Raw genomic sequence first — 108,881 nt, forward strand, 5'->3', positions numbered from 1 at the left:
GTCGAGGACCCCGACGGCAACTGGATCGAGATCTCCGCGCGCGGATCGCTCGGCGGTCACGTGCCACCGGTCGATCGCTGAGCTCACCGAGGACCATCACATGGCGCACTACGTCGACGTGGAGGAAGCGATCGGGATGCCGGGCCTGCGCGTGGTGCTCACGCCGGGCGTGCCGGGCCCGTGGAGCGAGGCGGCCAAGGCGATCCTGCACGTCAAGAAGCTCGCGCACGTGAAGGTGAGGCAGGAACTGCTCGGTTCCAACCTGCCGCTGATCCGCTGGACCGCGCAGGCCACCGCGCCGGTCGCGGTGTGGAACGAGGAGCCGCCGCGTTCGACGTGGATCGAGCAGCTGTATCTGTTCGAGCGGCTGGCGCCGGAGCCGGCGCTGATCCCGCGCGACATCGACGAGCGGATGCTGATGTTCGGCCTGGCCAACGAAATCTTCGGCGAGAACGGCTTCGTGTGGAACCGGCGGCACCTGATGGTGCGCGACTTCTCCGGCCCCGATCAGCCGCCGGAGATCCGCGAGAGCTTCAGGTTCCTCGGCCGCAAGTACTGGTACGGCGAAGCTGCCGCGGCGGCGGCGCCCGCCCGCTGCGCCGAGGTGATGGGCCTGCTGGCCGACCGACTGCGGTCGCAGCGCGAGCGCGGCAGTCGCTACTGCGTGGGGCAGTCGCTCACCGCGCTGGACCTCTATGCCGCCTGCGCTTACGCGCTGGTCTCGCCATTGCCGCAGGACCTGTGCGCGATGACACCGCTGTTCCGCGCCGTGTACACGACCGACGACGCGGTGGTGAGAGCCGCCGCGGTGCCCATCCTCGGCGAGCACCGCGACTTCATCTACCGGCAGCACCTGGAGCTGCCGGTCGACCTCTGAGGCTCAGCCGACGGGGTCGATGGGCGTGGCGAGCGCGAAGCGCCGCTCGATCGCTTCGGCGGCATCGAGGCACTGGTCCTCGCGGAAGCGCCGGCCGGTCAGCAGCACGCCGATCGGCAGGCCGGTGACCTCGTCGCGGTCCGCCGGCACGCAGGCCGAGGGCAGGCCCATCAGGTTGGCCGGCAGCACCGGACGGATCATCTCCGCGGTGTCGGCGGCGCCGGCGGGCGAGGCGCAGTCGAAGCCGGGCTCGAACGGCAGCTGCGACCAGGTCGGCGACAGCAGCAGCGGGTACGTCGCCATGAACCGCGACCAGTCGCGTGCGATGCCGTCGCGGCGCATGAACAGGTCCGACACCGCCGCGGTGTCGGACCAGGGCGGCATGATGGCTCGCAGCATCTCCCAGAAGGCTGCGCCATCGCGACCCATCATCGGCAGCAGCTGCGGCGTCATCGCCTCGAAGTCGCCGAACAGCAGCTGCGCCCAGGCGGTGATCGCGTCCTCGTAGCGCGGCGGGCAGACCTCCGTCACCTCGTAGCCGGCATCGGCCAGCGCCGTGGCGGCCCGCCGCACCGCGGCGGCCACGCGTGGATCGGTGCGGCCGCCGGGCGGCTCGGGCAGCACCGCGACGCGCAGCGGCCCGGGCTCGGCGGCGCCGACCAGCGGTGCCGAGATCGACCAGGGATCGCGCGGGTGCGCGCCCATCAGCGCCTGCAACGCGGCGCGCACGTCGGCCACGCGACGCGCCATCGGGCCCTGCACGTTCATCAGCTGCACCGCGAACAAGCGGTCTTCGGCCGGTACGAAGCCGGCGTCGGGCACGCGCCCGGCTGACGGCCGGATCGACGCGATGCCGCACGCATTGGCCGGATTGCGCAGCGAGCCGCCGATGTCGTTGCCCAGGCCGATCGCGGCCATGCCGGTGGCCAGCGCCACCGCGTCGCCGCCGCTCGAACCGCCGGCGGTGCGCCCGGGGTTCCAGGGGTTCAGCGTGGCGCCGTGCAGGCTGCTGTCGGTGTGCACCCGCAGCGCCAGGTCGGGGAGGTTGGTGCGGGCGATCGGGATCGCGCCGGCCGCGCGCATGCGCTGCACCATCGGCGCGTCCTCCGGCACCACCGCCTCGGCCAGCGCCTTGACGCCCCAGGTGGTGGGCAGGCCGGCCATGTCGATGTTCTCCTTCACGGTGATCGGCACGCCGTGCAGCGGTCCCAGCACGGCGCCCGCGGCCACCTGGCGATCGGCTGCCACGGCGGCAGCCCGCGCATCGTCGGCCAGCAGGCGGACGATGGCGTTGACGCGCGGGTTGACCGCGTCGATCCGTGCCAGATGGGCCTCGATCACCTCGACGCACGACACGTCGCGTCGCGCGATCAGCGCGGCCAGGTCGAGGGCGCTGTGTTGCCAGAGTGCTTGCATGGGGTCCGCCGTGGTGAGTTGAGTGGACAGGAAGAGTCAGTGTGCGATGGCCTGCGCGCGACGGCAGTCGCCGGCGTGACGTGCTCGTCAGCTGCGTTTCGTGGCGATCAGCGACTGCACCGGCGGCGCCTTCAGGCGCGGCCGGTCGGCTTCGACGGCGGCGAGCGGCAGCACCTCGCGCAGCGAGGCCAGGCTGCGCCGCGCCAGGTCGTGGTAGGTCCGCGTGCCTTCGAGCTTCCAGGCGATCTCGTCCTCGCTCAGCGGGCGCCGGACCTTGGCCGGCACGCCGGCCGCCAGCGTGCGCGGTGGCACCTGCATGCCGGCCGGGACGAAGGCGCAGGCCGCCACGATGGCCTGCTCGCCGACTTCGGCCTCGTCCATCACCACCGCGTTCATGCCCACCAGCGCGTCGCGCCGCACGACGCAGCTGTGCAGCACCGCGCCGTGGCCGATGTGGCCGTTTTCCTCCACCACGGTCGCCTGGTCCGGAAAGCCGTGCAGCACGCAGTTGTCCTGCACGTTGGCGCCCGGCCCGATCACGATGCGCCCGAAGTCGCCGCGCAGGCACGCACAGGGGCCGATGTAGCAGCGCGCACCGACGATCACGTCGCCGATCAGCACCGCGGTCGGATGCACGTAGGCGCTCGGGTCGACGACCGGAACGACCCCTTCGATGGCGTAGCAGGGCATGGACGCTCCGGACAGGACATGGCGTGGAAGGGACGGCGATCGCTGGAAAATATAGATTACCGACTGGTCGGTCAATCATGCATTGCCCGAGTTGGACCGGCGGAGCTGGCCGATGGGCGGTCCTCGACCTGCTGTCCGGAACTTCCCAGTCCAGGCCGGTCTCCGCCATCGTCGAATGGCGCAGCGGCGGCTACTACACCGGCCGCCGCAACGACCAGGGCCTGACGCTGAGATGGCATCCGAGTTCGCACTGGAGCGCGGCGGTGGGCGGCATGCGCAACGCGATCCGCTTCGACGAGGGGCGGTTCACGGTGCGCATGGCGACCTTGCGGATCGACCATACGCCGAGCACGCAGCTCGCGGGCAGCCTCCTGCTTCAATGGGACAACGTGTCGCACGAACTGGGCGCGAGCGGGCGCGTCCGATGGCAATGGCAGCCCGGTCGCGAGCTCATCTTCTCCATCGACCGCCTGGGCTACACCGGCGAGCAGCGCGATGCCTTGCCCGGGCAGACCCGCGCGCTGCTGAAGCTGGTGTGGACGCTGGAGCGCTGATGTACCCCACGCTCCTACGGACCGGGGAGTACGCTTTCTGAGGCGAGTTGCCGCAGCGCGGTCTTGAGCACCTTGCCATAGTTGTTCTTGGGCAGCGCCTCGACGAAGCGGTAACGCCGGGGTCGCTTGAAGCGGGCGATGTGCTGGAGACACAGCGCATCGAGCGCTTCAGGCTCGACCCCGTCGCCCACGATGAACGCGACGACGATCTCGCCCCACTCGGCGTCGGGCTGGCCGATGACGGCGGCCTCTCGCACGTGCGGGTGGCGCAGCAGCACCTCCTCCACCTCGCGGGGGTAGATGTTGGAGCCGCCGCTGATGACCACGTCCTTCGAGCGGTCCTTGAGCGTGAGGAACCCGTCCTTGTTCATCGCCCCCAGGTCGCCGGTCCGGAGCCAGCCGTCGCGCAGCGCCTGTGTGGTCGCTTCCGGGTTGCGCCAGTAGCCCGTCATGACCGTCTCGCCTCGCACGACGATCTCGCCCATCTCGCCCGCCGCCACTTGTTTTCCCTGTGAGTCGACCACGCGCACCTCGACCAGGGAGTGCGACACGCCGACCGACCCGATGCGATCGAGCCACTTCGGGTGGGCACGATCGGCCAGGTGATGACGGGAGAGTGCCGTGATCGTCATCGGCGACTCGCCCTGGCCGTAGATCTGCACGAAGCACGGGCCCATGACGCCGAGCGCGTCCTGTATGTCTTCCACGTACATCGGGCCGCCGCCATAGACGATGGTCTTGAAACCGTGGGCCGGTGCGCCCGTGTCCCGCAGGTGCGCGACCAGGCGTTTCACCATGGTGGGCGCGGCGAACAGGCACAGCCGCCCGATGCGGTGAGACAGCGCCAGCAACTCGGCCGGATCGAAGCCGCCCGAGACCGGCACCACGTGGCGAGCCGCCTTGGCGACGAAGGCGAAGTTGTACATGCCGGCGCCATGAGACATCGGCGCGGCGTAGACGATGGCGTCGTCGGCCGCCACCTCGTCCACGTCCATGAAATAGCAGGCCGTCATCGCGTACAGGTTGCGATGCGACTGCATGACGCCCTTCGGGCGGCCGGTGGTCCCCGAGGTGTAGAACAGCCACGCCAGGTCGTCGGGGGCTCGATGCACGGCGTCGATGGCGGCGGTTTCCAGCGCCACGATATACGTCGCATCGGCGGGCGTGAATACATGGCGCAGCGTTGGCAGGGCCGCGCGGTGACCGAGCATGTCCGGTGCAAGATCCTCGGAGAGGAACAACACCGCCGCCTCGGCATCGCCAACGATGAACGCGACCTCGCTGGGGTGCAGCTTGGCGTTGATCGGCACCACCACCAGGCCGGCCCACCACGCAGCATAGAGCGCCTCGAGATAGCCCACATGGTTGCTCATGCAGAGGGCCACGCGCTCGCCCGGCTGCAGGCCCAGGGTTTCGCGCAGATGGCCGGCCAGCCGCGCGACGCGGTCGGCCAGCGCCCGGTAGTCCAGCACGACCTCATCGCCGAGCAACACGGCAGGCCGGTCCGGATGGACGAGCGCGGCACGGACGAGCAGTTGGGCCAGGTTCATGGCATGCGCTCCAGGCGGTTGGCAAGCCTCGCAGTGATCGGCTCGCTTGCAGTAAGAGGCAATGTAGGAAACTCGTTCGCTCGCTGCCAGACGTAGGACTACCTCATGGTGGATTCCCGCATGCTCCGCACAGATCCTCCTACGTCGGCGCCGCCGGCAGTGATCGCTATCGAAGACGACCTGGCGCTGGCCTTCGAACTGGCGCCGATCGGCTTGTGTGTCTCTCGCGACCGGACGATCCAGCGCTGCAACTCGACCTTCGCTGCCATGTTCGGATACAAGCCGAATGAGCTGAGTGGGCGGTCCCTCGAATCCCTGTATCCGTCGCGCAGCGAATTCGAGCACATCGGCGCACAAGGTCTGGCCGTCATGCAGAAGACCGGCTACTACAGCGACGACCGCGTCATGCGGCATCGCAGCGGGCGCCCTTTCTGGTGCCACGTGGCCGGGCGCTCGATGAGATTCGATCGGCCCTTCGCCTGTGCGGTCTGGATGTTCGAGGACATCTCCTCGCGCCGCCCCGTCGCGATCGAATTGACGTCCAGGGAGCGCGAGATCGCGCGTCAGCTCGCGGCGGGGCGGAGCACCAAGGAAATCGCGCGTGTTCTCGGTATCAGCCCACGCACCATCGACGGGCACCGCGCACGAATGATGAAGAAGCTGCACGCCCGCAGCGCGGGCGAGATGATCGCGCGGCTGGTGGGCCTGAAGTGATCCCGACGAGACCCGACGCTCGTGCGAAGTCGACGACGAGTCGAAGCGCCGGGCGGAGCGCGCAGGGCGTCGGCATCGCGTGGCAGCCCTGGCGGACTGGGACATGTCAAAAGACATGCGTCGGCCTGCGTCGACGTCAGGATTCGATTGCTTAGGCGGTGTTGCCGACCGCATACTTCCTGCCCGGGTGCCGTGCAGGGCGACCGAGCTCGCAATCCAGCGACGACGGACGACCCGCGGCCCACTTACCCTTCCGCATCGACATGAACACCAGCCCTCTCGACCCGGCCTTGCTGGCATCGACCCTCCGTGCCGGCGGCCTCGAGGAGGGGGTGCGACTGCTGAACGAGCGAGTGCCCCATCGCTACACCGGCATCTACCAGCTGACCGGGAACGTGCTCAAGTGCGAAGTGCTGTACGACAAGCAGCACGAGGTGATGCCTGAGCTGCTGGCCGTGGTGCCGCTGGAAGACAGCTTCTGCCAGTTCGTGCTGCGGGACCAGGGCTTCCAGACCAGCGACGCCCGGGACGACACGCGACTGTCGGGGCATCGGTACCGGGAGGTCCTGCTCTCGTACCACGGCGTGCCGCTGCTGGACGCGTCCGGCGCCTTGTTCGGCAGCCTGTGCCACTTCGACTTCCTGAGCCTGCCGCTCACCGACGACGAGTTCGAGAACATGAAGCGGGCCTCGCCACTGCTGTCGCCCTTTCTGCCGTCGGTCAGGGGCTAGATCGGGCGGGGCGCCGCAACGCCGCAGCGCGCCCGCCGGCGGCGACCGGCTTCAGCGCTCCGATCGATCGTCGTCCTCATCGCGATCGTCATGGTGATCGTGATCGTCGTCGTGATCGCCGTGGCCCTTGCCCCTGTGCAGGTCGAGTTCGAAGAGCGAGGTCGTGTCGGTGACCTCGTGAGCGACGGCGAGGTAGTACTTTCCATGGGCCTTGAAGGCCTTCAGTCCCTCGGGTGAGGTGTCCCCGTCGCTGACGATCATGTCGAGATACTTCACGGCGTCCGGCTTCGTGATGTCGTAGACCGCGATCGCCGACTTGAGCGTGCGCTCCAGCCCGATGAAGGCGAGCGTGCGGCCCTTGATGCGCAGCAGCGCCAGGCCCTCGGGCTCGACGCCCTTGTTGTCGCTGCGGCCGTCGTCGTAGATGCCGAGCCGGATCGCTTCACGGTCGAGCTGGCTGCCGCTGTCGAAGACGATGCTGCCGTCGGTGCGGCGGATCGAGAACGAATGACCGCCGAACTTGACGAGCGGGCCGTCGCGCACGGAGTCCACGTTCGACAGCGTCAGCCGCCCGAGTTCCGAGCCGTCCGGCACGTACTCGATGGACGCGTTGCCCGCAGACCCGCGTCGCTCGTCCTCGCCATCGGCGCTGCCGTTGTCGCGCGCATCGCCTTCGTTGGCCATCACCAGGTAGGTGCGTCCCCGGTACTCGTAGGTGGCCAGGGTGTCGGGCTGATACAGCCCCTTCACCGCCGCGCTGCGCAGCTCGATCCGGCCGTCCTGGTCATTGGGGTCGATCTCGTTGCCGGGCAGGCTGAAGTCCTTCAGGCCCAGGCTGTAGATCTTCTCGAAGCGGCGCGAAGCGAGGTCGAGCACGGCGATGGCGTTGGCCTCCTGCAGGCCGACATAGGCACGGCGGCCCGACTTGTCGATGGCGATGTACTCGGGCTCGGGACCGTAGGGGCTGAAGGTGGCCGGCTGCGTGGGCAACGTGCCGGTCGCCGGGAACTGGCGCAGCGTGTCGTAGCCGGGGATCGCCGCGTCGACGGTCAGGGTCTGGACATTGCGCGAACGAACGTCGATGAGGCTGACGCTGCCGACCGGATCGTCGGCACTCAGTCCGGCGGCGGCCTGCCGCTGGTTCGGCGTAGCCTCGTTGGCCACCAGCACCTGCTTGCCGTTCGGTGTGAACGTGAGCATGTCGGGCAACGCGCCCACCGGCACCGGTGCGCCGCTCTGGCGGCGCGTGCGGGTGTCGTAGAACAGCACGACGCCAGGCTGGGTGCGGTCGCTACCGTTCTCGACGGCCAGCGCCGCGAGGCCCTCGTGGATCGCCACGCTGTTGATGGCGCCGTGGTTCGTCACGCTGATATGGGCCAGCGGCTGGCCGGTTCTTCGGCTGAGCACGTCCACGCCCACCACGCCGGCGACCCAGAGCGTGTCGGTCCGCTCGTCGTAGGCGACGATCTCGGCCTTCTGACCGGGCACGCCAGGCTGGTGCGCGAACTGCCAGAGGCGCTGCGCCGAGAAGTCGGCAGCGGCCACGTCAGGCGCCTGGAACAGCGCCAGCGATGCGACCCCCAGCGCGATCGAGCGAGCGAGGGAGCGAAGCTTGGGCAGGGGATGGGTCATGTGGACGCTCGGCAGCTTGGTTAGCCAGAGAGCTTCGCGTGGCCGTGTGACAACCGCATGTCAGGTGATGCCTGCACTGGCGACCTGGCGGCTGCTCAATCATTGAGCAGTCACAGGCTCGTCATGGCGGGCTGCGGCTCTCGGGGCCGCGACGCGCTCTTGTCCACAGCTTTGTCCACCCGGGCTGTGGAAAACATGAACCGTGTGACAGTTGAAAAATGTGATCCCGCAGGACGATTTCGTCGACGCACTCCGCTTAGATTCGTGCTGTGACACGGCGGCGACAGGAGGCGGCATGGACGACATCGGCAACGCAGCGCAGGATGCCTTTCAAGCGACGGAGATCGCCCGCTTCGCCTTCCTGGGCGCTGTCAGGAGCATGACCCACGGCAGTCATCCCGTCGATGTCGACTACCTGATCCGTCTTGTGGACGTGCTGTTCGAGGCCCATGACCAGTCGGTTCGGCAAACCCGTCCGGCGGTGGAAAGCTCGACGGCCGGCGACTGATCAGCCGGCGACTCGAGCGTCGATTGCGTCCGGCTTCCTCGACGCGGCGATGAACTCCCTGGGCGAGGCGCCGAACCTGCGCTTGAAAAGTCGAGAGTAGTGGGAGAGGTCGCCGAACCCCCACCGGAGCGCGACTTCCAGGATCGACGGCCGGTTCGGCCGCAGCAGATCGTGCGCGCTTCGTTCCAGGCGCAGGGTGCGGATCGTTCCGCTGACGGAGAGGGGTGACGCCTCGAACAGGGAGTACAGCGAGCGGCGCGACATCCTGAATCGCGCGGCGATCGTGTGAGGACTCAACGAGGGATCCGCCAGGTGGTCTGCGATGTAGCCCTCCACCGCGCTTCTCGTGGCACGCTGCAGCGATGATCGATCCCGTTCCCTCGTCTCGGGCGTCGATCCCAAAACGGCCGTGACGACGCAGTTCAGTGCACTGCTCAGGCTTTCCTGGGAGGCCTCGCTCAGGTCGTCATCCAGATCCTGAAGCGAGTGCGCGAATCGAGTAGCGACCAGACCCGCGCCATGCGAGCCGCTGAGGCAACGCGCCATGGCGTCACGAGGCGCGGCGAGCCGGGCAAGAAACTGCGTTCTCGGAACCCGAAACGACAATACGCGCCAGTCGTCCCGGAAGTCGAGGAAGTAGGGGCGTGTCGTATCGACGATCGAGAAATCACCGGTCTTGACCAGGGACTCATGCCCATCCTGACGAACGACGCAGGAGCCTTCGAGCTGGAAATTGACGAAGACGAATTCCACCGGGTTGCGACGGATCTCCTCGGTGCGTCGATTGAGGAACTGGGCGCTCGACGCAACGCTGGTTTGCATCGTGCGGCCCAGCGGGCTCGAGCAGACCTCGCCGGCGAAGCCGGGTTCCATGCGTTGACGCACGGGGTCGAGCGAGACGAAGGCCTCGCAAAGCACCTCTCGCCAGTAGCTGAACTGCAGGTGCTGCGGCTGAGTCTCGGTGGTCCAGATGCGCATCGACAAACCTCTACAAAACGCGGCGCGGCCTCACCCCGCAGGTTGCGGAACGCCTGCACGCCCATCGGCAGTCAATCCGGTGAGTGATGCCTCTCGGCGGATTTCTCGCTGATTTCTAACCGGCGGGTCAGTCGATTGCAAGCCGGCTTGCACGAATCGTCAAGTCGCTCCGCACGAACCGCCAAGACGGCGCCCGGGGCGCCGGCCTAGCATGGGCCGCGGCGGCCGTTTCGGCCTGAACCCCTCAAAGACCAGGAGCTTCCATGGCGATCGACTTCACTCTCAGCGAGTTCCAGCGCGGCTTGCAGGCCGACGCGCGAGGCTTCGCCGCCCGCGTTCTCAGTCAGGTGGCCGCGACGATCCAGCCGCTGGCACGCCCCGAGGAGCGCTTCTATGCGACGCGGCCGTTCTACGACGCCATGGTCGCCGCGGGGTTCGTCAAGGCACTGATCCCACAGGAGTTCGGTGGCGCTCCGCTGTCGACGCTCGATTTCGCGCTGGCGGCCGAGGAACTGGCTGCCGTCGATGTGAACGTGCCCTCGGCGCTGTTGTCCACCGGCCTGGGGCTGCAACCGCTGCTGCGCTTCGGCAATCCGGCCCAGAAGCAGCGCTTCCTGCCCGACTTCATCGAGGACGGCGCGCGCCTTGCCGGCATCGCGTTCACCGAAGTCACCGGAGGCGCCAACTACGACTGCCCGGATCCGAGCGCCGGGGTTCAGACCTTCGCGCGACGCGAGGGCGATGAATGGGTCATCAACGGGCGCAAGCACTACACCACCAACGGGACCGGGTGGGATGGCCGGGGGCCCCATCTGTTCACCGTGGTCTGCCGCACCGACCCCGCGCTGGCGCCGAAGGAGTCACTGGCCGTCATCCTCGTGCCTGGTCACCTGCCCGGCATCCAGGTCGCGGGCATCCTCGACACGGTCGGCCATCGTGCGACGATCTCGCCGCGGATCCATTTCGACAACGTTCGAGTGCCCGTGGGCAACCTCCTCGGGTCGCCCGGCGACGGCATCGACATCGTGGAGACCGCCTTCGCCTGGACGGCCGCGTTGATCGGTGCCGCCTGTGTGGGCGTCATGAGATCGGCCTTCGACACGGCTCTGAAATTCGCGAAGACCGACAAGCGATCCGGGACCGTGCCGGTGATCGAGCACCAGAGCGTCGGCTACATGCTGGCGGACATCAAGATGCGTATCGAGGCGGCCCGCTACCTGACGTGGAAGGCCTGCCATCAGTTCGATCTCACCGACGGGCGGAGCCGCGAACTGCCGACCACGGCGAAGGTCTACTGCTCGGAACTGTGCGTGCAGGTGGTCTACGACGCGATGCGCGTGGTGGGCGTGGACAGCTACACCGACATGTTCCCGCTCGCAGGCCTGATGCAGGACGCCCTCTGCTTTCCCCTGTACGACGGCGGCAACATGGGCGTGCGGCGGCGTCAGTTGCACGCGCTGCTCCGCTCCCCCGGCTTCGACGGCATGGCGTCGGCCGAGGCTCGGGGCTAGCGGGTTCGCACCTCACTTCAAGGCGAAGCGCACCGTCGACGGCTTGCCGGCCACCGTCACGACGGCCACGGCCTTGCTGCCGGGGCCGACCTTGAAGCTGCCGGTGGCCTCGAGCCGGTCCCCGGCCGGCTTCAACTCCACCTCCTGCTTCTCGGTACCGGTCAGCAGCGTGAGCCTGGCGGTGGCCTTCGACACATCGGCAGGCTTGCCGTGGTCGCGCAGGTGCAACTGGATCACGGTGGGCTTGGCGACCAGTTCGTAGTCGATGTCCTTGACCTCGACGACCACGCCGCCGTGCAGCGGCGTGTGCGCGTGGGCATGGTCGTGCTTGTCGCCTGCGGCGAAGGCGGTGGCGGCCAGGGTCAGGGTCGTGGCGGCGAGCAGGTGTTGCGGTTTCATGGAGCGTCCTTTCGTGTGAGGGAGGAGAGCAGGAAATTCAAAGCGCCTCGGCGTCCTTGTCGTTCATCAGCGCTTCGGCCGATCGGCGGCCGAACAGCCAGAACATCGCGGGCGTGAGGAAGGTGTCGAGCAGGGTCGAGCTGATCAGGCCGGAGAAGATCACCACGGCCACCGGATGCAACACCTCGGTGCCCGGCTGTTCGGCCTCGAACAGCAGCGGGGCCAGCGCGAAGGCGGTGACCAGGGCCGTCATCAGCACCGGGCTCAGCCGCTCGAGCGAGCCGCGGACGATCATCTGCCGGTCGAAGTTCTCGCCTTCGAAGCGCATCAGGTTGATGTAGTGGCTGACCTTCAGGATGCCGTTGCGCACCGAGATGCCCGCCAGCGTGATGAAGCCGACCAGCGCCGCCACCGACAGCGGCTGGCCCGACAGCCACAGGCCGAGCACCGCCCCGACCAGGGCCAGCGGGATGTTCACCATGATCAGCGCCGACAGCGCCGCCGACTTGTAGCGGCTGTAGAGCACCACGAACATCAGCGTGAGCGACACGATCGACAGCAGGCCGACCAGCCGCGAGGCCTCCTCCTGCGCCTGGAACTGGCCGCCCAGGGTGATGAAGTAGCCTTCCGGCAGCTTCGTCTCGGCCACGACCCGGCGGATGTCGGTCACGATCTCCGACAGGGCCCGCCCGGAGGCGTTGGCCGACAGCACGATGCGCCGCTTGCCGTCGTCCCGGCTGATCTGGTTCGGGCCGTCGCCGTCCTCGAGGGTGGCGAGCTTCGACAGCGGAACGCGGCCGCTGGGCGTCTCGATCAGGATCCGGCCCAGCCCTTCGATCGAGCGCGCCGACTCGGGCAGCTTCACCACCAGCGCGAAGCGCCGGCTGCCCTCGACGATCTGCGTGATCTTCTCGCCCTCCACCAGGCTCTGCAGCACCGCCAGCACCTGGGGCGCCGGCACGCCGTACTGCGCCGCGGCGGCGTAGTCGATGCGCACCTTGATCTGCGGCGCCAGCACCTGCTTCTCGATCTGCAGGTCGGCGATGCCGGGGATCGTGGCGAGCCTGGCGCGCAGCACGTCGGCCTGGCCGCGCAGCGCGTCGAGATCCTCGCCGAAGATCTTGATCGCGATCTGCGAGCGCACGCCCGACAGCATGTGGTCGATGCGATGCGAGATGGGTTGGCCGATCTCCAGCGCGGCCGGCAGGTTGACCAGCCGCGCGCGGATGTCGGCCTTGATCTCGTCCATGCTGCGGGTGAGTGCGGCGGTGGGTTTCAGCCCCACGTCGAGCTCGCTGACGTGCACCCCCTCCGCGTGTTCGTCCAGCTCGGCCCGGCCGCTGCGCCGCCCGACGTGCGTCACCTCGGGCACCTGCTTGACCAGCAGCTCGGCCTGGCGGGCGATCGCCGAGGTCTCGGTCAGCGTCACGCCCGGGTTCAGGCGCAGGCCGATCAGCAGCGTGCCTTCGTTGAACGGCGGCAGGAAGGTGGTCGGAAAGAACGGCACCGCCACGGCCGCCATGGCCACCGCCGCGGCGGCTGCGGCCAGCGCGGCCTGCGGCCGGTCGAGCACGCGCTGCAGACTGCGGCGGTAGCGCGCCTTCAGCCAGGCCAGCACCCGGGTGTCGCCATGGTCGATGTTCTTCATCCGCGGCAGCAGGTAGAAGCCGAGCACCGGCGTGACCGTGACGGAGACGACCAGCGAGGCCAGTGTCGAGACGATGAAGGCGATGCCCAGCGGCACGAACAGCTTGCCTTCCAGCCCCGGCAGCGCGAACAGCGGGATGAAGACCAGCACGATGATCACCGTGGCGTAGAGGATCGCCGAGCGCACCTCCATCGTCGCGCGCGCCACGACCTCGATCGGGTGGATGCGGTGCTCCGGGTGCTTGAGTCGGTCTTCCTTCAGGCGCCGCAGCACGTTCTCGACCCCGACCACCGCGTCGTCGACCAGGCCGCCGATGGCGATCGCCAGACCGCCCAGCGTCATCGTGTTGATCGACAGCCCGAAGTACCCGAAGACCAGCGCGGTGATGAAGATCGAGACCGGGATCGCGGTCAGGGCGATGACGGTGGGGCGCAGCGTGCCGAGGAAGAAGAACAGGATCACCGCGACGAAGATCGAGGCACCGATCAGCTTGCCCTGCAGCGTGGTGATGGAGGCCTCGATGAAGCTGGCCTGTCGGAACGTGACCTGGGGCGCCTCCATGCCGGGTGGCAGCGAGGACTTCAGCCCGACCAGCGCGTCCTCGAGCGCGAGTGTCAGCGCGATGGTGTCGGCGGTGGGCTGCTTCTGGATACCCAGGATTACGGCCGGCTTGCCTTCGAAGCCCGCGTCGCCGCGCTTGAGCGCGGCAGCGAAGCTCACGTCGGCAATCTGCTGCAGCAGGATGGGGTGTCCGTCCCGGGCGGTGAGCGCCAGGTTCTTCAGGTCGTCGAGCCGCGAGGTGCGGCCCAGGTGGCGGATCAGCACCTCGCGACCATGGAGTTCCAGGAAGCCGCCCGAGGTGTTGCTCGAATAGCCCTCGAGCGCCGCCTCCAACTGCTCGTGCGTGATGCCCAGCTCGGACATCCGCGTGGTGTTCGGCTGCACCTGGAACTGCCGCACCTCGCCGCCGATCGGGATCACCTGCGCGACGCCGGGCACCGACAGCAGCCGCGGGCGCAGCACCCAGTCGGCGTACTCGCGCACCGCCATCGGGCTGATCCTGTTCGGATCCACCGGGATCGCGATCTGCATGATCTCGCCCATGATCGAGCTGATCGGGCCCATGCGCGGCAGCACGCCTTCGGCGAGGCCTTCCTCCATCGCCGACAGGCGCTCCGACACCAGTTGCCGGGCGCGGAAGATGTCGGTGCGCCAGTCGAAGGTGACGTAGAGGAAGGACAGGCCGGCCGAAGAGGTCGAGCGCACGCTCTCCACGCCGGGCAGGCCGTTCATGGTCGTCTCGAGCGGGAAGGTGATGAGCTGCTCCACCTCCTCGGCGGCCATGCCGCCGGCCTCGGTCATGATCGTGACGGTGGGCTTGTTGAGGTCGGGGAACACGTCCACCGGGGTGCGAGAGAGCGTGAACGCGCCGTAGGCCATCAGCACCAGGCTGGCGATGATCACCAGCAGCCGGTTCGCGAGGCTGTTGTCGAGGAGCCACTTGAACATGGTGGCTCCCTCAGCGGACCTGGTTGATCAGGGTCGCGCCTTGCGTCGCGACCCGATCACCGGGTTTCAGCCCCGAGGTCACCGCGGCGTCGACGCCGTCCAGCGGCTCGGTCGTGACCGTCCTCGGCTCGAAGCGCTCCGGGGCCGTCTTGACCCAGACCACGGTCTGGTTGGCGGCGTTCTTCATCAGCGCAGCCACCGGCACGGCGATGCCCTGGACCTTGTCCCGGGTCTGCACGAACACGCGCACCGGCTGTCCGACAGCAAGCTGATTCAGGGCCGTGCCCTGGGCTCGGAAGGCCAGCGGCAGCGCTTGCTCGCGCAGGCTGCGCGAGGCACCGACGAAGCTCAGCGGTACACGCTGCTCGCCGACGGCCATCGTCGCGCCGCCGATGTTCGAGGCGATCGTGGGGTCGAAGGCCAGTGCCTCGATGCGCAGGCGGGAGGGGTCGACGATCTCGAAGACCAGTTCGCGCGCATCGACCACCTGGCCGGCCACGACATGGGCCGAGGCGATCACGCCCGCCACCGGCGCCACCAGCGCTTCCCGGGTGGACAAGCCACCGCCGACGGCCGCGATGCGGGCTGCCAGGCTGGCGGCCTCGCTCTCGGCGGCCTCGATCTCCTTGCGTGGCACCGTGTCGGCCAGCTCCTGCAGGCGCACCAGGCGCTTGTCGGCCAGGGCCTTGGCGGCGCGCAGTTCGGCCAGCTGGGCGGCCTGGTTGGCTCGTTCGATCGGCGCGGCCGACGGCAGGACATAGGCCAGCACCTCGCCCTTGCGCACTGTCTGGCCGGGGTCGGGCAGCCCGAGCGGACCGGGCGCGATGCGGCCGGCGTTGAGCGCCTGCACCTTGCCGCCGGCGTTCGGGTCCATCAGGACCTTGGCGCTGAGCTCCACCGTGCGCGGCAGCGCGGCCGTCTCGGTCACGACGGTCCGCACGCCCAGCTGGCGCTGCGCGGGCTTGGGCAGGAAGACGCTGCCGTCGGGCTGTCGTTGCGGGCCGTTGGCGCTGGGCGCCGCGGGCGCATCGCCATGGTCGTGGCCTTCGCCGGCAGGGGCCATCGGTACGACAGCTGTCAGGGCGATCAGCAAGGCCAGGCGGGTCGTGGTCGGGCGGTGCTTCATGCGGCAACTCCGGCGCGGACACGGCGCATTCCGATCGCTCGGCGCCCGCCCCAGCCGAGCAGGGCCAGCAAGGCGATGCCGCCGGCAATCCATCCGACAGACCCCAGCCAGGAATGCGTGTGCGCCGATTCGTCGGCGTGCGCGGGCTCATGGAGATCGAGTTCGCCGGCCAGCAGATCCACCTCGTCGCCGGCGGTCACTGTCGCGGTGATGGGCAAGACGCCCGGCGCGAGGGGCGCGGGCAGAACGACTTCGTATTCGTCGTCGCCGTGTCGTGCGGCCTTGAAGGCGGTGCCGGCGATCTCGAGCTCGATCTGCGCGTCGCGCACCGGGCTGTTGTCGGCATGGCGGTCGAGGTAGAGCGTGAGCTGCTTGCCGCTGAGCACGCCGACGAGTTCGAAAGCCTCGGAGACGGCGGTGAAGCGGGGCAGCGCCTGGCCGGCAGCGGCCGGTGCTTCGCTGCCGTGGTCGTGGCCTTCGCCGGCGTGGGCGGCTTCGCTGGTGGCGAGGAGGGCCGCGAAGGCGAGCGCGGCCAGCAGGGAGTGGGAGGTCATCGGGCGGGGTTCCTGAAGGAGTTCGGGGTGCATGGCGACGCGGGGTGTCACTGCGGCAGCAGGCCCAGGGCCTGGCGCCATGCCGAGATGGATGCGGCGAGTTCGATGCGGGTGCGCGCCGCCTGGCGCTCGGCGTCGGCCGCTTCGGCCTCGATGCGCAGGCGGGTCGGCAGGTCGGTCTCGCCGAGACGGAAGGACTTGTCGAAGAAACCGCGCGACTCGCGGGCCAACCGGGCGCGCCGCTCCGATGCGGCGAGCTGGGTGCGCGCCGCATCGACGCGCCCGCGCGCCGCTTCGCGCTCGGCCAGCAGGCGCTCGCGCTCCAGCGCGAGCCGGGCCTGCAGCTCCAGCGCCTCGGCGCGGGCACGGGCCACGCGGGTGTCGTGGCGCGGACCGCCGCCGAAAGGAATGCGCAGGCCGAGCGTGATCGACTGCTGGTTCGACTCGCCGTCGGCGCCGCGCTCGCGCGTGCTGGCCAGCGTCAGCTCCGGGTTGGCGCGCGACTGCGCGGACGCGAGCTGCGCCGTTCGCTCGGCCACCGCGGCGCGGTCCTGCAGTTCGCGCAGCACGGCATGCGTGTCGGTCTCACCGGTCGGGCCGGCGTCGGGCTCCGGCTCGGCGACGGGCCCTGTGGTGGCGGACTCGGCCGGCGCTGCCATGCCGGTGCCGGCCTTGAGTTGCTGCCGGGCCGCGACCAGGGTCGCCTGGGCCTGCGCCAGTGAGGATTCCGCTGCGGCGACGGCGCCGTCCGCCTGGTGCTGATCGGCCCGCGCCAGGTCGCCGGCCCGGGCGCGGCGGCTCACGTCGACCGCAATCCGCTCGGCGTTGTCGAGCTGGTCGCGTGCGATGTCGGCGTCGATGCGCGCGCGCTGCCAGGCCCACCAGGCCTCGCGCACGCTGGCGGCGACGCTCAGCTGCGCGGCCGACGTGTGGCTCTCGATGGCCACCGCTTCGGCTTCCGCCAGCGCGCCGCTGCGGCTGCGCTCGCCCGGCAGCCACAGCGGCACCGCGACCCCGACCTCCAGTTCGCGTGCGCCCTGGTTGCGGTTCAGGCGATCGGTCTTGTTCGACAGCTCCAGCGCGGCGGGTTCGGGCGTCCACGATCGCGCCGCGATCTGTTGGGCCCGCGCGGCGTCGCGCCGCGCGGGCAGGGACAGTGACTCCGGCTGCCGCGCCCAGGCCGCATCGAAGGCCTGCTTCAGGCCGATGGGGTCTGTGGCCATCGGCGCCGGCTGGGCCTGCGCGGCCAGCAGCAGGGTCGAGAGCGCTGCGGCGGTGGCGCCCCGCCGCAGCCCGCCATTCGTTCGAGTTCTTCGGTGCATCCGATGCTCCAGTGTTGAAGGAATCAACCCACGGAAGATCGGCAAGTGGCGACCCAACGGTCGCTGCGCGCCGGGCGCGGCCGCGTCTGCGGCACGCGCTCAGGCGTGTACGGGCTTCAGGAAAAGGAAGAGCGACCCGCCTTGCCGATCAGGCAAGGACCGCCCACTGAGGGCGTTCGGGTCGGGCCGGCGCGTGGGCGCCGCCCGCTTCGTCGGCCGAGGCGCGCGGCGGCGCCGTCGTCAGGCCGCCGGGCACACCGTCCGGCAAGGCCAGCAGGCCGGTGCAGTGGCCGTGGCAGTGGCCGCAATCGACCTCGATGGTGCCTGCGGTCGAATCCGCGGTGCGATCGCTGTCGGCATCGGGCGCCGCATCGCCGTGATGCGGGTGCTCGTGATGGCCCAGATGCCCATCGTCGACCGAGGTCTCGTGCTCGCAATACGACGCCACCGCCGCCCAGCTGAACTGCAGGGGCAGCAAGACGAGCAGGATGATGGCAAGGAGGCGGCGCACGGGCGGCAGTGTAGCGACCACGGGGCCGACCGCGGAGATCGCAGGGGATCAGGACGTTTGCAAGGCCGGCGTTCGTCGTGACGAATGTGGCGCGCGCTCGCGTGACCGGGTGTAAGGCCCGCGTCCACTTAACGTCTGCTTAAGGTCGTACCGCGAGCATGAGGGCCTCCAAGGAGTGTTCATGCGCATCGCCCAGTTTGCCGCCGGTCCCAGCTCGCAGGATGTCGAGGAGACAGCCTGTCCGGCGCCGCACTTCGCCTGCCACGGCGTCGGCGATCCCGCGCGGCCCCGCGTCGAGGAGTTCATCCGCCGCGTCTACGACGAACGCTATGGCGCGCGTGTCCGCCAGTTCGCGCCGGTGCTGGTGAGCCTGCGTGACGCTGCCGATCCCGATGCCCCGGTGCTGGCCGCGGCCGGCTACCGCGTCGCGACGCAGCCGCTGTTCCTCGAACATTACCTGGACGTGCCGATCGAGCACGCCCTGGCCGTGGATGCCGCGCGGCCGCCGCGCGAGCGCATCGTCGAGGTGGGCCACCTGGCCGCCGTCCGCGCCGGCGAGGGCCGGCGCCTGATCCTCCGGTTGGCGCAGCACCTGGCGGGGCTGCAGGTCGAATGGGTCGTCAGCACCCTGACCGAAGAGCTGCGCCACCTGTTCACGCGCATGGGCGTGGTGCCGAGGGCGCTCGGAGCGGCCGACCCGGCCCGTCTCGGCCAAGCCGCACACGACTGGGGCCGCTACTACGACCACCATCCCGTCGTGCTGGCCGGCCACCTGCCGCTCGCCATGCGTCGACTGGCCGAGCGGGCGCGAGGCGCCGACCGATGAATCTCGTGGAAACGCTGGCGTCGGGGCAGCCTGACGCCTGGCCGGCTGCGCGCTTCGAGGTGGCCGTGGACCTTGTCGCCGAGGCCCTGCGGGCGGGCGGCACGCGCGTGCTGGCGACGCTGCTCGACAACGGCATCGCCTGGCTCGTGGCCGATGCGGGCGCGGCGCGGGCCGGGGTCGTGCATGTGCCACTCCCCGGCTTCTTCACGCGAGGGCAACTGCAGCATGCGCTGGTCTCGGCCGGCGTCGATACGCTGTGGACCTTTCCGGCTGCCGCGGCCGGCTTTCCCGGTGCCGCGCCCGAGCCGCTCGGCTTCGATCCCGGAACCGAGCCGATCGCCGCACTGCGCCTCCCGGCGGCGCCGGTGGCGATGCCGGCCGGTACGGCCAAGATCACCTTCACGTCCGGCACCACCGGCACGCCGAAGGGCGTGTGCCTGGGCCAGGCCGCCATGGACCGGGTGGCACAGGCGATCGGCGAGGCCACGGCCGCGCTGGACATCACCCGCCACCTCAGCGCCTTGCCGTTCGCGGTGCTGCTGGAGAACATCGCCGGCGTCATGGCACCTCGGCTTCGAGAGGCCACCTGCATCGCCTTGCCGCTGGAAAGCGTGGGGCTGCAGGGCTCATCGCGGTTCGATCCGGCGCGGCTTCAGGACGCGGTCGAGTCGTGGCAGCCGCACAGCCTGATCCTGCTGCCGCAGATGCTGCGGGCCTGGACGATGTGGCTGCGGGCCACCGGTCGGCGCGCGCCGGCCTCACTGCGGCTGGTGGCCGTGGGCGGCGCCGCGGTCGGTGCGCCGCTGCTGCAGTCGGCGCGTGAGCTCGGCATTCCGGCCTTCGAGGGCTACGGCCTGTCGGAGGGCGCGTCGGTGCAGACGCTGAACCTGCCGGGTGCCGATCGACCCGGCAGCGCCGGCCGGCCGCTGCCGCACGCGCACCTGCGCATCGCCGCCGGCGGCGAGATCGAGGTGGCGGGGAGCGCGTTCCTCGGCTACCTCGGCAGCGAGGCGCCACCGCCGGCCTGGTGGCCCAGCGGCGACCTCGGCACGATCGACGCCGACGGCTTCCTGCACGTGCAGGGCCGCAAGAAGCAGGTGCTGATCACGGCCTATGGCCGCAACGTGTCGCCCGAATGGGTCGAGACGGCGCTGCAGGGCGCCCTGGTCGGCGGCCTGCTGCCGATCGGCCAGGCGGTGGTGTTCGGTGACGGCCAGCCGGCGCTGTCCGCGGTGCTGTGGCCGCTGCGCGCGGACGCGCCCGACGCGGCGCTGCAGGCGGCGGTGGACGAGGCCAATGCCGGCCTGCCCGACTACGCGCGGGTGCGCCACTGGGTCCGCGCCCGCGCGGCCTTCGACACCGACGCCGGACTCGCCACCGCGAACGGCCGGCCGCAGCGCGCCGCCATCGAGCAACTGCACCGCGATGCGCTGGCGGCCCATGCGCTCCCTTCGCCCTTCTTTCCGGAGCCCTCGCATTCATGAGCTTTCACGCCCGACTTCTTCGCGACACCGCCGCCGAACGCGGCGAGCTGGTCAGCATTCCCATCATCCAGGGCTGCCTGCGCGGCGAGGTCTCGCAGGACAGCTACCTGGCCTTCCTGACGCAGGCCTACCACCACGTGCGCCACACCGTGCCCCTGCTGCAGGCCTGCCGCGCGCGCGTGGGGTCGTCGCGGCCGGCATGGCTGACCGACGCGCTGGACGAGTACGTGGAGGAAGAGCGCGGGCACGACGAATGGATCCTCGACGACATCGCCGCCTGCGGTGGCGACTCGGACGCCGTGCGCCGCGGCACGCCGGGCCACGCGACCGAGGTGATGGTGGCCTATGCCTACGACACCATCGCGCGCGGCAATCCGCTGGGCTTCTTCGGCATGGTGCACGTGCTCGAGGGCACCAGCGTCTCGCTGGCGCTGATGGCGGCCGATCGCATCCAGGCGAACCTGCGTTTGCCCGACGCCGCCTTCAGCTACCTGCGGTCGCACGGCACGCTCGACCAGGAGCACACGGCGCATTTCGAGCTGCTGATGGATAGGCTGGACGACCGCGCCGATCAGGACGCCATCGTGCACGCGGCCCGCGCCTTCTACCGTCTCTACGGCGACGTGTTCCGCAGCCTGCCGCTGCCGCGCGCCACAACCGCCGTGGCCCCAGCCACGGCCCGGGCCGCGTGATGGGCCTCGAACTCAAGGACTGCAGCGTGGTGCTCACCGGCGCCGCGGGCGGCATCGGTGCGGCCGTGGCGCGCGCGCTGTCCGAGGCCGGCGCGCGCCTGCTGCTCGTCGGCCGCCATGCCGGCCGGCTGGCGGCCCTGGCGCGGGCACTCGAGACCCACCCCGACGACCCTCGGCGCGTCGAGGTGCTGGCCGCGGACCTCACGACCAGCGCCGGCGTCGAAGCGGTGCGGCGTGTGGCGCTGGCCCGTCGCGCCAACGTGCTCGTCAACAACGCCGGCGTGGCGAGCTTCGGGCCCCTGGGCGCGCTGGACGATGCGCACATCCTGCAGGCCGTGACGACCAACCTGGTGGCGCCGATGCTGCTGACGCGGGCCCTGCTGCCGGGGCTGCAGGCGCAGCGTAGCGCGGCGGTGCTCAACGTGGGCTCGGTGCTCGGTCGGCTGGCCCTGCCGGGCTTCTCGGTCTACAGCGCCACCAAGTTCGGCCTGCGCGGCTTCAGCGAGGCGCTGCGACGCGAGCTGACCGGCACGCCGGTGCGCGTGCAGTATCTCGGGCCGCGCGTCACCGAGACCGGCTTCAACGCGCCGGAGGTCGAGGCCTACAACCACAAGACCGGCGCGGCGGTCGACCGCCCCGAGGACGTGGCGGCAGCGCTGCTGCAGTTGCTGCGCAGCGGCGCGGCCGAACGCTTCCTCGGCATGCCGGAGAAGCTGGCCGTGTGCGTCAACGGCCTCGCCCCCGCGGCGCTCGACGGCGCCTTCAAGCAGCACCGGCTGGCGCTGTCGGGTGCCTGAGGCGCCGCGTAACGATTCAAGGAGAACGACGATGTCTGCACGCCACCCCCTGTTCCTCATCGCCGGGCTCGTGCTCGCGCTCAACGCCACCGCGCTGCGGGCCGGCCTGGTCGAGGACGCCGTCACCGAGGTCCAGCACGAGTGGGAGGTGACGCGCTACCAGACCCCGCCGAAGGAGCGCGAGAAGCGCTACGAGGCCCTGGTCGCGAAGGCGCACCAGTACAGCGAGGCCAACCCGGGGCGCAGCGAACCGCTGGTCTGGGAGGGCATCGTCGTCAGTTCACTGGCGGGCGAGAAGGGCGGTCTGGGCGCGCTCGGTCTCGTCAAGCAGGCCAAGGGCCTGTACGAGCAGGCGATCAAGATCAACCCGGAGGCGCTCGACGGTTCGGCGTACAACAGCCTCGGCGTCCTCTACTACAAGGTGCCCGGCTGGCCGATCGGTTTCGGCGACAAGAAGAAGGCCGATGAGCTGATGCAGTCCGCCCTGAAGCTCAACCCGCAGGGCATCGATCCGAACTTCTTCTATGGCGAGTTCCTGCTCGAGCAGAAGCGGCCGGCCGACGCGCTGGCCTACCTGGAGCGGGCGCTGCAGGCGCCCGCGCGCCCCGGCCGCCAGATCGCCGACGCCGGGCGCCGCGACGAAGCCCGGGCACTCATCGAGAAGGCGCGTGTCCAGCTGGCCCGGTAGCGTTGACGGGCCCTAGAGCGGGCAGATGTGCACGGCCTTGCGGCCCTTCTCGTCCAGCTTCACGTCGAACCGCACGCGCTGGCTCTCGAACAGGCCCTTGAAGCCGCCCCCGTCGATCTGGTCCACGTGGGCGTACAGATCCACGCTGCCGTCGTCCGGCGTGATGAGCCCGACGCGCCGACTCTCGTTGAACCACTTCACCGTGCCGCTCTGCGAACTCACGTCTCATCCTTCGCAGGGGCTGACGACAAGCCCACGGCGTGAAGTGTCCGGTCTGCGCGGTGTTGCATCACGCGTTGCTTGAGGGCGATCACCAGGCGGGTCTCGTTGTCGAACTGAAGGATCGCAGGGATAGTGACCTCGCGGACCGCCACCGCGCTCACCGCAAGGCCCCAGTCGGCGGCCTTGCTTCGAACGTCCAGGTACAGGCGCTGCTCCAGCGCATGGCGGTCCAGCAGCAGCGCGCCGATCGTGGATGCGCTCACGGCCTCCGCCAGCGATGCGTGGGCAATGCGGTCCAGCTCGCGGGGGGCCGTCGGGTCTGCGGCGCTGTCGTCGACAGCGCGTGCACGGCTCCAGAACAGCTCCGCACCGACGTTCACCGTGGCGACATCCGAGGTGCAGGCCTGCTCGACGGCGATCACCAGCTTGTGGATGCGCTCCTCGCCGGACTGCGATTCGCGATGGCCCGACGAGTGGTTCCAGGCCGAACTCGTGTCCGCATGGGATGCCTGTCCGGCCGCCTGGCGCAGGACGTTCGAGCCCGCGTGCCGAAGGGCACGCGAATTTTCGGGAATGTTCATCGCGATGAGCATGCGCTGCCGGTGTTCGAGCGTCGGTTCGCTGCCGAACGGAGCGAGCCTCTCAGGAGGGCCGTTCATCGGGGTCGTGTCGGGCCCCGGCGCGCCTGCGCGTGCGCAGATAGCGCTGCATCAGCGGCTGGGCGGTCAAGCCGTGCGCGACGATCGACGCCGCCACGGTCCACAAGGTCAGCGACACCAGGGTGTCGGCCAGCGCGCCGTCGACCCCCGATCGCAGTGCGAACAGCAGGTAGAACACCGAACCGATGCCGCGGATGCCGAACCAGCCGATCATCGCCTGCTGCGACCCGACCAGCCCCTCGCCCGTCGTCGCGGCCAGGGCCGACAGCGGGCGCAGCACCATCAGGGTCAGCGGCACGAACCACCAAGCCGCCGGCAAGGGCTGGGCATAGGCCAGCATGGCGCCGACCACCAGCACCAGGGCGAGCTCGGCGAGCCGCTCGAGTTGCTCGTTGAAGGCCTGGACCGAATCCCGCATGGTGGCGCTCGCATGGTGCGAGTGCGTGGCCAGCATGTCGTACGAGTGACCCTCCAGCCCTGCGGCGGCGTGCAGTGGCTGCGTGTCGGGACGGGGCCGCTCGCGCACGCGTTGCAGTGCAAGGCCTGCGGCGAATACCGCGAGGAAGCCCGAGGCCATGCAGATCTGGGCCACGCCGTAGGCCATGCCGACCAGCCCGATCCCGAGGAACTCGTCCAGCCCTACGGCTTCCTGGTGGCGGCTGCGCAGATGAACCACCAGGCGCCCGGTCGCCGCGCCCAGCGCACCGCCGATCGCCACGCCGCCCGCGGTGGCCCACAGCAGGTCGATGCTCCACCACCGGACGAGGCCGGATCCCAGATCGTGCAGGCCCAGCAAGCCGATCCCGAGCATCACGAACGGGAAGGCGGCGCCGTCGTTGAGGCCGCCCTCGGCGGCCAGGCTGAAGCCCAGCCGATCAGGGTGAGAGCCGCCGTCCGACGGCACGCCGCTGGCCAGCACCGGATCGGTCGGCGCAAGGATGGCGCCCAGCAGCACCGCCGCCCCTAGCGGCAAGGCCAGCATCCAGACGCCGACGGCGGTGACCATGGCGACCATGGCGGCCATCGACACGAAGGCCAGGCGCAGCGGCAGCCGCCAGCGGCGGTCGCTCAGCGGCACGCCCAGCCGCAAGCCGACGGCGAACAGCGAGATCAGCAACGCACCCTCGGCGAGCCGCTCCAGGATGTGGGCGTGTGCCAGCGGGTCGGGCCGCAGCACGTCCACGCCCTGCGGCCCGAGCAGCCACCCCAGGGCCAGGTAGACCATCGCGCTGCTGAGCGGCAGCCGGCCCAGCAGCGTGCCGGCCAGCACCATGGTGACCAGCAGCGCGCCGACGAACAGGGACCATTGCGCCAGGGACATCTAGGCGCTCGGCGGGTGCGCCCGGCGTGTCATCGCGACCGTCGGGACGGCGCCATCGGACGGAAATGACGGGCTCGGCCGACGAGATGGATGATCTGGGCGGCCGCATGCACCGTCGGACGGTGAGGCGTGAAGCCCGGCCGCGGTGAGATGTAGGTCGCCATGTCCCGGGCGATCGCGAGCTGGCGCTCCGAGGTGTCGGCGAGCAGGCTGATCACCAGATTCTCCAGCGCGATCACGCGGATGCGCAGTTGTGCCAACTCCGCGTGGGCGCACGCCGCAGGTTCGTTTTGCAGGGTCGTCAAGAGTTACTCCGGGAAGGCGGAAGCGTCGAGCGGCGCGAGGCCGTCAGCCGATGCAGGATCGGCGGCAGAAAGCTACGCCCGAATCCGATGGTCGTCTGTCTGCTGGAGCACCTTGCGGACGTGGCAGACCGTCGAACTCCGCGTCCGCCGCGACCACGAACCCATCGCCATCCGGCGATTCGCTCTGTACGCTATCGAACATACCGGATGCCGGGAAAGCGCTAGATTCGGGACGCTGGCGCCTGCAAGGCTGTCCTGCTTCGACATGGGCCGGCCTCGGAGTTTCCAGATGGCCGACATGCCAGATCCCAGGAAGAACCATCTGCTCGCCGCCTTGCCGCCGGCCGAGTGGCATCGTTGGCAGCCGCAGCTCGAATCGGTGGAGTTGCCGCTCGGCCAGGTGCTGTACGAACCGGGCCGCACGCTCTCGCATGTCTACTTTCCGACCACGGCCATCGTGTCGCTGCTGTACGTGATGGAAGACGGCGCCTCGGCCGAGATCGCGGTCGTCGGGCGCGAGGGCATCGTCGGTGTCTCGCTGTTCATGGGCGGCGGGTCCACACCGAGCCGCGCGGTCGTTCAGAGTGCAGGGCTGGGCTACCGCCTGGCGGCCGACGTGATGAAGCAGGAGTTCAACCGCGCCGGCCCCGTGCTGCACCTGCTGCTGCGCTACACCCAGGCGCTGATCACGCAGATGGCGCAGACGGCGGTGTGCAACCGCCACCATTCACTCGACCGGCAGCTGTGCCGCTGGTTGCTGTTGAGCCTGGATCGCCTGCAGGGCAATCAACTATCGATGACGCAGGAGCTGATCGCGAACATGCTGGGGGTGCGCCGCGAGGGCGTGACCGAGGCGGCGCTGAAGCTGCAGAAGGCGGGCCTGATCCGCTACGCCCGTGGCCGCATCACGGTGCTCGACCGCCCTGGCCTGGAGCAGCGCACCTGCGAGTGCTATGCGGTCGTCAAGAAGGAGTACGACCGGCTGCTGCCCGATCGGCTTGCAACGTAGCGCACTCCGCGACCGGACCGCGTGCTTCGCACCTATGTACGCTGCGGCACAGTCGCGCGGCGTGATCTCGCTCAGACTGGGCCGAGTCCCGCGATCCGGGTCCCCGACCTGCCGGAGAGCCTGCGTGGCCACCACAGAGAACCATCTGATCGAATTGCTGCCGCGCAAGGACCGTCTCAGCCTGCTGTCCGTCTGCGAGCCCGTCCCGCTGGTGTTGGCCGAAGTGCTGTGCGAGGCCGGCGAACCGACGCGCCATGTCTACTTTCCGACCGAGGGCTTCATCTCGCTGTTGACCGCCGTCGACCTGCACCCGGGACTCGAGGTGGGCATGGTGGGGCGCGAGGGCATGCTCGGGGCGCAGCTGGCCCTGGGTGTCGCGACGACGCCGCTGCGTGCGCTGGTGCAGGGCGAGGGCAGCACCCTGCGCGTCGAGACCAAGGCCTTCAAGCGCGAACTGGGCCGCAGCGACGCGTTGCAGCAGGGTCTGCTCCGCTACGTTCATGTGTTGATGGCGCAGCTGACGGCATCGGCCAGCTGCCTGCGGTTTCACGCGATCGGGCCGCGCCTGGCCCGCTGGCTGCTGATGAGCCAGGACCGCGCTCACTCCGACCGCTTCCGCGTGACCCACGAGTTCCTCGCCTACATGCTGGGCGTGCGCCGGGTCGGCATCACGACCGCAGCCAGCGCCCTGCAGCGTAGCGGCCTGATCGAGTACCGCCGCGGCGACCTGAAGGTGGTCGATCGCAAGGGCCTCGAAGCGGCGGCTTGCAGCTGCTACGCGGCTGAACGCCAGGCCTATGCCGAGGTGATGCGCTGAGCTGTCCTTCGACGGCCCTGCGCATGCCCCGACACCGGCCGTGCGCGGGCCGGGCCAGTTTCCTCGACCTGCTCGACTGGGCCCACGAGCTGTACCCGCAGGACCATCGGCTCGATGCGGCCACGGTGGCGCGCCGCGAGTTCGCGATGTTGAGATCGTCTCGAGCGCCGCTCGCGTTCGCGCCGACGGGGATCGACCGCATCGCAGGCACGCTGCGTTAGCGCGCATCGATCGCGCCTCGGTTCGGAGCCGCACAGACGTTTGCGCGGGGCGCGCTCAATGTCCGTGCACCGAATCACACTGGAGCCTCTCCATGAACAAGCTGCTTTCTCTCCCCCTCGCCGTGGCGATGGGCGTCATCGGCGCCATCGGCGTCGCTCAGCCTGCCAGCGCGCCGTCCGACGGCACGCCCATGAAGAAGAGCATGGGCATGCAGGACGGCAAGGGCGCGAAGATGATGGACGCCAACGGCGACGGCATGGTGTCCAAGGAAGAATTCATGAAGCACCACGAGGCCGCGTTTGACAAGATGAAGAAGAACAGCAGCGGCACGGTGGACATGAAGGACATGGAGCCGATGACTGGCGGCCCGGCGATGCAGAGGTGAACACGAGACCTCTGCGGGTCGGCCTGGCGAAGCTGAAGGCTGTGGGTTCATTGGCGCGTCAGGCACCTGGTCAACAGCCCGCCGTCGATGCGTGCGCGGCGTTGGTGGGCGCGTCCCCGACGCATCATTCACTACCGATACCGGCCGAAGACTGGGACGCGCTCTTCAACACGGTCAAGGATCGCCTGACCTGGTCTGCGACGCCGGAGGCGCTGCAGATGCCGGGGCCGGCGCTGCGCGTCCGGACCGGCGTGCTGGAGTGCGTGGAGGCACTGGACCAGCTCCACCACCTGCTGGGGATCGAGCGCAAGGGTCGCCAGGAGCTAGAGCATTCGCTGCAGGAGGCTCGAGCGATGCTGGCGCAGGTGCGAGCCGAGCTGATCTGCGCCCAGGGGGGTGAAGAGCAGGCCCGGCATCTGGCCCTGCACGACAGCCTGACATCGCTGCCGAACCACCGCAACTTTCACGCGCGGCTGCGAGATGCGATATCCCAGGCGCCCCGCCGAAGCGCCCAGACGATGGCGGTGCTGTACCTGGATCTGGACGGCTTCAAGCTGATCAACGACACACACGGGCATGCCATCGGCGATGAGCTGCTCAGGATCGTCGCCGCGCGGCTGACGCGGGCGTTGCGTGCGCAGGACGTGGTGAGCCGTCTGGGCGGCGACGAGTTCGCTTGCCTGATCCACGGCGTGCCGGGAAGCCGGCAACTCGGCAGACTGGCGGGCAAGCTGGTCGGCGCCGTGTCGGCCAGCGCGAGGATCGGTACGCTGCGGGTGCGCGTGCGTGCCAGCATCGGCATTGCATCCTGGCCCATCGACGGCGTGACCGCCGAAGCGCTGCTGGAGAGCGCCGATGCCGCCATGTACCGAGCCAAGCAGAGGCAGTGCGGTTTCGCGTTCCTTCAGCGAGAGGTGGCATCCACGTCAGTGCTCGAAACGGGTTCGCGGGGCGGCGGTGCCGAGGCCGGCATGCCGATGTCGAAGAACCGGCGGCCAGAAGGGGGCTTCGTCGGCGCAGAGCACAGCGGCGAGGGCAGTCCGAGGGCGTAAGCCAGCGTCCGCGGCGGCGCGAGAGGATCGAGGGCAGGGCTCTCGGGTCAAGTTGTCCCCGCTTCTGCCGAAGAGCTCCGAGTGCTGTCCCGGTGTCACCGGATCAGGCGCGCTGGTCCGCTGTTTTCCGACGCCCCATGACGAACACCAACCCTTTCAGTCGCCTGCTGTCCCGCCTGAGCGTCGGTCGCAAGCTGATGCTGATCTACCTGCTGGACCTCACGGCGGTGATCTTCGTCAGCAGCATCCTGATCAACGAGAAGTTCATCGCGATCGACTTCGCGCGCAAGGAGATCGCCGGCAACGCCTACATCGCGGAGATGCGCGATGGCCTGATCGATGCTGCGCTGGGGCCGGCCGCCACCGGCGCGACCGGGCTCTCGGAGCGCCAGGCCGCCCTGTTGCGCACCGAGCGGGCGCACGGTCCCGGCATGCAGAGCGAGGAGCCGAGCGCCGCGCTGGCCGCCGCCTATGGCGTGCTGGCCACGGCCGGACCCAGCGAACGCCGCAAGGCCCAGTCGGACGTGCTGGCGCGCGGGCGTGACCTGATCACGCGGGTCGGCAACCAGTCCAACCTGATCCTGGACCCCGACCTCGACAGCTACTACACGATGTCGCTGATCGTGCTGCGCTACCCGGAGTTGCTCGAGACCATCGACGGCATCGGGACCCAGTTGGCGGCCCAGGTCACCGCGGGCACCGGCATGGCCGAGGCGCGCACGCAGTACCTGATCCTCGAAGGCAAGCTCGACGCGACCCGCCAGGGCATCGACACCGACCACAGTGAGGCCTATGCGGCCGGCGGGCCGGCGCTGAAGACGCAGCTCCGGCCCGCCCAGGAGCGCCTGCAGGCCGCGCTGGAGGCCTACCGGCGCAGCGCGCGCCTGCTGATCGACAGCGGTGCCACGCCGCAGTCGCTGGCCGGCGTGCACGCGGCTCAGGCGGGCCTGGTGCACGAACTGCAGGCGGCCTGGGCCGTGGCCGGCGGCGCCATGGACGGGCTGCTCGACGCGCGCGTCGCGAGCCTCTACCACCGCATGTGGATCCACCTCGGCACCGCGCTGGCGCTGCTGTGCGCGATCCTGGCGATCGTCTACTTCGTCGCCCGCCAGATCGCGATGCCGCTGCGGCACCTGGCCGAAGTGACCGACACGGTGCGACTCACGGGCGACCACACCCGGCGCGCGCAGTGGAACAGCAGCGACGAGATCGGCCGGCTGGTGGTCGGCTTCAACGACATGCTCGCGCAGCTCGACCAGGAACGCGAGACGCAGAAGGAACTGGCCGCCAGCGCCCGCGCGGCAGACGCCCAGCGCGCGCTGGTCGAGGCCACGCCCATCCCGCTGGTCGTGACCTCGGTGCCGGGCCACGAGGTGCTGCATGCCAACCCGCCCGCGGAGGCCTGGTTGGCCGGTCATCGCTCCGATCCCTGGAAGCACGGTCTCGATTCGTCGGTGCGGGCGCGCTTCTTCCAGCAACTGGCCGACCGTGGTGCGGTCGACGAGTTCGAGGTTCGCTGGGGCGCCGGGGCCGAGCCGGCCTGGGCGGTGCTGTCGGCCCGGCGCGTGCGCTACCAGGGCCAGGACGCCGTGCTGACCGCGTTCGCCCCGATCAATCACCTGAAGCTGATGGAGCGACGGCTCGAGCTGTGGGCCAAGGTGTTCGAGGCCTCCAGCGAAGGCATCCTGATCGTCGATGCGCAGCGCCGCATCCTGACTGCGAACCAGGCGTTCTCGCGCCACACCGGCTACGAGCTGCAGGAGGTGGTGGGCGAGAAGCCGTCGTTGATGCTGGCCGTCGAACAGTCGGACGAACAGAGCGCCGCGTTCTGGCAGAGCGTGTCGCAGCGCGGCACCTGGCAGGGCGAGCTGCAGGTGCGTCGCCGCAACGGCAGCGAGTACCCGGCCTGGCTGGTGGTGAACGCCGTGCGGCAGTCGCAGGGCGACATCTCGCACTACATCTTCACGTCGATCGACATCAGCGACCGCAAGAAGAGCGAGCAGCGCATCCGCTTCCTGGCTGACCACGATGTGCTGACCGAGCTGCCGAACCGCACGCTGTGCACCGAGCGGCTGCGCATGGCCGTGCAGCAGGCGCAGCGCAGCGGGCAGCAGGTGGCGGTGATGTTCATCGACCTCGACCGCTTCAAGGACATCAACGACTCGCTGGGCCACCACATCGGCGACGGGCTGCTGCGCTCGGTGGCGCGGCGCCTGCTGGAAGCGGTGCGCGCCGGCGACACCGTCAGCCGGCTGGGTGGCGACGAGTTCGTGATCGTGCTCAACGGCGTGCAGCACATCGACGAGGTCACGCACATCGTCGACCAGCGGCTGATCCCGCTGATCCGCCAGCCGCACCTCGTCGAGGGCGCGGAGCTGCACGTGTCGTGCAGCGTGGGCATCGCCATCTTCCCGGACGACGCCACCGACATCGACGAGCTGATGAAGCACGCCGACACGGCGATGTACCAGGCCAAGGCCGGCGGCAAGGACGCGGCCGAGTTCTTCACCGCCGAGATGACGCAGCGCGCGGAATCGCGCATGCAGCTCGACGCCGACCTGCGGCGTGCGCTGGAGCTGGGGCAGTTCGAGCTGCACTGGCAGCCTCGCGTGAGCGCAGCCGCCGGCGTGCTGCTCGGCGTCGAGGGCCTGCTGCGATGGCAGCATCCGCAGCGCGGCCTGGTGTCGCCGGCGCACTTCATCCCGCTGGCCGAGGAGACCGGGCTGATCGTGCCGATCGGCGCCTGGGTCATCGAGCAGGCCTGCCGGCAGGTGGCCGCGTGGCGCGCGCAAGGCCTGCCGTCGTTCGGTGTGTCGATCAACCTGTCGGCGCGCCAGCTGCGCGACGACGGCCTGACCGAGCAGGTGCGCGCCAGCATGCTCCGGCACGGCGTGCCGCCCGGCGTGCTGGAGCTCGAGCTCACCGAGTCGATGGTGATGGACGACGCCGAGCGCAACCTGTGCCAGATGCACACGCTGCGTGACCTGGGCGTCGGGCTGTCCATCGACGACTTCGGCACGGGCTACTCCAGCCTCGCCTATCTCAACCGTTTCCCGATCGACAAGCTGAAGATCGACCGCTCGTTCGTGCACGACATGCTGGCCGACCCGACCGATCGCGCCATCACGATGGCCATCATCGGCCTGGGCCATGCGCTCGGCCTGCAGGTGGTGGCCGAAGGCGTGGAGGAGCCGCGTGCGGCGGCGCTGCTGCGCGAGGCCCGCTGCGACGAGCTGCAGGGCTTCCTGTTCGGGCGGCCGATGCCCGTGACGGCGTTCGAGGCCTGGCTGGCCGAGCGCGAGGCGCCGGTCAGCCGGGTGTCCGCGTGACGTCTCGCAGTCTCTTCAGTACGACAGCCTGATCGTCACCGAGTAGTTGGCGGGCGCCCCGTAGTACGTGTTGTCGTACTCGTCCAGCACGTAGTACTTCTTGTCGAACAGGTTGTCGGCGTTGAACTGCGCCGACACGTTCGGCGAGAACTGGTAGCGGGCCATCAGCGACACCTGCGCGACGCTGCCCTGGCGCAGCACGGCCGGACCGCTGGGCGAACCGACGACGGTGCTGCTGGCCGATTGCCAGTTCACGCCGGCACCGAGACTGAGGTGGTCGACCAGCCGCCGCGGCTCCCAGGTCGCGAACAGGCGGACCAGGGTGCTCGGGATGAAGGTGCGCACCGCCTGCCCCGACCCGTTCTGCGTCAGGTAACGAGTCCACCCGAAGGATCCTTGCAGTTCGCTGGTCAGCCGCCCCGCAGCCTCGATCTCGAATCCCCGCGTGTTCGCCTTGATGGGCTGCGAGACGGCCCCGCCGTCCGGCAGCAGCTCGGGGTCACCCGTGCCGGGATCGATGACCGGGGCGGCGACATTGTTCTGGCGCGTCTCGAACAGCGTGATCGCGGTGTTGAGTCTTCGATCCAGGTGTTCGCCCTTGAGCCCGACCTCGAAGCTGCGGCCTTCCATCGGATCGAGATAGTGGCCGTTGGCGTTGCGGTTGTTCTGCGGCTTGAAGATGCCGGTGTAGCTCGCGAACGCGGAGTACTGAGGCAAGATGTCCCACACGAGACCGGCATACGGAATCGTCTTGGAATAGTTGTACTTCGTATCGACCGGCGTGTCGTAGAGGTAGAAAGAGTCGATCTTCCAGCGCGCGAAACGAGCGCCGGCGATGAGCTTCAGCGAATCGGCCAGCGAGAACCGGCCGGCGGCGTAGAGGCCGTCCTGGTCGGTCCGGATGTCGTTGAGCGGCGTTCCCTCGGCGAAGGCAGGCTCCGGATAGCTGCCGTCCCATTCGAAGAAGTTGCCGGGGTCCGGGAGCGTGCCCAGGGGCTCGAACACGGTGCCGATGTTCCTGGCCCGCGAGCCGTTGTAGCCGACGACGAGCTCGTGCTTGCGGTCCAGGAATTCGAACGGTCCGGAGGCGTAGACGTCCAGCGACTTCTCCGTGATCTTGCCGCGGCTGCGGTAGGCGTAGGGCTCGAGGCCGGTGCCGGTCGTCGGATCCGGGTAGCCGAACACGTAGAACAGTTGCTGTTCCTCGCTGTAGCGGCGATGACTCAAGGTCGAGCGCAGGGTCCAGCCGTTGTCGAAGGCGTGGCGCAACTCGCCGAAGACCGTCTGCGTCTTGCGGTTCCAGTACGACCAGTCCGTCGCGGTGGTCACCGAGCGGGGCCAATCCGCCAACCGGCCATCGGCGAGATACAGCGGGAACGAGCCCCAGGTGTTGGATCGCGGCCGATTGTCCTGGTGGTCGAAACCGAGTGACAGGCGCGTGGCCGGCGTCAGGTCGGCATCGACGATGCCGTACAGCACGTAGGTCCGCTTGTTGTAGAGCGCCTGGTACGAATCGCGGTCTTCGCCGACCGCGACGGCGCGAGCCCGGATGCTCCCGTCTGCGTTGAGCGGGACCGTCGCATCGGCTTCTGCACGCCGGGTGTGCCACGAACCCGCGGTGAGATCGAGCCCGAACGTCGCGGTCCGGCTGTCGGCGTGCTTGCGCACCAGGTTGATCGATGCGGCGGGATTGCCGGCGCCCGTCATCAGGCCGGTTGCGCCGCGCACGACCTCGATGCGCTCGTAGAGCGCCGTCTCGAGCGTCTCGTCGATCGAGCCGGTGTTGAAGTTCGAGAGTGCCGGCACGCCGTCGTACATCAGCGTGTCGATCAGGAACCCGCGCGAGTAGAACAGCACGCGCTCGGAGTCGTAGGCGTTGGAGTAGACGCCGGGCGTGTTGTCGAGCACCTCGCGCAAGGAAGTGAGGCCCTGGTCTTCCAGACGCTCGCGCGTGATCACGGTTATCGACTGCGGTGTCTCGCGCGGAGAAAGCGTCAGCTTCGTCGCGGAGGCGCTGTCCTTGGCGACATAGGAATCCGTGCGACTGCCGGTCACCCTAATGGCGTCCAGCACGACGGGTTCCTGCGCGCCGTCCTTGGCCGGCGGGACGCCCTCGGCACCGGTCGTTTGTGCGGCGGCCGTGATGGCGAGTGCGGTGCCGAGCATCAGCAAGGTCGCATCACGCAGCGGGGAGCGCGAAGGAGCGGGGCGTCGGCTAGCAGGCATTTTGGATAATTATGAGAAGCATTCGCATTATTATCCACTGAGCGTGATCGGTGTCACGCGCGCGGTCGAAAACTGTCTGGATTGAGCAGGCGTTCAAAGATGACGGCATGAGAGCCGTCTCTTCCGCCCATCGGCTTGTCACCACCTCGGTATCTTTGGGCATCACCGTTGCGGAGAGCCCCATGCAATTCAGACACCTTTCCGTCAAATCCAAACTCGCGACGGCATTCGCCCTGCTCACGGCCATCGTGCTCGTGGTTTCCGGGGTGGCCATTCGAGCCCTCGCCAGCGAGCACCAGTCGTTCTCGAGCTACGTGGACGAGACGGCCGTCCGCATCACGATGGCCAACGACGTGCTCGACGCAGCCAACGCCCGCGCCATCGGCGCGCGCAACCTGGTGCTGGTCACGACGCCCGCCGACAGTGAGATCGAGAAGGCGGCCGTGACCGCGGCGCACAAGAAGGTCGGCGAGTCGATGGCCCGCCTGAGGAAGGCGCTCGATTCGATGGCCGGCGTGAGCGACGACGAACGCGAGCTGTTCGCCAAGCTCGATGGCGTCGAATCCCGCTACGGCCCGGTGGCGCTCGACATCGTCGGCCTCGCCCTGCAGGGCAAGCGCGAAGAAGCCGTGACCCGGATGAATGCGGACTGCCGCCCCCTGTTGACCGCGCTCGTGAAGTCGGCCAACGAGTTCATCGATCTCAGCGTGGTGGTGGCCCAGCGCGACGTCGCACGCGCCGACGCCAACGCCGCCGCCAATCGCAACATGATGCTGGCCGCCTGTGTGGCGGCGGCGGCCCTGGCGGCCGTGCTGGCCTGGGTCATCACCCGCGCCATCGTCGGCCCCATCAACCGGGCGATGGAAGTGGCACAGACCGTCGCGGCCGGCGATCTGCGCTCCAGCATCGACGGCAGCGCGCGGGACGAGACCGGCAAGCTGCTGGCTGCGCTCAAGTCGATGAACGACAGCCTGGTCAGCATCGTCGGCAGCGTGCGCACCAGCAGCGACAGCATCGCCACCGGCAGCGCCCAGATCGCCACCGGCAACGCGGATCTGTCGCACCGGACCGAGCAGCAGGCTGCCAGCCTGCAGGAGACCGCGGCCTCGATGGAAGAGATGAATGCGACGGTGAAGGCCAACGCCGACACGGCGCGCCAGGCCATCCAGCTCGCCGGCTCCGCCAGCGGTGCGGCGGAGAAGGGGGGTCAGGTCGTCGGCCAGGTGGTCGCGACGATGGACGACATCACCGCCAGCTCGCGGCAGATCGCCGACATCATCGGCGTCATCGACGGCATCGCCTTCCAGACCAACATCCTGGCGCTGAACGCGGCGGTCGAGGCCGCGCGTGCCGGCGAGCAGGGACGAGGCTTCGCGGTGGTGGCCAGCGAGGTGCGCAACCTCGCGCAGCGCAGCGCCAGCGCCGCGAAGGAGATCAAGGAACTCATCGGTGCCAGCGTCGAGAAGGTCGAGGTGGGCACCCGTCTGGTGGGCGATGCGCGGGCGTCGATGGACGACATCGTGGTCCAGGTCAAGCGCGTGTCCGACCTGATCTCGGAGATCGGGGCGGCCACCATCGAGCAGACCACCGGCATCGGCCAGGTCAGTACCGCGGTGTCGCAACTCGACCAGGCCACCCAGCAGAACGCGGCACTCGTCGAAGAGAGCGCCGCCGCCGCCGACAGCCTGAAGCAGCAGGCTTCGAAGCTGGCGTCGGTGGTGAGCGTCTTCAAGCTGGCCGCCTGACGGGCATCGGCGGCGCGGGCCGCTTTGCGCGGGATTGCGCGTGGCGACCCGCCGCGCCGGTCCCGGGTGCCGTCGCAGCGGGCTCGGGCGACTCGTCCCCCGAGCCCGCTCGCACCGGGGCCGCGTCGACGTTCATCGGCAGCGTGGAGAACACGGTCTTGTGCAGCGTGCTGGCCAGCATCGCCGCGATGAAGCAGGCCAGGATCAGATGCCCGGCGAAGCTCGCGCGCGGCGGAGCCGCCCGTTCGGCAGGGCGTGACGTGTCGGCGCTCATCGGCGCACCTCGTAGATCAGGTTGAAAGGCGTCTCGGCGGCGCGCCGGAACTGCGTGAAACCCGCCTTGCGGAACACGTCGGCCAGGCGCTTCGGCCCCGCCTGCGCACCGAGCACGAGCGTGCCGCCCTCGGAGATCGCGTGGGCGCAGCAGATCAGCGACGAGCCGGCGTAGAACAGCTGGCCCACCGTCGACAGGTTGTCCTCGACGCGGTCGTTCGCGAACGGCTCGACCAGCAGCACCGTGCCGCCCGGTGCCAGCGTTTCAGCGGCGTGCCGCGCGGCGGCCACCGGGTCGCCCAGGTCGTGCAGGGTGTCGAAGAAGCAGATCAGGCCGTAGCGATGGTCGGGGTAGCTCACCGCGCTGGCGGCGGAGAAGTCCACCCGCTGCGCGGCGCCGGCCGCCGCCGCATGGCGCCGTGCCTCGGCGAGCGATGCCGCGTGCGTGTCGAAGCCGAAGAAGCGCGAGTTCGGGAACGCCTGGGCCATCAGCAAGGTCGAGTGGCCGTGGCCGCAGCCCACGTCGGCCACCGCGATGCCGGCCTCGAGCCGCGCCACCACACCGTCGAGCGCCGGCAACCACTGCGACACGAGGCTCGCGCGGTAGCCGTTGCGGTAGAACGCCGCCACGCCGCAGGCCATGCGTGCGTCGTGCTCGCCCCAGGCGACGCCGCGGCCGCTGCGGAAGGCGTCGAGCGCCTTGGATTCATCGGCCCACATCGCGGCCGGCACGTTCCAGGCCTGCGGGAGGTAGACGGGGCTGTCCTCGTCGGCCAGCACCATTGCGTGCTCGGGTGACAGCTCGTAGGTGTCGCTGACCGCGTGGTAGCCGAGGTAGCCGGCTGCGGCCTGCGCGTTCAACCACTCGCGCACGTAGCGCTCGGCGCAGCCGGCGCGCTTGGCGACCTCCTTGGCGCTCAGGGGGCCGGCACCGGCCAGGGCCCGGTAGAGCCCGAGCTTGCTGCCCAGGCTGACCATCACGCCGGTGTAGGCGGCGGCCACGTCGCCGACGGCGCGCATCGCGAAGGCTTCGACCTTCGCTGTATCGATCACGGGGGTGTCCATCGTTTGATTTCCTCTCTCGCCACAGGGCGCGGTTGAACAGTGCACGCATGTTGGCGAGACGCGCCGATTGATGGCAGAGCTGAAATCGCCCAAGATCGGTCCGTTCGTGCCACCAGCCCGCCGCACCATGCCTTCACGTTCGAGCCTCGCGCCATCGCCCGCCCGCCCGGCCGGCCTTCACATCTCGTTGCTGGCGGTGCCCGATGCGGCGCTTTCCACGCTCGCGGGCATCTACGACGTGATGAACGTGCGGGCCCTCAGGGGCTCGCCGGCCGGCACCGCGAGCCAGCCGTTTCGTGTCGACATCGTCGGCGAGTCGGTCGGCCCGCTGGACCTCGCCAGCGGCGTGCCGATCCAGGTGCAGCGATCGATCGACAGCATCGAGACGAGCGACATCGTGATCGTGCCGTCGCTGTTCGTCTCCGGGGCGGGTTGGCAGAGCGGACGCTATCCGCGCCTGGTCGCCTGGCTGCAGCGCATGCACGAGCGCGGCGCGCTGCTGTGCTCGGCGTGCTCGGGCATCTTCCTGCTGGCCGAGACCGGGCTGTTCGATGGCAGGGACGCCACCGTGCACTTCGGCTACGCCCGGGAATTCGCTGCCGCGCATCCGGCCGTGACGATCCATCCGGAGCGCGTGTTGGTGGTCTCGGGCTCGCGAGAGGAACTGGTCAGCTCGGGCGCGTCGACGACCTGGCACGACATGGTGCTGTACCTGATCGCGCGCCATGCCGGTGCCGCCGAAGCGCAGGAGGTGGCCCGCCTGTATGCGCTGCAATGGCACCATGATGGGCTTGCACCGTACATCAGCTTCGACGGCAAGGTCGATCATGGCGACGCCGAGATCGAGGGCGCGCAGCGCTGGCTGACCACGCACTTCCCGGTCGCCAACCCGGTGGAGGAGATGATCAAGCGCTCCACGCTCGCCGAGCGCACCTTCAAGCGCCGCTTCACCGCGGCGACGGGCATCGCGCCGATCGCCTACGTGCAGCGCCTGCGCATCGAGGATGCCAAGCGCCGCCTCGAACGCACCGATGCGCCGGTCGACGACATCAGCTGGCGCGTCGGCTACGAAGACGCCGCCTTCTTCCGGCGCCTGTTCAAGCGCATCACCGGTCTGGCGCCCGGCGCCTACCGCAAACGCTTTCGCATCCCCGAGTTCGCGCGGCCATAGGCCCCTAGAATCCGCCCGGTCCGCGCCGCGGGCGAATGATTTCCCAACTCCCGGTATCCGAAGACCCCATGGCAACTGCTAAGAAGACCGCAACCAAGTCCCTGATCAAGAAGGCCGCCCCCACCAAGAAGGCGGCTCCTGCCAAGAAGGCCGTCAAGGCGGCTGCTCCCGCAAAGGCCGCGGCCGGTCCGCTGAAGCCCATCAAGACGGCGCTCAACAAGACCAGCCTGATCGCCCACCTGGCGGAAGTCGCCGCGGTCGACACCAAGGCCGTCAAGGCCGTGATCGCCTCGCTCGAAGCCACCATCCTGGCCTCGGTGCACAAGAAGGGCCTGGGTTCGTTCACCTTGCCGGGCCTGCTGAAGGTCAACGTGATCAACGTGCCGGCCAAGAAGAAGCGCACCGGCATCGACCCCTTCACCAAGCAGGAACGTGTCTTCGCGGCCAAGCCCGCCACGGTCAAGATCAAGACCCGCGCGCTGAAGAAGCTGAAGGACGCCGCGCTCTGATCTGAAACGATCACCGCGCTCGATCTCCTCGTCGAGCGTCCAGCCGGCGGTGGCACCGAGGTGCCACCGCCGGCTTCTCTTCTTGTGCAGGTCGCGTCGGCCATCGATGCACGAATCGCCGGTGCTACATTGAAGGAACGATGCAGACCCAGCCTGCGCAGGCGCACGGCGACCGCGAACTCCTCGACCTGAATCGTCGCTTCTACGACTCGCTCTGGTCCGGCGCCCGCCTGATCGAGCCCCGGCGCTTCAACACCTGGCCGCTGGTGCAGTCGCTGTTGCCTCGACCGGGGCGACGGCTCGAAGTGGCGCCCGGACTGCGGCCGCGCCTGCCGATCGAGGGCACGCAGTTCGTCGACATCAGCGCCCCGGCGCTCGGCAAGCTTCGCGAACGCGGCGCGCAGGTGGTGTTCGGTGAGGTGACCGCACTGCCGTTCACGGAGGCCTCCTTCGATCTGGTGTGTGCCCTCGACATCATCGAGCACGTGGACGACGAGGATGGCGCGTTGTCGGAGTTGTCGCGCGTGGCGAAGCCGGGCGCGGCCGTGCTGATCTCGACGCCGCTGCACCCCGAGCAATGGACGTCGTTCGACGACTTCGTCGGCCACAAGCGCCGCTACGAGCCCGAACGCCTGCTCACCAAGCTGGCGCAACACCATCTGCTGCTGGAGCGCAGTGCGGTGTTCGGCATGCAGCCGCCGTCGTCGCGCCTGGTCGACCTGGGCATGTGGTGGCTCGCTCACCGTCGCGAGCGGGCCCTGTGGTGGTACAACAAGGTGCTGATGCCGCTCGGCCTGCGGTTCCAGAAGGAACTGCGCTTCGTGCCCGGCATGATCCCGACGGCCGGTGTCGACGAGGTGCTGCTCGTGTGCCGAAGAACGGCGCCGCCTCGGCAAGAATCCACACCCACCGACTCTTCGGTGTAACGCCGCCCGAAGCGGGCCAGCGTCCTTCCTACACTGCGCGTCATGCAAAACGGCGCCCCCCTCGCGACCCCCGGCCATCCCATCGACGGTGCCAGGAAGACCCACGCTGCGACGAGCCAGTCTGTCGCGGACGAGCGCCCGCCGGCGGGCGAGGCGATGCTCGAGCTGATCGGCCTGATCGCCATCGCGGTGGCGGCGGCTGCGGTGTACTTCGGGGCCCGCAGGACGCGCAAGGACCGGACCGGCGGTGCGGGCGAGTCGCACGAGAAGCGGGCGCGGCGCCGCGCCGCGCCGCGGCCGTCGACCTACGGCTGATCCCTCGTCCGATCGTCGTCGCGGTGAGCGAGTTGGCTCGCCGCGATGCAGGGTAGTTCCCTAGGCGCCTTCCTCCCGGGCTCTGTGCGAGAGTCGGTCGACGCGTTCGCCCGAGCGCGGCGCATCGCGTTCCCGATGCGCTTCCCGAGGAGAGGTCCATGTACCAGCAGAAGAAGGTCATCATCAGCTGCGCCGTCACTGGCGCGGTCCACACGCCGTCGATGTCGCCCTACCTGCCGGTCACGGCCGAGGAGATCGCCGAGTCGTCGATCGCCGCCGCCGAGGCCGGCGCGGCGATCATCCACCTGCACGCGCGCGACCCCGTCACCGGCAAGCCCGACCAGCGGCCCGAGGCCTTCACACCCTTCCTGAAGACGATCAAGGCGCGCTGCGACGCCGTCGTCAACCTCACCACCGGCGGCTCGCCCTACATGACGGTGCAGGAGCGCATGCAGCCGGCGAAGGTGCTCAAGCCCGAGGTGGCCTCGATGAACATGGGCACGATGAACTTCGGCCTGTTCCCGATGCTCCAGCGCTTCAAGGAGTTCAAGCACGACTGGGAGCGACCCTACCTGGAGGGCAGCAAGGACCTGATCTTCCGCAACACCTACGGCGATCTGGAGACCGTGCTGACCGAGCTCTCGCCCAACGAGACGCGCTACGAGTTCGAGTGCTACGACACCGCGCACCTCTACAACCTCGCGCACTTCGTCGAGCGCGGCCTGGTGAAGGCACCGTTCTTCGTGCAGACCGTGTTCGGCATCCTGGGCGGCATCGGCACCCACCCGGACGACGTGATGCACATGAAGCGCACGGCGGACCGGTTGTTCGGCGACGACTACCGCTGGTCGGTGCTGGGCGCGGGCGCCAGCCAGATGAAGATCGCCGCCATGGCCGCTGCGATGGGCGGTAACGTGCGCGTCGGGCTCGAGGACAGCCTGTGGATCGGCAAGGGACAGCTCGCGCGCTCCAACGCCGAACAGGTGCGCCGGGTGCGCAGCATCCTCGAAGGCCTGGGGCTGGAGATCGCGACGCCCGCCGAGGCGCGCGAGATCCTGCAGCTCAAGGGTGTGGGCAAGGTGGCGTTCTGAGACGCTGCCGCGCACACCTGCTCGAACCGGCGGACGCCGGCCACTGATCGATGAAGGAGCCCCCGATGTCCCTCTGGACTTGCACCCTGGACGACGGCGTCGTCACCGCGATCTACCGCAACCCGCCGATGAACTACTTCTGCGCCGAAGGCGCGGCCGAGCTCGGCGGGCTCATCGAGTCCTGGCGTGAGCCCGCCATCAAGGCGGTCGTGCTGTCCGGCGGCATGGCCGGCCGCTTCATCACGCACTACAGCGTCGAGGAACTGCTGTCCTATGCCGAGGACCGCACGGCCATGCGCGAGGCCGGCACGGCGCTGAACGACGGCTACCACGCCTTGCTGCTGAGCCTGCGCGACCTGCCCAAGCCGGTCATCGTGGCGATGAACGGCGACGCGATGGGCGGCGGCTTCGAGCTGTGCCTGGCCTGCGATCTGCGGATCGCCCAGCGCGGCGATTTCCGCTTCGGCCTGCCCGAGGTCAAGCTCGGCATCCTGCCCGGCGGCAGCGGCACTCAGCGCCTGTCGCGGCTGATCGGCGCGGGCCGGGCGATCGAGTTCATCCTGCGCGGGCGCATCGTCGAGCCTGCGGTGGCGCTGGAGATGGGGCTGGTGCACGAACTCGCCGACGATGCCTTGCGGCGCGCGCAGCAGATCGCCCACGAGATGGCGCTCACGCCGCCGTTCGCGATGGCGATGGCCAAGCGCGCGGTCTACGAAGGATCGGACACGAGCCTGGCGGCCGGCCTGAAGCTCGAGGGAGAACGCTTCCTCGAGACCATGCTGTCCGACGGCAGCGTGAGCGCGATGCGCGCCTACGTGGCTCAGCCGCTGGACGCGCGCAGAGCCTGGCTGGAGAAGCCGCCGGCCGCGCGGTAGTCCTTCGGACTGCTGGCGAACTCGCGCTTGAAGATCTTGCTGAAGCTGCTGGAGTCGCCGAAGCCCCAGCGGTAGGCGATCTGCGTGATGCTCAGATGCGCGGTCTCGGCCGCGCGCAGGTCCTGGCGGCAGCGGTCCAGCCGCTGACGCCGTATCCAGGCTGCCGCCGTGGTGTCGGCACGCTCGAACAGCCGGTGCAGATGCCGCTCGGTGATGCCGCAGTCGCTCGCGACGCGGCGCGTGTCGAGTTCCGGATCGTCGAGGTGGCGGTCGATGTAGGCCATGACGCCCTGCAGCACGATCTTCCCGCTGCGCCCGGTGCAGGGCGCGGCCTGCGCACTCAGTGTGGAGGCCAGCAGCTCCACGCTGGCATGCAGCACGTGGCCCGCGTTGCCGTGCGGCAGCTCGCCGAAACGGGCGTCGAGCGAGATCAGGTGATCGACGAACAGCCGGCTCAGGCCGCCGGTGGCGTCGATCCGGCGGCCGACGAAATCACCGGCTCGCGGCAATGCCAGGTGCAGGTGGCGCTGCGGTACCGCGAGCGTGATCTGTCGCAGGCCCGCGCCGGTGACGAAGGTCATCGGCCTCGCGCTGTCCCAGAGGGCGAAACTGCCCGGCGTCAGCGTGAGCTCCTCGCCGTCGATGACCAGGCAGATCGATCCTTCGGCGATGTAGATCAGGTTGTAGAGCGCCTCGCTGTCCTGCGCCATCTCGCGCGTGCCGCGCGTGCCGACGATGCCGCCCTGCGCGGAGGTGAGGTGGGTGACGCGAAAGCCTTCGAAGCGGCCCTGGCGGATGAAGGCCGGAAAGCGGTCGCAGCGGATCGGCCGGATCGACCAGTGCAGGTGCGCGTCGATGACGAAATCGCGCCAGCAATCGAACTGCTTGTTCGGCGCCACGCGCTCCGTCGACCAGACAGCGGGATCTTCCCAGCGATCGACCAGCGATGAGATCTGCCTGTCCACTTCGCGTCTCCTCTTCGCGGCCGCCAATGGCCAGGGTTCGTCCGGACGATCATAGGAGGGCTCCGCGGCGCGGCGCAATCCGCACATCCCCCGCAGGGCGGGCGATGTCAGGCCTGACCAAGTGGCAGGTCATGTGCAGCCAAGGCAGCGAGCGGCGCGCTGGCTAGGATCGCCCTGCATGCTCTGCCGACTGTCCGGCGGAGCCCACCGGAGGTTCGCCCATGTTGATCAGCACCGTCGAGAAGGAAGCGCTCTCGCCCTACATGCGCAAGATCGCGGATGACCTGTATCCACGGGTCGACCCGCTGTTCATGCCGCATTTCGAGCGCTATATGGGCCTGCTGGGCAATGCGCCCGAGCATGCGGAGCGCTTCTTCCCGTACTACTTCGGCATCTGGTTCGACAACAAGCTGGGCGCCCGCATCACCGAGCTCGCGCGGCTGGCGATCGCGAACGGCACGCAGTGCCAGCTGTGCCTGGCGGTGCGCTACACGGCAGAAGTCAACGAGGCCGATGTCGCTGCCCTCCCGGGCATCGACGCGAGCACGCTGACGCCGGCGGAGCGCGCGGTGGTGCGCTTCGCGACCCATTTCGGCAACGATCACCACAAGGTCACGGCCGAGCATTTCGAGGATCTCAAGCGCCACTTCAGCGACGAGCAGATCACCGAGCTGCTGCTGTGGAGTGCGATGGCGCTGGGACTGGGGCGCATCCTCAAGGTGGCCCAGCTGGTCGATGAGAGCTGCCCGCTGCCGGCACGGGACGCGGCGGCGCGCGCCGAAACGATCGCGGCAGCCTGAGGCAGCGGCACGCGACGGGGCGCCGATGGCGGCCCCGTCGCGCCGCCTTGTCGCTCAAAAGCCGAAGTCGGCTGCCATCTCGTCGATCAGTCCGCGCTGGAAGGCGGCGAAGCGGTCATTGGGCTGCTGGCCACCGGTGAAGTGGAGGAACGGGTCTTCGACGCCCAGGCGCTCGCCGACCAGCGTTTCCACCACCGCGTGGCCGCAGAACGGAACGCAGGCCTCCGAGTAACCGCCCTCGTGCACCACCACGAGCTTGCCGCCGCAGTGGCGATCGGCCAGCGCCATCGCCAGCTCCGAGAGGCGGCGGTAGGACTCGCTGTGCAGCAGCATGCGCGCCAGAGGATCGACGCCGTTGGCGTCGAAGCCGCTGGCCACGATGATGAGCTCGGGGCGGTAGCGGTCGATCGCCGGCGTCACGATGCGCTCCATCGCGTACAGGTAGGCGTCGTGTCCGCCACCCGGCAGCAGCGGCACGTTGACGTTGTAGCCGAGGCCGCGGCCCTGCCCGCGGTCCGGCGCGCCGCTGTAGCCGACCGGGAAGCAGCCTTCCTGGTGCAGCGAGACCGTCAGCACGTCGTCGCGTTCGTAGAAGATCGACTGCGTGCCGTTGCCGTGGTGCACGTCCCAGTCCAGCACCGCGATGCGCTTCACGCCGTGGCGTGCGCGCGCGGCCTCGATCGCGATCGGGATGTTGGCGAGCAGGCAGAAGCCCATCGGCATGTCCGCGAGGCAGTGGTGGCCCGGCGGGCGCGACATCGAGTAGGCGTTGCGGTGGTTCCCGGACAGCACCGAGTCGACCGCGTGCAGCGCGAGGCCGGCGGACTGCTTGGCGATCTCGTAGCTGCCCGGGCCGAAGGGCGCATAGAGGCCGATCTCGCCGCCGCCCTGGTCGGACAGCGCCTTGAAGCGCTCCAGGTAGGCCGGTGGATGGACCCGCTGCAGGTCTTCCTCGGTGGCCATCGGTGCGCTGCGCAGGTCGACCTTGTTCGCAAGGCCGGAGACCTGCATCAGCGACACCATGCGCCGCTTCGACTCGGGGGATTCGGCCAGTCCCGCGCCGGCCGGTGGCTGCACCCAGCCGCCCACCGGCGCGATCAGCGCGAAGCCGCCCGCGGTGCTGTGCCAGAGGCAACGCTCGTCATGGAAGAAGGCGGTCTGCAGGGTCATGAGCGGGAATCCTTTGCGTGGGGGCCTTGGATCGCGAGCGTTGCGGCGCGCGGGGCCGAAACCTGCATTCGATCGACAACAGCGCCGTTGCCTCGGAGGGTTTTCCCGAGAAATCGGCTTCGGGTCAGTGTTCTTGCCGAAGCGTGATAGTTCAACGCCCCCGCGCACCGCAGACTGGCCGTCAATGCTCGACGATCGGTCGCGGTGTCGATGGGCGACGCCGGTGTGCCGAACGCGAGCGCGGATGGGGGAGGCCCAGGATGCGGAGGATTCACCGGCATGGCAGCGCGGCCGTGCGCGCGGCGGCCTGCGCGGCCCTGCTCGCGCTGGGGATCCAGGCGTCCGCGGCACCGGCTGCGAAGGCCCGCCCGCTGCCCGACGAACTGCCGGTCGAGACGCTGTCGACCGGACCGATCGCGGCATCGACCACGGAGCGCGTGTACGTGGCCGACGTTGCCGTCAGCCATATCTCGGACGGCCGCATCCGCGTCTTCGATGCGCGCCACGGCCGCTTCCTCGGCATGATCTCGACCGGCTACGTCGGCAACTTCACGCTCAGCGCGAACGCCGACGAGCTGTACGTGGCCACCACCTACCTCAGCCGGGGCTCGCGCGGCGAGCGGGTCGACGTGCTGGAGGTGCACGACACCGAGAGCCTGGCGTTCAAGTACGAGATCGCGCTGCCGGCCAAGCGGGCGCAGGCGCTGAACTACCGGGGCCTGGTGCGGGCCAGCGGCAACGGCCGCTTCGTGCTGGTGCAGAACGCCACGCCGGCGACGTCGATCACCGTGGTCGACCTGCAGCAGCGCAAGGTGGTGTCCGAGGTGCCGACCCCGGGCTGCTGGGGCATCCTGCCGGCGTCCGGCCACGGCAGCCGTTTCTCGATGCTGTGCGGCGACGGCAAGCTGGCGACGGTCACGCTCGACGACAACGGCCAGGTGAGCGACCGCCAGATCAGCGAGCCGGCCTTCGATGCCGACGCCGACCCCTGGTTCCACCACGCCGAGCAACTGGCCGACCGCTACTGGTTCGTGTCCTTCAAGGGCGTGCTGACCGAGGTGGACGTCGGTGGCGCGGTGGCCGTCGTCAAGTCCGCGAGGCCGCTGGTCGGCGACGCCGGGCAGCGCGCCGGCTGGCGGCCCGGTGGCTACCAGCCGTTTGCCATCGACCCGACCGGTCGCTGGCTGGTGGTGGCGATGCACGACAAGGGCGGCGAGGGCTCGCACAAGCGGCCGGCGCGACGGCTGTGGATGTTCGACATCGCCACCGGCACGCGCGTGGCCACCGCCCCGGGACACGGCAGCGTGTCGCTGACCTTCTCGCGCAGCGGCCAGCGGCTGCAGGCGCTGGACGGCGAGAAGGGCGCCCTGCACGTCTGGCGCTGGGGCGAGCGCGGCAAGCTGACACCGATCAGCACCGTGGCCCGGGCCGGCGAGGCGGCGATCCACCTCGAATCGCACGACTGAGCCAGGGCCGCTGCACCATGCCGTTTCCACCGCCTTCCTTCGATCCGCTGCCGGTGTGGATCGCCGCGGCCGCGCTGGCCGCGCTGTTCGCGCATGCGGCCCTTGCCAAGTGGGCCGACCTCGCGCTGTTCGAGCAGCAGCTCTCGGCCTATGGGGTGCCGGCCAGCGGGCTGCCCGCGCTGACCCGGCTGTTGCCGCTGCTCGAACTGCTGACGGCACTATTGCTGATGGCCGGTCCGTGGCGATCGCTCGGTGCGGGGTTTGCTGCCGCGCTGCTGCTGCTCTATGCGGGTGCGATGGGTTACCACCGCTGGCGCGGACATGCACTCGATTGCGGTTGCGGCGGCGAGCCGCTGCCGGTGTCGTGGGCGCTGGTGCTGCGCAACCTCGGGCTGGCCGCGCTGGCGCTGTTCGCCGCCTCGGGCCTGAGCGCGCGGCCGATGGGCGGCGTCGACATGGCGGTGGTCGCCGCCGCCACGGCGCTGGCCGCCCTGCTGTATGCGGCGATGAATCAGTTGCTGCGCCACCGGGCCAGCAGGCACGGTCTTCGTTCTCTGTTCGGGAGCTCTTCTTCATGAATGCATTGACGGTCTCCGTCGTCCTGTTGTGGGCTGCAGTGCTGGCGCTCGGCGTGATGCTCTGGGCGCTGTCGCGTCAGGTAGGCATCCTCTACGAGCGCGTGGCGCCGATGGGGGCGCTGGTCACCGACGCCGGCCCGCCGGTCGGCGCGCCGTCGCCGAGCTTCGCGTTGACCAGCCTGCAATCCGAGCCGGTATCCATCGGCGGCGTCCAGGCCGGGCCGACGCTGCTGTTCTTCCTCTCACCGACCTGTCCGGTGTGCAAGAAGCTGATCCCGGTGCTCAAGGCGCTGCTGCGCGACGAAGGCCGCCGACTTCGCATCGTGCTGGCCAGCGACGGCGAGGCGCCGGCGCACCAGAGATTCGTGCGCGAGTACGGGCTGGACGCGCTGCCCTACGTGCTGTCGACCGAGCTGGGCATGAGCTATCGCGTCTCGCGGCTGCCCTATGCGGTGCTGCTGGACGCGCAGGGCGTGGTGGCGGCGAAGGGCCTGGTCAACTCGCGCGAGCAGTTCGACAGCCTGCTCAACGCGCACGAGATGGGCACCCCGACGATCCAGCACTACCTGGGCGGCACGTCGGCGGCGGCCTGAGCTGCACGGCATTCCCGTCGTCGACCAGGCCCATTCACGGAGGACGTTTCATGCGCTGGCTCTTCAAGCTGATCGACCGGCACGCCGAGCGTGGCGTGCGCCAGATCGCGCACCGGCACGGGCGGCGCAGCCTGCTCGCGCGCCTGGGCGTGGCGCTGGTCGGCGGCGCCGTGCTGCCGATGCTGCCGTTCGACCGCAGCGGACAGTCGTCCGGGGCCGCCCACGCCGCGGAGCCCTCGCCACGCAAGGCCGCCAAGCCCGATCCGCGTGAGGATCCGCTGCAGTGCGAGTACTGGCGCTACTGTGCCTTCGACGGCTACCTGTGCACTTGCTGTGGCGGCTCACTGACGCAGTGCCCGCCCGGCACCGAGGCCTCCAAGGTCAGCTGGATCGGCACCTGCCTGAATCCGCAGGACGGCCGCCAGTACCTCGTGTCCTACAACGACTGCTGCGGCAAGGGCTCGTGCGGCGAATGCCTCTGCAACAACAACGAGCGCGAGCGCCCGGGCTACCGGCTCGGCGTGCACAACGACATCAACTGGTGCATGGCCAACACCAGCCCGATGTTCCATTGCACGACGGCCATCATCGCGGGCGTGGCGTGACGCGTGGGCGCACCCTGGCAGTGTCGGTGCTGCTGGCGTGCACCGGGCCCGCGCTGGACGCGCAGTCGCTGGGACGCCAGGCCGCACCCCGCGCGAAGGCCGAGTCGGTGGCCGTGACCACCAGTGTGCGCAGCCAGTACGTCGTGCATTGCGCCGGCTGTCATGGGCTCGATGGCGCCGGATCGCGCGTCGGCAACGTGCCCGACATGCGGAAACTGGGCCACTTCCTGCGGGTCCCGGGCGGACGGGAGTTCGTCATCCGGGTTCCCGGGGTGATGGGCTCGGGCCTGAGCGACCAGCAGGTGGCCGACGTGACCAACTGGGTGCTGACCACGCTGGCGCCGGCCTCGTTGCCCGCGGACCACGTGCCCTACGATGCGGCCGAGGTGCAGCGCGCGCGCGCGGACCCGCTGGTGGACGTGGCGGCGGCGCGCGCCGGCCTGCTCGACGAGGCGCGCCGGCTCGCCGTGCCGCTCGACTGAGGCACACCGAGCACCGAGGCGACACCCCGTCGCGCACCGCCGTGCTACAAGATCGCATGGCTCTCGTGCTGGAACATCAATCGGCCGACGTCGACGACCAGGCGAAAGCCTTGGCGGGTTGGCAGCAGCGCTACGAGCAACTCGGTCGCGGGCGCTTCCAGGGCTCGGCGCGGCAGGTGGTGATGGCCGGTGGCACGGTGTTGCGCGAGTCCACCAACCGTCAGCTGCGCGAGCAGATCCGGCCGCCCTCCGACTGCCTGGTGCTGGCGATTCCGCTGTCCGTCGCGCCCGGATCGGTGTTTGCCGGCCGACCGCTGGACGCCGACGCGCTGATGATCATCTCGGGTCATGACGAGTACGACCTGGTGGCAGCGGGCGAACTCGACCTGCTGGCCTTGTCGGTCGATCGCCGGCGGCTGGACAGCATGCTGACGCCTCACGAGATCGAATGGCTGGCGCAGGCCGAACGCCAGCGCCGTTGGGCCCTGGCCGCCGACACGGCCGGTGCGGTCCGCGGCGAGCTGCTCGCCGTGTGCAAGGCCGCCGAACGTGGCGCGCCCGGCGCGGTGATCGACCTCGAGAACGAGTCGGCGCTGATCGGCGCCACGCTCGCGCACATGGTGGCGCTGGCTATGTCCGGCGGGAGCGCCGAGCGCAGCGACGCCGGCATCCCGCGGCGCGCGGACTCTCGGTTGCGGGTGGTGAAGCGCGCGATCGAGTTCATCCGTGCGAACCTGCAGGAGGACATCGGCATTCCCGAGATCTGCACGGCTGCCTGTGCCAGCCGCCGCAGCCTGCAGTACTGCTTCGAGGAGTTCCTGCACACGACGCCGCAGGCCTACCTGCGCGCGCTGCGCCTGAACGAGGCGCGGCGGCGCCTGAAACAGCAGGCAGATCAGCCCATCACGCTGCTGGCGTGCACGATGGGCTTCAGCAGCGCGAGCCACTTCACGCGCCATTACAGGCTGATGTTCAACGAGCTGCCGTCACAGACGCAGCGGCTCGGCGGCGAGGGTACGACCAAGGACTGAGGTCGCGGGGGCCGGCGCGCCGCCGTCCTACAGCGGATCACGCAGGGTTCCGACGGCGATGCGCCGTGGTCCGGTCGATCATGGGTTCGTCTCAGGATGACCCCATGACATTCAGCCACTCACTCCCTGCAAGCGACGTGCGGCCCTCGGCGGCGTCGATTCGATGGCCCGGCCTGGGCGTCGCGGTGCTGGTCGCGGCGCTGGCCGGATGCGGCGATGTCGCAACGCTGCAGGTGTCGGACGGCACCGGGACCCGGCCCCAGTTGCCCGCGCCCCGCGAACCGCTGATCCCCACGGTCAACGTGGCGCCCGCCGTCGGCTGGCCGGCCGGCACCACGCCGCAGCCGGCGCCGGGCACCCAGGTGGCGGCCTTTGCCAGCGGGCTCGCGCATCCGCGCTGGCTGCTGGTCCTGCCCAACGGCGACGTGCTGGTGGCGGAGACCAACGCACCGCCGAAGCCCGAGGACGGCAAGGGGTTCAAGGGCTGGGTCATGGGCCTGATGATGAAACGCGCCGGCGCCGGCGTGCCCAGCGCGAACCGCATCACGTTGCTGCGCGATGCCGACGGTGACGGGGTCGCCGAATTCCGGTCGGTGCTGCTGGAGGGCCTGCAGTCGCCGTTCGGCATGGCCCTGATCGGCAACCGGCTCTACGTCGCCAACACCAATGCGGTGATGCGCTTTCCCTATGCCGCCGGCGACACGCGCATCACGGCGCCCGGCGAGTTGGTGGTCGACCTGCCCGGCGGTCCCATCAACCACCACTGGACCAAGAACCTGATCGCGAGCCCCGACGGCCGCAAGCTCTACGTCACCGTGGGCTCGAACAGCAACGTCGGCGAACGCGGCATGGCGGCCGAGGAAGGGCGAGCGGCCATCTGGGAAGTGAACGTCGCCGACGGTTCGCACCGCCTGTTCGCGTCGGGCCTGCGCAATCCGAACGGCCTGGCCTGGGCGCCTCGCAGCGACAGGCTCTGGACGGTGGTGAACGAGCGCGACGAACTCGGCAGCGATCTCGTGCCCGACTACCTGACCTCGGTGCGCGACGGGGGCTTCTACGGCTGGCCCTACAGCTACTACGGGCAGCATGTCGACCAGCGCGTGACGCCGTCTCGACCCGATCTGGTAGCGCGGGCGATCGTCCCGGACTACGCGCTGGGCCCGCACACGGCCTCGCTGGGCCTGGCGTCGTCGGCGGGTACCCGGTTGCCCGGGCAGTTCTCCGAAGGCGTGTTCATCGGCCAGCACGGCTCGTGGAACCGCCGGCCGCCCAGCGGTTACCGGGTGATCTTCGTGCCGTTCTCGAGTGGCATGCCGTCCGGCGAGCCACTCGACGTGCTGACGGGATTCCTCAGTGAGGACGGCAAGGCCCGTGGCCGGCCGGTCGGGGTGGCGCTCGACAGGCAGGGCGCGCTGCTGGTGGCCGACGACGTCGGCAACGTCGTCTGGCGCGTGACGCCGCAGCGCTGAGTCCGGACCGTCGCATGGCGACGAGCGCCGTCAACGCGCCGTCGGCAGCGTGTGCTCGCGGAAGAAACGCAGCATCTCTTCGGTGGCATCGGGGCCCCGGGCGTCGGTGTACGACCCCCGGGCCGAGCCCCCGGACCAGGCGTGGCCCGCGCCGTGGATGGCCCAGTGCTCGGCGACGACGCGCCCGTCCTCGGCGCGGTAGCGGCGGCGCGTGTACTCGCGGCCGTTGTCACTGCGCGCGCGGGTGCTCTCGGGCGTGACGCCGCCGGCCCGCGCGGCGATCGCATGTTCACCGTTGGCGGGGTGCACGGTGGCGTCCGCATCGCCGTGGAACACGAGGGTCGGCACCGCGGTGTTCTTCGGCGGGGCGTTTGCGCCGCTCTTCATCGCCGCAAGCGCGGATGGCAGGTCGGTCGCCGCGCCGGCCGGCAGGCCGGAGTGCACACCGACCGCGGCGAACAGGTCGGGGTAGGCGTCACCGAGGATCGCCGCCATCGCGCCGCCGGCCGACAGGCCGGCCACGTACACGCGTTGCGGATCGATGTCGTAGCGCGCCATCACGTCGCGCGTCATGGCGGCCAGCAGCGCGGGCTCGCCGCGACCGCGCTGCTGGTGGTTGTGCTTGAACCAGTTCCAGCAGCGCGACGCGTTGGCGCGCTGCGTCTGCGCGGGGTAGAGCACGAAGACGCCGTGCTCGCGGGCCGCGTCGTTCATGCCGGTGCCGGCCGCGAAATCGTCGGGGTTCTGCGTGCAGCCGTGCAGCATCACCACCAGCGGCAGCGCCTGCCCGTGCCAGACCGGCGGCACGAAGAGCTTGTACTCGTGCGCACCGTTCACGTCGGTATGGCTGCCGGCGATGAACTGACCGCCGGGCACGCTGGCCGGGGCCGACGCCGGCACCGGCTTCTGCATCGGTGGCTCGGGTTCGACCCGGCGCGCCTCGACATCGATCACCACGCAGTCGTCTTCGGCCGCGGTCGGCGTCGCGGCGGGCGCCGCACCCTGGCCGAGCGCGGCGCGGATCGATGCGGTGGCGCGCCGCAATTCGCCGGCCCGCGTCAGGCGGGCGGCCTCGGTCATCAGGCGCTGGAAATCGGGGGGCATGGTTTTCCTCGGTAGCGATGGGTTCGCACGCTCAGCGGATGCGCTGGGCGAGCGCTGCCTTGACGGCCGGGCTGGCGTGCAGTGCCCCCAGCACCACCACCGACTCGACGGTGGCCAGCGCGAGCTCCGGCGTCACGTCGGCGGTGAACGATGCGAGACCGAGCACGCGGATCTGCAGCGTCTGGCCCGCCGCCTGCACGGCGCGCAGGTCGCTGGCGGTGAACTGCTGGATGCCCAGCACCAGAGTCTTGCGGGCCACGGCCTGCTTCAGCACATCGGCATGGCCGGCGAGCTGGTTGCGGACCGCCGTGCGGATCAGGTCCGTGCGGTTGGCATAGAAGCCGTCCTGGACGAGCAGGTCGATGTGACCGAGGTCCACGTAACCGAGGTTGATGGTGACCTTCTCGTCGAGCGGCTTGGTCGCGGTGGAAAGTTGGCGTCGTGCAGGCATGACGCCATCCTATCACCATCCACTTGGATGGTTTTTTGGCGATCCCAAAAACAGGAATCGCCTCCGGGCGCCTTCAACTGCCGACCGACTCCGCGCTCTCCTGGGCCGCACGGCGGCCTGCATCCATGGCGAAATGGAGCGCGGAGCGAGCATCCTTGAAACGGTGGCCACCGGCGAGGCGCTCGTCGCGGAACACCGCCACCGGCTCGCCGGTCAGCTTGCGCACCTGCATCACGACGACGGCGGCCAGGTAGCCTCCGCCGGGAGCGTCGAGCGCCCCGCCGTAGATCCGGAAGTCGCCGCAGTCGCGCTCGTCGAAATGCATGCGCCGGGCCTCAGTTGCGCTCGGGCAGGAGGGACAGCACGGCAGGCACCGTCTCGGCGCTGTCGAACTGGGCCGCTCGCGCGGCGTGCAGTGCCCGCACGTCCGCGACCCCCGGCAGCACCGTGTCGGCACTGCAGATCGGGCACACGGCCGTGGTGTCGTCGTGAACCCAGGCCACCACGTCCTGGGGCTTGAAGGTGCCCAGGCAGGAATAGCAGCCGGCGATGGAGGACCGCGCCAGGGCGGCGCGGTTGTTGAAGGACTGGAGGTGGGTGTAACTCATGGCGTCTAGCCTAGGGCCCGCCCACGACAGCGGCCATCCCGCTAGAGGGGGAGAAGCTGGGGTGTCCGGGCCCGGCTTGCCGGGCATCGCTCAACCGGGCGCAGGTGCGTACTGCATCTCGCCGTTGCCGAACGACCAGTTCTCCTTGGCGACCTCGATCAGGTTGATGAAGACATCCTGCCGGCGCACGCCCAGCCTGGCGTGCACATCGTCGGCGATGCGCTTGTAGAACGCCTTCTTCAGCTCGATGGAGCGGCCCTGGTTCAGCGTGATCTGGATGAACACGATGCCGGGCGAATACTCGACACCCAGATAGCTGGCCGGGAACACCAGTTCGCCCTGGCCGTGCCGGGCGATGATCTGGAACTTGTCGTCGGCGGGCACGTTGATCAGGTCGGTCATGGCGGCGTAGATCAGCTGACCGATGTCACGTCCCAGCGTCGGTGGGGCGTCATGCGAAATGTCGATTCGAACGAGTGGCATCGTTTCCTCGCGGCGGTTCGGGGTGAAGGGAGGCGGCAGGGCCATGCAACGGCGACAACCGGCCGATCTGACTGTGTCACAGCCGGCGTTTCGTCGACGGCCTGGGGTTGTGGCAAGTCCTTCAACGGGGGCTTGAAGCCGGGTCCGGTGCCGGTTCCCTTCCGGTCGATTGCAGCCGCTTGAACCCTGCGTGCAGATTCGGTGCGTTGCGGGCGGGCCGGTCCGCCCCAAACTCCTGCTCGAAGGAGAGCAAGCATGAAGCAGATTTCGTTCGTTCAGCGCAGCCAGGGGCGCCACTGGGTCGGCGACGGTTTTCCGGTGCGCAGCATCTTTTCGTACAACGACCTCGCGGAGCAGATGTCGCCTTTCCTGCTGCTCGACCATGCGGGTCCGGCGGACTTCGAGCCGACGTCCCGGCGGCTGGGTGTCGGCCGGCATCCGCACCGCGGCTTCGAGACGGTGACCATCGTCTACGCCGGCGAGGTGGAGCACCGCGACTCGACCGGTGCCGGCGGTTCGATCGGCCCCGGCGACGTGCAATGGATGACCGCCGGCCGCGGCATCGTCCACGAGGAATACCACGGCAGCGACTACGCGCGTCGCGGCGGCCCGTTCGAGATGCTGCAGCTGTGGGTCAACCTGCCGGCGAAGGACAAGCGGGTCGCTCCCGGCTACCAGGGCATCACCTCGGCGCAGATCCCGCGCGTGGAATTGCCGGAAGCCGCGGGCACGGTGCGCGTGATCGCCGGCGAACTGCAGGGGGTCGAAGGACCGGCGCGCAGCTACAGCCCGATGAACCTGTGGGACCTGCGGCTGGTGGCCGGCAAGCCGGTGCGGCTGACCGTCCCGGCCGGTCACACGACGGCGCTGTTCGTGCTGAAGGGCGCGCTGCGGGTGGACGGGAGCGACGCCGTGGTCGGCGAGGCGGAACTCGCCGTGCTGGAGCGCGAGGGCGACACGCTGCAGATCGAGGCCGTGGAGGACACGACCCTGCTGCTGCTCGGCGGCGAACCCCTGAAAGAGCCCGTCGTCGGCCAGGGGCCGTTCGTGATGAACACGCAGGCCGAGATCCGGCAGGCGTTTCTCGACTACCAGAGCGGGCAACTGGATCGCCCATGAAAAAGGTGGACAGCGCGCGGCGCTGTCCACCATAAAGAAGCCGTCAGCGGGAGGAGGGAGACGGGAGGAGAGACGGCTTCTTGTGCCGGTCCGGCGCGTCGCCCGACCAACGCTTTCAATGTAGTGCGGGCTTGCCGGAGGGTCTGTAGGAAAACGGCTCGATCCGGGCTTCAGCCTAGGGGCTCGGCGCATTCACAGATCTTTACCGGCTGCGCAAGCGGGCTTCACTCCCGCATCCGACCATCTGTTCACCCCCTGATGGGGTTTGCATGGAAAGGACGCACGATGAACAGCTTCACTCTTCCTTCCCGCGGTCTCCGCGGCGTGATTCTCGGCGCGGCCATCGCGCTGGCCGGCGGCGCGAGCCTGACGGCCTGGGCTGTCCCCGACGGCGGGCCGGGAGGTCCGCGTGCCCACGGCGCAGCGGGCTTCGGCTGGGGAGCCTCGCCGCGCCAGCTCGACCGCATGCTCGACAGCGTGAAGGCGACCGACGCACAGCGCAGCCAGATCAAGCAGATCGCGCAGGCGGCGGCGGCCGACCTGAAGGCGCAGCGCGAGGCCGGCAAGGGCCTGCGCGAGCAGCAGGCTCACCTGTTCACGCAGCCCACCGTCGACGCGCAGGCCGTCGAGGCACTGCGCCAGCAGATGATGGCGCAGCACGACCAGGCCAGCCGGCGCATGAGCCAGGCCCTGGTCGACGCGAGCCGCGTGCTGACGGTCGAGCAGCGCGTGCAGCTGGCCGAGCGGATGAAGTCGCGCCACGAGCGGATGGAGCGCCACCACCGCGCGCCGCCGCCCGAGCCCAAGGGCTGACGCGGTTGCTGGCGTGGCCGGCCCGGCCTGCCGGGTCGGCCACGCTGTTCTATCCTCCGGAGCCCGGGCTCCACCGCCACCAACCACCATGAGTGCTCGACTGCTGCTGATCGACGACGACACCCGCCTCACCGCGATGGTGGGCGATTACCTGCGCCAGGCGGGCTACGAGGTCGAGGTCGCGCCGACGCTGGCGTCCGGCCGCACGCGCCTCGAGCGCGAGCTGTTCGACGCGCTGGTGCTCGACCTGATGCTGCCCGACGGCGACGGCCTCGACCTGTGCCGCGAGCTGCGCGCCGCGCCACGCACGCGGGCGCTGCCGCTGCTGATGCTCACCGCGCGCGGTGAGCCGATGGATCGCATCGTCGGCCTCGAACTCGGTGCCGACGACTACCTGCCCAAGCCTTTCGAGCCGCGCGAACTGCTGGCGCGCGTCAAGGCCCTGCTGCGCCGCGCGACGCCGAGCGGCAGCGATGGCGACGTGCTGCGCTTCGGCCGCCTCGAGGTCGACGCCGGCGGTCGCCAGGCCCGCCTCGACGGCAGGCCCTGCGACCTGACGAGCTACCAGTTCGACCTGCTCCAGGTGCTGGCCAATGCGCCGGGACGCGTGCTGTCACGGGACCAGATCATGGATGCGCTGAAGGGCCACGCGCTCGAGGCCTTCGACCGCTCGATCGACGTGCACATCTCGCGCATCCGTGCGGCCATCGAAGACGATCCCAAGACGCCGCGCCGCATCCTCACCGTGCGCGGCGCCGGCTACGTGTTCGCGAAGAAGCAGGATGCCGAGGCAGCCTGATCGGCGCCGCGCCCGCGCAGCAGGACGGTCCGGCCGGTGAAGACGCTCTATCTGCGCATCTACCTCACCGTGGTGGCGGCGCTGCTGCTGTTCGCGCTGGTGTCGGGCTGGCTGCTCCAGCGCAACATCGAGCACGAGCGCATCCGCGTCGAGGCGAGCGGCAACGAGCGCCTGATCGCGTGGGGCGAACTGCTGCAGAACGCGCTGCCGGCCGTCGACGCACCGCGCGAGGAACAGAGCCAGGCGCTGCTCGAGTGGTCGTCGCGGCTGCGCATGCCGCTGGCGCTGGATGACGAACAGGGCCAGCGCATCGCCACCTCGCAGGCCTTCGCCCGCTGGATCGACGGTGCTGGCGGACCCGATGCGCCCGGGCCGCCCGATGAACTGCGCCGTCCACCCCCGGACGGCGCCGACATCGCCCCGCCCGAGCGGCCGCGCGAAGCGCGCCGACCGCGCCCCGACGACCGGCTGCCCGACCTCGTCGAGCGCCGTCCGCCGCAACGCGTGGTGCTCAGCGACGGCCGCACGCTCTGGGTCGTGCGGCCGAGCATGCTGCGTCCGGGCGGGCGCGGCCCCGACGGGCGCCTGCTGGTGCCCGAGCCGCCGTTCTTCATGCGCGGCGTCGGCCTGCTGCTGACTCTGGGCGTGCTGTTCGTGGCCGTGGCCGGTGGGGCCTATCCGGTGGTGCGGCGCCTGACGCGCCGGCTCGAGACCCTGAAGCGCGGCGTCGAGACCTTCGGCGCCGGGGAACTGCATCACCGCGTGGACGCCACCGGCCGCGACGAGATCGCCGCGCTGGCGACGAGCTTCAATGCGGCGGCCACGCGCATCGAGTCGCTGGTGCAGGCCAACCAGTCGCTGCTGGCCAATGCCAGCCACGAGCTGCGCTCGCCGTTGGCGCGGCTGAAGATGGCCCTGGCCATGCTCGACACCACGGCCGCCGACCGCCGCGGTCCGCTGAAGGACGAGATCGAACGCAACATCCGCGAACTCGACACGCTGGTGGAGGAGGTGCTGCTCGCCAGCCGGCTCGATGCCCGCCACCCGCGCTCACGCGACGGCGTCGACGAGCGGGTGCGCGATCCGGTCGACGTGATCGCGCTCGCGGCCGAGGAAGCGGCCCGCGTCGATGCGGTGCTCGAGCTGCCGGACGAGGCCGACCGCGCCGCGGCGGTGCCTGCCACGCTGCTCGGCGACGAGCGCCTGCTGCGCCGCGCGCTGCGCAACCTGCTCGAGAACGCCCGCCGCTACGGCGGCGTCGGGGCGCCGGAGCTGCAGTTGCGCCGCGTCGGCGAGCGGCTCGAGCTGAGCGTCAGCGACCGCGGTCCGGGCGTGCCCGAATCGCAGCGCGAGCGCATCTTCGAGCCCTTCTACCGCCTGCCCGGTCATGCCGAGCAGGCCGGCGGCGTGGGCCTGGGTCTCAGCCTGGTCCGGCAGATCGCCCAGCATCACGGCGGCGAGGTGCGTTGCGAGCCGCGTCCGGGCGGCGGCAGCCGTTTCGTTCTCAGCCTGCCGATCACGCCCTGAGGCGCGAAGGCGGCGAGCGGTTCACGCCGCGGTCGGCGGCGGGCTGGCGGCCGGTGCGTCCTCGCCCGGACTCGCTGCCCGGGCGGCCGTCGCATCGACCTCGTGCGCGCGTTCGGCGTAGCGGTTGAAGCGCCAGGCCGTGGCCTCCATCGTGATGCGCCGCCAGGTGGTCCGCTTCGCGGCCGGGCTCAGCGCCGGCCAGTGCTGCACCTCGTCGAAGGTTCTGCCGCAGCCCTTGCAAATGTCGTCGCCCTGGCTGGTCGAGCAGATCGCGATGCACGGGGCGTCGGGCGTGCTCGCGTACCACGCGAGCCACGCGGCCTTGGCCTTCGGCGGCATCGTGGCCTCGTCGCACTCGCTCTCGTGGTAGTAGACCAGCAGGGCATACACCTCGGCCAGCGCGCGAACTTCGGCGCAGGCGGTGATGCCGTCGGGTGACGGCGAGCGCTCGCGCCACCAGTTGATGGCCGACTCGATGTCGGTGATGTGGATGCCGGCCATGCCCGCGCCCTGGGCGGCGATCACGCCTGTGCGGCGGCCAGCGCGTTCAGCGCGGCTTCCACATCGGCCGCGTCGACGCCGGCGCCGCGTTGCACCGGCGCGTCGGCCAGCGCCGCCGCGCCTTCGGTCTTCAGGCGCTTCACCCAGCCGCCGGCCTCGCGGCCCTCGGCCAGACCGGCGCTCTGCAGCAACAGCTTGTCGTCAGCGGTCATGAGCTTGAAGAAGAACAGGCCGTTCTCGCGGTACTGCTTGAACTCGGGCAGCGCCTTGCCGGCGGCGCGTGCCGTCGTCGTCTTCGCGGCCGGGCGGTTCACCGCCACCATCGCGCGCAGGCCGACCGCGTCGCGCAGCTCGCGCATCAGCGGCAGCGCCACCGCGCGGGCCTTGCGGGCACCCTCGAGCAGCGCGTCCTCCACGCGCTCGGGGTGGGCCATCAGCTCCTCGTAGCGAGCCCGCATCGGGCCCACGTGCGACTCGATCAGCGCCACGGTGCGCGCCTTGGCCTCGCCCCAGGCGAGGCCGGTGCGCAGCTCGGCGCGCAGCGCGGTGCGCTGCTCTGCCGTGGCGAAGGCATCGTGGATGGTCACCAGCGAGGAACTGTCGGGGTCCTTGGCCTCGCCCGGCAGCCGCGAGTCGGTGACGATGCGCGCGACCGACTCCTTCAGCGCCTTCGGGCCGCCCTCGAACAGCGGGATGGTGTTGTCGTAGCTCTTCGACATCTTGCGGCCGTCTAGCCCCGGCAACGTCGCCACGTCTTCCTCGATCTCCGCCTGCGGCAGCACGAACAGATCGTGCCCCCGGCCGAACAGGTGGTTGAAGCGCTGGGCCACGTCGCGCGCCATCTCGATGTGCTGCACCTGGTCGCGCCCGACCGGCACGCGGTGGGCGTTGAACAGCAGGATGTCGGCGGCCATCAGGATGGGGTAGCAGTACAGGCCCATCGTGATGCCGGCGTCGATGTCTTCCGACGCCGCGGCATTGGCGTCCGTCGCGGCCTTGTAGGCGTGGGCGCGGTTCATCTGGCCCTTGGCGGTCACGCAGGTCAGCAGCCAGGTGAGTTCGGTCGTCTCGGGGATGTCGCTCTGGCGGTAGAAGGTGACGCGCTGCGTGTCCAGGCCGGCGGCCAGCCAGGTGGCCGCGATCTCCAGGCGCGAGCGCTCGATGCGGTCGGGCTCGTCGCACTTGATCAGCGCGTGGTAGTCGGCCAGGAAGAAGAAGCTCTCGACGCCAGGCTCGCGGCTCGCGGCGATGGCCGGCCGGATCGCACCGACATAGTTGCCCAGGTGGGGCGTGCCGGTGGTCGTGATGCCGGTGAGGACGCGTTGGGTCATGAAAGCTGCTTCCAGGGACTCGTCGGGTCGCGGATTCTAGGCAGGCGTCGCCGGGCTTCAGTCGGCGTCGCTCACGCGCAGCCACGCGATGGCGATCAGCAGCAAGGGCACGAAGGTCTCGAGACCCTCCTCGTGCAGATGCGCCAGCGCGGTGGCGGTCCAGCCGAGCGGGCGGTGGTATTCGTCGGCCAGCACGGCCGGCAGGCGGTCGAATACCTTCGACAGCACCAGCAGCACGCCGGCCAGCACGACCAGACGGCCCCACGGCCGACGGTAGAGGCGCCGGCGCAGGAAGGCGAGCGTGTTGAGCCCCAGGCCCCCCAGCACGGTCCCGAGCACGCCGAGCGCGATGAGGCCACCGAACAGCTTCTGCGTCAGCGTGACCTCGTGTCCGCGGTAGAAATTGATCTTCAGGAAGCTGACGCTGCCGAACAGCGCCTGCTTGTGCAGATCGAGTTCGCGCGCGCAGAACAAAAGGCACACCGCCGCCAGCAGCACGGTATAGCGGTTCACGCCGGCCGTGGCGATGATCACGGCGGCCAGCACCAGCCAGGCGATCACGCTCGTCCATTCGAGCGGGCCGTCCTCGGAGGTGAGCCAATCGACCATCGGGCGGTCGCCCGACAGCGCGATCGACACGAGCCACAGCACCAGCGCCGCCAGCAAGGCGACCGTGACGACCTCGGCTCGGCTGATCGGTGCCCAGCGGCTCGATGACAGGGCGATGGAAGGGGGCACGGAGCGCCCGCGGGCAGCGTTCATTTGATGGGAGCGTGGGGTGGGGTCGCGGGATGCTGCAATGAGCTGTCCGGTCGGCCTGTCGCCGAGGCGTCATTGGCCAGGCGCCAATTATCGGTGCCCCGGGATACCCGCCTACACTGCCGGCCCATGAAGCGCATCGTGATCCTGATCTCCGGCCGAGGCTCCAACATGGAGGCCATCGTGGAGGCCTGCGCCGCGCAGGCCTGGCCGGCCCGGGTGGCGGCCGTGATCAGCAACCGCGCCGATGCCGCGGGCCTGGACTACGCTGCTGCGAGAGGCATCGCGACGGCGGTGGTCGAGCACCGCGCCTACGCCGACCGCGAGGGCTTCGACGCCGCGCTGGCACAGGCCATCGATGCGCAGGCCCCCGACGTGGTGGTGCTGGCCGGCTTCATGCGCATCCTGACGCCGGGCTTCGTGCAGCGCTATGCGGGCCGCCTGCTCAACATCCATCCTTCGCTGCTGCCGGCCTTCACGGGCCTGCACACCCACCGGCGTGCGATCGAGGCCGGCTGCAAGCTGGCCGGCGCCACCGTCCACTATGTGACGGCCGAACTGGACCATGGCCCCATCGTCGCGCAGGCGGCGGTGCCGGTGCTGCCCGGCGACACCGAGCAGACGCTGGCCGCGCGCGTGCTGGCCAGCGAGCACCGCCTCTACCCGATGGCGGTTCGCTGGGCGATCGAGGACGCCCTGCAGGTGGATGCGAACGGCGTGGTGCGGCAGCGCGACGGCGCCGCGCAACTGATGCTCTGACCGTCGCCTCGGCCGGCCCCCGGCCGAGGATCAGCGCACCACCAGCACCGGGATCGCGGTGTGGGTCAGCAACTTCTGCGTCTCGCTGCCCAGCAGCAGCGCGCTCATGCCGCGGCGGCCGTGCGAGGCCATCACGATCAGGTCGCAGCCGCGCTGGCTGGCGTGCTCGATGATCGCCTCGTAGGGATGCAGCGCCTCGATGGTGTAGGTCTCGCAGCCCAGGCCGGCGGCCTGGCAGGCGGCGGCGACCTGCTGCACGCGGCGCTGCGCGATCTGCTCCTGGGCGTCGAAGTATTCCTGCGGCGCGATCGGCTGGATCTCGCTGATCGCGCTGTACGGGAAGGGCTCCTTGACGCTCAGGGTCTCGACCTTCGAGCCCAGGGCCTTGGCCAGCGAGACGGCGGTCGCGATGGCCTTGGTCGTGACGTCGCTACCGTCGGTGGGAACCAGGATGCGTTGGTACATGGCGGCCTCCTTGGCTGCGGGACTGACAGGCGCATCTTGCGCCTTTGCCCCGCCCCTGATCTTGCCGAGGATCAAGCTTTGCGTCGAGCCTAGCCGCGTGCCACCGGGCGGGCCGGATCGGCGCACCACTCGCTCCACGAGCCCGGGTAGAGCGCGGCACCGGGCAGGCCGGCGATCTCCATCGCCAGCAGGTTGTGGCAGGCGGTGACGCCGGAGCCGCACTGGTGCACCGCCTCGGCCGGCGGGCGGCCCGCGAGCAGCGGGAGGAAGGCGGCGCGCAGCGCCTCGGGTGCGAGGAAGCGGCCCTGGGGATCGAGGTTGTCCTTGAACGGCCGGTTCAGGGCCCCGGGGATGTGGCCGGCCACCGGGTCCAGCGGCTCCACGTCGCCACGGAAGCGCTCCGGGGCCCGCGCGTCGATCAGCCGCACGCGACCGAGCCCGGCCTGCAGCGCGGCGGCATCGATCGTCGGGACGAGTGAGGCCGCGGCCTCATAGGCGCGATGGGTCGCGGCGGCCGCAGGCGTTTCGGTCGCGAGCCCGCCGCCGGCCGCCACCCAGGCGGCGAGTCCGCCGTCCAGCACGGCGACCTCGCGGTGGCCGAGCCAGCGCAGCATCCACCACGCGCGGGCCGCGAACATCCCGCCCTGCCGGTCGTAGACCACCACCGGCGTGGTCGGGTCGATGCCCACGCGCGACAGCGTCCGAGCGAAGGCCTCGCGCGAGGGCAGCGGATGGCGGCCGCGGAAGCGGCCGTCGGCGACGGGCGCGTGGTCGGCCAGGTCGCGGTCGAGGTGCAGGTAGTGGGCGCCGGGCAGGTGGCCCTCGCGGTAGCTGCGCTCGCCGGCCGCGGGATCGGCCAGGTCGAACGAGGTGTCGACCACGGCGGTCGGCGCGCCGGCGGCGAGCCGCTCACGCAGCGCCGCAGCCTCGATCAGCGGCAAGGGCAAGGCAAGGACATCGGTCATCACAGTTCTCCTGAATCGCAGCCTGAGGCCGCGCGCGGCCGCCGCGGATCCGGCTTCGCCGCTGGCGCAACGGGGGTGGTTCACGTCTCCAGCGTCGATTGCACAGCGTCCCGCGGCGCCGCGCGGTTGCGCAACTGTGTGGCGGCGATGCCGGCGGCCACCACCAACGCCATGCCGGCCAGCGCCATTGGGGTGATCGGGTCGTCGAACAGCAGCGCGCCGAAGACGAAGGAGTAGACGATGCCGAGGTACTGCAGGCTCGCGTTGACCAGCGGCCGCCCGGTGGCATAGGCGCGCGTCATCAGCAACTGGGCGGCGGTGGCGAAACCGCCGACGGCCAGCAGCATCAGCGCCGCGAAGGCATCGGTGTGGGCGGTGAAGCCCCCGGTGGGCAGCGCCGTCAGCAGCCCGGCGGCCATGCCGCCGACGGAGAAATAGAACACCACCCGCGGCTCCGGTTCGCCGGCCCGGCCGAGCGCGGTGACCTGCAGGTAGGCCAGCGCCGACAGCAGGCCCGACAGCAGGCCCATCAGGCCGTGCCAGAGCTGGTCGCGCTCCATCGTCGGCCGCAGGATCAGTGCCACGCCGATGAAGCCGACCAGCACGGTCGCGATGAGCCGGCCGTCGGTGCGCGCGCCGCCGAGCATGATCGCGCCACCGATCAGGAACAGCGCCATCCACACCGAGGACATGTAGTTCAGCGTCATCGCCGTCGCCAGCGGCAGGCCGGAGATCGAATAGAACCACAGGCTGAGCGCGGTGACGCCGCTGGCACTGCGCCAGAAGTGCATCGCCGGCACGGGCGTGCGCACGCCGGCGCCGCGCCGGTGCAGCAGCGCCGCCATCGAGAGCGCGCCGATGAGCCCGCGGTAGAACACGATCTCGCCGGTGCCGTAGTGCGCCGACGCGTACTTGACGCACACGCTCATCGCGGCGAACAGCAGCGTCGCGAGCATCATCAACAGGGAAGCGGGCATCGTGCGGATCCGAAACCGGAGGAGGGCCGCCCGCCGGGCGGCCCTTGTGCGTAGCGGCGGTCAGCGCGGCAGCGCGGTGCGCCGCCGGTACCACTCGTGGAAGTGCTGCATGCCGTCTTCCATCGGGCTCTGGTAGGGCCCGAACTCGTCGTCGCCGCGCCGCCACAGCGCCTCGCGTCCGGCGTCCATGCGCAGCGCGATCTCGTCGTCCTCCACGCAGGTCTCCATGTAGGCAGCCTGCTGCGCCTCGACGAACTCGCGCTCGAACGCGGCGATCTCCTCGGGGTAGAAGAACTCGACCACGTTGAGCGTCTTGCGCGGCCCCTGCGGAACCAGCGTCGAGACCACCAGCACGTGCGGGTACCACTCCAGCATCACCGTCGGGTGATAGGTCAACCAGATGGCGCCGTGCTTCGGCGGCACGCTGTCGTGGGCGTCGCGACGGTAGTTGAGCAGCGCCTGGTGCCAGCGGCCGTAGACGTCGGAACCCGGCTTGCCGAGCGCCTCGCCGGCATGCCGTGCCACGCCCACGGTCTGCAGCGAGTACTCGGGACCCATCTGCCAGCGCAGGTCGTCGCAGGCGACGAAGTTGCCGAGGCCGGGGTGGAAGGGGCCGACGTGGTAGTCCTCGAGGTAGACCTCGATGAAGGTCTTCCAGTTGTAGTCGCACTGGTGCAGGTGCACGCGGTCGAACACGTAGCCCGAGAAATCGAACTCCGGCGGCAGCGCGAGGCCGGCCAGGTCGGCGTGCACGTCGCGACCGATCCGCTGGCCGTTCGCCTCCCGAGGCGCCTCGAACAGCAGCCCGTTCCACTGCTGCACCGGGTAGTTGTTCAGGTGCAGGCAGGGGTCGTCGGGGAAGTGCGGGGCGCCGACCAGCTGGCCCGACAGATCGTAGGTCCAGCGGTGCAGCGGGCAGACGATGTGGTTCTTCGTGTTGCCGCGTCCGCGCAGCATCACCGCCTGGCGGTGGCGGCAGACGTTGGAGATCAGCTCGATGCCCTGGGGCGTGCGCACCAGTGCCCGGCCCTCGCCTTCCTGCAGCAGCGCATGGTGGTCGCCGACCTCGGGCACCGAGAGCGCATGCCCGAGGTAACGCGGGCCAGGTCGGATGATGAGCTCCTCCTCGCGTCGGTACAGATCCTCGTCGAAATAGCTCGACACGGGCAGCTGCGCGCGGCTGCGCCCGAGGACTTCGCGGGTGATGCTCAGGTCGGACATGATCCGAGGGGTCTCCGATATCCGGTGCCGGCCGTCGGAGACGGCTTGGGCGCCACGCCGTCACGGCGACGGCAGGGGCACCTGCATGCTGCAGGGAGGAAGGTGGATTCTATCGGCCTCTTCGCCGCGCACCGGGTCGCGCCACGGTCCACGGCAGCAATCCCTAGGGCCTTTGGGGCGTCGCACAAATGCTCACGCTCCGCGGCATGCCTTGACGCCCGGCTGACTACAATTGGGTTTTGACGCGATCTCATGGCCAAGCAAGCACCCGCCAGCGGGCCCAGCCCTTCGATTCCCGCCGCCGAACCCGCCAGCTACGAGGCGGCGCTGGCGGAGCTCGAACAACTGGTCGCGGCCATGGAGGCCGGGCAATTGCCGCTCGATCGCCTGCTCGACAGCTACCGGCGCGGCGCGGTCCTGCTCGGCTACTGCCGCGGGCGGCTCGAGGCGGTGGAGCAGCAGGTGCAGGTGCTCGAGGCCGGCGAGCTCAAGCCCTGGGCCACGGCCGCATGAAGCGCGACGAGTTCGACGGCTGGTCGCGCGATCGTCTCGAGGCGGTCGAAGCGGCGCTGGAGCGCTGGGTGCCGGCGTTGGCGCCGGCCGGCCTGGGTGATGCCATGCGCTACGGCGTGCTCGACGGCGGCAAGCGCCTGCGTCCGCTGCTGGTGCTGTCGGCGGCCGAAGCCGTCGGCGCGACCAACAACGAGGCCGCGTTGCGCGCCGCCTGCGCGGTGGAACTGATCCACGCCTATTCGCTGATCCACGACGACATGCCCTGCATGGACGACGACGTGCTGCGCCGCGGCAAGCCCACCGTGCACGTGAAGTTCGGTCAGGCACAGGCCATGCTGGCCGGCGACGCGATGCAGGCCCTGGCCTTCGAGGTGCTGACCCCCGAGGACGAGAGCGTGCCGCTGGCGCTGCAGGCCCGCCTGTGCGGCCTGCTGGCCCGCGCTGCCGGTCAGGACGGCATGGCCGGCGGGCAGGCGATCGACCTGGCCAGCATCGGCCGGCCGCTCGACGAGCAGTCGCTGTGCGACATGCACCGCCGCAAGACCGGCGCCCTGCTGCAGGCCAGCGTCATGATGGGCGCAGCCTGCGGCGACGCCAGCCCGCAGGCCCGGCAGGCGCTGGCCGAGTACGGCGCGGCGCTCGGCCTGGCTTTCCAGGTGGTCGACGACATCCTCGACGTGACCCAGCCCTCGGTCACGCTCGGCAAGACCGCCGGCAAGGACGCCGACCAGAACAAGCCCACCTACGTGACCGTGCTCGGCCTGGGCGCGGCGAAGCGCCGGGCGCAGGCGCTGCGCGAGCAGGCCCAGACGGCGCTGGCCCGCAGCGGCCTGCCCGACGCGGCGTGGCTGAGCGTGCTGGCCGACAAGGTCGTCGAGCGCGATTGCTGAACCGTCCATGAAGTCCTATCCCCTGCTGTCCACCATCGACCAGCCGGCCGACCTGCGCGGCCTGTCGCGCACCGAGCTGAAGCAACTCGCGCAGGAACTGCGCGACCACGTGCTCACGAGCGTGTCCCAGACCGGCGGTCACCTGTCGAGCAACCTGGGCACGGTCGAGCTGACGATCGCGCTGCACCACGTGTTCCACACGCCGCAGGATCGGCTGGTGTGGGACGTGGGCCACCAGACCTATCCGCACAAGATCCTCACCGGCCGGCGCGACCGCATGGCCGGCCTGCGCCAGCTCGGCGGCATCAGCGGCTTCCCGCGCCGCGACGAGAGCGAGTACGACACCTTCGGCACGGCGCACTCGTCGACCTCTATCTCCGCCGCGCTCGGCATGGCGCTGGCCGCCAAGATCAAGGGCGAGGATCGCCGTTCGGTCGCGATCATCGGTGACGGTGCGATGACCGCTGGCATGGCCTTCGAGGCCATGAACAACGCCGGCGTATCCAGCGCCAACATGCTGGTGGTGCTGAACGACAACGACATGTCGATCTCGCCGCCGGTGGGCGCGCTGAACCGCTATTTCGCGCGGCTGATGTCCGGGCGCTTCTATAGCGCCGCCCGCCAGGGCGCCAAGAGCGTGCTGAAGAACGCGCCGCCGCTGCTCGAGCTGGCGCGCCGTTTCGAGGAGCACGCCAAGGGCATGATCGTGCCCAGCACCATCTTCGAGGAATTCGGCTTCACCTACGTCGGTCCGATCGACGGCCACGACCTCGACTCGCTGATCCCGACGCTCGAGAACCTGCGCGACCGCAAGGGCCCGCAGTTCCTGCACGTGGTCACGAAGAAGGGCTACGGCTACAAGCTGGCCGAGGCCGACCCGGTGGCCTACCACGGCCCGGGCAAGTTCAATCCCGCCGAGGGCCTGAAGAAGGCGGCCCCCGGCAAGCCCACCTTCACCCAGGTGTTCGGCCAGTGGTTGTGCGACATGGCGGCGAAGGACGAGCGCCTGGTGGGCATCACGCCGGCCATGCGCGAGGGCTCCGGGCTGGTGGAGTTCGAGCAGCGCTTCCCGAACCGCTATTTCGATGTCGGCATCGCCGAGCAGCATGCCGTGACCTTCGCCGCCGGCCTGGCCTGCGAAGGGCTGAAGCCGGTGGTGGCGATCTACTCCACCTTCCTGCAGCGTGGCTACGACCAGTTGATCCACGACGTGGCGATCCAGAACCTGCCGGTCGTGTTCGCGCTCGACCGGGCGGGCATCGTCGGGGCCGACGGCGCCACGCATGCCGGCGCCTACGACATCGCCTACATCCGCTGCGTGCCCAACCTGAGCCTGATCGCGCCGGCCGACGAGAACGAGTGCCGCCAGGCGCTGACCGCGGCTTTCGAGCAGCAACACCCGGTGGCCGTCCGCTATCCGCGCGGCGCGGGCGTCGGCGTGGCCCTTCAGCCTGAACTGACCGCGCTGCCCTGGGGCCGCGGCGAACTGCGCCGCGAGGCGCGCGGGAGCGGCCGGCGGATCGCCATCCTGGCGTTCGGCACGCTGCTCTACCCGGCGCTGGCCGCGGCCGAGAAGCTCGACGCGACGGTGGCGAACATGCGCTTCGTCAAGCCGCTGGACACCGAACTGGTGCTGCGCCTGGCGCGCAGCCACGAGGCCCTGGTCACGGTGGAGGAGGGCTGCCTGCAGGGCGGCGCCGGCAGCGCGGTGCTCGAGGCGCTGCAGGCCGCCGGTGTCAACCTGCCGGTGCTCACGCTGGGCCTGCCCGACGAGTTCGTCGAGCATGGCGATCCCGCCAAGCTGCTGGCGCAGCTGGGGTTGGACGCCGCCGGCATCGAGCAGAGCATCCTCAAGCGCTTCGGCGCCAAGCTCGAGCTGGTGCGGCCGGCGATCAACGGCTGACGGCTATCGCCGCCATCGAGGCGACAAGGCCCCTGTCGCCCTTGCAACTGCGCCGTCTGATACAAACTGTCATGCTCGCGAACGAATTCAACGCCCCAAGCCGCACACACCGGCCGGCGCGACGCCCATGAACGACATGACCCACGTTTCCGCCCTCGGCCTGACGCAGCACATCCCCGACACGCAGAGCGAGCGGGACGAACGCCACCTGGCGATCCAGCGCGTCGGCGTCAAGGACGTGCGCTACCCGCTCACCGTGCGCATCGGCGAGCAGCTCTCGCCGACCGTGGCGAACTGGAGCCTCGACGTGGCGCTGCCGGCCGAGCAGAAGGGCACCCACATGTCGCGCTTCGTCGCCTGGCTGGACGCCCTCAGCGCCTCCGGCAAGCCGCTCGACGAGGCCGCGCTGCGCGACGAACTCGCGGTGATGCTCGACAAGCTGCATGCGGTCGAGGGGCGCATCGAGGCGCGCTTCCCGTTCTTCATCCGCAAGCACGCGCCGGTGTCCGGCGTGTCCAGCCTGCTCGACTACCAGGGCGCCTGGATCGCCGAACGCCGCGCCGGCGTCGGCACGACGGTGTGGTGCGAGGTGGTGGTGCCGGTCAAGAGCCTGTGCCCGTGCTCGAAGGAGATCTCCGACTACGGTGCGCACAACCAGCGCTCGCACGTGACGATCCGCGCCGAGCTGATGGAGCCCCCAGGCGACCGCCGGCGGCCGCCGCCCCCCGGGGGGGGCGAGTCGACTCGGGAGCGGCCCGTCGTCGACTCGGCAGTTGAACTCGGCTTCGACGCCCTGGTGCGCTTCGCCGAGGAGTCGGCGTCGAGCGAGATCTGGGGCCTGCTGAAGCGCCCCGACGAGAAGTGGATCACCGAGCGCGCCTACGAGAACCCGAAGTTCGTCGAAGACCTGGTGCGCGACGTCGCGCTGCGGCTCGACGCCGACAGCCGCATCGGGCGCTACCGCGTCGAGGTCGAGAACTTCGAGTCGATCCACAATCATTCGGCGTTCGCGGTCATCGAACGCGAATGACGAACCTCCCTCGCCTCCGGCACGGGGGAGAGGGCCGGGGTGAGGGGGCGAAGCCCCGTCCGCTCAGCCGCCCAGCATCTCGATCGGCCAGCCCTCGTACTGTGCGATCCCCCGCAGCCGCGCGTCGGGGCGCACCGCGACCGGCTGGCTGACGGCGCGCAGCAGCGGCAGATCGCTGGCCGAGTCGCTGTAGAACCAGCTGTGTTCGAGCCGATCCAGCGGCCGGCCCTGGCTGTCGAGCCAGGCCCTCACCTTGTCGAGCTTGTGCGCGCCGTGGCAGGGGGTCCCGACGATCTCGCCGGTCGGTACGCCGTGGCTGTCGACAGCCGATTCGGTGGCGAGCACGTGCTCGATGCGGAAGGCGCGCGCAAAGCGCTCGGCGATGAGGCGCGAGGTCGCCGTGACGATGCAGCACAGGTCGCCCGCCCCCAGGTGGCGCGCCACCAGCACGCGGGCCGCGTAGGGCAGCCGCGTCGAGACCTCGGTCTCGAACTCGTCGAGCCAGTGCGACAGCTCGGCACGCGTGAGCCGCGTCAGCGGCGCGAACATCGAACGGTGCAGGGCCGCGATGCCGAGCCGGCCCTCGGCATAGGCCTTGCAGTGCGCCAGGTAGTCGGCTTCCTGTGCCGCCTCGACGACACCGCGCGCGACGAGGAAGCGCGTCCACTCCATGCCGCTGTCGTAGGGCAGCAGCGTGTGGTCCAGATCGAAGAGCGCGAGCTTCATGTCGGAGGAGAGATCGACCCCGGGCCGGTTCAGACGACGCGGGCCGGCACGGCGCCGCGCAGGGCGTTGCAGACGACCACGGCCTCGGCCCGTGCAAGGTCGGCGCGGGTCAGGCAGCGCTCCGCAGCGGCCCAGACCGGGTCCTCGAGCAGCAGGCCGCGCATCACGCCGGGCAGGGCGCCGTCGGAGAGCGGGGGCGTCCACCAGCGTCCGTCGAGTTGCAGGAACACGTTCGTGCGGCCGCCCTCGACCAGCCGGCCGTCGGCCGTGAAGAACAGGCTGTCGAAGGCGCCTGCGGCTTCGGCGGCCCGCACGCCGGCGTCGTAGGCGGCGCGCAGCGTGGTCTTGTGGCCGGCCAGCGGACGCGGCTCGGACAACGGCACGGGCTCGAGGCGCAGCGTCACCGGGCCGGCCGGCAGCGCGGCCAGCGGCGCGCCTGCGAGCTCGAAGCGGCCGGCGCGGTCGAGCGCCAGGCGCAGCCGGCTCGGCGTGGCGGCCGGCAGCCGGCCGACCTCGTCCTGCAGCGCCTCGCGCAGCTCGATCTCGTCCCAGCGAAAGCCCAGCGCGGCAGCGCTACGCTGCATGCGTGCGAGGTGGCGATCCAGGTGGCGCACGCCCTGTTCGCGCGTCGCGTGCAGGGTCTCGAAGATCGAGAAGCCCGGGTCGAGACCGGTCAGGAAGCGGCCCTTGAGCTGGCACTCCCCGTATTCGTCCTCGGCTTCGCTGTCCAGCACGATGCCGGCGCCGATGCCCAGCCGGCCCGCGCGCAGGCCATCGCGGTCGGGGCCGAGCGTCAGCGTGCGGATCGCCACCGACAGGCAGAAGTCGCCGCAGGCCGCGCCCGCCGCCGCGGGTGCTGCGGGTGAGAGATCCACCCAGCCGATGGCACCGCAGTACAGGCCGCGCGGCGTGCTCTCCAGGCCGGCGATCAGCTCCATCGTGTGGTGCTTGGGCGCACCGGTGATCGAGCCGCAGGGAAACACCGCGCGCAGCACCGTCGGCAGGTCGGTGCCGTCCGCCAGCTCGGCGCGCACCGTCGAGGTCATCTGGAACACGGTGGCGTGCGACTCCACCTCGAACAGCTCCGGCACCTTCACCGAGCCGGTGCGGGCGATGCGGCCGAGGTCGTTGCGCAGCAGGTCCACGATCATCAGGTTCTCGGCGCGGTTCTTCGTGTCCAGGCTCAGCAGGCGGGCCGTCTCGCTGTCGCCTTCGAGCACGGCACGGCGGGGCGCGGTGCCCTTCATCGGCTTGGCGACGAGCTGGCCCTGCGCATGGCGGACGAACAGTTCCGGCGAGCACGACAACACGTGCGTGACGCCGCTCGCCGCCGCCTCGTCGGCCGGCAACGCGATGAACGCGCCATACGGCACCGGCTGGCGCGTGCGCAGCCGGCGGTACAGCGCGACCGGCGTGCCGTGGGCCTGGAAGTCCAGTCGGTAGGTGTAGTTGACCTGGTAGGTCTCGCCGGCGCGGATGGCCTCGTGGATGCGGCCGATCGCGGCGTGGAAGGCCTCGCGGTCGACGCTCGCCTGCACGTCCAGCGAACCGGCCGGGCCCGGCTCTGCCGCGCCCTCGACCGTGGCGAGCCAGCGCCCGGCCTCGTCGGCCGACAGATGCTGCAGCTCGCGGAACAGCAGCACGCGCAGCGCGGCACGCTCGTCGCCGGCGCGTCGGCCGGCCCGCAGCAGCTTGGCGCCCCATTCGTAGTCGGCCAGCAGCACCGCGTGCAGGCCCGCGCGCTGGTCGGCCTCGACCGCGCGCCACACCGCGTCGAGCGCAGCCGGATCGTCGCAGCGGTGCGTGCGCACATGGCCCGTGTAGAGCCGACTGCTCGGCCGCTCGGCCGTCGCCGCGCGGTCGTCCAGCAGCGCAAAGGCGTCAACGTCGTCGCTCATACGCACGCGGTCAGCGTCACAAACCAATCACCCATTCAACGACAAAGCCGCCGCCACAGCGCACAGGCCGTGGCCAACCGCAGGCCACCCAGTGGACGCCGCGGGACCGGCTCCGCCGGCCCGCCAGCGTCGCCCCCTTCGAGGGGGAGCGGCGCAGCCGCAACGGGGGTGGTCATTTTTATGACCAATCGTCCATGTCGTGCTTGATCGTGTGCCGGTTGGCGATCAGCTCGTCGATCGACGGCTCGTTGTTCAGCGCACGGCGGATCGCCAGCTTGGTGGCCTCGTAATTGGTGCGGTACATGTCCTTCTTGTCGAGGTTCGGGTCCTTCGCGCAGCGCGGATCGATCCACACCAGGCTCACGATGCACAGCTCGTTGGCCACGTCCTTCGGGATCACGCCCTCGATCACGCAGTCGATCACCGCGTCGGCGGTGGCGGCCTGCACCACGCCGCCGAACAGGTCGATGTTGGCGCTGTCCTTCAGCGTGACCTTCGGCACCGTGATGGTCGCCGGGCGGACCATCTGGTTGCAGGCGCGGATCGCGAACATCGCGGTGTGGCCCTTGCTCTGCGCCATCATGTTCGCGAACGCGGCGCCCACCGGACCGTCGGTGCGGCCGATCAGGATCTCCGGCATCGCGTCGGTGAACTGGCCGTCGGCGGCGAACACGGTGGCTTCGCCGGCGTGGAAGGTGTAGGTCTTGCTCATGGCAGGGTCTCGAGTGAGTGGACGAAGGAAAAGCAGAAAGAAATAGAAGACGGACACAGGACCGATCGGTCCGCCCGGCACCGGCCGAGAGCTTAGCCGGGCCGGCCCGGGCCGGCGCGCTGCCCGCTCAGTCGCACAACAGCAGTTCGCCCTTGCCGCCGGCCGCCAGGTCGCCGAGATGCCGATGCACGCGCCGTGCCGGCAGGGTGGCGAAGGCGCCGCCATGGCGCGCGAGGTCACGCGCCAGCAGCTGCCAGAACACGGCGATGTTTGCGTCGTTGGCCACGAAGGTGGGCGGGACCGTCGGTGCCGTGCCGGCGCACACCACGCTGCCGCGGCGCATGCCGTAGCCGGCATGCGCGCCGATGCGTCCGGCCACCGCGATCGTGCCGGCCACCATGCGCGAGGCCAGGAAGTCGCCGGCATCGCCGAACACCAGCGCGCTGCCGCGCCGCATGCGGTCGCCGAAGCGCGCCCCGGCCGAGCCGCGCACGAGCAGCGTGCCGCCGCGCATGCCGTCCATGCTGCCCGGCAGGGCGCTCGCCGCGTAGTCGCCGGCGTCGCCGCCGATCTCCAGTCGGCCGCCCGACATCTCGCAGGCCGCCAGCAGGCCGGCATGACTGCTCGCGACGATCTCGCCGCCGCTCATGCCGGCGCCGAGGTAGTCGCCGGCCGGACCGTCCACGCGGATGCGGCTGCCGGCGAGTTGCCAGCCGATGCGGTCGGCCCGGCTCAGGTCGCCTTCAAGGTGCAGTTCGTGGTCGGAGCGCGGAGCAATCGTGAACAGCTCGCCCAGCGCGATCGACTCGTTGCCGTGCCAGACGCCGAGCTTCGCCACCGCGTCGGCCGACAGTTCCGCCAGGGCCGCGGGGGACAGCGTGCGCAGGTCCAGGCGCAGCGCCGGCGCCTGCTTCAACGTGAGTGTCCAGCCGCTCATGACCGCCCCTCGCTCGCGGCCGCGTGCCGCTTCCGCTCCCCCGCGGGGATGTCGCCCGCCTTCGGGCGGCCGTGCACCGGGCTCATGCCCGCGCCTCCGCCGTGCCCGGCACCAGCTTGTGCAGGTGGTAGAGGAAGGGCCCGAGCTTGCCGCCGTAGTTGCCCGCACCGATGCGCTTCAGGCCCGAGGCCGCGCCGCGCTCGATCAGGGCCTTCAGGCCGGTGCGCATCGCAGCGGCCACGTCGGCGTCGGTCAATCCGTCGATCACGATCTCCATCACGCTGCCGATGTCGGGGCCGAGCTCGCTCTTCGCGGCCAGCTCGCGCAGGCTGGGGCAGTAGGCGTCGTTGGTCGATGCGCCGAGCGCCGGGTACTTGCTGCCGACCTTGGAGCCCGAGCGCACCACGCCGCCGGGGAAGGGCATCACGATGTTGGGCAGTTGCTTCATCGCGGCGACCGCGGCTTCCGCGGCCGCCAGCGCGGCTGCGGTGTCGGTCGCCAGCAGCAGCAGGTTGCCGCCGCCGACGGCCTGGGTCGTGACCCAGGTGGTTTCCTGCGCGACGAACTCACCGTCCATCACCGGCACGCGCCAGTAGCGCTGTCCACCGATGACCTTGCTGGTCTGCCAGCCGTCGCCGAAGAAGCGCAGGTTCTTGCCCAGCGCGATCGCGTCGCCCTCGAACAGACCGGCGTAGACCGCCGTCGTCGGGCAGGTCAGCACGCACTGGCCGACGCGCTTCTCGACCTGCTTGGCCAGCTCGCGGCCGCTCATCGAGAAGATCAGGATCGCGATGCCGGGCCGCCCGTCGGGCGTCTCTTCGGGCCCGAGCTCGCGCTCGATGCCGGCCTCGCAGCCGCAGGCGATCACCGAGGTGGCGAAGCCGGTGGTGGCCACCGCCGCATGGCGCGCCCATTCGAGGTTGTGCGCGGTGATGACGAGCCGCGTGCCCTTCATCGGAAAGGCTTCGGCGAAGCTGTCGTCGATGACGATGCCGTTGAGTTCCATCGCGTCAGTTCGCAGTCGTCGTGAAGCAGGCGGTCGGCAGCAGGCGCCCGCCGTTGCAGCATCTGCACAGTTCGTCGGGGCCGATGACGGCATGGCGCAGGCTCACGCTCAGGTGCTTCTCGGTGTAGGGCGCCAGCACCTTCTCGATGCTGCGGTCGAACACCGGCTCGACGAAGTGCGTGCCGCCGGTCGGGGTGGCGGTGATGACGCCGGCCCGCGCCACGCGCACGCCATCCTTGAACACGTGCTCCGGCGCGGTGAACATCGTCTCGCGGTTCGCGTGCTCGCGGTAGACGGCGATGTCGGCCGCCGCGCCGTTGCCGAGCTGGCCGCGGTCCTTCAGGCCCAGCAGCTTCGCCGGGCCGGCGCGCGTCATGATGGCCACCTCGTTCAGCGTCAGCTCGCGCGTGATCGAGCCCAGCGCCGACTGCGCCACCACGTCGGGGTGGAGCTTGGCGAACTGCTCGTCGCGGAAGCTCTTGTCCGTCAGCAGGCGGATCAGGTGCGGGTAGCTGGTGAACGGCGCGCCGTTCGGGTGGTCGGTGGTCAGCACCACGCGCCACGGGTCCTTGACCAGCAGGAAGATCTCCAACCCGATCGCCCACTGCAGCGCATTCACGTAGCTCTGCTCGCGGTACTTGAAGGGCACCACGCCGCAGCCGGCGTCGCACTCGATGTCGGCGCCGATCCACTTGCGCGGGTTCGCGAGGCCGGCATTGGCATGCTGGCGCATCGTGTCGCCCGACGCGGTGACGGTCTGGCCGAACATGATCTGGCCGACGTCGATGCTGATGTTCGGATTCGCGTTCACCGCGTCGGCCAGGCGCTGCGCGGCCGACGAGAACTTCTTCGGGCCCTCGCTGCCGTAGGCGTGGAACTGGATGTGCGTCAGGTGCGCGGGCAGCCCCTCCAGCGCCTCGATGGTGGCGAGCGTGGATTCGATGTTGCCCGCCACGCCGAGGTTGCTGCCGTGGATGTGCAGCGGGTGCGGCACGCCCAGCTCGTGCAGCGCCTTCGCCAGCGTGTGCACGATCGCTCGCGGCGTCACGCGCCAATGGGCGTGCTCCTCGTCGACGTCCAGCTTGCGCTGGTTGAACTTGAAGGCCGAAATGCCGCCCGGGTTGACCACCTTCACGCCCATCGCCTTCGCGGCGTGGATGGTCCAGCCGGCGTAATCGCGGATCTGCTGGAAGTCGCGGCCCTCGGCCAGCAACTGCAGGAACAGCTCGTCGTTGCCGAGCATCACGTAGGCGCCGTGGTCGAGGATGGGCGTGTCGCCCATCTCCATGTGCGCGTGGCGTGCGTTCGAATGCATCATCGCCGGCTCGAAGGCGGCCGTGTAGCCCATCTCGGCGTAGCGGTAGCCGGTGGCCAGCGTGCCGGGCGCGCAGTGGCCGCAGGAGGCCAGCTCCAGCGGGTTGGTCGGCAGCGCGATCGGGTCGCGGTTGAGGCGGTGGTCTTCCGGCAGCAGCATGCGCGCCAGGTTGACCTTGCCGCCGCCGATGTGCGTGTGCATGTCGATGCCGCCGGCCATCACCACGCAGCCGCTGGCGTCGATGTCCTCGCCCACCGCTTCCTTGGGATGCAGCTCGACGATGCGGCCGTCGCGCACGCCGATGTCGCGCACCGCGTCGACGCCGTTCGCGGGATCGATGACGCGCCCGCCGCGCAGTCGCAGCGTGCCGTTCATGCCGACCTCCCGGCCTGCAGCGTGCGCACGCGCGCGTTCAGCCGCTGCAGCACCTGCGCCACCGTCGGCAGCCCGTCGTCGTACACGGCCTCCAGCGGCAGCGCCACGCCGCCGTCGAAGCGGAACAGGTGGCCCGCCGAGCCCATGCCCGGCGTCGACACCGGGATGAAAACCGCATCGGCGCCGGCGCCGGCCTGCTGCGCCGGATGGCCCAGCACCACCGTCGGTATCGAAGCGCGCGGGGCCGCAGGCTCCGGGCCGAAGGCCGACACCCACAGCAACGCATCGACGCTGCCGTCGGCGAGCAGGCGCTTCGCATCGAAGCGCAGCGGCTCGTGTTCCAGCCCCAGCGGCCCGACGCGGCTGCGCAGCGGCAGGCCCGACAGCCAGGTGAAGACGTAGTTCACCGTCTGCAGCCCGTCCTTGCCGCTGAGTGGCAGCAGCGCGGCGCGCGAGCGTTGGTTGAGCGTGCCGACCAGGCGGTTCAGCGCTTCGGCGATCAGCGCGCCGTGCTCGGGCAGCTGCGACGATTCCCACGCGATGACCGCATAGCGTGCGGCGTGCAGTTGCGCGGCCAGTTCGGCCAGCGCCAGGGCCGCGCGCGGCACGCGCCGGCCGTCCACCAGTGCGGCGAGCTGCGCGACGCTGTCGAACAGGTCGCCGCTCAACGCGACGCTGCGCTGCGTGACGCCGGCCAGGCCGTCGAGCGCGGGCTCGGTGGCGCCACCGAGGAAGACGATCTCGCGCTGCGCGACCAGCGGCTCACCCACGCCGACGCGGCGCCACAGGCCCGGGAAGTTCTCGCGCGGCGATGCGCCGATGCAGACGATCAGGTCGGCGCGGTTGCGCACCTCGGCCAGCGTGGTGGTGAAGGCGCCGCGGTCCTGCAGCGCGCGCAGCGTGTGCAGCTGCGCCGCGCCGCCCGCGGCGTCATAGATGGCGCCGGTGGCGCAGGCCAGCGGGTAGAGCGCCCGCGCACCGTCGACGTCGGTCGCGAGCCCGCCGAACAGCGGCTGGCGGCTGGCGGCGAGCCGCTGCGCGGCCTGCTCGACGGCGTCGTCGAGCGTGGCGGGCTGCCCGGCAATCGTCGGCGTGGCGGTCGAGCGCTCCGGCCTGAAGTGCGCCAGCGCGCGCTGCGCGCGTTCGCAGCCGGGGCCGGTCAAGGCGAAGTGATCGCCTTGCTGCACCAGCTGCAGGTCGTCGTTCAGCAGCGCGCAAAACGGGCTGGTCCAGGGGTGGGGGGCGGGGGCGGTCACGGGAGCAGTCATCGGCGTGCGTTCACGCAAAGCATGTGCCACGGCCGGGGCCGCGCGCCGCCACTGCGGGGGCGGCATCGGCCCGCGACACAGTGTGGCCGGCGCCGCCACAAGCGCCACAGTCTGTTGCGCCGTTCGGCGTGCGTGCCGCGGCGGGCACGCGGCCGTCGTGCAGCGCCGAGGCCACCAGCCAGGCGTGCGCGCCCGCGGCTTCGGCGGCGGCGAGGTCGGCTGCATCGCGCACGCCGCCGGCGCCGATCAGCTGCGCGTGCGGCGCGCGTGCGCGCACCGCGGCCAGCGTGTCGAGGTCGGGCCCACCGTCGCTGCCGACGCGCGACAGCGTCATCACGATCAGGCGTCGCGGCCACAGCGCCGGCGTGTCCCACACGCCGGCCGGATCGAGCGGTGCCCCGTGGCGATGGTCCAGCGAGAGCAGGGCGCGCGAGGGCGGTGCGAAGCAGCCGGCCAGTTCGTCGCGCGAACGCAGCGACTCGCTGCCGTACACCGGCGTGACGCGCTCCGCCGCCGGTCCGAGTCGCGCCAGCAAGCGCGCGGCATCGGCCGGCCCGCCGAAGCCGGCGTCGAGCCAGAGCCTCAGGCCCGGCCGATCGCGCAGCAGCGCCTGCAGCAGCTCGAACTGGGGCGCGCGGCCCTGCAAGGCGTTCAAGTCGGCGACGTACAGCGTATCGGTGGCACAGTGTTCGCATAGCCGCCGTGCCGCGACCTGCGGATCGGCGCTGCCGCACAGCGCCGATTCGATCGGCCGGTAATGCTGGCGCTCACCACGCACCGCGCGGACCACCTGGCCGTCCAGCAGGTCGATGACCGGAATGATGTGCATAGGATGACCCAGACCCTCTTCGTCTACGAGTATCTCAGCGGCGGCGGCCTCGATGCTGCGCCAGGCAGCGTCGAGGCCGCCGGGCGCGGTGAGCTGCTGGGTGCCGGCCTGGCGATGCGGGCGGCCCTGCTGGCCGAGCTCGCCGGCCCGGGGGTGCGCCATGCCTGCGGCGACGGCGTCGAGCCGTTGCCCGGTGCGACGGGCGGCGCGCTGCGGCCACGGCCCGGCGACACGCCGCTGGCTTTCGTGCGGCGCGAGGCGCTGTCGCACGACCGGGTCTGGGTGATCGCCCCCGAGAGCGACGGCCTGCTGCTGCAGCTGGCCGAAGCGGTGGCGCCGGAGCGCTGGATCGGCAGCGATCGCGCCGCGATCCGGCTGTGCAGCGGCAAGCGCGCCACGCTGGCCCACCTGGCAGCACGCGGCCTGGCCACGCCGCTGGCCTTCGATGCCGGCGCGCGGCAGTGGGTGGTGAAGCCGGGCGACGGTGCCGGCACGCTGGACACCCGGCGCCACGCCCAGCGCGCCGCCGCGCAGGCCGACCTGCAGCAGCGCCGCGCGCGCGGCGCGTCCGCCACGCTGGAGCCCTGGGTCGACGGCGAGGCGCTGAGCCTGTCGCTGCTGTGCCGCGACGGTGAGGCCGAGCTGATCAGCATCAACCGCCAGCGCATCGCCATCGCGGACGACGGCCGGCTGCGCGATGACGGCGTGGCCATCAACGAACTGGCGCTCGACGACGCGCGCGCCCCGGCGCTGGCGCGCACCGCGCAGGCGGTGGCGCGAGCGATCCCCGGCCTGCGCGGCTTCGCCGGCATCGACCTGGTCTGGCATCCACAGCGCGGGCCGGTGGTGATCGAGGTCAACCCGCGCCTGACCTGCGCCTTCGTCGGCCTGTCGGCCGCGCTGGGGCGGCCGCTGGCGGCCGAGATCCTGGCGCTGCACGAGGAGCCGGTCGATGCCTGAGCGTGTCGTGGTCGGCTGGGACCTCGGCGGCGCGCACGTCAAGGCCAGCCTGGTCGAGCGCGGCGTGCTGCGCGACGTGGCGCAGTGGGCCTGCCCGCTGTGGCAGGGGCTCGATCGTCTGCAGGCGGTGCTGGCCGAGGTGCAGGCGCGCTGGCCGCAGGCCGCCGGCGCCGCGCACGCGATCACGATGACCGGCGAGATGGTCGACCTGTTCGAGCACCGCGAGGCCGGCGTCATTGCGCTTGCGGCGGCGATGGGCGATGCGCTCGACGGTCCGCTGCGGTTCTATGCCGGCGAGCGCGGCTGGTGTGCGCCGGCCGAGGTGGCGGCGCAGTGGCAGGCCATCGCCTCGGCCAACTGGTGGGCCACCGCCGCGCTGGCCGCGCAGGCGCTCGGCGACGGCGTGCTGGTCGACATCGGCAGCACCACCACCGACCTGATCGCGCTGCAGGGCGGCACGGTGCGCGCGCAGGGCCGCAGCGACGCGGCCCGCCTCGTCAGTGGTGAACTGGTCTACCAGGGCGTGGTGCGCACCCCGCTGTGTGCGCTGGCGCCGCGGGTCGTGTTCCGCGGCCGGGCGTCGAACGTGATGAACGAGTTCTTCGCTACCACGGCCGACGTCTACCGGCTGACCGGCGAACTCGATCCGGCGCACGACCTCCACCCGGCGGCCGACGGCGGCGGCAAGGACGCCGCCGCGACGCGCCGGCGCCTGGCCCGCATGATCGGCCTCGACGCGCGCGACGCCGAAGAGTCCGATTGGCGCGCCTTCGCGAACGCCTGGCGCGAGCTGCAGCTCGACGAACTGCAGGGCCAGCTCGAACGCGTGCTCGACGCGGCGCCGCTCCCGGCGGCGGCACCGTTGGTCGCCGCCGGCTGCGGCGACTTCCTGGCCGAGGCGCTGGCAGGTCGGATCGGGCGGCCCTGCCGCAGCTTCGCGTCGCTGCTGTTCGGCGACCTGCCGCGGGCCGACGCGGCGCTGCGCTGCCGGGCCCAGGTCGGTGCGCCCAGCGCGGCGGTCGCGCTGCTGCTGGCGCGGGAGAGCGTCTGATGTGGGTTGTCAAGCTCGGCGGCAGCCTGAACCAGGACGCGTCGCTGCCGCAATGGCTGGACCTGCTGGCCGAGCTCGGCGGCGGCCGCGTGATCGTGGTCCCGGGCGGCGGAGCCTTCGCCGACCAGGTGCGCGACGCGCAGTCGCAATGGCAGTTCGACGACCTGGCGGCGCACAACATGGCGGTGCTCGGCATGGCCCAGACCGCGCTGATGCTGCAGGGCCTGTGCCCGGCGCTGCAGGCCGCCGCCGGCGAGCAGCCTCTGCGCCGCGTGCTGCAGGGCGGCCAGACCGCGCTGTGGCTGCCGCTGGACCTGCTGCGCAGCCGGCCCGACGAACTGACGAACTGGGGCGTCAGCTCCGACAGCCTCGCGCTGTGGCTGGCGCAGCGCCTGCACGCCGAGCGGCTGCTGGTGGTGAAGTCCTGCGCGATCGATGGGCGGCGCTCGCTCGCGCAGCTCGGCGAGACGGGCGTGCTCGACGCCGAGTTCGCGCAGCGCGCGCGCCAAGCCGCCTTCCCGATCGACCTGCTGCACAAGGGCGAGCTGGCACGCGCGCGTGCGCTGTTGCTCGACGAATCGCTCAGCTGCCGGCCGTTCGCGGACTAGGGCCTGTCTTTTCTTACGCTGCCTGCGCGGTGTCCTCGCACTGCAGCTGCTCGCGCAGCGCCTGCACGCGTTGCGGGTCGAGCGCCGAGGTGCGCGCGCCGCTGCACACCGCGCTGCGGAAGCCGGCGAAGTCGGGCGCGAGGGCCAGCAGCCGAGGCAGGTGCTCGAAGCGCAGCGCGCCGGCCAGGCCGCACAGCTTGCCGCCGCGGCGCACCTGCGTGACGAAGCGCCGCAGCTGCACGTCGCTGACGATGTCGAACAGGCTGCCGCGCGCCTTGTCCTCGGTGTCGAGCATCAGCGCGGGGAAGGCCAGCGCCCCGGCGCGCGCGAGCAGCGCGCCGTCGATGCCGTGGTCGGCCACGAACACCGGCACCACCGCGTGGCCGCAGACGGCCAGCGCGTCCAGCAGCGCGTGCTGCCCGGGCGCGATGCCGACCTTCACGTAATCCACACCGCAGGCGGCCGTCTCGACCACGCGCTCGAGCACCTCGGGCATGCCGGAACAATCGCCGATCGTCGCGCTGATCGGACGCCGCCCGGGCGCGCGCTTCAGCGCCGCGACGATGGCTTCGATGGTGGCCGGCGGCAGCGCCCCCAGTGCGCCGTCCGACGGCTCCTTCAGGTCGATGAAGTCCACGCCGGCGGCGGCAGCGGCCAGTGCCTCGTCGACGTCGCGCACGCTCACCAGCAGCCTCATGCGCCGGCTCCGGCCTGCACCCGCTGCCGCGCCACGGCCTCGCGCAGCCAGCCCCAGGCCTCGTGCTCCTCGGGGCCGGCGGTCTTGTCGATGGCGATCTGCAGGTAGCTCATCTCGGTGTCGATCTTCTCCGGCGCCAGCATGTGCAGCCGGCTCACCAGCACCGCGCCCTCGATCACCGCGGCCTGCGCGCGGTTGAATCCGGGGAAGGGCGCATGGCTCACGTCGAGCACGCGCGCCAGCGTGAGCGTCGGGCGTTCGGCATGGTCGTCGTCGTGCTGCAGTTCGAGTTCGCTGTGCGCCAGCGCGCCGGCGAGCCGTTGGCCGGCGATGGCCTGGGCCGGCAGCAGCGGCCAGCTGCGCGGCCCCAGCCAGCGCGCGCACACGGCGCCGGCGAACACGCGCGTATCGGTCGTCAGGTTGAGCACCGCGTGTCGCGTGCTGCGCAGGTTGTCCAGCGTCGCGCTGGGCTTGAACGGCATCAGCACCACCTGCTCGCCGCGGTAGCGCACGCCGAAGGGCGCGATGTGCGGCGTGCCGTCGGACGCCACGGTGGTGATCACGGTCTCGAAGATCTGGTCGTTCATGAGTTCTTGCCCTCACCCCCGCCCTCTCCCGCTGGCGCAGGAGAGGGGGCCACTCCCTCGCCCCGTTCACGGGGAGAGGGCGGGGGTGAGGGCGGGGTGTTCTTGCTGCCGTGAGTCATCGTCGTTCCGGGGGCACACCAGGCGTCCAGGTCGTCGGCGCGCCGCGGCACGGCGACGCCCCAATCCAGCGGCTGGTCCTGCACGTAGCGCTTGCCGAGCCGCCACGCGGTCTCCGCACGTGCAAGTTCCACGCCCATGTAGAAGGCGTGCGCGGCGTCGTCCTCGATGCCGAGCTGCGGCCACAGCGCGAAGGCATCCTGCGCCATGCGCACACCGTCGCGGTTGTAGACGTGCAGGCCCTCGGGCGAGATCTGCACGCGGAAGTTCGGGTCGCGCACCTGGGCCGCGGTCGCGGCGATCTCGGCCGGCGTGTCGGGAAACGGATGCTTGGCATGCGTCGTCATCAGCGCGTCGCTGATGCCCTTGGGCAAGGTGTTGTGGCGAGTGGCGGCGTGCATGATGCGGCGCGCCAAGTCGGCCTCGGCCACCGCGCGCCGCGCGTGCTGGCTGACCTGCGTGGTCAGCACCGCCGCCACGTCGAGCTCGGCACACAGGCCGAACAGCAGTGCGTTGATGCCGCTGGTGTCGGCCTCCGTCAGCTCGGTGACGTTGCCCACGCCCATCATGATCGGCGCCTCGGGGTAGCGCTGGCGCAGCGCGTGGTAGCGCACGATCGAGGTCGTGAAACCGAACGGGATCGGGTCGAGGATGGGGTCGGCGAGGTAGGCCTTGCCGCGTCGCTCCATCGTCTCGATCGCCTCGTGCAGCGTGGACATGTCGGCCTGGTCGCTGGCGATCAGCACCGGCACCGAGTCCACCTCGTCGGCGATCCACAGCGTCTCGAGCTTCAGGCTCAGCAGGTAGTCGGCGCCGGCGCGGCCGCCGCGCAGCAGTTCGTCGCTGCTCATCGAATCGACGCTGACGTTCCAGCCCTCGGCCTTCAGCGCCTTCACGCTGTCCTCCAGGTGGTCGAAGGGCGTGGCCGGCAGGCAGCCGAGGTCGATCACGTCGGCGCCGTCGGCCACCAGCGCGCGGGCGCGCTCCACGATCGCGGCCACCGTCAGCCGCGGCGCGTCGACGATCTCCGCGAAGATCGCCACCTGGTACTCGCTCAGGTCGATGGGCTGGGCGGCGCGGTTGAAGAAGCGCGGCAGGTCCTTCAGCTCCTCCGGCCCGCGCTGCACCGGCACGCCGTAGTGCGCGCTCAGCGCGTCCACGTCGCCGCGGCAACGGCCGGGCACGAGGATGCGGTCCACGCGGCGCGGCCGGCCTTCGGCATCGACGCTGGTCAACGAGGCCTCGACGCGGCGGCGGATCATGTCGGCCGTCATCAGCGCCGCCACCTGCAGCCCGATCTCGCGCACCTCCCAGGTGAAGGCCGGCGGCGCGATGCCGGCGAGCACGCGCTCCAGGCCGGGCTGCGCCAGCCGGCCGGTCAGGAAGACGATGTGTTCCATGCGAGCTTCAGCGCCTTCAGCCGCGCGTCGAGCGCGGCCTCCAGCTCGGCCGGCGAACTGAGCACCTGGCAGTGGTCGATCTGCTTCAGGCGCTCGACGTTCTCGAGTTCGATGCGCCGCGGCCGCAGCGTCAGCCATTCGCTGGCGTGGCTGCGCGGCGCCTTGGTGATGACCACCGGCTCGGTGTCGCAGGCGAACACCAGGCTGGGCACGCCCAGCTTGCCGGCCTGCGCGAACATGTTGGTCGGCAGCGTGTCCGACAGCCCGAACGCGCACTTGGCCACCGTGTTGCTGGTGGCCGGCGCGATGACGACGGTGTGGTACGCCTCCGCGTACAGCCGCCCGACCGGCACCGAGCTCGCGCTCTTGTCGCGGAACACGCGGTAGCGCTCGCGCAGCACCTCGAGTCGCATGCCGTACAGCGGCAGCACCTCGTCGGCGGCGCCCGACAGGAACAGGTCGACGTTGGGCAGCCGCGCCGCCAGCGCCATCGATTCCTCGAGGTAGTGACCGGAGCCGGTCACGCACCACGCGAAGCGCGAGCCGGGCGGGTCGTCGGTGGCCGGCGCGTGATCGTCGCCGAGCGCCGCCGCCCAGCGCTTCGCCGCCTCACCCTCCAGTGGCGGGTCCGCTGCCGGGGTGGGAGAGGGCGATGTGCAGCTTGTGGAGCTTGCGGTAGAGGGTGTTGCGGCTGACATCGAGCGCCTTGGCGACATTGCTCACGTTCCAACGGTGTTCTTCCAGCAGCTGCAGCAGCACCTCGCGCTCCTTGGCCTGGATCGGGTTCATCGGCGGCAACGCTGGAACTCCATTGTCGACGTTCGCCGTCGCGGCCGGCGCCGGCAGGGCCAAGGGCATGGTGGAACGGACGGCCGGCGCGCGCAGCGACGCGAGATGGCCGATGTCGATCAGGCCGTCGTCGTCGGCCAGCGCGAGCGCGGTGCGCAGCGCGTGGCGCAGCTGGCGCACGTTGCCGGGCCAGGGGTGCTGCTCCAGCAGCGCCTGCGCCTCGGGCGTCAGCGAGGCCCGGCCGCCGGATTCCAGCGCCAGCAGCTCGGCGATCAGCGCGTGCCGGTCGCTGCGCTCGCGCAGCGCGGGCAGGCTGACCTCGAAGCCGCACAGCCGGTAGTACAAGTCCTCGCGGAAGCGGCCTTCCTCCACCATCTGCGCCAGCGGCCGATGGCTGGCGCTGACGAGCTGGAAGTCCACGTCGACGGTCTCTTCCGCCCCGAGCGGCGTGACCTTGCGCTCGTCCAGCACGCGCAGCAGGCGGGCCTGCAGCGGCAGCGGCATGTCGCCGATCTCGTCGAGGAACAGCGTGCCGCGGTCGGCCTCCAGCACCTTGCCGCGCCGGCCGCTGCGCTGCGCGCCGGTGAAGGCGCCGGCGCGGTAGCCGAACAGCTCGGCCTCGATCAGGCTCTCGGGCAGGCTCGCGCAGTTCACGGCGACAAAGCCGCCGGCGTGCTTGGGGCTGGCCGCATGCAGCGCGCGTGCGAACACCTCCTTGCCGGCACCGGTCTCGCCGTGCAGCAGCACCGGGATGTCGCGCGCGATCGCGCGGCGCGCCTGGTCGAGCTGGCCGCTCAGCCGCGGGTCGCCGAAGGCCGGCGCGGCGCGCGCGGGCTGGGCGGCATCGCGCCGCGGCTCCATGCGCGGCACCAGTGCCCGGGCGCGCGTGCCGGTGCCGGAGCCGCTCAGGGCCACCGGCAGTTCGTGCGCCTCGGTCTCCGACGCCGGCGGTCGCGCCACCACGAAGAAGCGGCTCGAGCCCTGCGCGCCGAAGCTGACCACCGGATGGAAGGCGCTGCGCCGGCAGCGCTCCACGATCTCGGCCAGACGCGTGTGGAACAGCTCGTCGAGCCGGCGGTCGCGCAACTCGGCCACCGAGTGCAGGCCGAGCTGGAACAGCGCGCTGCGGTTGCCGGCGAGGATGCGGCCGTCGGCATCGAGCGCGAGCTTGCCCTCGTGCAGCGTGTAGACGAACTCGGGCCGGCTGTGGAAATGCAGCAGGTGGGCTTCGGGGTGGCGCAGCTCGAGCAGGCGGTTCTCGATCATCTGCGCGGTCATGCCCAGCAGCACCAGCGAGTGCTGCTGCTGCAGGCTCGAGCGGCTGGTCACGTCGAGCACCGCGGTCATCTGGCCCTGCGGGTCGAACACCGGCACCGCGGAACAGGTGAGCGACGTGAGCCGGGTGAAGAAGTGGTCCTCGCGCCGCACCGCCACCGGGCTGGCCGCGACCAGGCAGGTGCCCATGCCGTTGGTGCCGGCTTCGGCCTCGCTCCATACCGCGCCGACGTGGAAGCCGAGCGGCGTCACGTCCTCGGCGAAGGCCGGCGACGACACCATGTGCAGGATCACGCCGTCGGTGTCGGTCAGCACCACGGCCGACTCGGTGTCGGCAAGCTGCTGGTAGAGCGTGGCCATCTCGTGACGGGCGCAATCGATCACGTCGGCCAGACGTTCCTGGCGCAGCGCGAGCTGAGCCGCAGGCACGACCGACGGGCGGTGCGGCCGGTCCGGATGCAGGCGGTGCTGTTCGAGGCAGCGCGTCCAGGAGCGCGCCATCTCGTCGTCGTCGGTGGCCCGTGCACCCTGACGCACGGCGTCGAGAATGCGGTGTGCGTGTTCGCCTGCCTCGCGCAGCGATACGATGCCCATGCTGTCTCTCCTTCGTGTTGTGGCCGAACGCGCGAGGCACTGGCACCGGGCCAGCGATCCGGGCGCCGGGCCGGTTGCCGCCGGCCAGGGTCCCAGGGACCGTTCAGCTTGTCCCTCACAGGGTCATTGCGTACCGATTCTGGCGCGTCGCGTCCGGGCCTCGTAGGGGGTGGAAGCCCGGGTCACGCCGGTGGAGTGTTCCAAAATCTGGCATGGTCCGGGTCTTGCACCGGCCCACGATGGTATTTCAGACCCAGGAGTCGCCCTTGATCGCCGCCCCCCGCCCGCAACTGCAGTTCACCGCCATCGACGCCGGCCGCGATGCCGAAGCGCTGGATCTGATCTTCATCGAAGGCTTCACCGGCCAGACGGTGATCGGCATCCACGACTCCGAACTGCACCGGCCCCAGACCATCCGCATCGACGTGACGGCCGGCCTGCCGCGCCCGCGCGCCTGCGACAGCGACCACATCGCCGACACCATCGACTACGGCGTGGTGCGCGAGCGCCTGCAGCGGCTGCTGAAGGAGCACAAGCTCACGCTGCTGGAATCCTTCGCCGAGACCGTGGCCGACATCCTGCTCCACGAGTTCGGCGCGCACTGGGTGCGCGTGGTGGTCGTCAAGCCGAAGAAGTTCGACGACGTCGAGGCAGTGGGCGTGGCGATCGAGCGCCGCCGCGCCGTCGATCCGGCCGGCGGCCGCGCGGCGCCGGTGCTGTCGCTGATCGGCGCGGGCATGGTGCCGGGCGGCGCCTGATCCCGGCACACGGCGCCCCCGGGGCGCCCGGACGAAAAAAAGCCGACCGGGCAACCGGTCGGCTTTTCTCATGCAGTGACCAGTGTGCTGCGCGCTACGGCACGCCGCACACCGGCCCAGGCATCACTTGGCCGCGAACGGGTGAGCGGCGCTGCCCTTCTTGGCGACCACTTCGCGGGCGGTCGGCGAACCCGACACGGCGCGCTTGATCGATTCCTTGACGGCCTGGTAGTTGTAGTCCTGGATCTTCTTGTCGTCTTCGGCCAGCCAGTGGATGAAGACACCGACGCTGATGAACAGGTTGTCGGCTTCGTCGGCGGGGATGGTGCCGTCTTCCACGCAATCGGCGACAGCCATGGCCACGCCGCGCTGGGCCGGGCCGAACATCTGCACGGCCTGCTTGGCGCCCTTGATCGTGACCTTGTTGAACATCACGGTCGCCGGCTTGACCAGCAGGTTGGGAGCCACGACGGCGAGCAGGGAGGTGAAGCCGTCCTTGTTGTTGGTCAGGCTGTTGGCGAAGGCCGTTTCGGCGGCGCTGCCGCGCGGCCCGATCAGCAGGTCGATGTGAGCCACTTCGTTGCCATCACCGACGAGCGATTCGCCGACCATCATCCGGTCAATCTTTGCCATGTTGAGTCTCCGTGAGCAAGTTCTGCAGAATTGAATGTGAAGAGCACTGGGCGTTGCCAGTACATCGTGAACTTACACGTTCCATGCCAGCGCCGCAATCATGGGAAAGTCGAGAGGTCGGCGATGCCGAGTGCGCCAGCAATGAACAGTGTGGCCACGGTCAGATCCGCACTCGTGCCGGGATTGAGCCCGCGGGCCTTGAGATCTTCGTCCCAGGCGGCAAAAGCCGGGTCGTCGCCGACCGGTTCACCGTTCTCGGCGCGCCGCAACCACGGCGCCGCTTCGTCGGTGACAGCCTGTGCCACCGCCGCGCCGAACTTTCGAACAATGTGTGAATCGGGCCAGCGGCCGACGAAGGCGAGGAACAGCGCCTGCACCGCAGCGGCATCGATCGGTCGTGGTGGCGCGGCCTGCCGGATCAGCGCCTCCAGCCCGGTGTCGAACAGATCGGCGTGGCCGGTGGCGTACTGGTGCGCGATGCGGTCGCGGTCGGCGGCGAGCCGCATCGCTTCCTGCAGCCCCACGGTCGGCCCGGCCGCCACGTCCTGCGCCTCGGCCCGTCCGAGGCCGCCCGGGTTGGCTGCCGCGATGGCGCGGTAGGCCGCGCGCGCGTCCTCCACGTCCAGTTCGGCCAGCACCTGCGCCAGCGCGGCACGCAGTGCCGATGGGCGCTCGTCGTCGCCATCGTCGTTCCACGATCCGGCACATCGCTCGAGGGCGGCGGCCAGCGGCGCGCACAGCAGCACGATGCCCAGGTTGGTGTTGCAACCCGCGACCGCCAGCGTCGCGGCCATCGCGGCCTCGATGCGCGCGCCGACCCGTGCGCCCGGCGTGAACAGCGCGGGCGCGGCCGCCGCGGCGCTGTCGAGGAACTGCCGCGCCTGCATGCCGTGGCCGGCCGAGTGCAGACTCACGTTGCCCGGCTTGCGCACCGCCACGTCGAGGCGGCAGGCCTGCAGGAAGACGGTGCGCGGCGGCGCGATGCGCGCGGGGCGTGGGTGGCTCATGCGCGGCGTGCGCCGCCGGCCGCCGCCACCGATGCGCGCACCGTGGCGAGCTTGCGGTCCAGCAGATCGTCGACCAGCGCCCGCGCGATCGGGAAGCGCGTGACGCGCTGCAGGCCCTGCCAGGCGGCGACACCGTTCACCTCCAGCACCTGCGGACCGTCGGCGGTGGGCAGCAGATCGATGCCAGCGTAGTCCATCTGCAGCGCCGCGGCGGCGCGTTCGGCCAGCGCGGCGAGCTCGGGCGTCAGCGCCGCCGGCTCGACCTTCGCGCCCTGCTTGACGTTGTGGATCCAGTGAGAGCTGCAGCGCCGCATCGCCGCGATCGCGCGCCCGCCGACCACCAGCACCCGCCAGTCGAAGCCCGGCGACTCGACGTAGCGTTGCAGGTAGGCGAGTTCGCCGTAGTCCTTCAGCGACGGCAGCGGCACGTGCGCACCGTCCACGCAGCCCACGCGCTGCAGGCCCTTGCCCTGCGAGCCGAACAGCGGCTTGAGCACCAGCGCCTGGCCGGCCGCGCTCTCGCGCGTGACCAGGCGCTGCGCCTGCGCGGTCGACTCCATCGCCCAGGTCGGCGGGGTCGGGATGCCGGCCGCGTGCAGCAGCAGGCTGGTCATCGACTTGTCGACGCTGCGCTCGATCGCGCGCGCATCGTTGTAGACCGGCACGCCCAGCTCGCGCAGCCCATGCAGCACGCCCAGCCGCTTGGTCACCTGCTCGAAGCTGCCGCCGGCGATGCCGCGCACCAGCGCCGCGTCGGGCAGCTCACGGCCGTAGCCGGGAATCACCAGCCCATGCCACGCGGTGGTGGTGTCGATGCGGCAGTCGGCCAGGTCGACGCAGCGGCCCTCGGCGCCGCGCGCCCGCAGCGCCTGCTGCACCTGGCGCGTATGCCAGCCCGTCTCGTCCGTGAAGATGGCAACACGCATCGCAGCAGGAGAGGACTCAGGCCGCGTCGAGCCACTGCCCGCGCAGCAGCTCCAGGTTCATGCGGCCGGCATGCCAGGTCTTGCCCGACTCCAGGCTCGACACCCACACCTCGGCCGGCGCGAACAGCGCGCCGTCGATCTTGTAGAAGTCGTACTCGGCGGCCTTGAAGATGTCGGCGAAGCCGCGGCCGTAGTCGCGCGAGTTCAGCGACGGCAGCTCCTTGGCCAACAGCCGCGCCGCGTCGTCGCCGCCGCGCACCGTGAGCTGCACGCGGCCGCCGTAGAGGATGGCGTCGTTGGTGCGGCCCATCGCGTCCAGCCCGTCGGCGCCGGGCGAGGGCAGCGGCGCGCTCGCCACGCCGTCCACGATGTGCTCGAGTGGGAAATGCAGCTCGTGCGCCTTGTGCAGCGCCACCTCGAGCACGCGCGCCACCACCTGCGTCGTGCCGGCCAGGCTGCGCGTGGGCGTGAGGATCAGCGTCAGCTGCTCGGGGCGCAGGCCGCAGTCGCGCAGCACCTTCTCCACCACCACCGGCGGCGGTGCGCGGTCCACCTCGAGCACCAGCACGCCGCTGCGCTCGGCGGCGGCGATCGGGTCGCGGTAGCCGAGCTCCTTGAACAGCTCTTCCTTGCCGGCCAGCGCGCGCGCCGGGCCGGAGCCGAGCGAGAAGAACTTCTTGCCGCCCGCTTCTTCCTTGCTGGCCGACAGGCTCCAGCCGGCGTACTGGCTCGCCAGGCAGGCCAGCACCGGCTGGCTGCTGCTGACCTCCAGCCAGGTCGGCCAGCCGTGGCTCGCGTCGCCGAAGCCCTGCGCGGCCAGCTCCACGCGGCCCAGTCCGCCCATGCAGATCTCGCCGATCAGCACGCCCGCGGCCACGCTGCCCGGCGCGGCGATGCCGGCGTCGACGATGCGCACGCCGCTCGCGTCCTGGCTGACCTGCACGCGCAGGCGGTCGGCGTCGTCGAGCAGGCGCTGCAGCAGCGGGCGCACCGCGGCGTTGACGCTGAGCGGGCTGTCGGCGAAGGGCGGGGTGACGGTGGCGTCGGAGGCGGAGGCGGGCGTGGACGGGGTGCTGCTCATGGCGTTGTCTCTCTCGGGGTCTGTCGTCGTTGTGTTGTGTCGGAAGGTCTCAAGTCTGCGCCAGCGAGGCGCGCAGCGCGGCCCGTTTCTCGGCCAGCCGGTGGCGCACTTCGGCCACGCTCGCACCATCGGCGTCCACGCTGCACAGCGGGTCGCCCGGCGCGTGGCGGCTGCCGGCGGCGGGCAGGTCGTGGCAGTCGTCGCGGGCCGCCAGCGCCTCGGCCTGCGCCGCGGTCAGCTGCACCGCGGCGCGCGCGAACACGATCTCGCAGCCACGCAGCGCGGCGAGGTCGGGCGGTGCGGTGGTGGCGGCCTCGGCCAGCGCGCCGGTGGTGCAGGCCGTCACATGGGCCTGCATCCACGGCGTCCGTGCGCCATGGATCGCCACGCTGGCCGACGGCCGCGGGTTGATCTCCAGCAGCGACCAGTGGTCGCCGTCGAGCAGGAAGTCCAGGCTGCACAGCCCGCGCAGTCCGAAGGCGGCGACCAGCGTGTGCAGCGTGGTGTCCAGCCCCACCGCCAGCGCCGCCGGCAGCGCCACCGGTCCGATGGCGCCGCGGTAGACATGCGGGTGGTGCGCGCCCAGCGGCCGGACGATCAGCTCGCTGATGCCGAGCACGCGCGCCTCGCGGCCGTTGGCGATGAACAGCGCCGACATCGGCGTGCCGGCAGCCTCGCGCTGGTAATACGGCTGTTGCGTGGCGTCGACCGGGTGCCGGTCGTCGGCGTGCCGGATGTGCCAGCCGCCGGTGCCGCGCGCCTCCTTGCGCAGCCAGCCCAGCGGGGGATCGGGTTCGTCGAGCTGCACCTCGGGGTGCGGCAGTCCCAGCCAGTCGAGCATACCGAAGAAGCCGGCCGGGTCGCGCACGCGCAGCACCGTTTCGGCCGGCGTGCCGATCAGCGGCAGCAGCTGCGCGCCGCGGCCCAGCAGCTCGGGTTGGCCCTCGAAGCCGCTGCCTGCCACCCAGCCCAGCACCTGCGGATCGGCCGCCGCCGCGCGCAAGGCCTCGAGCGTGCGCTGCGGGTCGATGCCGAGCGACCCGTCGTCGCGCCCGATCGACTGCCAGAGTCGCGCCGCACGCCGCGTGTCCACGTCGCCGAAGACATCGAGCGCGATCACGTCGTAGCCCTCACGCGCCGCCGCCTCCGCCATCAGCCGCGCGGACAACCCCGCGACCACCAGCGTCGCGCGGCCGTTCGAAGCAGCAGTCACGTCAGCGTCCCGCGTACGCCACCGCGATCCACGCGCGCAGACGCCGTGGATCCGGCTCCGCCGGTCCACCAGCGTCGCCCCCTCGAGGGGGAGGCGCCGCAGGCGCTTCGGGGGTGAACAAAGGGGGTCATCACGTCAGCTTCCAGAACGCTGAGCGTCGGCCCGACCGCAGCCCCCGTCAGTAGACGCCGTGGATCCGGCTCTGCCGGTCCACCAGCGTCGCCCCCTCGAGGGGGAGGCGCCGCAGGCGCATCGGGGGTGGGTCATACCTCGGCCAGTACTTCGCGCGCCACCGCCAGCGCCTCGGGGAAGCTCAGGTAGACCGGCTTCTCCGCGGCGCGCATGCGCACCAGCAGGCGGTGCTGCACCTGGTACTTCACGTTGCCGACCGCCAGCGCGCCGATGCCCACCGCGCGGCTGCCGGGCAGCAGCTTGCCGCTGTCCATCACGCCGACGCCGGCGATGCCTTCCGGCGGCACCGCGTTCACGTCGGCGGCCACCAGCAGCCGCGTGGCCACCGCGCGGTCGGCCTCGGTGATCACCTGCACGCCGGCCGCCGCGGTGCCCAGCACCACGTCGGCGTCGGCGATCGACGCGCGGATGGCGTCGACGCCCTTGCCCGACACGCCGCTCATCGCGCTGCCGAAGCGCACATTGGTCTCGTCGGCGGCGCGCTGCGCGGCCTCCACGCCGCCGCGGCTGGACAGCCGCACGTCGGCGCCGAGCTGCTGCGCCAGCACGCCGGCGATGCGGCCCACGGTGCCGCCGCCGCCGAGGATGACCACGCGCTTGCCGGCCAGGTCGGTGCCGTGCACCTTGCGCAGCTGTCCTTCGACACAGGCCACCAGCGCCGCGGCGGTGGTGTAGGAGCCGCTCGGGTCGGCCATCACCGACACGACGAAGGGCTTGACCATCGCCTTGCGCGCGGCGTCCAGCATGTCGGCGGCCAGCAGCACGTCGCGCCCGCCGATGAAGATGCCGGTGCGCACCACGCCCTTGGGGCCGCGCGAGAAGATCGCGTCCTGCGTCAGGCCGGTCACGCCGTCGAGCGTGACCTCGCTGTAGGTCGGCAGCAGCTGGTAGCCGGCGTCGGCGGCCATGTTGATGTCGAACGGGCTCATCTGCTTGCCCGGCGTGATCATGTGGAGGATGTAGGGGCGTTCCATCGCGGTCGCTTTCAGGTCGTCGTCGTCGGGGTCGGGGAGAACGTCGGTATTCACAGGCTGGGTCGAACTTCGATCGAGGCGCCGTGCGCGCGGGCGCTCACGGTGCGCAGCTGCAGCGCCGCGTCCACCATGCCGGCCGCGCGCGCGGCGGCCACCACGGCTTCGGCGTCGGCCTCGGACGGCAGGATCGCGAAGCCGGTCGGGCCCCACGAGCTCTGGCCGGTGGCGGCCACGCGCTGCCGGGCGATCCATTCGCACAGCCGCGCCACCGCCGGGCTGGCGTAGAGCTGGCCGCCCTGGGCCGGCGCGAAATGCGCGCCCACCTGGCGCTGCACGGCGCTCACGCCTTCGGCGAACAGCGCGAAATCGCCGCTCGCGGCGCCGGGCAGCACGCGCATCAGCACCTCGTGGCAGACCGCCGCAGCGCTGGCCTGCGTGAAGGCCGGCAGCGTGGCGATCGCGGACTTCTCGTCGGCGCCGCTCAGGCCGTGGCGCGACGGGTCGAGCACCAGCAGCACGCGCCACGCGGACGGCAGTTCCATGCGCGCCAGCAACGGGGCCGGCACGCCGTCGTCGGCGGTGCCGCCGTCGAGCAGCAGCCCGCCCTGGTCGAAACCGGCGATGCCCACGCCCGAGCGCAGTCCGCGGCCCAGCAGGCGCGCGATCTCCGTCGTGGCCAGCGTCAGGCCGTGCAGGCTGGCGAAGGCGCGGCCCACCGCCAGCGCGAGCTGGGTGCCCGAGCCGAAGCCGGCATGGGGCGGCGGCAGCTGCAGCAGTTGCAGGTGGAGCGGGGTGTCGGCCAGGCCGAAGGCGCGCTGCAGCGTCGCCACATGCGAGCGCGCGCGCGCCAGCGCCTCCTGCGCGGCCGGGCCGTCCTGCGCCTCGCCATGGTCGCGCGTGTCGCGGCGCAGCGCCACCACGGTGTCGAAGTCATCGATCACGAGCCCGAGGCTGCCGAAGCGCCGCCCCAGCGTCGCCGACGGATCGAGGAAGCCCAGGTGCAGCCGGCCGGGCGCACGCACGACCACCGCGCTGTCGGTGGCGGGCCGCAAGGTCGAACGGGCGGTCATGAGCATCGGGTCGGGGAAGGCAGGTGCGGCGTGAGCCAGGGTTCAGAGCAATCGCTGTTCCCGGCCCGCCGCGGTGGCTGGCGGCGTGGCCGGCAGGGCACGGGCCGTTCGCAGTGTGGCGTGATGTGCCAAAGCGCGGACAGTGTGTCACGCCCCGGCGCCGGCGGCGAGAGCGCGCGCCAATGAAAAACCCCCGGCGGTGGCGAGCACCGGCGGGGGCGGGATCGGGCGCGGTCTGCGCTGCGCGATCAGTAGCGGTAGCGCAGTCCCACGAAGAAGGCGCGCGGCGCGCCCGGGGCCACGAACAGCGCGTCGGCTTCCTCGCCGGTGTAGGTGCCGTTGGCGTCGAACATGGTCTCGGCCAGCGCGCCGAAGGTCTCGTGGCGGCGGTCGAAGACGTTGTTGACGTTGGCGTACAGCTCCCACTGCGCGCTCGGCTTCCAGCTCGCGCGCAGGTTCACGATCGCGTAGCCGGGCAGGCGCACGCGCTTGTACTCGGGGTCCTCGCCGACCTCCGGGTCTTCCAGCAGGCCGTCCTCGTTGCCCGACACGCCGCGGCTCGTCACCGCCTGCAGATCGCTGCCGACCGTGAAGCCGCCGCCCACGCGCCAGTCCACCGCCATCTTCAGCGTGTGGCGCGGCAGCCCGGCGATGCGGGTGCCCGGCGTGATGGTCACGTTGCGCTCGCCCTGGCGCAGCACGCCGTTGGCCTCGTAGGTGGCCTTCAGGAAGCTGTAGCCGATGCCGTAGTCGAACGCGCCGCTCGACACCGCGAACTCGGTGTCCACGCCCTGGTTGCGCGTCTTCGGGAAGTTGGCGAAATAGCCGAGCTGTCCGGTCACGCTGGTGCTGCGGAACAGGATGTCGTCCTTGTTGTCGGTGTGGTACGCGGCCAGGTTGAAGCGCATGCCGGGCGCGATGGGCCAGCGCAGACCGGCCTCGACGGTGGTCGACTTCACCTGCTTCAGGTAGGGGTCGGCCTGCAGCCCGGCCGGCAGGCGGCAGGGCTCGTCGGGGTCGGCGCAGCCGAGCTCGATGACGGTGGGCACGCGCGTGTTGCGCGCCACGTTGGCGAACAGCGTGGGCGTGGTGGCGGCCTCGCCGATGCGGTGCGCGATGCCGAGCGCCGGGTTCACGCTGTTGTAGGTGAAGCGCTCGTTGGGCTTGTCCTCGATGACGCCGGTGTCGTCGTCACGCGTGGTGAGCTGGTTGCTGACGGCCGAATGGTTGTAGCGCGCGGTGCCCGTCACGTGGGTGCGCGGCGCGACCTGCCAGGTGTCGGTGGCGTACACGCCGTAGTGGGTGGACTTGCCGTCCACGTGGGCCGACAGCTCGCGGTCCTCGCCCGGCGCCGGGATCACGCCGCGGGCGTCGGTGAAGAAGCCTTCCTGCTCGTACTGGCTGTAGTTGACGCGGGAACGGTCCACGCTGGCGCCCACCTGCCACTGGTGCGGACCGCTGACGCGCGAATAGCTCAGTGCCGCGCCGTAGCCGGTCTGCGTGGTCGCGGTGCTGTTGAACGCGGCGGTCGGATCGCCCGGATCCTCCGGCTCTTCCTCGGCCTCGTCGCCGTTGATCGTGCTGCGCGAGCTCTTGCGCACATAGAGCAGTGCCGACAGCGAGCTGTTGGCGTCGATGGTGTGCTGGCCGTTGAAGCTGAGCTGGCCGAGCTTGTTGCGCGTCTGGTCGGGGTAGGTGTAGACGGCCTCGCGGCGCGTGAAGTACAGGTCCTTGGTCAGCGCGCCGTCGTCGATGGTGTAGGCCGGCAGCAGGCCGTTGCCCACCAGGTTGCTGTGACCGTACAGCGCCCCGATGCTCCAGCTGGTGGTGCCGTCGTCGTGCCCCAGCTTGCCGAAGAACTGGCCGAGCTTGCCGTCGGAGGCATCGCGCCAGCCGTCCTCGTCGAAGCCGGTGACGGCCACGTACTGGTGCCAGCCGGCGTCGTCGCTGCGGCCGTAGCTCAGGTCCGCGCGCTTGCGGCCGAAGCTGCCGGCCGACAGGTCGGCGCGGAAGCCCGGCGCCGTGCGGCCGTCGTGCGTGGTGTAGGCCAGCGCACCGCCCAGCGAGTTGAGGCCGAAGGCCGGGTTCGCACCCGGCACGAGCGACAGCGTGTTGATCGCGAATTCGGGGATCAGGTCGAAGTTGACGACGTCGCCGAAGGGCTCGTTGATGCGCACGCCGTCGAGGTAGACCGACAGGCCCTGGCCGGCGCCGAGCAGCGGCGAGGCGCGGAAGCCGCGGTAGGTGAGGTCGCCCTGGAAGGGGCTGCCCTGGATCTCGTTCACCTGCACGCCGACCACGCGGCGGTTCAGGTAGTCGGTCTGGTTCACGGTCTGCGAGCCGTCGATGGCGTCGCGCTTGATGACCTGGGTGGAGTAGGGAAGGATGTTGCGGTCGATGCCCTGGCCGGGCAGCGGCGAGACGCCGATGATCTCCACGCGATCGAGCTGCGCGGCGGCGGCCTGGGCTGTGGCGGTGGTGGGCACTGCGATCAGCGGCAGGCCCAGCCACCCGAGGGCGGCCAGTGCGCGCGCGATCGGCGACGGTGTAGAACGGGCCGGCAGTGCAGACCGCGCAGGCCGGGTTTCGAGAATGCGAGTCACCGTCAAGTCTCCTGATCTAGTTATGGGTGTCACAACGACCGGCGATTGTGTGTGCGGTGCACCGCGGGTCGGGTCGGGAGAAATTCCCGAGTTGAACGCCTGAGCATTGGGGGAAGAACCGATTGCTCGCAGGCCCGGCTCGGCCCGTGCCGCTAAAAAATACCCCGCCCGATGCAGGCATCGGGCGGGGTGCAGGGGCCAGCCCATCAGGCGCGGCAACGCCAGGCTCGCCCAGAGGGACACGGGGGAAAACGGAGTCAGCGACGGGGCCGGAGAACGGCCCGTGGGGTGCGGCAGCGAAGCGCTGCCAGCGACGCCGGTCCGGCGCTCGCCAGGGCCGCGAGGCGACCGAAGGCCGCCGATGCGGCAGGGCCCGGCGCGGCGTTCCGAACCGCGAAAGTACCGCGCGCTCGTGCACACTGCGTCGGCATATCAGCGGACGGCATCGCGCGCATCACGGGCCGGCCGCTCGGCACGCCGCTCGCTGGGCGTAGGGCCTCCATCCGGGCCTGCATCGTCGCTCTCTCCTTGCTGCTTCGTTGGTGATGACTCGTCCTGATTCTGTGGTGCTTCCTCCCGCCGGTACGCCGGGAGTTCTTCCCGACGTACCGGCCGCGCCGGCGCCGCTGGAGCTGCCGCGCCTGGTGATGCGCGGCGCGCTGGTGGTGGTGCTGGGGGCGCTGCTGCTCGCGCTGCTGGTGGGGCTGTGGCGGGCCCGCGAGGACATGCGCGACGAGCTCTCGGGCGCGCTGGCCCAGGCCGAGATGAGCGCCCTGCTGATCGCCGCCAGCACGATCGACGACGACGAACTGGTGGCCGCCGTGCGCGCGCTGCGCGACGCCGGCGGTTCGCGCCACCTCGACGTGCGGCTGCTCGACGGCGCCGGCCAGGTGCGGCTGGAGCCCAAGCCCGAGCCGCCGGCTTCGGCCGTGCTGGGCCTGCTGGTGCAGCTGAACCGCGTGCTGTTCGCGCCGCCGCGGCCGCAGACCGTGGCGGCGGCGCTGCCGCGGCCGGACGGGCCGGCCTGGCAGGTGCAGTGGATCGCCTCGCACGACAGCGAACAGCGCGAGTCGCTGGTGCAGCTGGTGGAGATGATGAGCCTGCTGGCCGGCTGCGGCCTGCTGATGCTGGGGGTGATGCACTGGCGCGTGCGGCGTTCGTTCCGCGCGCTCGCGCCGCTGCTGTCGGCCATCGAACAGGTGGAGCGGCAGGACCTGAGCGAAGTGCGCGCGCTGCCGGCCATGCCGATCCGCGAGCTGGACGTGATAGCCCACGCGCTGCGCCACCTGGCCGGTGCGCTGGAGGAGGCCGAGGCCCGCCGCCGCCTGCTGGGCGCGCAGGTGCTGACGCTGCAGGAAGACGAGCGCAACCACCTGGCCCGCGAGCTGCACGACGAACTGGGCCAGCACCTGACCGCGCTGCGCGTGGACGCGAGCTGGCTGCAACGCCGGCTGAGCGGCGAACCCGAACTCGCGGCGGTGGTGGCCGGCATGAGCGAGCACTGCTCGCGCATCCAGAGCGAGGTGCGGGCGCTGCTGACGCGACTGCGACCGCTGGGCACCGCGGAGAACGCGCAAGCCGACGGCGGCGAGAGCGTGGAACGCCTGCGCGTGCTGCTGGAGACGCTGGTGCAGGCCTGGGTGCAGTCGCCGGGCCGCAGCACGCGCTACACGCTGGCCTTCGACAGCGTGGGGCTCGACGACGGCGACCGCCTGCCGCGCGAACTGGTGCTCACCGTGTACCGCATCAGCCAGGAGGCGCTGACCAACGTGGCCCGGCACGCCCGGGCGAGCGAGGCGCGGCTGAGCGTGCGCATCGAACGCGCGCCCGGCGCCGCCACGGCCCTGCTGGACTGGGCGGTGGAAGACGACGGCTGCGGGCTCGACGACGCCGGCGCCTGGCAGCGCGGCAACGGCCTGGCCGGCGTGAAGGACCGCGTGTGGTCGGCCGGCGGCGACCTGGAATGGCAGCCCGCGTCCGTGGCGGCGGCGGGCGCCGGCGGCCCCGGCTTGAAGCTGCATGCACGGCTGCCCTTTGCCGTGATCGACGGCAGCAACGTCAACAACATCAGCACCCAGACAAGCGCTGAACAGCAGGAGAGAACGTCGTGACCGTGAGCCAAATGCCCGGGCCCTTGCGTGTGGCGCTGGCCGACGACCATGCGGTCGTGCGCGCCGGCTACCGCCGCCTGCTGGAACTGGAGGCCGATATCGCCGTGGTGGCGGAGTACGGCGACGCCGAGTCGGCCTACAGCGCGCTGGCCGGCAACGGCGGCGACGACATCGACCTGCTGGTGCTGGACCTCTCCATGCCCGGCCGCAGCGGGCTGGAGCTGCTGCGCCGCCTGGCGCAGCGGCGGCCCGAGTTGTCCGTGCTGGTGTTCACCATGCACGACAGCGCGGCCATGCTCGACCAGTGCCTGCGCGCCGGCGCGGCGGGCTTCGTGACCAAGAGCAGCGCCCCCGAGGTGCTGGTGACGGCGGTGCGCCAGGCGGCGCGCGGCGAGATCGCACTGTCACCCGACGTGGCCGCGCTCGCGGCGCGCGCCGAGGGCGGCCCGCCGCACACCCGGCTGTCGAGCCGCGAGTTCGACATCCTGCAGCAACTGCTGGCCGGCCGCGGCGTGGAAGAGATTGCGCAGACCCTGCGCCTCAGCACCAAGACCGTGGCCAACTACCAGACGCGCATTCGGCAGGCGCTGGGGGTGGGGAGTGCGGTGGAGTTGCTGAATTACGCGCGGGAGCATGGGTTGGGGGGGCCGGGGGTGTAGGGCCGCGGCGCGCCTTTTTTGGCGAGGCCTGTGCAAGGCCGTCATCGACATCGAAGTGGGAGAAGGGCCTTGTCGGGTTCGCCTATCAACTGGCCCAGCGCCGGGTTTCATTAGGCCGTCTCACGCACCTCCGCTCCACAACAAATTGGGCGTCCTTTTCCCATGGCGAGTGGTGGAGGGATTGCGTTAGATCCGCGCAGATAACGTCCATGGCATCTAAATCTAGTTACGCGTCAACTCACCCTCAGCCGGCACTCCTCAGCAGGAATCAAAGCCTGCCGGCGGCCTACACTCACCATCAGCGTCACGTGATTGCAGCCGGTTCCGCCCACCTCTTTCGACACTCAAGTACCCACCACTGCTCTAGCAATACCTCATGAACGTGACCACAGTGATAACGGTACATGGCACAAGGAAGTCAGAGCGCGCTGGCGGTCTGGATGACGGCGAGGTTAGTCAGTTCACCATTGGGCCTGGCCAATACGACGCCAATGTAACCAGTCCCAGCGATCTCATCGCTCAGATTGATCGCAGCGCCTACTTGCGCGGAGAGTGGATAGCATCCCTCCGAATCGACCACGTGGACGTTGTCGAACACATCATCGCGGAGTCCCTGAAGGAATTGCACGGTGACGTGGATGCGGTCATACAAGCCCTTTCGGAAATGGGCATGTTCTCCAACGCGGACGCCACTGATCTTCGACCGATCGTGATGATGGTCGAGAACGCACGACGCGCGGAGTAGCCATGGAGAACAACAGCGGCAAGCAGCTGTACACGAGCTACGAGGAGACAGAACGGGCAGCGAAGGCTATGCGAACTCGACACAATGAGAACTTCCAACCAGTCAAGGTCGATGGAGGGTGGGTAGTTGGAGGCACTCATGTAAAGAGTAAAACGCCCTACAAGCGAGTGAAGGCGCTTGCCGACGTGCGAGCGCTCTTCGACGACATTGCTGAGTCCGTGTGCGAAGCCGATGTGGTCGCGTACTCGAATCAGATCGATGCGGAGTCGGCTGCGTCGAAGGTCAGCGAAGTCAATGGCGACGGTGAAAATTGGCAGCTGGTGTCGCTCGAAGTCATGTCTGGCCGACAGCTGCAAATGAACAACGACACGTCGTATCTCGTTCTCACTGTCGAAAGCGACAAGCAAACGCTGCGAATCCAGATGGGAGGAGCCTTTTCAAGGCACATCCCCTTGATCTCAGCTCAGGCTGAGTCTCTGCGCGGACGCAGTATCGTCTGGCATACATGGAACCCCGCACGCCAGCCTTCGAAGTGGGAGCGCAGCAAGTGGTTCTACATGATCGAGCCGGTTGATGCCTAATTAAGTCAGACGTTGGAAGGTCCACTGCCTCTCACGTACGCGCCAAGTAGGTGGCTGAGTATCATCAGTCCGTCGCTAGGAGCCTCACCATGCCGGATGTCGTCGCTGACCTCGCTGAACAAGCCCGCAGCCTTCCTGCCGAGGAACGCTCGCGCCTCGTTGACCTTCTCATCGAGTCGCTTCACGACTCGCCTATGGCCGAGGTCGAGGCTGCGTGGGCCAAGGAGATCGAGCGCTGTGTGGCCGCCTACGAGCGCGGAGAGGTGCAGACCTACGCCGCCGAAGATGTCTTTGCGGAAGCGCGGCGTATCGCCCCGTGAAACTCGCTCGCTTCACGAGTGAAGCCCGGTCGGAATTGCTGGCGCAGACGGTCTACTACGAGACCATCCGCAAGGGGTTTGGCGTTAGACCCACTGCGCGGCTAAGGAAGGTCTCATCATGGGCATCCAACACAACGAGCGCGATCCACATTGGAACTACTTCCTCGCTCTCGAGGAAGATGTTGGTCGCCTATCTCGATGGATCGAATTCAGCGCGGTCAATGAATCCACTTACTCGATTGAACTCGCGCGTCTGCTGATGGCCGCCGCCGCCGAGGCTGATGTGGTTTCCAAGAGAATTTGCCGCCGACTTGATCCTGACAGCGGAGCAAAGAGCATCAATGCCTATCAGCGTGTCATTCTTTCGGCCTATCCACGATTGCCGGAAGTAAAAGTTCCAATGCCGAGGTTCGGCATGTTGTTCACACCATGGAAAGAGTGGGAAAAGCCAGAATCTCCGCCTTTTTGGTGGACGGCGAATAACAAGGTCAAGCACCATCGACAGGAACACTTCGCGGACGCAAACCTGAAGAATGTCCTCAACGCCACCGCCGGCTTGTTACTTCTTCTGGCCATCAGCTACGACCACGTTGTTAAGGTCATCAAGCCTGCACCAATGCTTTTTCTGCCTAAAGAGTACGCCTCAGTCAGTGGCAATGAGCTTCACATTGTTTGGAGCGGCGATTGAGACCTGATCTCTTCGAGAAAGGGCCTTCACCGATTGGCGGCACTCCATGTTGCAGTATTGTTCGATCCACGTGGCCGGCCGCTTCTTGATCGCTCAGACCAAACGCTGAACGTTATGAAAATCCGAGCCATCAGTAATTCGGATGAAGTTGACGAGCTAGTGACTGCCATCACTATATCGGCAGAGCGGGCGCTCGCCGATATCGACAAAAGTGTTTCAGTGAACCGCGGGCTTCAGGCACTTTGGTCCATGAAGTTCACGCCCGTCGGCTGTGACCCTCTAAATGCAGAGTTGCCTCTCAATCTCATCGAACAAATCAACCAGACGTTCACCTATTTGGCATCAGCGAAGGCCGTGAGGCAGCTTCTTGAGCTACATCCAACGCTGGCGCCGTTTACGGTGAATCTCGGCACATCGCCCGGGTCTGATATTGAGAGTTCTTGCGGTTTGTTGGCTGCCGAGGTTTTCGCTGCAGTGAATACATCGAACAACCGAAAGCTCGCTCGAGATCGGGCGAAGGTCAGCCAAACCAGCGCTCAGTTCAAGTACGTCTTTTTTATGTGCCCAGGCGTTGGGTCGGGCCGCCAGACCGAGTCAGAGCGGGAAGTGGGAGTCGAAGTCTGGTCAGTAGGCGGCGAGCTATGACGCCTGACCCTTCATTCCTGCGGTCCGTCTTCTGCGGCGGCTGCTGTCAAACGTAGAGCGCTGCAAATACAAGCTATGAAGATCGTCGCGTTGAACCTAAACCATAAAGCCAGTCTGCGCGCGATCAAGCCGCGTTTGGTCGAGGGCATTGAAAAGTTTCACCCAGACGTACTCACTCTCAATGAGTACGTTCACGGCGACACTAGAGCCGCGCTTCTGGATGCAATGGCGCATATCGGGCTAATCCATGTGCTTTTCTCGGAGCGTTTGAACGAAAATAATCAAGTTCTCATTGCCAGTCGGACCCCTTTGACTATTGGTGATCTTCTTGGTCCTGACACTGCCGACAAAGGTGGAGAGTCGAACTTTCTTCACGTCATGCTGCCGCACGTTGGCATGGAAATAGTGGGCGTACGTGCGCCCGCATATAAAACAAGCGGCGAACTTCGGATTTACTGGCAGGGACTCATCGAAATCGTTCGCTCATCGAAGCAACGAAGAATCTTGTTCGTTGGCGATCTGAACGCCGATCCTGATAGAGGGCGAAGCGTTGGCGCCTTAGCTTTGACAGGTTTGCGCTCAGACGGTTGGACCGTTCCATCCCCGTCCGGCCCCTGGAGTCACGTTTCAGGTAGCCGAATAGACCATGCCATCGCTGCTCCGAGCCTTTCAGTGGAGAGTGCTGAATACGTGACCGAGATCGGCAGCGTTTCTATTGCTTCGAAAAATAAGGAATCGGCAATATCTGACCATGCAGCCCTTGTGGTTCAAGTGCGCACCTCGGTCAATGCGCTCTAACCAATTGTTCCAGTGGCCACCTCCGGTGCCCGCTGAACTCAAACTACAAGAGCTTCCTCGTCGTTGGGCGTTGCCGTAAAAATGAGATTCACCCTCGTTCTGAAAGCACGCATCCCGGTTGGCGGCGGAGCCGCGGAGCAGATCCGCTCCAATACAGAGCTTCAGTCCCAACTTGCCGCCTTGCATACGGTCACGGGGAAGCGTTACTCGCAGAGCAACAACCTGATTATTGGCGACACAAAGTTCACTTCCATCCTGCCGCTGGCTTGGGTATGTTCGGTGGAGATCATCTTGGTGCGCGCTACACCTCATACGAATATCAGCGGACTCGCAGACATCGACAACACACTAAAGACCCTGTTTGACGCGCTTTGCGCGCCAGCCGGAGGCAGTTCACCAAAGGGCATTGGGTTTCAGCAAACTCGTTATGTCGTCGCGCTTGAAGACAAGCAGTTTTCAAGCGTCACCGCGTCGTCCGACCATCACTGGGGTGCCAAGAGCGACGACGATCTGACGATCATCCGTGTTGTGACTCAGGAGACACCGATTGACGACCTGGTTTCGCTCGGCGGACAGAGCTTCTCGACGATCCGGAAGAATGTCTTCTGATCTCGGGTCGACTCCTAGCCTTGAAAAAAGCTTCCCAGAGTCGAGCCGTTGATGACAGGTCGATTCGCAAGGTCGAAGTCGATCGAACGTGTCCGATGGGCAAACGCAGCGGCTTTCGCCCATCGAGCGCTTTCGTTCCACTCGATTCGGCGTACAGGTCTCGGCCTGTAAGCCTTCCTCAGCCCTCGTCCACCAACTCCATCACCAGCCGCCCCCCAAACACCAACCCACTCGAACCCACCAACTCCTCGCGCTCCAGCCGCACCAGGCCCACGCCGGGGCAGTACCACTCGCGCGCCACGATGGGCACGTCGCGCCAGCCGCCCACCGAGCTGGAGAAGATGCGCAACTGGCCGTTGCCTTCCACCTTGGTGCAGCCGGTGTAGCGGCGGCCGTCGGCTTCCACCGCGGCGTCGACCGCGGTGATGCTGAACAGCATGGGCACCGCCGGGTGGCGGTGGCGGGTCTCGCGCGGGAAATTGGTGTTCTCCAGCAGCAGGTAGGGTGCGGTGTCGGTCTGCCACTGCGTGCCCACGGTGTAGGGCGCCTTCAGCACGTAGCGGCGCGTGGCGTCGGGCTGCGGCTCGGCGTCGAGCTCGCTCTTGCTGGCCACGCGGTAGATGCCGGTGTCGTCGGCGCGCAGCCAGTAGTCGGCGCCGCCGTCGCTGTGGCGGTGCCAGGCCGGGCCGGGCTCGGCGGCCTGCTCCACGGTCAGCGTGTCCTTGGCCAGCGTGCGCAGCGTGATGGTCTCCTGCTCGCGCGTGTTGTCTTCCAGCTCGGTCACTGAGCGGTAGACCCAGGAGCGGCCGGGCTCCAGCGGGAACAGGTTGGCCGCGGCGGGCGGCTGGCCGCAGCCGGCCGTCAGCAGCAGCGCGGCTGCTGCGCACAGCAGGCCGGGCGCGAGAAGAGCGCGGCGCGTCATGCTCGTGCTCGTCATCATCATTTCTCCGGCAGCTGCGGCTTGGGCAGGTCGCGGATCTTCACGTTCTGCTCGTCGCGCCCGGGGCGCAGCCAGGCCAGACCCTTGCGGCCGGCCTTGGGTTCGGAGGTGCCGAGCTGGCTCACGCCTTGGCGGGCCTTCTTCATGCCCTCGTTGAGCAGCGCGTGCAGGTCCTTGGCATAGGGCAGCTTGTAGGCGCGCGGCTCGAGCGCGGGCTTGCCGTCTTCTATGCGGTTCACCCAGACATACAGCGCGCCGGGGTGCGAGTTGCTCGGTTCGTCGATCACGGCCGCCAGCAAGATGAAGCGCGGCGGCAGCGCCTCGTCGGCCGGCAGGCCCCACACCGCCTGCAGCACCGCGGAGCCGTGGAAGTAGAGCACCGTCACGCCCGCCACCAGCAGGCCCTTCAGCCAGGCGGGCCAGCGCGAGTACAGAAGTGCCAGCGCGGTCAGGGCCAGCAGCGCGGCGTAGGTGATGGCAATGGAGAGTGTCATGGCAGGGGCCGGATCAGATGGGCTGCACCAGGGTCTTGGGCAGGGTGTTGATGTTGTTCACGCTGCCGTCGGGCAGCATGGTGAAGCGCAATGCCGTGACCTCGTCGCCCTTGCGGGCCAGCTGCGCGGTGCCGTAGTACACGACCTCGGCGCGCGGGTTCACCTTCACCAGCGACACGGTGGCCTCCACCGGCTCGCCGTTCTTGGTTTCGTAGTACTGCAGGTTCACCGTGTACTCGCCCGGCGCAATGCCGCGCAGCGTGACCACTTCCTGGTTCAGCGGGTTCACGATCTGCTTGCCGTTGACCACGATGGTGTCGTTGGCCAGGCCGCGGTCGTCTCGGTCCAGGTGCATCAGCCCGGCCTCGCGGGCGCGGAACCACACCAGATCGCCGGCCGGGTCCTGCACCCAGGTGTCCAGGTCGTTCGGGTTGTTGTCGGGCCAGCTCACGGTGATGATGAACTCGGCCTTGGCCGGTATGTCACCGGCCTTCAGCGCCTTCGGGTTCATCGCCAGCAGCGCGATGATGAAGCAGAAGACGAAGGCGATGAGCATGTTGAACAACATGTCGTAGAACGGGTCGACCTCGACCTCGCGCTGACGACGCCTGCGGCTCATGCGCGCTTCTCGGCCGCCGCGGCGGCAGTGGCGGCCTCTTCACGCGCGGCGGCGCCTTGGGCCAGGCCGTGGCGCTGCGTGTCGGACACCAGCGCGTCTGCATAGCGGTCCAGGCGCGTGAGCTGCAGCCCCAGCAGGATGTTGCCCACCAGGCCCACCATGGTGGTCAGCAGCGCGATGCCCAGGCCCGAGGTCAGGCTCTTCAGCAGCGCCTGCGACTGGGCGGCGTCGAAGCTCTCGGTCTGGCCGATCTGGATCGCGAGGATGGAGAAGCCGATCACCTTGCCCAGCAGCCCGAGCTTGAGCTGGATGCCGTTGACCCACCACGCGGTGGCGTGCGGGCCGTGGGTCTGCTCCATCAGCACGTCGAGCGGTGCGTCGGCGTCGGTGGGGCGTTGCGCCAGCGCGGCCCAGTAGGCGGCGGCCCAGCCGTCGCCGTCGCGCCGGCCGCTGGTGATGGCGTGGTGCAGCGCGGCGCGCTGCTGCTGCAGCTCGCGGGCGCGCCGGCCGGCCCACAGCGACGCGGCGACGAAGATGATGATGATCACCAGCGTGAGGCCGGTCGGGTCGGAGCTCAGCAGCAGGCCCCACACGCCGCGCACGCCGAGCAGCCAGGTGCCGAAGCCCAGCAGCCCGATCAGCGCCAGCCACTCCAGCCAGATCGGCTCGGGCAGGCCGCTGGCGCGCAGTGTGCCGCCGGGCCGGCGGGCCGCGTCGGTGGCGGCCGTCATGCGGCTTGCGTCCTGCGCAGGGGGATCGGTGTCCGGATCGTCCGGGTGAGCTTGGACCGCATGGCTGCCTCCGTCGTGTCGGTGGGGTGTCCCGACCGCGGGCGGCAGGCCGGCCCGGCGGTCGCGGTGATTGTTAGCCAGGCCCTGCCGTTTGGTGCAGGGCAGTTTGCCCGACCGCGGGATGGCGCCTGTCGTTCGGCCCGGCCTCAGCCGCCGCGTTTGGCGAGCTGCCCGAAGCCGCGCTGCGGGTCGTAGCCCCAGCACGCCAGCGTGAAGAACACGCCCAGGCAGCCGAGCACCACCCAGGGCGCGATGCCCGGGTCCTGGCCGTAGAGCGCCAGGCGCATCCATTCCACGGCGTGCGTGAAAGGGTTGAGCCGGGCCACTAGGTAGATCCACTGCACGCCCGAGGCCTGCAGTTGCTGCAGCGGGTAGAGCGCGGTCGACAGGAAGTACATCGGGAAGATGACGAAGTTCATCGTGCCGGCAAAGTTCTCCAGCTGCCGGATGTGCACCGACAGCAGCAGGCCCAGCGCGCCCAGCATCAGCGCGGCGGCCAGCAGCGCGAGCAGCGCATGCAGGCCGCCGGCCCAGCCCGCCGGCAGGTCGGTGCCGATCAGCAGCGCCACCGCCACGAAGGCCAGCGCCTGCAGCGCCGACAGCAGCGCGGTGGCGCACAGCTTGCAGAACAGCAGCCAGGGCCGCGGCAGCGGCGCGGTGAGCAGCAGGCGCATCAGGCCCATCTCGCGGTCGTACACCATCGACAGCGAGGACTGCATGCCGTTGAACAGCAGCACCATGCCCACCAGGCCGGGCACGATGTACACGTCGTAGGGCTGCTGCAGCGAAGCGTCGGCCACATGGCGGAAGCCGGCCGCGAACACCGCCAGCCACAGCAGCGGCCGCACCAGCGCCGACAGCAGCCGGCCGGTCTGCTGCGAGAACTTCAACAGCTCGCGCATCACGATGGCGCGCAGCGCCTGCAGCGCATGCGCCGGTCCGCGGCGTCGCTCCTGGGGCTCGCTCACGCGGCCTCCCGCATCGCCGGTCCACTCGTTCCGCTGGTGCGGGCGATGAAGCCCTGCTCCAGCGTGGCGCCGCCCAGGGCCGCCGTCACGTCGGCCGGCGTGCCGTCGGCCAGCAGCCGGCCCTGGTGCAGCACCAGCACGCGGTCGGCCGGCTCGGCTTCCTCGACCCAGTGCGTGGCCCACAGCACGCAGACGCCGCGCGTGCGCACGTCCTCGCGCAGCGCGGCCAGCAGGTCGTGGCGGGATTTCGGGTCCAGGCCCACGGTGGCCTCGTCCATCAGCAGCACCTCGGGGCGGTGCAGGCCGGCGCGCACCAGCTCCACCTTGCGGCGGTTGCCGCCCGACAGCTCGCGCGCCTTGCGGTCCAGGTCGGCCGCGGCGATGCCGAGGCGTGCGCTGTCGGCGGCGATGCGCTCGCGGGCCAGCGCGCGCGGCAGGCCGTGCAGGTCGGCGTGGAACAGCAGGTTGCGGCGCACGCTCAGGTCGAGGTCGAGCGAGATCTGCTGGAACACCACGCCGATGTGGCGAAGCGCGGCCGGCGCGTCGTGGCGCAGCGAGTGGCCGGCCACCTCGACCTCGCCCTCGTCAGCGGCGAACAGACCGGTGAGCACCTGGAACAGCGTGGACTTGCCGGCGCCGTTGGGGCCCAGCAGCGCGGTGAACTCGCCGGGGCGCAGCGCGAGGCTCAGCGACTGCAGCGC

Annotated in this window: 114 protein-coding genes and 1 pseudogene (2 of these 115 cut by a window edge); 56 read left to right on the plus strand and 59 right to left on the minus strand. The window is 70.0% G+C overall.

The window, feature by feature from the left end; genetic code table 11:
* Positions 1-81, plus strand: the end of a protein-coding gene (locus ASC67_RS16080) for a VOC family protein (RefSeq protein WP_056323577.1). It extends 606 nt beyond the left edge of the window; the window shows 81 of its 687 coding nt (coding positions 607-687); the start codon falls outside the window, past its left edge; it ends in the stop codon at positions 79-81.
* Between the two features lie 19 nt (positions 82-100).
* Entirely contained in the window at positions 101-877 is a 777-nt protein-coding gene (locus tag ASC67_RS16085) for a hypothetical protein (RefSeq protein ID WP_056323578.1), read from the plus strand.
* Positions 878-880: 3 nt separating this feature from the next.
* On the opposite strand, the gene ASC67_RS16090 is transcribed toward ASC67_RS16085, so the two are convergent.
* Together ASC67_RS16090 and ASC67_RS16095 are read right to left on the minus strand one after the other, a co-directional pair.
* A complete protein-coding gene (locus ASC67_RS16090; protein WP_056323583.1) occupies positions 881-2,293 on the minus strand; it encodes an amidase in 1,413 nt (470 codons plus the stop codon).
* 87 nt (positions 2,294-2,380) lie between these two features.
* The gene (locus tag ASC67_RS16095) at positions 2,381-2,983 is read right to left on the minus strand and encodes a transferase hexapeptide repeat family protein (RefSeq protein ID WP_056323586.1); all 603 of its coding nucleotides are present in this window, start codon (positions 2,981-2,983) and stop codon (positions 2,381-2,383) included.
* 77 nt (positions 2,984-3,060) lie between these two features.
* On the opposite strand from ASC67_RS16095, the gene ASC67_RS16100 reads away from it, so the two are divergent.
* A complete protein-coding gene (locus tag ASC67_RS16100) occupies positions 3,061-3,537 on the plus strand; it encodes a hypothetical protein (RefSeq protein ID WP_056323589.1) in 477 nt (158 codons plus the stop codon).
* A 14-nt stretch (positions 3,538-3,551) separates the two neighbouring features.
* Here ASC67_RS16100 and ASC67_RS16105 read toward each other — a convergent pair whose 3' ends face one another.
* Positions 3,552-5,087 (minus strand): class I adenylate-forming enzyme family protein, encoded by a 1,536-nt coding sequence (locus ASC67_RS16105; RefSeq protein ID WP_056323594.1) that lies wholly within the window; start codon positions 5,085-5,087, stop codon positions 3,552-3,554.
* Positions 5,088-5,192: 105 nt separating this feature from the next.
* On the opposite strand from ASC67_RS16105, the gene ASC67_RS16110 reads away from it, so the two are divergent.
* The 3 genes from ASC67_RS16110 to ASC67_RS21300 all read left to right on the plus strand — a co-directional run bounded on the left by ASC67_RS16110 (position 5,193) and on the right by ASC67_RS21300 (position 6,769).
* On the plus strand, positions 5,193-5,801 hold the full coding sequence (locus ASC67_RS16110; RefSeq protein ID WP_082536062.1) for a PAS and helix-turn-helix domain-containing protein: 609 nt from the start codon (positions 5,193-5,195) through the stop codon (positions 5,799-5,801).
* Positions 5,802-6,064: 263 nt separating this feature from the next.
* Complete coding sequence (locus ASC67_RS16115) at positions 6,065-6,532, plus strand: hypothetical protein (RefSeq protein WP_056323602.1); 468 nt, start codon at positions 6,065-6,067, stop codon at positions 6,530-6,532.
* Between the two features lie 90 nt (positions 6,533-6,622).
* Positions 6,623-6,769 carry a hypothetical protein gene (locus ASC67_RS21300; RefSeq protein ID WP_404932888.1) on the plus strand — a complete coding sequence of 49 codons (147 nt, stop codon included), beginning with the start codon at positions 6,623-6,625 and terminating at the stop codon, positions 6,767-6,769.
* On the opposite strand, the pseudogene ASC67_RS16120 reads toward ASC67_RS21300, so the two are convergent.
* Positions 6,719-8,164, minus strand: a pseudogene (locus tag ASC67_RS16120) (choice-of-anchor I family protein); the annotation flags it as partial. The gene ASC67_RS21300 and the pseudogene ASC67_RS16120 overlap by 51 nt on opposite strands.
* 295 nt (positions 8,165-8,459) lie before the next feature.
* Here ASC67_RS16120 and ASC67_RS16125 point away from each other — a divergent pair.
* On the plus strand, positions 8,460-8,672 hold the full coding sequence (locus ASC67_RS16125; RefSeq protein ID WP_056323605.1) for a hypothetical protein: 213 nt from the start codon (positions 8,460-8,462) through the stop codon (positions 8,670-8,672).
* Here ASC67_RS16125 and ASC67_RS16130 read toward each other — a convergent pair whose 3' ends face one another.
* Entirely contained in the window at positions 8,673-9,650 is a 978-nt protein-coding gene (locus tag ASC67_RS16130) for a helix-turn-helix domain-containing protein (protein ID WP_056323608.1), read from the minus strand.
* Between the two features lie 263 nt (positions 9,651-9,913).
* Here ASC67_RS16130 and ASC67_RS16135 point away from each other — a divergent pair, with 263 nt between their 5' ends.
* Positions 9,914-11,161: an acyl-CoA dehydrogenase family protein gene (locus tag ASC67_RS16135; RefSeq protein ID WP_056323611.1), complete on the plus strand. Its 1,248-nt coding sequence runs from the start codon at positions 9,914-9,916 to the stop codon at positions 11,159-11,161.
* A 12-nt stretch (positions 11,162-11,173) separates the two neighbouring features.
* On the opposite strand, the gene ASC67_RS16140 is transcribed toward ASC67_RS16135, so the two are convergent.
* The 6 genes from ASC67_RS16140 to ASC67_RS16165 all read right to left on the minus strand — a co-directional run bounded on the left by ASC67_RS16140 (position 11,174) and on the right by ASC67_RS16165 (position 18,230).
* Positions 11,174-11,560, minus strand: a complete 387-nt coding sequence (locus ASC67_RS16140; protein ID WP_056323615.1) for a hypothetical protein — start codon at positions 11,558-11,560, stop codon at positions 11,174-11,176.
* A 37-nt stretch (positions 11,561-11,597) separates the two neighbouring features.
* The gene (locus tag ASC67_RS16145; RefSeq protein ID WP_056323617.1) at positions 11,598-14,717 is read right to left on the minus strand and encodes an efflux RND transporter permease subunit; all 3,120 of its coding nucleotides are present in this window, start codon (positions 14,715-14,717) and stop codon (positions 11,598-11,600) included.
* Between the two features lie 10 nt (positions 14,718-14,727).
* A complete protein-coding gene (locus tag ASC67_RS16150) occupies positions 14,728-15,843 on the minus strand; it encodes an efflux RND transporter periplasmic adaptor subunit (protein WP_082536063.1) in 1,116 nt (371 codons plus the stop codon).
* A complete protein-coding gene (locus tag ASC67_RS16155) occupies positions 15,840-16,397 on the minus strand; it encodes a hypothetical protein (RefSeq protein WP_056323621.1) in 558 nt (185 codons plus the stop codon). The genes ASC67_RS16150 and ASC67_RS16155 overlap by 4 nt, the downstream gene beginning before the upstream one ends.
* 47 nt (positions 16,398-16,444) lie before the next feature.
* Positions 16,445-17,719 (minus strand): TolC family protein, encoded by a 1,275-nt coding sequence (locus tag ASC67_RS16160; protein WP_056323623.1) that lies wholly within the window; start codon positions 17,717-17,719, stop codon positions 16,445-16,447.
* 148 nt (positions 17,720-17,867) lie between these two features.
* Positions 17,868-18,230, minus strand: coding sequence for a hypothetical protein (locus tag ASC67_RS16165; RefSeq protein ID WP_056323627.1), 363 nt, complete (start codon positions 18,228-18,230; stop codon positions 17,868-17,870).
* 181 nt (positions 18,231-18,411) lie between these two features.
* Here ASC67_RS16165 and ASC67_RS16170 point away from each other — a divergent pair, with 181 nt between their 5' ends.
* The 5 genes from ASC67_RS16170 to ASC67_RS16190 are packed head-to-tail and all read left to right on the plus strand — an operon-like array spanning position 18,412 to position 22,717.
* Positions 18,412-19,056, plus strand: a complete 645-nt coding sequence (locus ASC67_RS16170) for a thermostable hemolysin (RefSeq protein WP_056323630.1) — start codon at positions 18,412-18,414, stop codon at positions 19,054-19,056.
* Entirely contained in the window at positions 19,053-20,540 is a 1,488-nt protein-coding gene (locus ASC67_RS16175) for an AMP-binding protein (RefSeq protein ID WP_056323633.1), read from the plus strand. Before ASC67_RS16170 ends, ASC67_RS16175 begins: the two co-directional genes overlap by 4 nt.
* Entirely contained in the window at positions 20,537-21,232 is a 696-nt protein-coding gene (locus ASC67_RS16180) for a TenA family transcriptional regulator (protein WP_056323636.1), read from the plus strand. The genes ASC67_RS16175 and ASC67_RS16180 overlap by 4 nt, the downstream gene beginning before the upstream one ends.
* Complete coding sequence (locus ASC67_RS16185) at positions 21,232-22,029, plus strand: SDR family oxidoreductase (protein WP_056323640.1); 798 nt, start codon at positions 21,232-21,234, stop codon at positions 22,027-22,029. The genes ASC67_RS16180 and ASC67_RS16185 overlap by 1 nt, the downstream gene beginning before the upstream one ends.
* A gap of 31 nt (positions 22,030-22,060) precedes the next feature.
* Positions 22,061-22,717: a hypothetical protein gene (locus ASC67_RS16190; RefSeq protein WP_056323644.1), complete on the plus strand. Its 657-nt coding sequence runs from the start codon at positions 22,061-22,063 to the stop codon at positions 22,715-22,717.
* Between the two features lie 12 nt (positions 22,718-22,729).
* Here the strand turns inward: ASC67_RS16190 and ASC67_RS16195 are convergent, their stop codons facing one another.
* From ASC67_RS16195 to ASC67_RS16210, 4 genes are read right to left on the minus strand one after another with little or no spacing between them, the layout of a single operon-like run.
* Positions 22,730-22,939, minus strand: a complete 210-nt coding sequence (locus ASC67_RS16195; RefSeq protein ID WP_056323648.1) for a cold shock domain-containing protein — start codon at positions 22,937-22,939, stop codon at positions 22,730-22,732.
* Positions 22,936-23,598, minus strand: a complete 663-nt coding sequence (locus ASC67_RS16200) for an SPFH domain-containing protein (protein ID WP_156466801.1) — start codon at positions 23,596-23,598, stop codon at positions 22,936-22,938. The genes ASC67_RS16195 and ASC67_RS16200 overlap by 4 nt, the downstream gene beginning before the upstream one ends.
* The gene (locus ASC67_RS16205) at positions 23,582-24,919 is read right to left on the minus strand and encodes a sodium:proton antiporter (protein WP_056323653.1); all 1,338 of its coding nucleotides are present in this window, start codon (positions 24,917-24,919) and stop codon (positions 23,582-23,584) included. Before ASC67_RS16205 ends, ASC67_RS16200 begins: the two co-directional genes overlap by 17 nt.
* Before the next feature lie 29 nt (positions 24,920-24,948).
* Complete coding sequence (locus ASC67_RS16210) at positions 24,949-25,224, minus strand: hypothetical protein (protein ID WP_056323657.1); 276 nt, start codon at positions 25,222-25,224, stop codon at positions 24,949-24,951.
* A 289-nt stretch (positions 25,225-25,513) separates the two neighbouring features.
* Here ASC67_RS16210 and ASC67_RS16215 point away from each other — a divergent pair, with 289 nt between their 5' ends.
* The 6 genes from ASC67_RS16215 (at position 25,514) to ASC67_RS16240 (ending at position 32,038) form a co-directional block, all read left to right on the plus strand.
* Entirely contained in the window at positions 25,514-26,233 is a 720-nt protein-coding gene (locus ASC67_RS16215) for a Crp/Fnr family transcriptional regulator (RefSeq protein ID WP_056323660.1), read from the plus strand.
* Between the two features lie 124 nt (positions 26,234-26,357).
* Entirely contained in the window at positions 26,358-27,050 is a 693-nt protein-coding gene (locus ASC67_RS16220) for a Crp/Fnr family transcriptional regulator (RefSeq protein ID WP_056323664.1), read from the plus strand.
* Positions 27,051-27,073: 23 nt separating this feature from the next.
* Positions 27,074-27,271: a hypothetical protein gene (locus tag ASC67_RS16225; protein WP_056323667.1), complete on the plus strand. Its 198-nt coding sequence runs from the start codon at positions 27,074-27,076 to the stop codon at positions 27,269-27,271.
* A 92-nt stretch (positions 27,272-27,363) separates the two neighbouring features.
* Entirely contained in the window at positions 27,364-27,657 is a 294-nt protein-coding gene (locus tag ASC67_RS16230) for a hypothetical protein (RefSeq protein WP_056323671.1), read from the plus strand.
* Positions 27,658-27,698: 41 nt separating this feature from the next.
* Entirely contained in the window at positions 27,699-28,709 is a 1,011-nt protein-coding gene (locus ASC67_RS16235; RefSeq protein WP_156466802.1) for a GGDEF domain-containing protein, read from the plus strand.
* A gap of 137 nt (positions 28,710-28,846) precedes the next feature.
* Complete coding sequence (locus tag ASC67_RS16240) at positions 28,847-32,038, plus strand: EAL domain-containing protein (RefSeq protein WP_056323677.1); 3,192 nt, start codon at positions 28,847-28,849, stop codon at positions 32,036-32,038.
* A 15-nt stretch (positions 32,039-32,053) separates the two neighbouring features.
* Here the strand turns inward: ASC67_RS16240 and ASC67_RS16245 are convergent, their stop codons facing one another.
* A complete protein-coding gene (locus ASC67_RS16245) occupies positions 32,054-34,204 on the minus strand; it encodes a TonB-dependent siderophore receptor (RefSeq protein ID WP_056323680.1) in 2,151 nt (716 codons plus the stop codon).
* 242 nt (positions 34,205-34,446) lie between these two features.
* Here ASC67_RS16245 and ASC67_RS16250 point away from each other — a divergent pair, with 242 nt between their 5' ends.
* A complete protein-coding gene (locus tag ASC67_RS16250; RefSeq protein ID WP_056323683.1) occupies positions 34,447-36,009 on the plus strand; it encodes a methyl-accepting chemotaxis protein in 1,563 nt (520 codons plus the stop codon).
* On the opposite strand, the gene ASC67_RS16255 is transcribed toward ASC67_RS16250, so the two are convergent.
* The gene (locus tag ASC67_RS16255) at positions 35,993-36,283 is read right to left on the minus strand and encodes a hypothetical protein (protein WP_056323686.1); all 291 of its coding nucleotides are present in this window, start codon (positions 36,281-36,283) and stop codon (positions 35,993-35,995) included. The two genes, ASC67_RS16250 and ASC67_RS16255, sit on opposite strands and share 17 nt — an antisense overlap.
* Positions 36,280-37,347 (minus strand): methyltransferase domain-containing protein, encoded by a 1,068-nt coding sequence (locus ASC67_RS16260; protein WP_056323689.1) that lies wholly within the window; start codon positions 37,345-37,347, stop codon positions 36,280-36,282. Before ASC67_RS16260 ends, ASC67_RS16255 begins: the two co-directional genes overlap by 4 nt.
* A gap of 127 nt (positions 37,348-37,474) precedes the next feature.
* Between ASC67_RS16260 and ASC67_RS16265 the strand changes: the two genes are divergently transcribed.
* From ASC67_RS16265 to ASC67_RS16290, 6 genes are all read left to right on the plus strand, one after another.
* A complete protein-coding gene (locus ASC67_RS16265) occupies positions 37,475-38,518 on the plus strand; it encodes a GlxA family transcriptional regulator (protein WP_056324219.1) in 1,044 nt (347 codons plus the stop codon).
* A 68-nt stretch (positions 38,519-38,586) separates the two neighbouring features.
* The gene (locus ASC67_RS16270; protein ID WP_056323692.1) at positions 38,587-39,027 is read left to right on the plus strand and encodes an HU family DNA-binding protein; all 441 of its coding nucleotides are present in this window, start codon (positions 38,587-38,589) and stop codon (positions 39,025-39,027) included.
* 140 nt (positions 39,028-39,167) lie between these two features.
* On the plus strand, positions 39,168-39,953 hold the full coding sequence (locus ASC67_RS16275; protein WP_056323696.1) for a class I SAM-dependent methyltransferase: 786 nt from the start codon (positions 39,168-39,170) through the stop codon (positions 39,951-39,953).
* A gap of 42 nt (positions 39,954-39,995) precedes the next feature.
* Positions 39,996-40,268, plus strand: coding sequence for a hypothetical protein (locus ASC67_RS16280; protein WP_056323698.1), 273 nt, complete (start codon positions 39,996-39,998; stop codon positions 40,266-40,268).
* 158 nt (positions 40,269-40,426) lie between these two features.
* Positions 40,427-41,359: a 3-keto-5-aminohexanoate cleavage protein gene (locus tag ASC67_RS16285; RefSeq protein WP_056323701.1), complete on the plus strand. Its 933-nt coding sequence runs from the start codon at positions 40,427-40,429 to the stop codon at positions 41,357-41,359.
* 65 nt (positions 41,360-41,424) lie between these two features.
* The gene (locus ASC67_RS16290; RefSeq protein WP_056323704.1) at positions 41,425-42,234 is read left to right on the plus strand and encodes an enoyl-CoA hydratase/isomerase family protein; all 810 of its coding nucleotides are present in this window, start codon (positions 41,425-41,427) and stop codon (positions 42,232-42,234) included.
* On the opposite strand, the gene ASC67_RS16295 is transcribed toward ASC67_RS16290, so the two are convergent.
* The gene (locus ASC67_RS16295) at positions 42,180-43,199 is read right to left on the minus strand and encodes a helix-turn-helix domain-containing protein (RefSeq protein ID WP_056323708.1); all 1,020 of its coding nucleotides are present in this window, start codon (positions 43,197-43,199) and stop codon (positions 42,180-42,182) included. The genes ASC67_RS16290 and ASC67_RS16295 overlap by 55 nt on opposite strands.
* A 221-nt stretch (positions 43,200-43,420) precedes the next feature.
* Between ASC67_RS16295 and ASC67_RS16300 the strand changes: the two genes are divergently transcribed.
* Complete coding sequence (locus ASC67_RS16300) at positions 43,421-43,999, plus strand: carboxymuconolactone decarboxylase family protein (RefSeq protein WP_056323711.1); 579 nt, start codon at positions 43,421-43,423, stop codon at positions 43,997-43,999.
* Positions 44,000-44,053: 54 nt separating this feature from the next.
* Here ASC67_RS16300 and ASC67_RS16305 read toward each other — a convergent pair whose 3' ends face one another.
* Positions 44,054-45,169 (minus strand): class II histone deacetylase, encoded by a 1,116-nt coding sequence (locus ASC67_RS16305; RefSeq protein ID WP_056323714.1) that lies wholly within the window; start codon positions 45,167-45,169, stop codon positions 44,054-44,056.
* Positions 45,170-45,429: 260 nt separating this feature from the next.
* Here ASC67_RS16305 and ASC67_RS16310 point away from each other — a divergent pair, with 260 nt between their 5' ends.
* The 7 genes from ASC67_RS16310 to ASC67_RS16340 all read left to right on the plus strand — a co-directional run bounded on the left by ASC67_RS16310 (position 45,430) and on the right by ASC67_RS16340 (position 51,393).
* Positions 45,430-46,635 carry an amine dehydrogenase large subunit gene (locus ASC67_RS16310; RefSeq protein WP_082536068.1) on the plus strand — a complete coding sequence of 402 codons (1,206 nt, stop codon included), beginning with the start codon at positions 45,430-45,432 and terminating at the stop codon, positions 46,633-46,635.
* A 17-nt stretch (positions 46,636-46,652) separates the two neighbouring features.
* Complete coding sequence (locus tag ASC67_RS16315; protein ID WP_056323720.1) at positions 46,653-47,213, plus strand: MauE/DoxX family redox-associated membrane protein; 561 nt, start codon at positions 46,653-46,655, stop codon at positions 47,211-47,213.
* Entirely contained in the window at positions 47,210-47,806 is a 597-nt protein-coding gene (gene mauD, locus ASC67_RS16320; protein WP_056323723.1) for a methylamine dehydrogenase accessory protein MauD, read from the plus strand. The genes ASC67_RS16315 and mauD overlap by 4 nt, the downstream gene beginning before the upstream one ends.
* Before the next feature lie 50 nt (positions 47,807-47,856).
* Positions 47,857-48,411: a methylamine dehydrogenase light chain gene (locus tag ASC67_RS16325; protein WP_056323727.1), complete on the plus strand. Its 555-nt coding sequence runs from the start codon at positions 47,857-47,859 to the stop codon at positions 48,409-48,411.
* Positions 48,408-48,893 carry a cytochrome c gene (locus ASC67_RS16330; RefSeq protein ID WP_056323732.1) on the plus strand — a complete coding sequence of 162 codons (486 nt, stop codon included), beginning with the start codon at positions 48,408-48,410 and terminating at the stop codon, positions 48,891-48,893. Before ASC67_RS16325 ends, ASC67_RS16330 begins: the two co-directional genes overlap by 4 nt.
* 56 nt (positions 48,894-48,949) lie before the next feature.
* A complete protein-coding gene (locus ASC67_RS16335; protein ID WP_056323734.1) occupies positions 48,950-49,924 on the plus strand; it encodes a helix-turn-helix domain-containing protein in 975 nt (324 codons plus the stop codon).
* 104 nt (positions 49,925-50,028) lie between these two features.
* Entirely contained in the window at positions 50,029-51,393 is a 1,365-nt protein-coding gene (locus ASC67_RS16340; RefSeq protein ID WP_082536069.1) for a sorbosone dehydrogenase family protein, read from the plus strand.
* Positions 51,394-51,423: 30 nt separating this feature from the next.
* Here the strand turns inward: ASC67_RS16340 and ASC67_RS16345 are convergent, their stop codons facing one another.
* From ASC67_RS16345 to ASC67_RS16365, 5 genes are all read right to left on the minus strand, one after another.
* Positions 51,424-52,497 (minus strand): PHB depolymerase family esterase, encoded by a 1,074-nt coding sequence (locus ASC67_RS16345; RefSeq protein ID WP_056323737.1) that lies wholly within the window; start codon positions 52,495-52,497, stop codon positions 51,424-51,426.
* Positions 52,498-52,528: 31 nt separating this feature from the next.
* Positions 52,529-52,948, minus strand: coding sequence for a hypothetical protein (locus ASC67_RS16350; protein WP_056323740.1), 420 nt, complete (start codon positions 52,946-52,948; stop codon positions 52,529-52,531).
* A gap of 73 nt (positions 52,949-53,021) precedes the next feature.
* The gene (locus ASC67_RS16355) at positions 53,022-53,273 is read right to left on the minus strand and encodes a hypothetical protein (protein ID WP_056323743.1); all 252 of its coding nucleotides are present in this window, start codon (positions 53,271-53,273) and stop codon (positions 53,022-53,024) included.
* A gap of 10 nt (positions 53,274-53,283) precedes the next feature.
* A complete protein-coding gene (locus ASC67_RS16360) occupies positions 53,284-53,556 on the minus strand; it encodes a hypothetical protein (RefSeq protein ID WP_056323746.1) in 273 nt (90 codons plus the stop codon).
* Between the two features lie 90 nt (positions 53,557-53,646).
* Positions 53,647-54,039, minus strand: a complete 393-nt coding sequence (locus ASC67_RS16365) for a tautomerase family protein (protein ID WP_056324230.1) — start codon at positions 54,037-54,039, stop codon at positions 53,647-53,649.
* A 255-nt stretch (positions 54,040-54,294) separates the two neighbouring features.
* Here ASC67_RS16365 and ASC67_RS16370 point away from each other — a divergent pair, with 255 nt between their 5' ends.
* From ASC67_RS16370 to ASC67_RS16385, 4 genes are all read left to right on the plus strand, one after another.
* Positions 54,295-55,158: a pirin family protein gene (locus tag ASC67_RS16370; RefSeq protein ID WP_056323749.1), complete on the plus strand. Its 864-nt coding sequence runs from the start codon at positions 54,295-54,297 to the stop codon at positions 55,156-55,158.
* A 285-nt stretch (positions 55,159-55,443) separates the two neighbouring features.
* Entirely contained in the window at positions 55,444-55,971 is a 528-nt protein-coding gene (locus ASC67_RS16375; RefSeq protein ID WP_056323752.1) for a Spy/CpxP family protein refolding chaperone, read from the plus strand.
* A gap of 88 nt (positions 55,972-56,059) precedes the next feature.
* Positions 56,060-56,770 carry a response regulator gene (locus tag ASC67_RS16380; protein WP_056323754.1) on the plus strand — a complete coding sequence of 237 codons (711 nt, stop codon included), beginning with the start codon at positions 56,060-56,062 and terminating at the stop codon, positions 56,768-56,770.
* A 36-nt stretch (positions 56,771-56,806) separates the two neighbouring features.
* A complete protein-coding gene (locus ASC67_RS16385; protein WP_056323757.1) occupies positions 56,807-58,297 on the plus strand; it encodes a HAMP domain-containing sensor histidine kinase in 1,491 nt (496 codons plus the stop codon).
* 21 nt (positions 58,298-58,318) lie between these two features.
* On the opposite strand, the gene ASC67_RS16390 is transcribed toward ASC67_RS16385, so the two are convergent.
* Genes ASC67_RS16390 through ASC67_RS16400 form a run of 3 tightly spaced genes read right to left on the minus strand, consistent with a single transcriptional unit; the run spans position 58,319 to position 60,891 of the window.
* A complete protein-coding gene (locus ASC67_RS16390; RefSeq protein WP_056324235.1) occupies positions 58,319-58,798 on the minus strand; it encodes a DUF3717 domain-containing protein in 480 nt (159 codons plus the stop codon).
* Positions 58,799-58,818: 20 nt separating this feature from the next.
* A complete protein-coding gene (locus ASC67_RS16395; protein WP_056323762.1) occupies positions 58,819-60,129 on the minus strand; it encodes a tryptophan--tRNA ligase in 1,311 nt (436 codons plus the stop codon).
* Between the two features lie 57 nt (positions 60,130-60,186).
* The gene (locus ASC67_RS16400) at positions 60,187-60,891 is read right to left on the minus strand and encodes a hypothetical protein (RefSeq protein ID WP_056323764.1); all 705 of its coding nucleotides are present in this window, start codon (positions 60,889-60,891) and stop codon (positions 60,187-60,189) included.
* A 126-nt stretch (positions 60,892-61,017) separates the two neighbouring features.
* Between ASC67_RS16400 and purN the strand changes: the two genes are divergently transcribed.
* Positions 61,018-61,647, plus strand: coding sequence for a phosphoribosylglycinamide formyltransferase (gene purN, locus ASC67_RS16405; RefSeq protein WP_056323768.1), 630 nt, complete (start codon positions 61,018-61,020; stop codon positions 61,645-61,647).
* Between the two features lie 30 nt (positions 61,648-61,677).
* Here the strand turns inward: purN and ASC67_RS16410 are convergent, their stop codons facing one another.
* The 4 genes from ASC67_RS16410 to ASC67_RS16425 form a co-directional block, all read right to left on the minus strand.
* Positions 61,678-62,112, minus strand: a complete 435-nt coding sequence (locus ASC67_RS16410; RefSeq protein WP_056323771.1) for a universal stress protein — start codon at positions 62,110-62,112, stop codon at positions 61,678-61,680.
* Positions 62,113-62,201: 89 nt separating this feature from the next.
* A complete protein-coding gene (locus tag ASC67_RS16415) occupies positions 62,202-63,077 on the minus strand; it encodes a sulfurtransferase (protein WP_082536071.1) in 876 nt (291 codons plus the stop codon).
* 80 nt (positions 63,078-63,157) lie between these two features.
* Positions 63,158-64,054, minus strand: coding sequence for a DMT family transporter (locus ASC67_RS16420; RefSeq protein WP_056323774.1), 897 nt, complete (start codon positions 64,052-64,054; stop codon positions 63,158-63,160).
* Positions 64,055-64,114: 60 nt separating this feature from the next.
* Positions 64,115-65,275, minus strand: a complete 1,161-nt coding sequence (locus ASC67_RS16425; protein WP_056323777.1) for an aromatic ring-hydroxylating dioxygenase subunit alpha — start codon at positions 65,273-65,275, stop codon at positions 64,115-64,117.
* A 252-nt stretch (positions 65,276-65,527) separates the two neighbouring features.
* Between ASC67_RS16425 and ASC67_RS16430 the strand changes: the two genes are divergently transcribed.
* From ASC67_RS16430 to ASC67_RS16445, 4 genes are all read left to right on the plus strand, one after another.
* Positions 65,528-65,788: an exodeoxyribonuclease VII small subunit gene (locus ASC67_RS16430; RefSeq protein WP_056323782.1), complete on the plus strand. Its 261-nt coding sequence runs from the start codon at positions 65,528-65,530 to the stop codon at positions 65,786-65,788.
* The gene (locus tag ASC67_RS16435) at positions 65,785-66,678 is read left to right on the plus strand and encodes a polyprenyl synthetase family protein (protein WP_056323785.1); all 894 of its coding nucleotides are present in this window, start codon (positions 65,785-65,787) and stop codon (positions 66,676-66,678) included. Before ASC67_RS16430 ends, ASC67_RS16435 begins: the two co-directional genes overlap by 4 nt.
* Before the next feature lie 7 nt (positions 66,679-66,685).
* On the plus strand, positions 66,686-68,581 hold the full coding sequence (gene dxs / locus ASC67_RS16440; RefSeq protein ID WP_056323786.1) for a 1-deoxy-D-xylulose-5-phosphate synthase: 1,896 nt from the start codon (positions 66,686-66,688) through the stop codon (positions 68,579-68,581).
* Positions 68,582-68,708: 127 nt separating this feature from the next.
* The gene (locus ASC67_RS16445; RefSeq protein WP_082536072.1) at positions 68,709-69,611 is read left to right on the plus strand and encodes a GTP cyclohydrolase I FolE2; all 903 of its coding nucleotides are present in this window, start codon (positions 68,709-68,711) and stop codon (positions 69,609-69,611) included.
* A gap of 63 nt (positions 69,612-69,674) precedes the next feature.
* On the opposite strand, the gene ASC67_RS16450 is transcribed toward ASC67_RS16445, so the two are convergent.
* The 8 genes from ASC67_RS16450 to ASC67_RS16485 all read right to left on the minus strand — a co-directional run bounded on the left by ASC67_RS16450 (position 69,675) and on the right by ASC67_RS16485 (position 78,677).
* Positions 69,675-70,337 (minus strand): HAD family phosphatase, encoded by a 663-nt coding sequence (locus ASC67_RS16450; protein WP_056323791.1) that lies wholly within the window; start codon positions 70,335-70,337, stop codon positions 69,675-69,677.
* A 29-nt stretch (positions 70,338-70,366) separates the two neighbouring features.
* Entirely contained in the window at positions 70,367-72,235 is a 1,869-nt protein-coding gene (locus tag ASC67_RS16455; RefSeq protein WP_056323794.1) for a chorismate-binding protein, read from the minus strand.
* A gap of 178 nt (positions 72,236-72,413) precedes the next feature.
* On the minus strand, positions 72,414-72,947 hold the full coding sequence (gene fae, locus ASC67_RS16460; protein WP_056323797.1) for a formaldehyde-activating enzyme: 534 nt from the start codon (positions 72,945-72,947) through the stop codon (positions 72,414-72,416).
* A 127-nt stretch (positions 72,948-73,074) separates the two neighbouring features.
* Positions 73,075-73,884, minus strand: coding sequence for a formylmethanofuran dehydrogenase subunit C (locus tag ASC67_RS16465; RefSeq protein ID WP_056323799.1), 810 nt, complete (start codon positions 73,882-73,884; stop codon positions 73,075-73,077).
* Between the two features lie 82 nt (positions 73,885-73,966).
* Complete coding sequence (gene fhcD / locus ASC67_RS16470) at positions 73,967-74,890, minus strand: formylmethanofuran--tetrahydromethanopterin N-formyltransferase (RefSeq protein WP_056323802.1); 924 nt, start codon at positions 74,888-74,890, stop codon at positions 73,967-73,969.
* A 4-nt stretch (positions 74,891-74,894) separates the two neighbouring features.
* The gene (locus tag ASC67_RS16475) at positions 74,895-76,580 is read right to left on the minus strand and encodes a formylmethanofuran dehydrogenase subunit A (RefSeq protein ID WP_056323805.1); all 1,686 of its coding nucleotides are present in this window, start codon (positions 76,578-76,580) and stop codon (positions 74,895-74,897) included.
* Positions 76,577-77,836, minus strand: coding sequence for a formylmethanofuran dehydrogenase (locus ASC67_RS16480; RefSeq protein WP_235566361.1), 1,260 nt, complete (start codon positions 77,834-77,836; stop codon positions 76,577-76,579). Before ASC67_RS16480 ends, ASC67_RS16475 begins: the two co-directional genes overlap by 4 nt.
* Positions 77,837-77,858: 22 nt before the next feature.
* A complete protein-coding gene (locus tag ASC67_RS16485; RefSeq protein ID WP_056323809.1) occupies positions 77,859-78,677 on the minus strand; it encodes a HisA/HisF-related TIM barrel protein in 819 nt (272 codons plus the stop codon).
* A gap of 3 nt (positions 78,678-78,680) precedes the next feature.
* Between ASC67_RS16485 and ASC67_RS16490 the strand changes: the two genes are divergently transcribed.
* Genes ASC67_RS16490 through ASC67_RS16500 form a run of 3 tightly spaced genes read left to right on the plus strand, consistent with a single transcriptional unit; the run spans position 78,681 to position 81,296 of the window.
* Complete coding sequence (locus ASC67_RS16490; RefSeq protein WP_056323812.1) at positions 78,681-79,637, plus strand: ATP-grasp domain-containing protein; 957 nt, start codon at positions 78,681-78,683, stop codon at positions 79,635-79,637.
* Positions 79,630-80,688, plus strand: a complete 1,059-nt coding sequence (locus ASC67_RS16495) for a hydantoinase/oxoprolinase family protein (protein WP_056323816.1) — start codon at positions 79,630-79,632, stop codon at positions 80,686-80,688. Before ASC67_RS16490 ends, ASC67_RS16495 begins: the two co-directional genes overlap by 8 nt.
* Positions 80,688-81,296 (plus strand): aspartate kinase, encoded by a 609-nt coding sequence (locus ASC67_RS16500; RefSeq protein ID WP_056323820.1) that lies wholly within the window; start codon positions 80,688-80,690, stop codon positions 81,294-81,296. The genes ASC67_RS16495 and ASC67_RS16500 overlap by 1 nt, the downstream gene beginning before the upstream one ends.
* A gap of 13 nt (positions 81,297-81,309) precedes the next feature.
* Here ASC67_RS16500 and ASC67_RS16505 read toward each other — a convergent pair whose 3' ends face one another.
* From ASC67_RS16505 to ASC67_RS16525, 5 genes are read right to left on the minus strand one after another with little or no spacing between them, the layout of a single operon-like run.
* Positions 81,310-81,993: a (5-formylfuran-3-yl)methyl phosphate synthase gene (locus ASC67_RS16505; protein ID WP_056323824.1), complete on the minus strand. Its 684-nt coding sequence runs from the start codon at positions 81,991-81,993 to the stop codon at positions 81,310-81,312.
* On the minus strand, positions 81,990-82,580 hold the full coding sequence (locus ASC67_RS16510) for a DUF447 domain-containing protein (protein ID WP_056323828.1): 591 nt from the start codon (positions 82,578-82,580) through the stop codon (positions 81,990-81,992). Before ASC67_RS16510 ends, ASC67_RS16505 begins: the two co-directional genes overlap by 4 nt.
* Complete coding sequence (locus ASC67_RS16515; RefSeq protein ID WP_082536073.1) at positions 82,577-84,097, minus strand: DUF6513 domain-containing protein; 1,521 nt, start codon at positions 84,095-84,097, stop codon at positions 82,577-82,579. Before ASC67_RS16515 ends, ASC67_RS16510 begins: the two co-directional genes overlap by 4 nt.
* Positions 84,076-84,717, minus strand: coding sequence for a flavoprotein (locus tag ASC67_RS16520; RefSeq protein WP_056324252.1), 642 nt, complete (start codon positions 84,715-84,717; stop codon positions 84,076-84,078). Before ASC67_RS16520 ends, ASC67_RS16515 begins: the two co-directional genes overlap by 22 nt.
* On the minus strand, positions 84,707-86,755 hold the full coding sequence (locus ASC67_RS16525) for a sigma-54-dependent Fis family transcriptional regulator (protein WP_056323833.1): 2,049 nt from the start codon (positions 86,753-86,755) through the stop codon (positions 84,707-84,709). Before ASC67_RS16525 ends, ASC67_RS16520 begins: the two co-directional genes overlap by 11 nt.
* A gap of 266 nt (positions 86,756-87,021) precedes the next feature.
* Here ASC67_RS16525 and ASC67_RS16530 point away from each other — a divergent pair, with 266 nt between their 5' ends.
* Positions 87,022-87,513: a dihydroneopterin aldolase gene (locus tag ASC67_RS16530; protein ID WP_235566362.1), complete on the plus strand. Its 492-nt coding sequence runs from the start codon at positions 87,022-87,024 to the stop codon at positions 87,511-87,513.
* Positions 87,514-87,636: 123 nt separating this feature from the next.
* On the opposite strand, the gene fae (ASC67_RS16535) is transcribed toward ASC67_RS16530, so the two are convergent.
* The 8 genes from fae (ASC67_RS16535) to ASC67_RS16570 form a co-directional block, all read right to left on the minus strand.
* Positions 87,637-88,146 carry a formaldehyde-activating enzyme gene (gene fae, locus ASC67_RS16535; RefSeq protein ID WP_056323836.1) on the minus strand — a complete coding sequence of 170 codons (510 nt, stop codon included), beginning with the start codon at positions 88,144-88,146 and terminating at the stop codon, positions 87,637-87,639.
* Positions 88,147-88,244: 98 nt separating this feature from the next.
* Positions 88,245-89,153 (minus strand): triphosphoribosyl-dephospho-CoA synthase, encoded by a 909-nt coding sequence (locus ASC67_RS16540; RefSeq protein WP_056323840.1) that lies wholly within the window; start codon positions 89,151-89,153, stop codon positions 88,245-88,247.
* Entirely contained in the window at positions 89,150-90,079 is a 930-nt protein-coding gene (locus ASC67_RS16545) for a RimK family alpha-L-glutamate ligase (protein ID WP_056323845.1), read from the minus strand. The genes ASC67_RS16540 and ASC67_RS16545 overlap by 4 nt, the downstream gene beginning before the upstream one ends.
* A gap of 16 nt (positions 90,080-90,095) precedes the next feature.
* Positions 90,096-91,160, minus strand: a complete 1,065-nt coding sequence (gene mch, locus ASC67_RS16550) for a methenyltetrahydromethanopterin cyclohydrolase (protein WP_056323848.1) — start codon at positions 91,158-91,160, stop codon at positions 90,096-90,098.
* Positions 91,161-91,209: 49 nt separating this feature from the next.
* Positions 91,210-92,373 carry an ATP-grasp domain-containing protein gene (locus ASC67_RS16555; protein WP_235566363.1) on the minus strand — a complete coding sequence of 388 codons (1,164 nt, stop codon included), beginning with the start codon at positions 92,371-92,373 and terminating at the stop codon, positions 91,210-91,212.
* A gap of 263 nt (positions 92,374-92,636) precedes the next feature.
* Positions 92,637-93,539 carry an NAD(P)-dependent methylenetetrahydromethanopterin dehydrogenase gene (locus tag ASC67_RS16560; protein WP_056324264.1) on the minus strand — a complete coding sequence of 301 codons (903 nt, stop codon included), beginning with the start codon at positions 93,537-93,539 and terminating at the stop codon, positions 92,637-92,639.
* A 50-nt stretch (positions 93,540-93,589) separates the two neighbouring features.
* On the minus strand, positions 93,590-94,615 hold the full coding sequence (locus tag ASC67_RS16565; protein WP_056323851.1) for a beta-ribofuranosylaminobenzene 5'-phosphate synthase family protein: 1,026 nt from the start codon (positions 94,613-94,615) through the stop codon (positions 93,590-93,592).
* 242 nt (positions 94,616-94,857) lie between these two features.
* The gene (locus tag ASC67_RS16570; protein WP_235566365.1) at positions 94,858-97,212 is read right to left on the minus strand and encodes a TonB-dependent receptor; all 2,355 of its coding nucleotides are present in this window, start codon (positions 97,210-97,212) and stop codon (positions 94,858-94,860) included.
* A gap of 566 nt (positions 97,213-97,778) precedes the next feature.
* On the opposite strand from ASC67_RS16570, the gene ASC67_RS16575 reads away from it, so the two are divergent.
* The 9 genes from ASC67_RS16575 (at position 97,779) to ASC67_RS16600 (ending at position 104,368) form a co-directional block, all read left to right on the plus strand.
* A complete protein-coding gene (locus ASC67_RS16575) occupies positions 97,779-99,323 on the plus strand; it encodes a histidine kinase (protein ID WP_162245639.1) in 1,545 nt (514 codons plus the stop codon).
* On the plus strand, positions 99,320-99,982 hold the full coding sequence (locus tag ASC67_RS16580; RefSeq protein WP_082536076.1) for a response regulator transcription factor: 663 nt from the start codon (positions 99,320-99,322) through the stop codon (positions 99,980-99,982). The genes ASC67_RS16575 and ASC67_RS16580 overlap by 4 nt, the downstream gene beginning before the upstream one ends.
* A 376-nt stretch (positions 99,983-100,358) precedes the next feature.
* Positions 100,359-100,727, plus strand: a complete 369-nt coding sequence (locus ASC67_RS16585; protein WP_056323861.1) for a hypothetical protein — start codon at positions 100,359-100,361, stop codon at positions 100,725-100,727.
* A gap of 2 nt (positions 100,728-100,729) precedes the next feature.
* Complete coding sequence (locus ASC67_RS16590) at positions 100,730-101,308, plus strand: hypothetical protein (protein WP_156466805.1); 579 nt, start codon at positions 100,730-100,732, stop codon at positions 101,306-101,308.
* A gap of 89 nt (positions 101,309-101,397) precedes the next feature.
* On the plus strand, positions 101,398-101,628 hold the full coding sequence (locus tag ASC67_RS16595) for an addiction module protein (RefSeq protein WP_056323866.1): 231 nt from the start codon (positions 101,398-101,400) through the stop codon (positions 101,626-101,628).
* 118 nt (positions 101,629-101,746) lie between these two features.
* Positions 101,747-102,316, plus strand: coding sequence for a hypothetical protein (locus ASC67_RS20360; protein WP_082536077.1), 570 nt, complete (start codon positions 101,747-101,749; stop codon positions 102,314-102,316).
* 114 nt (positions 102,317-102,430) lie between these two features.
* Positions 102,431-102,961 carry a hypothetical protein gene (locus ASC67_RS20685; protein WP_156466806.1) on the plus strand — a complete coding sequence of 177 codons (531 nt, stop codon included), beginning with the start codon at positions 102,431-102,433 and terminating at the stop codon, positions 102,959-102,961.
* 75 nt (positions 102,962-103,036) lie between these two features.
* Positions 103,037-103,759, plus strand: coding sequence for an endonuclease/exonuclease/phosphatase family protein (locus tag ASC67_RS20365; RefSeq protein ID WP_082536078.1), 723 nt, complete (start codon positions 103,037-103,039; stop codon positions 103,757-103,759).
* A gap of 81 nt (positions 103,760-103,840) precedes the next feature.
* Positions 103,841-104,368, plus strand: a complete 528-nt coding sequence (locus tag ASC67_RS16600) for a hypothetical protein (protein WP_056323869.1) — start codon at positions 103,841-103,843, stop codon at positions 104,366-104,368.
* 178 nt (positions 104,369-104,546) lie between these two features.
* On the opposite strand, the gene ASC67_RS16605 is transcribed toward ASC67_RS16600, so the two are convergent.
* The 6 genes from ASC67_RS16605 to ASC67_RS16630 all read right to left on the minus strand — a co-directional run.
* Positions 104,547-105,290 (minus strand): hypothetical protein, encoded by a 744-nt coding sequence (locus tag ASC67_RS16605; protein ID WP_056324272.1) that lies wholly within the window; start codon positions 105,288-105,290, stop codon positions 104,547-104,549.
* A 17-nt stretch (positions 105,291-105,307) separates the two neighbouring features.
* Positions 105,308-105,802: a hypothetical protein gene (locus ASC67_RS16610; RefSeq protein ID WP_056323872.1), complete on the minus strand. Its 495-nt coding sequence runs from the start codon at positions 105,800-105,802 to the stop codon at positions 105,308-105,310.
* A gap of 13 nt (positions 105,803-105,815) precedes the next feature.
* Positions 105,816-106,421 carry a hypothetical protein gene (locus ASC67_RS16615; protein WP_056323875.1) on the minus strand — a complete coding sequence of 202 codons (606 nt, stop codon included), beginning with the start codon at positions 106,419-106,421 and terminating at the stop codon, positions 105,816-105,818.
* Complete coding sequence (locus ASC67_RS16620) at positions 106,418-107,152, minus strand: hypothetical protein (protein WP_056323881.1); 735 nt, start codon at positions 107,150-107,152, stop codon at positions 106,418-106,420. The genes ASC67_RS16615 and ASC67_RS16620 overlap by 4 nt, the downstream gene beginning before the upstream one ends.
* A gap of 206 nt (positions 107,153-107,358) precedes the next feature.
* Positions 107,359-108,180 carry an ABC transporter permease gene (locus ASC67_RS16625; RefSeq protein WP_082536079.1) on the minus strand — a complete coding sequence of 274 codons (822 nt, stop codon included), beginning with the start codon at positions 108,178-108,180 and terminating at the stop codon, positions 107,359-107,361.
* Positions 108,177-108,881: the 3' portion of an ABC transporter ATP-binding protein gene (locus ASC67_RS16630; RefSeq protein ID WP_056323884.1), read on the minus strand. Its footprint extends 45 nt past the window's final position; 705 of the gene's 750 nt are visible here — the last part of the coding sequence; the start codon falls outside the window, past its right edge — the gene reads right to left on this strand; it ends in the stop codon at positions 108,177-108,179. The genes ASC67_RS16625 and ASC67_RS16630 overlap by 4 nt, the downstream gene beginning before the upstream one ends.

It is taken from the genome of Methylibium sp. Root1272 (assembly GCF_001425905.1).
In the GTDB taxonomy this organism is placed as follows: Bacteria; Pseudomonadota; Gammaproteobacteria; order Burkholderiales; family Burkholderiaceae_C; genus Methylibium.

Bases quoted from the DNA above. Each gene is read 5' to 3' on its own strand.
- ASC67_RS16415 (WP_082536071.1), bottom strand. From the start codon at position 63,077: ATGACCGATGTCCTTGCCTTGCCCTTGCCGCTGATCGAGGCTGCGGCG.
- ASC67_RS16325 (WP_056323727.1), top strand. From the start codon at position 47,857: ATGCGCTGGCTCTTCAAGCTGATCGACCGGCACGCCGAGCGTGGCGTG.
- ASC67_RS16370 (WP_056323749.1), top strand. From the start codon at position 54,295: ATGAAGCAGATTTCGTTCGTTCAGCGCAGCCAGGGGCGCCACTGGGTC.
- ASC67_RS16540 (WP_056323840.1), bottom strand. From the start codon at position 89,153: ATGAGCCACCCACGCCCCGCGCGCATCGCGCCGCCGCGCACCGTCTTC.
- ASC67_RS16085 (WP_056323578.1), top strand. From the start codon at position 101: ATGGCGCACTACGTCGACGTGGAGGAAGCGATCGGGATGCCGGGCCTG.
- ASC67_RS16110 (WP_082536062.1), top strand. From the start codon at position 5,193: ATGGTGGATTCCCGCATGCTCCGCACAGATCCTCCTACGTCGGCGCCG.
- ASC67_RS16225 (WP_056323667.1), top strand. From the start codon at position 27,074: ATGCCCCGACACCGGCCGTGCGCGGGCCGGGCCAGTTTCCTCGACCTG.
- ASC67_RS16565 (WP_056323851.1), bottom strand. From the start codon at position 94,615: ATGCTCATGACCGCCCGTTCGACCTTGCGGCCCGCCACCGACAGCGCG.
- ASC67_RS16150 (WP_082536063.1), bottom strand. From the start codon at position 15,843: ATGAAGCACCGCCCGACCACGACCCGCCTGGCCTTGCTGATCGCCCTG.
- ASC67_RS16450 (WP_056323791.1), bottom strand. From the start codon at position 70,337: ATGAAGCTCGCGCTCTTCGATCTGGACCACACGCTGCTGCCCTACGAC.
- purN (WP_056323768.1), top strand. From the start codon at position 61,018: ATGAAGCGCATCGTGATCCTGATCTCCGGCCGAGGCTCCAACATGGAG.
- ASC67_RS16245 (WP_056323680.1), bottom strand. From the start codon at position 34,204: ATGCTCGGCACCGCACTCGCCATCACGGCCGCCGCACAAACGACCGGT.
- ASC67_RS16430 (WP_056323782.1), top strand. From the start codon at position 65,528: ATGGCCAAGCAAGCACCCGCCAGCGGGCCCAGCCCTTCGATTCCCGCC.
- ASC67_RS16100 (WP_056323589.1), top strand. From the start codon at position 3,061: ATGCATTGCCCGAGTTGGACCGGCGGAGCTGGCCGATGGGCGGTCCTC.
- ASC67_RS21300 (WP_404932888.1), top strand. From the start codon at position 6,623: ATGGTGATCGTGATCGTCGTCGTGATCGCCGTGGCCCTTGCCCCTGTG.
- ASC67_RS16090 (WP_056323583.1), bottom strand. From the start codon at position 2,293: ATGCAAGCACTCTGGCAACACAGCGCCCTCGACCTGGCCGCGCTGATC.
- ASC67_RS16485 (WP_056323809.1), bottom strand. From the start codon at position 78,677: ATGCACATCATTCCGGTCATCGACCTGCTGGACGGCCAGGTGGTCCGC.
- ASC67_RS16360 (WP_056323746.1), bottom strand. From the start codon at position 53,556: ATGAGTTACACCCACCTCCAGTCCTTCAACAACCGCGCCGCCCTGGCG.
- ASC67_RS16380 (WP_056323754.1), top strand. From the start codon at position 56,060: ATGAGTGCTCGACTGCTGCTGATCGACGACGACACCCGCCTCACCGCG.
- fae (WP_056323797.1), bottom strand. From the start codon at position 72,947: ATGAGCAAGACCTACACCTTCCACGCCGGCGAAGCCACCGTGTTCGCC.
- ASC67_RS16505 (WP_056323824.1), bottom strand. From the start codon at position 81,993: ATGAGGCTGCTGGTGAGCGTGCGCGACGTCGACGAGGCACTGGCCGCT.
- ASC67_RS16180 (WP_056323636.1), top strand. From the start codon at position 20,537: ATGAGCTTTCACGCCCGACTTCTTCGCGACACCGCCGCCGAACGCGGC.
- ASC67_RS16305 (WP_056323714.1), bottom strand. From the start codon at position 45,169: ATGACCCTGCAGACCGCCTTCTTCCATGACGAGCGTTGCCTCTGGCAC.
- ASC67_RS16525 (WP_056323833.1), bottom strand. From the start codon at position 86,755: ATGGGCATCGTATCGCTGCGCGAGGCAGGCGAACACGCACACCGCATT.
- ASC67_RS16610 (WP_056323872.1), bottom strand. From the start codon at position 105,802: ATGACACTCTCCATTGCCATCACCTACGCCGCGCTGCTGGCCCTGACC.
- ASC67_RS16185 (WP_056323640.1), top strand. From the start codon at position 21,232: ATGGGCCTCGAACTCAAGGACTGCAGCGTGGTGCTCACCGGCGCCGCG.
- ASC67_RS16175 (WP_056323633.1), top strand. From the start codon at position 19,053: ATGAATCTCGTGGAAACGCTGGCGTCGGGGCAGCCTGACGCCTGGCCG.
- ASC67_RS16135 (WP_056323611.1), top strand. From the start codon at position 9,914: ATGGCGATCGACTTCACTCTCAGCGAGTTCCAGCGCGGCTTGCAGGCC.
- mauD (WP_056323723.1), top strand. From the start codon at position 47,210: ATGAATGCATTGACGGTCTCCGTCGTCCTGTTGTGGGCTGCAGTGCTG.
- ASC67_RS16595 (WP_056323866.1), top strand. From the start codon at position 101,398: ATGCCGGATGTCGTCGCTGACCTCGCTGAACAAGCCCGCAGCCTTCCT.
- ASC67_RS16600 (WP_056323869.1), top strand. From the start codon at position 103,841: ATGAGATTCACCCTCGTTCTGAAAGCACGCATCCCGGTTGGCGGCGGA.
- ASC67_RS16515 (WP_082536073.1), bottom strand. From the start codon at position 84,097: ATGGAACACATCGTCTTCCTGACCGGCCGGCTGGCGCAGCCCGGCCTG.
- mch (WP_056323848.1), bottom strand. From the start codon at position 91,160: ATGAGCAGCACCCCGTCCACGCCCGCCTCCGCCTCCGACGCCACCGTC.
- ASC67_RS16290 (WP_056323704.1), top strand. From the start codon at position 41,425: ATGTCCCTCTGGACTTGCACCCTGGACGACGGCGTCGTCACCGCGATC.
- ASC67_RS16095 (WP_056323586.1), bottom strand. From the start codon at position 2,983: ATGCCCTGCTACGCCATCGAAGGGGTCGTTCCGGTCGTCGACCCGAGC.
- ASC67_RS16620 (WP_056323881.1), bottom strand. From the start codon at position 107,152: ATGACGGCCGCCACCGACGCGGCCCGCCGGCCCGGCGGCACACTGCGC.
- ASC67_RS16285 (WP_056323701.1), top strand. From the start codon at position 40,427: ATGTACCAGCAGAAGAAGGTCATCATCAGCTGCGCCGTCACTGGCGCG.
- ASC67_RS16335 (WP_056323734.1), top strand. From the start codon at position 48,950: ATGGCTCTCGTGCTGGAACATCAATCGGCCGACGTCGACGACCAGGCG.
- ASC67_RS16340 (WP_082536069.1), top strand. From the start codon at position 50,029: ATGACATTCAGCCACTCACTCCCTGCAAGCGACGTGCGGCCCTCGGCG.
- ASC67_RS16155 (WP_056323621.1), bottom strand. From the start codon at position 16,397: ATGACCTCCCACTCCCTGCTGGCCGCGCTCGCCTTCGCGGCCCTCCTC.
- ASC67_RS16310 (WP_082536068.1), top strand. From the start codon at position 45,430: ATGCGGAGGATTCACCGGCATGGCAGCGCGGCCGTGCGCGCGGCGGCC.
- ASC67_RS16615 (WP_056323875.1), bottom strand. From the start codon at position 106,421: ATGAGCCGCAGGCGTCGTCAGCGCGAGGTCGAGGTCGACCCGTTCTAC.
- ASC67_RS16140 (WP_056323615.1), bottom strand. From the start codon at position 11,560: ATGAAACCGCAACACCTGCTCGCCGCCACGACCCTGACCCTGGCCGCC.
- ASC67_RS16435 (WP_056323785.1), top strand. From the start codon at position 65,785: ATGAAGCGCGACGAGTTCGACGGCTGGTCGCGCGATCGTCTCGAGGCG.
- ASC67_RS16190 (WP_056323644.1), top strand. From the start codon at position 22,061: ATGTCTGCACGCCACCCCCTGTTCCTCATCGCCGGGCTCGTGCTCGCG.
- dxs (WP_056323786.1), top strand. From the start codon at position 66,686: ATGAAGTCCTATCCCCTGCTGTCCACCATCGACCAGCCGGCCGACCTG.
- ASC67_RS16510 (WP_056323828.1), bottom strand. From the start codon at position 82,580: ATGAACGACCAGATCTTCGAGACCGTGATCACCACCGTGGCGTCCGAC.
- ASC67_RS16205 (WP_056323653.1), bottom strand. From the start codon at position 24,919: ATGTCCCTGGCGCAATGGTCCCTGTTCGTCGGCGCGCTGCTGGTCACC.
- ASC67_RS16315 (WP_056323720.1), top strand. From the start codon at position 46,653: ATGCCGTTTCCACCGCCTTCCTTCGATCCGCTGCCGGTGTGGATCGCC.
- ASC67_RS16270 (WP_056323692.1), top strand. From the start codon at position 38,587: ATGGCAACTGCTAAGAAGACCGCAACCAAGTCCCTGATCAAGAAGGCC.
- ASC67_RS16255 (WP_056323686.1), bottom strand. From the start codon at position 36,283: ATGAGCGCCGACACGTCACGCCCTGCCGAACGGGCGGCTCCGCCGCGC.
- ASC67_RS16355 (WP_056323743.1), bottom strand. From the start codon at position 53,273: ATGCATTTCGACGAGCGCGACTGCGGCGACTTCCGGATCTACGGCGGG.
- ASC67_RS20365 (WP_082536078.1), top strand. From the start codon at position 103,037: ATGAAGATCGTCGCGTTGAACCTAAACCATAAAGCCAGTCTGCGCGCG.
- ASC67_RS16585 (WP_056323861.1), top strand. From the start codon at position 100,359: ATGAACGTGACCACAGTGATAACGGTACATGGCACAAGGAAGTCAGAG.
- ASC67_RS16300 (WP_056323711.1), top strand. From the start codon at position 43,421: ATGTTGATCAGCACCGTCGAGAAGGAAGCGCTCTCGCCCTACATGCGC.
- fhcD (WP_056323802.1), bottom strand. From the start codon at position 74,890: ATGGAACTCAACGGCATCGTCATCGACGACAGCTTCGCCGAAGCCTTT.
- ASC67_RS16125 (WP_056323605.1), top strand. From the start codon at position 8,460: ATGGACGACATCGGCAACGCAGCGCAGGATGCCTTTCAAGCGACGGAG.
- ASC67_RS16400 (WP_056323764.1), bottom strand. From the start codon at position 60,891: ATGAACGCTGCCCGCGGGCGCTCCGTGCCCCCTTCCATCGCCCTGTCA.
- ASC67_RS16465 (WP_056323799.1), bottom strand. From the start codon at position 73,884: ATGAGCGGCTGGACACTCACGTTGAAGCAGGCGCCGGCGCTGCGCCTG.
- ASC67_RS16240 (WP_056323677.1), top strand. From the start codon at position 28,847: ATGACGAACACCAACCCTTTCAGTCGCCTGCTGTCCCGCCTGAGCGTC.
- ASC67_RS16475 (WP_056323805.1), bottom strand. From the start codon at position 76,580: ATGAACGGCACGCTGCGACTGCGCGGCGGGCGCGTCATCGATCCCGCG.
- ASC67_RS16170 (WP_056323630.1), top strand. From the start codon at position 18,412: ATGCGCATCGCCCAGTTTGCCGCCGGTCCCAGCTCGCAGGATGTCGAG.
- ASC67_RS16145 (WP_056323617.1), bottom strand. From the start codon at position 14,717: ATGTTCAAGTGGCTCCTCGACAACAGCCTCGCGAACCGGCTGCTGGTG.
- ASC67_RS16345 (WP_056323737.1), bottom strand. From the start codon at position 52,497: ATGCCCCCCGATTTCCAGCGCCTGATGACCGAGGCCGCCCGCCTGACG.
- ASC67_RS16250 (WP_056323683.1), top strand. From the start codon at position 34,447: ATGCAATTCAGACACCTTTCCGTCAAATCCAAACTCGCGACGGCATTC.
- ASC67_RS16545 (WP_056323845.1), bottom strand. From the start codon at position 90,079: ATGCGTGTTGCCATCTTCACGGACGAGACGGGCTGGCATACGCGCCAG.
- ASC67_RS20685 (WP_156466806.1), top strand. From the start codon at position 102,431: ATGAAAATCCGAGCCATCAGTAATTCGGATGAAGTTGACGAGCTAGTG.
- ASC67_RS16375 (WP_056323752.1), top strand. From the start codon at position 55,444: ATGAACAGCTTCACTCTTCCTTCCCGCGGTCTCCGCGGCGTGATTCTC.
- ASC67_RS16500 (WP_056323820.1), top strand. From the start codon at position 80,688: ATGTGGGTTGTCAAGCTCGGCGGCAGCCTGAACCAGGACGCGTCGCTG.
- ASC67_RS16390 (WP_056324235.1), bottom strand. From the start codon at position 58,798: ATGGCCGGCATCCACATCACCGACATCGAGTCGGCCATCAACTGGTGG.
- ASC67_RS16215 (WP_056323660.1), top strand. From the start codon at position 25,514: ATGGCCGACATGCCAGATCCCAGGAAGAACCATCTGCTCGCCGCCTTG.
- ASC67_RS16560 (WP_056324264.1), bottom strand. From the start codon at position 93,539: ATGGAACGCCCCTACATCCTCCACATGATCACGCCGGGCAAGCAGATG.
- ASC67_RS16275 (WP_056323696.1), top strand. From the start codon at position 39,168: ATGCAGACCCAGCCTGCGCAGGCGCACGGCGACCGCGAACTCCTCGAC.
- ASC67_RS16410 (WP_056323771.1), bottom strand. From the start codon at position 62,112: ATGTACCAACGCATCCTGGTTCCCACCGACGGTAGCGACGTCACGACC.
- ASC67_RS16490 (WP_056323812.1), top strand. From the start codon at position 78,681: ATGACCCAGACCCTCTTCGTCTACGAGTATCTCAGCGGCGGCGGCCTC.
- ASC67_RS16200 (WP_156466801.1), bottom strand. From the start codon at position 23,598: ATGAACGGCCCTCCTGAGAGGCTCGCTCCGTTCGGCAGCGAACCGACG.
- ASC67_RS16420 (WP_056323774.1), bottom strand. From the start codon at position 64,054: ATGCCCGCTTCCCTGTTGATGATGCTCGCGACGCTGCTGTTCGCCGCG.
- ASC67_RS20360 (WP_082536077.1), top strand. From the start codon at position 101,747: ATGGGCATCCAACACAACGAGCGCGATCCACATTGGAACTACTTCCTC.
- ASC67_RS16105 (WP_056323594.1), bottom strand. From the start codon at position 5,087: ATGAACCTGGCCCAACTGCTCGTCCGTGCCGCGCTCGTCCATCCGGAC.
- ASC67_RS16160 (WP_056323623.1), bottom strand. From the start codon at position 17,719: ATGCACCGAAGAACTCGAACGAATGGCGGGCTGCGGCGGGGCGCCACC.
- ASC67_RS16230 (WP_056323671.1), top strand. From the start codon at position 27,364: ATGAACAAGCTGCTTTCTCTCCCCCTCGCCGTGGCGATGGGCGTCATC.
- ASC67_RS16365 (WP_056324230.1), bottom strand. From the start codon at position 54,039: ATGCCACTCGTTCGAATCGACATTTCGCATGACGCCCCACCGACGCTG.
- ASC67_RS16130 (WP_056323608.1), bottom strand. From the start codon at position 9,650: ATGCGCATCTGGACCACCGAGACTCAGCCGCAGCACCTGCAGTTCAGC.
- ASC67_RS16590 (WP_156466805.1), top strand. From the start codon at position 100,730: ATGGAGAACAACAGCGGCAAGCAGCTGTACACGAGCTACGAGGAGACA.
- ASC67_RS16455 (WP_056323794.1), bottom strand. From the start codon at position 72,235: ATGAGCGACGACGTTGACGCCTTTGCGCTGCTGGACGACCGCGCGGCG.
- ASC67_RS16350 (WP_056323740.1), bottom strand. From the start codon at position 52,948: ATGCCTGCACGACGCCAACTTTCCACCGCGACCAAGCCGCTCGACGAG.
- fae (WP_056323836.1), bottom strand. From the start codon at position 88,146: ATGGCAAAGATTGACCGGATGATGGTCGGCGAATCGCTCGTCGGTGAT.
- ASC67_RS16445 (WP_082536072.1), top strand. From the start codon at position 68,709: ATGAACGACATGACCCACGTTTCCGCCCTCGGCCTGACGCAGCACATC.
- ASC67_RS16395 (WP_056323762.1), bottom strand. From the start codon at position 60,129: ATGACCCAACGCGTCCTCACCGGCATCACGACCACCGGCACGCCCCAC.
- ASC67_RS16115 (WP_056323602.1), top strand. From the start codon at position 6,065: ATGAACACCAGCCCTCTCGACCCGGCCTTGCTGGCATCGACCCTCCGT.
- ASC67_RS16425 (WP_056323777.1), bottom strand. From the start codon at position 65,275: ATGTCCGACCTGAGCATCACCCGCGAAGTCCTCGGGCGCAGCCGCGCG.
- ASC67_RS16495 (WP_056323816.1), top strand. From the start codon at position 79,630: ATGCCTGAGCGTGTCGTGGTCGGCTGGGACCTCGGCGGCGCGCACGTC.
- ASC67_RS16605 (WP_056324272.1), bottom strand. From the start codon at position 105,290: ATGACGCGCCGCGCTCTTCTCGCGCCCGGCCTGCTGTGCGCAGCAGCC.
- ASC67_RS16280 (WP_056323698.1), top strand. From the start codon at position 39,996: ATGCAAAACGGCGCCCCCCTCGCGACCCCCGGCCATCCCATCGACGGT.
- ASC67_RS16260 (WP_056323689.1), bottom strand. From the start codon at position 37,347: ATGGACACCCCCGTGATCGATACAGCGAAGGTCGAAGCCTTCGCGATG.
- ASC67_RS16265 (WP_056324219.1), top strand. From the start codon at position 37,475: ATGCCTTCACGTTCGAGCCTCGCGCCATCGCCCGCCCGCCCGGCCGGC.